Origin of the sequence: Amycolatopsis japonica (assembly GCF_000732925.1) — a bacterium.
In the GTDB taxonomy this organism is placed as follows: Bacteria; Actinomycetota; Actinomycetes; order Mycobacteriales; family Pseudonocardiaceae; genus Amycolatopsis; species Amycolatopsis japonica.
This window is the reverse complement of the sequence record NZ_CP008953.1, coordinates 1,185,160-1,295,898: the sequence shown is the minus strand read 5'-3', so window position 1 is coordinate 1,295,898 and position 110,739 is coordinate 1,185,160. Positions and strand designations below refer to the sequence as shown.

The 110,739-nt window shown below is 68.5% G+C and carries 120 protein-coding genes and 1 tRNA gene (2 of these 121 cut by a window edge); 33 read left to right on the top strand and 88 right to left on the bottom strand.

Annotated features, from left to right (window positions below; translation table 11 throughout):
- Positions 1 to 611: the 5' portion of a rhomboid family intramembrane serine protease gene (locus AJAP_RS06475; protein WP_038509017.1), read on the bottom strand. It extends 58 nt beyond the left edge of the window; 611 of the gene's 669 nt are visible here — the first part of the coding sequence; it begins with the start codon at positions 609 to 611; the stop codon falls past the left edge of the window.
- A gap of 82 nt (positions 612 to 693) precedes the next feature.
- On the opposite strand from AJAP_RS06475, the gene AJAP_RS06470 reads away from it, so the two are divergent.
- Positions 694 to 1,566, top strand: a complete 873-nt coding sequence (locus AJAP_RS06470; RefSeq protein WP_038509016.1) for an arylamine N-acetyltransferase family protein — start codon at positions 694 to 696, stop codon at positions 1,564 to 1,566.
- Here AJAP_RS06470 and AJAP_RS06465 read toward each other — a convergent pair.
- The 7 genes from AJAP_RS06465 to clpS all read right to left on the bottom strand — a co-directional run bounded on the left by AJAP_RS06465 (position 1,527) and on the right by clpS (position 6,107).
- The gene (locus AJAP_RS06465; protein ID WP_038509015.1) at positions 1,527 to 2,240 is read right to left on the bottom strand and encodes an aspartate/glutamate racemase family protein; all 714 of its coding nucleotides are present in this window, start codon (positions 2,238 to 2,240) and stop codon (positions 1,527 to 1,529) included. The two genes, AJAP_RS06470 and AJAP_RS06465, sit on opposite strands and share 40 nt — an antisense overlap.
- Before the next feature lie 185 nt (positions 2,241 to 2,425).
- The gene (locus AJAP_RS06460) at positions 2,426 to 3,376 is read right to left on the bottom strand and encodes a PLP-dependent cysteine synthase family protein (protein ID WP_037341526.1); all 951 of its coding nucleotides are present in this window, start codon (positions 3,374 to 3,376) and stop codon (positions 2,426 to 2,428) included.
- A gap of 3 nt (positions 3,377 to 3,379) precedes the next feature.
- The gene (locus tag AJAP_RS06455; RefSeq protein ID WP_005165659.1) at positions 3,380 to 3,652 is read right to left on the bottom strand and encodes a MoaD/ThiS family protein; all 273 of its coding nucleotides are present in this window, start codon (positions 3,650 to 3,652) and stop codon (positions 3,380 to 3,382) included.
- A gap of 75 nt (positions 3,653 to 3,727) precedes the next feature.
- Positions 3,728 to 4,144, bottom strand: a complete 417-nt coding sequence (locus AJAP_RS06450; protein WP_016336788.1) for a Mov34/MPN/PAD-1 family protein — start codon at positions 4,142 to 4,144, stop codon at positions 3,728 to 3,730.
- A 120-nt stretch (positions 4,145 to 4,264) separates the two neighbouring features.
- Positions 4,265 to 5,257: a P1 family peptidase gene (locus tag AJAP_RS06445; RefSeq protein WP_038509014.1), complete on the bottom strand. Its 993-nt coding sequence runs from the start codon at positions 5,255 to 5,257 to the stop codon at positions 4,265 to 4,267.
- The gene (locus AJAP_RS06440) at positions 5,254 to 5,811 is read right to left on the bottom strand and encodes a DUF2017 domain-containing protein (protein WP_007028265.1); all 558 of its coding nucleotides are present in this window, start codon (positions 5,809 to 5,811) and stop codon (positions 5,254 to 5,256) included. Before AJAP_RS06440 ends, AJAP_RS06445 begins: the two co-directional genes overlap by 4 nt.
- The gene (clpS, locus tag AJAP_RS06435) at positions 5,808 to 6,107 is read right to left on the bottom strand and encodes an ATP-dependent Clp protease adapter ClpS (RefSeq protein ID WP_005165655.1); all 300 of its coding nucleotides are present in this window, start codon (positions 6,105 to 6,107) and stop codon (positions 5,808 to 5,810) included. The genes AJAP_RS06440 and clpS overlap by 4 nt, the downstream gene beginning before the upstream one ends.
- A gap of 74 nt (positions 6,108 to 6,181) precedes the next feature.
- On the opposite strand from clpS, the gene AJAP_RS06430 reads away from it, so the two are divergent.
- The 3 genes from AJAP_RS06430 to AJAP_RS06420 are packed head-to-tail and all read left to right on the top strand — an operon-like array spanning position 6,182 to position 8,731.
- Positions 6,182 to 7,486 carry a nicotinate phosphoribosyltransferase gene (locus AJAP_RS06430; protein WP_037341518.1) on the top strand — a complete coding sequence of 435 codons (1,305 nt, stop codon included), beginning with the start codon at positions 6,182 to 6,184 and terminating at the stop codon, positions 7,484 to 7,486.
- Positions 7,487 to 7,505: 19 nt separating this feature from the next.
- Positions 7,506 to 8,081: an isochorismatase family protein gene (locus AJAP_RS06425; protein ID WP_016336791.1), complete on the top strand. Its 576-nt coding sequence runs from the start codon at positions 7,506 to 7,508 to the stop codon at positions 8,079 to 8,081.
- Positions 8,078 to 8,731, top strand: coding sequence for a bifunctional 4-hydroxy-2-oxoglutarate aldolase/2-dehydro-3-deoxy-phosphogluconate aldolase (locus AJAP_RS06420; protein WP_038509013.1), 654 nt, complete (start codon positions 8,078 to 8,080; stop codon positions 8,729 to 8,731). Before AJAP_RS06425 ends, AJAP_RS06420 begins: the two co-directional genes overlap by 4 nt.
- A gap of 69 nt (positions 8,732 to 8,800) precedes the next feature.
- On the opposite strand, the gene AJAP_RS06415 is transcribed toward AJAP_RS06420, so the two are convergent.
- Complete coding sequence (locus AJAP_RS06415; protein WP_038509012.1) at positions 8,801 to 9,466, bottom strand: choice-of-anchor P family protein; 666 nt, start codon at positions 9,464 to 9,466, stop codon at positions 8,801 to 8,803.
- A gap of 143 nt (positions 9,467 to 9,609) precedes the next feature.
- Between AJAP_RS06415 and AJAP_RS06410 the strand changes: the two genes are divergently transcribed.
- From AJAP_RS06410 to AJAP_RS06400, 3 genes are all read left to right on the top strand, one after another.
- Positions 9,610 to 10,200 (top strand): biotin transporter BioY, encoded by a 591-nt coding sequence (locus AJAP_RS06410; RefSeq protein WP_038509011.1) that lies wholly within the window; start codon positions 9,610 to 9,612, stop codon positions 10,198 to 10,200.
- Between the two features lie 125 nt (positions 10,201 to 10,325).
- A complete protein-coding gene (locus AJAP_RS06405; RefSeq protein ID WP_038509010.1) occupies positions 10,326 to 12,383 on the top strand; it encodes an ATP-dependent DNA helicase in 2,058 nt (685 codons plus the stop codon).
- A gap of 57 nt (positions 12,384 to 12,440) precedes the next feature.
- A complete protein-coding gene (locus tag AJAP_RS06400; RefSeq protein ID WP_037341500.1) occupies positions 12,441 to 12,794 on the top strand; it encodes a hypothetical protein in 354 nt (117 codons plus the stop codon).
- A 72-nt stretch (positions 12,795 to 12,866) separates the two neighbouring features.
- Here AJAP_RS06400 and AJAP_RS06395 read toward each other — a convergent pair whose 3' ends face one another.
- The 5 genes from AJAP_RS06395 to ctaD form a co-directional block, all read right to left on the bottom strand.
- Entirely contained in the window at positions 12,867 to 13,271 is a 405-nt protein-coding gene (locus tag AJAP_RS06395) for an OsmC family protein (protein WP_038509009.1), read from the bottom strand.
- 11 nt (positions 13,272 to 13,282) lie between these two features.
- Positions 13,283 to 15,031 (bottom strand): serine/threonine-protein kinase, encoded by a 1,749-nt coding sequence (locus AJAP_RS06390; RefSeq protein WP_038509008.1) that lies wholly within the window; start codon positions 15,029 to 15,031, stop codon positions 13,283 to 13,285.
- Positions 15,032 to 15,048: 17 nt separating this feature from the next.
- Complete coding sequence (locus tag AJAP_RS06385; protein ID WP_038509007.1) at positions 15,049 to 15,807, bottom strand: peptidyl-tRNA hydrolase; 759 nt, start codon at positions 15,805 to 15,807, stop codon at positions 15,049 to 15,051.
- Positions 15,804 to 17,033, bottom strand: coding sequence for a phosphoserine phosphatase SerB (gene serB / locus AJAP_RS06380; protein ID WP_005165636.1), 1,230 nt, complete (start codon positions 17,031 to 17,033; stop codon positions 15,804 to 15,806). The genes AJAP_RS06385 and serB overlap by 4 nt, the downstream gene beginning before the upstream one ends.
- A gap of 88 nt (positions 17,034 to 17,121) precedes the next feature.
- Positions 17,122 to 18,900: an aa3-type cytochrome oxidase subunit I gene (gene ctaD, locus AJAP_RS06375; protein ID WP_038509006.1), complete on the bottom strand. Its 1,779-nt coding sequence runs from the start codon at positions 18,898 to 18,900 to the stop codon at positions 17,122 to 17,124.
- A gap of 135 nt (positions 18,901 to 19,035) precedes the next feature.
- Here ctaD and AJAP_RS06370 point away from each other — a divergent pair, with 135 nt between their 5' ends.
- On the top strand, positions 19,036 to 19,875 hold the full coding sequence (locus AJAP_RS06370) for a phosphotransferase (protein WP_038509005.1): 840 nt from the start codon (positions 19,036 to 19,038) through the stop codon (positions 19,873 to 19,875).
- A gap of 46 nt (positions 19,876 to 19,921) precedes the next feature.
- Here AJAP_RS06370 and AJAP_RS06365 read toward each other — a convergent pair whose 3' ends face one another.
- On the bottom strand, positions 19,922 to 21,130 hold the full coding sequence (locus AJAP_RS06365) for a glycosyltransferase (RefSeq protein WP_038509004.1): 1,209 nt from the start codon (positions 21,128 to 21,130) through the stop codon (positions 19,922 to 19,924).
- Between the two features lie 112 nt (positions 21,131 to 21,242).
- Entirely contained in the window at positions 21,243 to 21,980 is a 738-nt protein-coding gene (locus tag AJAP_RS06360; RefSeq protein WP_038509003.1) for an alpha/beta fold hydrolase, read from the bottom strand.
- On the opposite strand from AJAP_RS06360, the gene AJAP_RS06355 reads away from it, so the two are divergent.
- Positions 21,979 to 22,521 (top strand): GNAT family N-acetyltransferase, encoded by a 543-nt coding sequence (locus tag AJAP_RS06355; RefSeq protein ID WP_038509002.1) that lies wholly within the window; start codon positions 21,979 to 21,981, stop codon positions 22,519 to 22,521. The two genes, AJAP_RS06360 and AJAP_RS06355, sit on opposite strands and share 2 nt — an antisense overlap.
- Positions 22,522 to 22,539: 18 nt before the next feature.
- Here AJAP_RS06355 and AJAP_RS06350 read toward each other — a convergent pair whose 3' ends face one another.
- Both AJAP_RS06350 and AJAP_RS06345 read right to left on the bottom strand, forming a co-directional pair.
- Positions 22,540 to 22,827, bottom strand: a complete 288-nt coding sequence (locus tag AJAP_RS06350; protein ID WP_038522495.1) for a hypothetical protein — start codon at positions 22,825 to 22,827, stop codon at positions 22,540 to 22,542.
- A gap of 189 nt (positions 22,828 to 23,016) precedes the next feature.
- Complete coding sequence (locus tag AJAP_RS06345) at positions 23,017 to 23,769, bottom strand: AraC family transcriptional regulator (protein ID WP_174492000.1); 753 nt, start codon at positions 23,767 to 23,769, stop codon at positions 23,017 to 23,019.
- A gap of 51 nt (positions 23,770 to 23,820) precedes the next feature.
- Here AJAP_RS06345 and AJAP_RS06340 point away from each other — a divergent pair, with 51 nt between their 5' ends.
- A complete protein-coding gene (locus AJAP_RS06340; RefSeq protein WP_143202727.1) occupies positions 23,821 to 24,384 on the top strand; it encodes a class I SAM-dependent methyltransferase in 564 nt (187 codons plus the stop codon).
- Between the two features lie 77 nt (positions 24,385 to 24,461).
- Positions 24,462 to 25,586: a serine hydrolase domain-containing protein gene (locus AJAP_RS06335; protein WP_051972359.1), complete on the top strand. Its 1,125-nt coding sequence runs from the start codon at positions 24,462 to 24,464 to the stop codon at positions 25,584 to 25,586.
- Here the strand turns inward: AJAP_RS06335 and AJAP_RS06330 are convergent.
- Positions 25,583 to 26,707, bottom strand: a complete 1,125-nt coding sequence (locus AJAP_RS06330) for an alkaline phosphatase family protein (protein WP_038508999.1) — start codon at positions 26,705 to 26,707, stop codon at positions 25,583 to 25,585. The genes AJAP_RS06335 and AJAP_RS06330 overlap by 4 nt on opposite strands.
- Positions 26,708 to 26,757: 50 nt before the next feature.
- On the opposite strand from AJAP_RS06330, the gene AJAP_RS06325 reads away from it, so the two are divergent.
- Positions 26,758 to 26,970: an FmdB family zinc ribbon protein gene (locus AJAP_RS06325; RefSeq protein ID WP_038508997.1), complete on the top strand. Its 213-nt coding sequence runs from the start codon at positions 26,758 to 26,760 to the stop codon at positions 26,968 to 26,970.
- A gap of 98 nt (positions 26,971 to 27,068) precedes the next feature.
- A complete protein-coding gene (locus tag AJAP_RS06320) occupies positions 27,069 to 27,989 on the top strand; it encodes a mechanosensitive ion channel family protein (RefSeq protein ID WP_038508995.1) in 921 nt (306 codons plus the stop codon).
- 34 nt (positions 27,990 to 28,023) lie between these two features.
- Here AJAP_RS06320 and AJAP_RS06315 read toward each other — a convergent pair whose 3' ends face one another.
- Positions 28,024 to 28,407: a DUF6401 family natural product biosynthesis protein gene (locus tag AJAP_RS06315; RefSeq protein WP_038508993.1), complete on the bottom strand. Its 384-nt coding sequence runs from the start codon at positions 28,405 to 28,407 to the stop codon at positions 28,024 to 28,026.
- A gap of 60 nt (positions 28,408 to 28,467) precedes the next feature.
- Positions 28,468 to 29,586 (bottom strand): trans-sulfuration enzyme family protein, encoded by a 1,119-nt coding sequence (locus tag AJAP_RS06310; protein WP_038508991.1) that lies wholly within the window; start codon positions 29,584 to 29,586, stop codon positions 28,468 to 28,470.
- Between the two features lie 59 nt (positions 29,587 to 29,645).
- Between AJAP_RS06310 and AJAP_RS06305 the strand changes: the two genes are divergently transcribed.
- Entirely contained in the window at positions 29,646 to 30,119 is a 474-nt protein-coding gene (locus AJAP_RS06305) for an Lrp/AsnC family transcriptional regulator (RefSeq protein ID WP_016336815.1), read from the top strand.
- Here the strand turns inward: AJAP_RS06305 and AJAP_RS06300 are convergent, their stop codons facing one another.
- From AJAP_RS06300 to AJAP_RS06290, 3 genes are read right to left on the bottom strand one after another with little or no spacing between them, the layout of a single operon-like run.
- Complete coding sequence (locus tag AJAP_RS06300) at positions 30,120 to 30,953, bottom strand: YwqG family protein (RefSeq protein ID WP_038508989.1); 834 nt, start codon at positions 30,951 to 30,953, stop codon at positions 30,120 to 30,122.
- A gap of 10 nt (positions 30,954 to 30,963) precedes the next feature.
- Positions 30,964 to 31,323, bottom strand: a complete 360-nt coding sequence (locus AJAP_RS06295) for a hypothetical protein (RefSeq protein ID WP_038508987.1) — start codon at positions 31,321 to 31,323, stop codon at positions 30,964 to 30,966.
- A 10-nt stretch (positions 31,324 to 31,333) separates the two neighbouring features.
- On the bottom strand, positions 31,334 to 33,109 hold the full coding sequence (locus tag AJAP_RS06290) for a 3-hydroxyacyl-CoA dehydrogenase family protein (protein WP_038508985.1): 1,776 nt from the start codon (positions 33,107 to 33,109) through the stop codon (positions 31,334 to 31,336).
- A 931-nt stretch (positions 33,110 to 34,040) separates the two neighbouring features.
- Here AJAP_RS06290 and AJAP_RS06285 point away from each other — a divergent pair.
- Positions 34,041 to 35,219 (top strand): IS30 family transposase, encoded by a 1,179-nt coding sequence (locus tag AJAP_RS06285; RefSeq protein WP_228694848.1) that lies wholly within the window; start codon positions 34,041 to 34,043, stop codon positions 35,217 to 35,219.
- Positions 35,220 to 35,323: 104 nt separating this feature from the next.
- Here AJAP_RS06285 and dhaM read toward each other — a convergent pair whose 3' ends face one another.
- The 11 genes from dhaM to AJAP_RS06230 all read right to left on the bottom strand — a co-directional run bounded on the left by dhaM (position 35,324) and on the right by AJAP_RS06230 (position 46,063).
- Positions 35,324 to 35,998, bottom strand: coding sequence for a dihydroxyacetone kinase phosphoryl donor subunit DhaM (gene dhaM / locus AJAP_RS06280; protein ID WP_038508983.1), 675 nt, complete (start codon positions 35,996 to 35,998; stop codon positions 35,324 to 35,326).
- Entirely contained in the window at positions 35,995 to 36,618 is a 624-nt protein-coding gene (gene dhaL, locus AJAP_RS06275; protein WP_038508982.1) for a dihydroxyacetone kinase subunit DhaL, read from the bottom strand. Before dhaL ends, dhaM begins: the two co-directional genes overlap by 4 nt.
- Positions 36,618 to 37,619, bottom strand: a complete 1,002-nt coding sequence (dhaK, locus tag AJAP_RS06270) for a dihydroxyacetone kinase subunit DhaK (RefSeq protein ID WP_038508980.1) — start codon at positions 37,617 to 37,619, stop codon at positions 36,618 to 36,620. Before dhaK ends, dhaL begins: the two co-directional genes overlap by 1 nt.
- A 68-nt stretch (positions 37,620 to 37,687) precedes the next feature.
- Positions 37,688 to 38,689, bottom strand: a complete 1,002-nt coding sequence (locus tag AJAP_RS06265; RefSeq protein ID WP_228694872.1) for a DUF3558 domain-containing protein — start codon at positions 38,687 to 38,689, stop codon at positions 37,688 to 37,690.
- 47 nt (positions 38,690 to 38,736) lie between these two features.
- Entirely contained in the window at positions 38,737 to 39,000 is a 264-nt protein-coding gene (locus AJAP_RS06260; RefSeq protein ID WP_038508976.1) for a hypothetical protein, read from the bottom strand.
- Between the two features lie 10 nt (positions 39,001 to 39,010).
- The gene (locus AJAP_RS06255) at positions 39,011 to 40,708 is read right to left on the bottom strand and encodes a sodium:solute symporter family protein (protein WP_037342516.1); all 1,698 of its coding nucleotides are present in this window, start codon (positions 40,706 to 40,708) and stop codon (positions 39,011 to 39,013) included.
- Between the two features lie 164 nt (positions 40,709 to 40,872).
- On the bottom strand, positions 40,873 to 41,244 hold the full coding sequence (locus tag AJAP_RS06250) for a hypothetical protein (RefSeq protein WP_051972358.1): 372 nt from the start codon (positions 41,242 to 41,244) through the stop codon (positions 40,873 to 40,875).
- Between the two features lie 41 nt (positions 41,245 to 41,285).
- Positions 41,286 to 42,623, bottom strand: coding sequence for a tetratricopeptide repeat protein (locus tag AJAP_RS06245; protein ID WP_038508974.1), 1,338 nt, complete (start codon positions 42,621 to 42,623; stop codon positions 41,286 to 41,288).
- 75 nt (positions 42,624 to 42,698) lie between these two features.
- Positions 42,699 to 44,132: a DUF4331 domain-containing protein gene (locus AJAP_RS06240; RefSeq protein WP_038508972.1), complete on the bottom strand. Its 1,434-nt coding sequence runs from the start codon at positions 44,130 to 44,132 to the stop codon at positions 42,699 to 42,701.
- A gap of 147 nt (positions 44,133 to 44,279) precedes the next feature.
- Entirely contained in the window at positions 44,280 to 45,056 is a 777-nt protein-coding gene (locus tag AJAP_RS06235; RefSeq protein WP_038508970.1) for a hypothetical protein, read from the bottom strand.
- Between the two features lie 44 nt (positions 45,057 to 45,100).
- The gene (locus AJAP_RS06230) at positions 45,101 to 46,063 is read right to left on the bottom strand and encodes a patatin-like phospholipase family protein (RefSeq protein WP_037341448.1); all 963 of its coding nucleotides are present in this window, start codon (positions 46,061 to 46,063) and stop codon (positions 45,101 to 45,103) included.
- Positions 46,064 to 46,355: 292 nt separating this feature from the next.
- Between AJAP_RS06230 and AJAP_RS06225 the strand changes: the two genes are divergently transcribed.
- Positions 46,356 to 46,748, top strand: a complete 393-nt coding sequence (locus tag AJAP_RS06225; protein WP_148311455.1) for a hypothetical protein — start codon at positions 46,356 to 46,358, stop codon at positions 46,746 to 46,748.
- A gap of 72 nt (positions 46,749 to 46,820) precedes the next feature.
- On the opposite strand, the gene nucS is transcribed toward AJAP_RS06225, so the two are convergent.
- Positions 46,821 to 47,480 carry an endonuclease NucS gene (nucS, locus tag AJAP_RS06220; RefSeq protein WP_034308895.1) on the bottom strand — a complete coding sequence of 220 codons (660 nt, stop codon included), beginning with the start codon at positions 47,478 to 47,480 and terminating at the stop codon, positions 46,821 to 46,823.
- Between the two features lie 37 nt (positions 47,481 to 47,517).
- Here nucS and AJAP_RS06215 point away from each other — a divergent pair, with 37 nt between their 5' ends.
- Complete coding sequence (locus tag AJAP_RS06215; RefSeq protein WP_038508965.1) at positions 47,518 to 48,060, top strand: NUDIX domain-containing protein; 543 nt, start codon at positions 47,518 to 47,520, stop codon at positions 48,058 to 48,060.
- A 7-nt stretch (positions 48,061 to 48,067) separates the two neighbouring features.
- Here the strand turns inward: AJAP_RS06215 and AJAP_RS06210 are convergent, their stop codons facing one another.
- Together AJAP_RS06210 and AJAP_RS06205 are read right to left on the bottom strand one after the other, a co-directional pair.
- A complete protein-coding gene (locus AJAP_RS06210) occupies positions 48,068 to 48,841 on the bottom strand; it encodes an enoyl-CoA hydratase-related protein (RefSeq protein ID WP_038508964.1) in 774 nt (257 codons plus the stop codon).
- Positions 48,814 to 49,800, bottom strand: a complete 987-nt coding sequence (locus tag AJAP_RS06205) for a GlxA family transcriptional regulator (protein WP_038508962.1) — start codon at positions 49,798 to 49,800, stop codon at positions 48,814 to 48,816. Before AJAP_RS06205 ends, AJAP_RS06210 begins: the two co-directional genes overlap by 28 nt.
- 72 nt (positions 49,801 to 49,872) lie before the next feature.
- On the opposite strand from AJAP_RS06205, the gene AJAP_RS06200 reads away from it, so the two are divergent.
- Positions 49,873 to 50,433: a cysteine hydrolase family protein gene (locus AJAP_RS06200; RefSeq protein WP_038508960.1), complete on the top strand. Its 561-nt coding sequence runs from the start codon at positions 49,873 to 49,875 to the stop codon at positions 50,431 to 50,433.
- Between the two features lie 106 nt (positions 50,434 to 50,539).
- Here AJAP_RS06200 and ehuA read toward each other — a convergent pair whose 3' ends face one another.
- The 7 genes from ehuA to AJAP_RS06165 form a co-directional block, all read right to left on the bottom strand.
- Positions 50,540 to 51,304 (bottom strand): ectoine/hydroxyectoine ABC transporter ATP-binding protein EhuA, encoded by a 765-nt coding sequence (gene ehuA, locus AJAP_RS06195; protein ID WP_038508958.1) that lies wholly within the window; start codon positions 51,302 to 51,304, stop codon positions 50,540 to 50,542.
- A gap of 7 nt (positions 51,305 to 51,311) precedes the next feature.
- Positions 51,312 to 51,968 carry an ectoine/hydroxyectoine ABC transporter permease subunit EhuD gene (gene ehuD / locus AJAP_RS06190; protein ID WP_038508955.1) on the bottom strand — a complete coding sequence of 219 codons (657 nt, stop codon included), beginning with the start codon at positions 51,966 to 51,968 and terminating at the stop codon, positions 51,312 to 51,314.
- Positions 51,968 to 52,663 carry an ectoine/hydroxyectoine ABC transporter permease subunit EhuC gene (ehuC, locus tag AJAP_RS06185; protein WP_038508953.1) on the bottom strand — a complete coding sequence of 232 codons (696 nt, stop codon included), beginning with the start codon at positions 52,661 to 52,663 and terminating at the stop codon, positions 51,968 to 51,970. The genes ehuD and ehuC overlap by 1 nt, the downstream gene beginning before the upstream one ends.
- A 13-nt stretch (positions 52,664 to 52,676) precedes the next feature.
- Positions 52,677 to 53,570, bottom strand: coding sequence for an ectoine/hydroxyectoine ABC transporter substrate-binding protein EhuB (gene ehuB, locus AJAP_RS06180; protein WP_038508951.1), 894 nt, complete (start codon positions 53,568 to 53,570; stop codon positions 52,677 to 52,679).
- A 117-nt stretch (positions 53,571 to 53,687) separates the two neighbouring features.
- Complete coding sequence (locus AJAP_RS06175) at positions 53,688 to 55,709, bottom strand: protein meaA (protein ID WP_073848270.1); 2,022 nt, start codon at positions 55,707 to 55,709, stop codon at positions 53,688 to 53,690.
- A gap of 143 nt (positions 55,710 to 55,852) precedes the next feature.
- Positions 55,853 to 56,476 carry a hypothetical protein gene (locus AJAP_RS06170; RefSeq protein WP_038508949.1) on the bottom strand — a complete coding sequence of 208 codons (624 nt, stop codon included), beginning with the start codon at positions 56,474 to 56,476 and terminating at the stop codon, positions 55,853 to 55,855.
- A gap of 87 nt (positions 56,477 to 56,563) precedes the next feature.
- Positions 56,564 to 57,115 carry a YdbT family protein gene (locus AJAP_RS06165; RefSeq protein ID WP_038522480.1) on the bottom strand — a complete coding sequence of 184 codons (552 nt, stop codon included), beginning with the start codon at positions 57,113 to 57,115 and terminating at the stop codon, positions 56,564 to 56,566.
- Between the two features lie 719 nt (positions 57,116 to 57,834).
- Here AJAP_RS06165 and AJAP_RS06160 point away from each other — a divergent pair.
- From AJAP_RS06160 to AJAP_RS06145, 4 genes are all read left to right on the top strand, one after another.
- A complete protein-coding gene (locus AJAP_RS06160; protein WP_037341425.1) occupies positions 57,835 to 58,461 on the top strand; it encodes a LysE family translocator in 627 nt (208 codons plus the stop codon).
- Entirely contained in the window at positions 58,458 to 59,081 is a 624-nt protein-coding gene (locus AJAP_RS06155) for a LysE family translocator (protein WP_038508948.1), read from the top strand. The genes AJAP_RS06160 and AJAP_RS06155 overlap by 4 nt, the downstream gene beginning before the upstream one ends.
- Positions 59,082 to 59,143: 62 nt before the next feature.
- Positions 59,144 to 59,806, top strand: coding sequence for a hypothetical protein (locus AJAP_RS06150; RefSeq protein WP_228694871.1), 663 nt, complete (start codon positions 59,144 to 59,146; stop codon positions 59,804 to 59,806).
- Between the two features lie 71 nt (positions 59,807 to 59,877).
- Positions 59,878 to 60,750, top strand: coding sequence for a trypsin-like serine protease (locus tag AJAP_RS06145; RefSeq protein ID WP_084098042.1), 873 nt, complete (start codon positions 59,878 to 59,880; stop codon positions 60,748 to 60,750).
- On the opposite strand, the gene murA is transcribed toward AJAP_RS06145, so the two are convergent.
- Positions 60,751 to 62,025, bottom strand: a complete 1,275-nt coding sequence (gene murA / locus AJAP_RS06140) for a UDP-N-acetylglucosamine 1-carboxyvinyltransferase (RefSeq protein WP_038508944.1) — start codon at positions 62,023 to 62,025, stop codon at positions 60,751 to 60,753.
- A gap of 61 nt (positions 62,026 to 62,086) precedes the next feature.
- Here murA and AJAP_RS06135 point away from each other — a divergent pair, with 61 nt between their 5' ends.
- Positions 62,087 to 62,659: a cob(I)yrinic acid a,c-diamide adenosyltransferase gene (locus tag AJAP_RS06135; RefSeq protein WP_038508942.1), complete on the top strand. Its 573-nt coding sequence runs from the start codon at positions 62,087 to 62,089 to the stop codon at positions 62,657 to 62,659.
- A 32-nt stretch (positions 62,660 to 62,691) separates the two neighbouring features.
- On the opposite strand, the gene AJAP_RS06130 is transcribed toward AJAP_RS06135, so the two are convergent.
- From AJAP_RS06130 to AJAP_RS06045, 18 genes are all read right to left on the bottom strand, one after another.
- Complete coding sequence (locus tag AJAP_RS06130) at positions 62,692 to 62,844, bottom strand: hypothetical protein (protein WP_228694870.1); 153 nt, start codon at positions 62,842 to 62,844, stop codon at positions 62,692 to 62,694.
- Positions 62,845 to 62,903: 59 nt separating this feature from the next.
- On the bottom strand, positions 62,904 to 64,139 hold the full coding sequence (gene aroA, locus AJAP_RS06125) for a 3-phosphoshikimate 1-carboxyvinyltransferase (RefSeq protein WP_038508938.1): 1,236 nt from the start codon (positions 64,137 to 64,139) through the stop codon (positions 62,904 to 62,906).
- A 104-nt stretch (positions 64,140 to 64,243) separates the two neighbouring features.
- Complete coding sequence (locus AJAP_RS06120; protein WP_016336850.1) at positions 64,244 to 64,678, bottom strand: DUF2550 domain-containing protein; 435 nt, start codon at positions 64,676 to 64,678, stop codon at positions 64,244 to 64,246.
- 25 nt (positions 64,679 to 64,703) lie between these two features.
- Positions 64,704 to 65,069, bottom strand: coding sequence for a F0F1 ATP synthase subunit epsilon (locus AJAP_RS06115; RefSeq protein ID WP_016336851.1), 366 nt, complete (start codon positions 65,067 to 65,069; stop codon positions 64,704 to 64,706).
- Between the two features lie 114 nt (positions 65,070 to 65,183).
- The gene (gene atpD / locus AJAP_RS06110) at positions 65,184 to 66,608 is read right to left on the bottom strand and encodes a F0F1 ATP synthase subunit beta (RefSeq protein ID WP_038508936.1); all 1,425 of its coding nucleotides are present in this window, start codon (positions 66,606 to 66,608) and stop codon (positions 65,184 to 65,186) included.
- Positions 66,608 to 67,546 (bottom strand): F0F1 ATP synthase subunit gamma, encoded by a 939-nt coding sequence (locus AJAP_RS06105; protein ID WP_038508932.1) that lies wholly within the window; start codon positions 67,544 to 67,546, stop codon positions 66,608 to 66,610. The genes atpD and AJAP_RS06105 overlap by 1 nt, the downstream gene beginning before the upstream one ends.
- 11 nt (positions 67,547 to 67,557) lie before the next feature.
- Complete coding sequence (atpA, locus tag AJAP_RS06100) at positions 67,558 to 69,195, bottom strand: F0F1 ATP synthase subunit alpha (RefSeq protein ID WP_038508930.1); 1,638 nt, start codon at positions 69,193 to 69,195, stop codon at positions 67,558 to 67,560.
- A gap of 53 nt (positions 69,196 to 69,248) precedes the next feature.
- Positions 69,249 to 70,070, bottom strand: coding sequence for a F0F1 ATP synthase subunit delta (locus AJAP_RS06095; RefSeq protein WP_038508928.1), 822 nt, complete (start codon positions 70,068 to 70,070; stop codon positions 69,249 to 69,251).
- Between the two features lie 6 nt (positions 70,071 to 70,076).
- Positions 70,077 to 70,643: a F0F1 ATP synthase subunit B gene (locus AJAP_RS06090; protein WP_038508926.1), complete on the bottom strand. Its 567-nt coding sequence runs from the start codon at positions 70,641 to 70,643 to the stop codon at positions 70,077 to 70,079.
- 33 nt (positions 70,644 to 70,676) lie between these two features.
- The gene (locus AJAP_RS06085; protein WP_038508924.1) at positions 70,677 to 70,931 is read right to left on the bottom strand and encodes an ATP synthase subunit c family protein; all 255 of its coding nucleotides are present in this window, start codon (positions 70,929 to 70,931) and stop codon (positions 70,677 to 70,679) included.
- A 61-nt stretch (positions 70,932 to 70,992) separates the two neighbouring features.
- Positions 70,993 to 71,787, bottom strand: coding sequence for a F0F1 ATP synthase subunit A (gene atpB, locus AJAP_RS06080; RefSeq protein ID WP_005150355.1), 795 nt, complete (start codon positions 71,785 to 71,787; stop codon positions 70,993 to 70,995).
- A 379-nt stretch (positions 71,788 to 72,166) separates the two neighbouring features.
- Positions 72,167 to 72,622, bottom strand: coding sequence for a hypothetical protein (locus AJAP_RS06075; RefSeq protein WP_038508922.1), 456 nt, complete (start codon positions 72,620 to 72,622; stop codon positions 72,167 to 72,169).
- Between the two features lie 57 nt (positions 72,623 to 72,679).
- A complete protein-coding gene (locus AJAP_RS06070) occupies positions 72,680 to 73,831 on the bottom strand; it encodes a glycosyltransferase family 4 protein (RefSeq protein ID WP_038508920.1) in 1,152 nt (383 codons plus the stop codon).
- A 73-nt stretch (positions 73,832 to 73,904) separates the two neighbouring features.
- Positions 73,905 to 74,555: an L-threonylcarbamoyladenylate synthase gene (locus tag AJAP_RS06065; protein WP_038508918.1), complete on the bottom strand. Its 651-nt coding sequence runs from the start codon at positions 74,553 to 74,555 to the stop codon at positions 73,905 to 73,907.
- A 348-nt stretch (positions 74,556 to 74,903) separates the two neighbouring features.
- Positions 74,904 to 76,889: a M6 family metalloprotease domain-containing protein gene (locus AJAP_RS06060; RefSeq protein ID WP_038508916.1), complete on the bottom strand. Its 1,986-nt coding sequence runs from the start codon at positions 76,887 to 76,889 to the stop codon at positions 74,904 to 74,906.
- Positions 76,890 to 77,088: 199 nt separating this feature from the next.
- On the bottom strand, positions 77,089 to 77,955 hold the full coding sequence (gene prmC, locus AJAP_RS06055; RefSeq protein WP_007028336.1) for a peptide chain release factor N(5)-glutamine methyltransferase: 867 nt from the start codon (positions 77,953 to 77,955) through the stop codon (positions 77,089 to 77,091).
- 84 nt (positions 77,956 to 78,039) lie between these two features.
- Positions 78,040 to 78,588: an HD domain-containing protein gene (locus AJAP_RS06050; protein ID WP_016336863.1), complete on the bottom strand. Its 549-nt coding sequence runs from the start codon at positions 78,586 to 78,588 to the stop codon at positions 78,040 to 78,042.
- 35 nt (positions 78,589 to 78,623) lie between these two features.
- Entirely contained in the window at positions 78,624 to 78,998 is a 375-nt protein-coding gene (locus tag AJAP_RS06045) for a MerR family transcriptional regulator (RefSeq protein ID WP_051972357.1), read from the bottom strand.
- Between the two features lie 59 nt (positions 78,999 to 79,057).
- Here AJAP_RS06045 and AJAP_RS06040 point away from each other — a divergent pair, with 59 nt between their 5' ends.
- Together AJAP_RS06040 and wsfD are read left to right on the top strand one after the other, a co-directional pair.
- Positions 79,058 to 79,843: an alpha/beta fold hydrolase gene (locus tag AJAP_RS06040; RefSeq protein WP_038508913.1), complete on the top strand. Its 786-nt coding sequence runs from the start codon at positions 79,058 to 79,060 to the stop codon at positions 79,841 to 79,843.
- Positions 79,844 to 79,874: 31 nt separating this feature from the next.
- Positions 79,875 to 81,308 (top strand): glycan biosynthesis hexose transferase WsfD, encoded by a 1,434-nt coding sequence (gene wsfD, locus AJAP_RS06035; protein ID WP_038522471.1) that lies wholly within the window; start codon positions 79,875 to 79,877, stop codon positions 81,306 to 81,308.
- 4 nt (positions 81,309 to 81,312) lie between these two features.
- Here the strand turns inward: wsfD and AJAP_RS06030 are convergent, their stop codons facing one another.
- Entirely contained in the window at positions 81,313 to 83,040 is a 1,728-nt protein-coding gene (locus AJAP_RS06030) for a hypothetical protein (protein ID WP_038508912.1), read from the bottom strand.
- 145 nt (positions 83,041 to 83,185) lie between these two features.
- Between AJAP_RS06030 and AJAP_RS06025 the strand changes: the two genes are divergently transcribed.
- Positions 83,186 to 83,923, top strand: coding sequence for a hypothetical protein (locus AJAP_RS06025; protein WP_038508910.1), 738 nt, complete (start codon positions 83,186 to 83,188; stop codon positions 83,921 to 83,923).
- 29 nt (positions 83,924 to 83,952) lie between these two features.
- Complete coding sequence (locus AJAP_RS06020; RefSeq protein ID WP_051972356.1) at positions 83,953 to 84,339, top strand: hypothetical protein; 387 nt, start codon at positions 83,953 to 83,955, stop codon at positions 84,337 to 84,339.
- 11 nt (positions 84,340 to 84,350) lie between these two features.
- Here the strand turns inward: AJAP_RS06020 and prfA are convergent, their stop codons facing one another.
- Together prfA and rpmE are read right to left on the bottom strand one after the other, a co-directional pair.
- On the bottom strand, positions 84,351 to 85,421 hold the full coding sequence (gene prfA / locus AJAP_RS06015) for a peptide chain release factor 1 (protein WP_038522464.1): 1,071 nt from the start codon (positions 85,419 to 85,421) through the stop codon (positions 84,351 to 84,353).
- Positions 85,422 to 85,516: 95 nt separating this feature from the next.
- Entirely contained in the window at positions 85,517 to 85,744 is a 228-nt protein-coding gene (rpmE, locus tag AJAP_RS06010) for a 50S ribosomal protein L31 (RefSeq protein WP_007028345.1), read from the bottom strand.
- Between the two features lie 223 nt (positions 85,745 to 85,967).
- Between rpmE and AJAP_RS06005 the strand changes: the two genes are divergently transcribed.
- Positions 85,968 to 86,513 (top strand): hypothetical protein, encoded by a 546-nt coding sequence (locus tag AJAP_RS06005; RefSeq protein ID WP_038508908.1) that lies wholly within the window; start codon positions 85,968 to 85,970, stop codon positions 86,511 to 86,513.
- A 63-nt stretch (positions 86,514 to 86,576) separates the two neighbouring features.
- On the opposite strand, the gene AJAP_RS06000 is transcribed toward AJAP_RS06005, so the two are convergent.
- The 7 genes from AJAP_RS06000 to argS all read right to left on the bottom strand — a co-directional run bounded on the left by AJAP_RS06000 (position 86,577) and on the right by argS (position 95,929).
- Positions 86,577 to 87,110 (bottom strand): AAA family ATPase, encoded by a 534-nt coding sequence (locus AJAP_RS06000; protein ID WP_038508906.1) that lies wholly within the window; start codon positions 87,108 to 87,110, stop codon positions 86,577 to 86,579.
- Between the two features lie 80 nt (positions 87,111 to 87,190).
- Positions 87,191 to 89,164, bottom strand: coding sequence for a transcription termination factor Rho (gene rho / locus AJAP_RS05995; RefSeq protein WP_038508904.1), 1,974 nt, complete (start codon positions 89,162 to 89,164; stop codon positions 87,191 to 87,193).
- 419 nt (positions 89,165 to 89,583) lie between these two features.
- The gene (gene thrB / locus AJAP_RS05990; protein WP_038508902.1) at positions 89,584 to 90,465 is read right to left on the bottom strand and encodes a homoserine kinase; all 882 of its coding nucleotides are present in this window, start codon (positions 90,463 to 90,465) and stop codon (positions 89,584 to 89,586) included.
- On the bottom strand, positions 90,462 to 91,523 hold the full coding sequence (gene thrC, locus AJAP_RS05985) for a threonine synthase (protein ID WP_038508901.1): 1,062 nt from the start codon (positions 91,521 to 91,523) through the stop codon (positions 90,462 to 90,464). Before thrC ends, thrB begins: the two co-directional genes overlap by 4 nt.
- A complete protein-coding gene (locus AJAP_RS05980; protein ID WP_038508899.1) occupies positions 91,520 to 92,830 on the bottom strand; it encodes a homoserine dehydrogenase in 1,311 nt (436 codons plus the stop codon). The genes thrC and AJAP_RS05980 overlap by 4 nt, the downstream gene beginning before the upstream one ends.
- Positions 92,831 to 92,833: 3 nt before the next feature.
- Positions 92,834 to 94,267, bottom strand: coding sequence for a diaminopimelate decarboxylase (gene lysA / locus AJAP_RS05975; RefSeq protein WP_038508897.1), 1,434 nt, complete (start codon positions 94,265 to 94,267; stop codon positions 92,834 to 92,836).
- A gap of 6 nt (positions 94,268 to 94,273) precedes the next feature.
- Positions 94,274 to 95,929 (bottom strand): arginine--tRNA ligase, encoded by a 1,656-nt coding sequence (gene argS, locus AJAP_RS05970; protein WP_038508895.1) that lies wholly within the window; start codon positions 95,927 to 95,929, stop codon positions 94,274 to 94,276.
- A 203-nt stretch (positions 95,930 to 96,132) separates the two neighbouring features.
- Here argS and AJAP_RS05965 point away from each other — a divergent pair, with 203 nt between their 5' ends.
- The gene (locus AJAP_RS05965) at positions 96,133 to 96,924 is read left to right on the top strand and encodes a DUF3105 domain-containing protein (protein ID WP_038508893.1); all 792 of its coding nucleotides are present in this window, start codon (positions 96,133 to 96,135) and stop codon (positions 96,922 to 96,924) included.
- Positions 96,925 to 96,933: 9 nt separating this feature from the next.
- Positions 96,934 to 97,632 carry a DUF305 domain-containing protein gene (locus tag AJAP_RS05960; RefSeq protein WP_038508891.1) on the top strand — a complete coding sequence of 233 codons (699 nt, stop codon included), beginning with the start codon at positions 96,934 to 96,936 and terminating at the stop codon, positions 97,630 to 97,632.
- Positions 97,633 to 97,700: 68 nt separating this feature from the next.
- Here AJAP_RS05960 and AJAP_RS05955 read toward each other — a convergent pair whose 3' ends face one another.
- Together AJAP_RS05955 and AJAP_RS05950 are read right to left on the bottom strand one after the other, a co-directional pair.
- A complete protein-coding gene (locus AJAP_RS05955; RefSeq protein ID WP_038508888.1) occupies positions 97,701 to 98,618 on the bottom strand; it encodes a cation diffusion facilitator family transporter in 918 nt (305 codons plus the stop codon).
- A gap of 151 nt (positions 98,619 to 98,769) precedes the next feature.
- On the bottom strand, positions 98,770 to 99,897 hold the full coding sequence (locus AJAP_RS05950) for an epoxide hydrolase family protein (protein WP_202965576.1): 1,128 nt from the start codon (positions 99,895 to 99,897) through the stop codon (positions 98,770 to 98,772).
- A gap of 197 nt (positions 99,898 to 100,094) precedes the next feature.
- Between AJAP_RS05950 and AJAP_RS05945 the strand changes: the two genes are divergently transcribed.
- Positions 100,095 to 100,167, top strand: a tRNA-Arg gene (locus AJAP_RS05945).
- A gap of 115 nt (positions 100,168 to 100,282) precedes the next feature.
- Here AJAP_RS05945 and AJAP_RS05940 read toward each other — a convergent pair.
- The 7 genes from AJAP_RS05940 to AJAP_RS05910 form a co-directional block, all read right to left on the bottom strand.
- The gene (locus AJAP_RS05940) at positions 100,283 to 100,903 is read right to left on the bottom strand and encodes a DUF6000 family protein (protein WP_051972355.1); all 621 of its coding nucleotides are present in this window, start codon (positions 100,901 to 100,903) and stop codon (positions 100,283 to 100,285) included.
- A gap of 450 nt (positions 100,904 to 101,353) precedes the next feature.
- Positions 101,354 to 101,959, bottom strand: coding sequence for a DUF3558 domain-containing protein (locus AJAP_RS05935; protein WP_228694869.1), 606 nt, complete (start codon positions 101,957 to 101,959; stop codon positions 101,354 to 101,356).
- Entirely contained in the window at positions 101,956 to 102,687 is a 732-nt protein-coding gene (locus AJAP_RS05930; RefSeq protein ID WP_038508885.1) for a hypothetical protein, read from the bottom strand. Before AJAP_RS05930 ends, AJAP_RS05935 begins: the two co-directional genes overlap by 4 nt.
- A complete protein-coding gene (locus AJAP_RS05925; protein ID WP_038508883.1) occupies positions 102,684 to 103,067 on the bottom strand; it encodes a hypothetical protein in 384 nt (127 codons plus the stop codon). The genes AJAP_RS05930 and AJAP_RS05925 overlap by 4 nt, the downstream gene beginning before the upstream one ends.
- Positions 103,064 to 103,375: a hypothetical protein gene (locus AJAP_RS05920; RefSeq protein WP_038508881.1), complete on the bottom strand. Its 312-nt coding sequence runs from the start codon at positions 103,373 to 103,375 to the stop codon at positions 103,064 to 103,066. The genes AJAP_RS05925 and AJAP_RS05920 overlap by 4 nt, the downstream gene beginning before the upstream one ends.
- Positions 103,372 to 103,845 carry a YbaB/EbfC family nucleoid-associated protein gene (locus AJAP_RS05915; RefSeq protein ID WP_228694868.1) on the bottom strand — a complete coding sequence of 158 codons (474 nt, stop codon included), beginning with the start codon at positions 103,843 to 103,845 and terminating at the stop codon, positions 103,372 to 103,374. The genes AJAP_RS05920 and AJAP_RS05915 overlap by 4 nt, the downstream gene beginning before the upstream one ends.
- Positions 103,846 to 104,094: 249 nt before the next feature.
- Positions 104,095 to 105,096: a winged helix-turn-helix domain-containing protein gene (locus AJAP_RS05910; protein WP_051972354.1), complete on the bottom strand. Its 1,002-nt coding sequence runs from the start codon at positions 105,094 to 105,096 to the stop codon at positions 104,095 to 104,097.
- Between the two features lie 249 nt (positions 105,097 to 105,345).
- Here AJAP_RS05910 and AJAP_RS42410 point away from each other — a divergent pair, with 249 nt between their 5' ends.
- Positions 105,346 to 105,693, top strand: coding sequence for a hypothetical protein (locus AJAP_RS42410; RefSeq protein WP_148311454.1), 348 nt, complete (start codon positions 105,346 to 105,348; stop codon positions 105,691 to 105,693).
- Between the two features lie 225 nt (positions 105,694 to 105,918).
- On the opposite strand, the gene AJAP_RS05900 is transcribed toward AJAP_RS42410, so the two are convergent.
- The 5 genes from AJAP_RS05900 to AJAP_RS05880 all read right to left on the bottom strand — a co-directional run bounded on the left by AJAP_RS05900 (position 105,919) and on the right by AJAP_RS05880 (position 109,137).
- Positions 105,919 to 107,412 (bottom strand): caspase family protein, encoded by a 1,494-nt coding sequence (locus tag AJAP_RS05900; protein WP_038508879.1) that lies wholly within the window; start codon positions 107,410 to 107,412, stop codon positions 105,919 to 105,921.
- The gene (locus AJAP_RS05895; protein WP_038508877.1) at positions 107,409 to 107,774 is read right to left on the bottom strand and encodes an effector-associated constant component EACC1; all 366 of its coding nucleotides are present in this window, start codon (positions 107,772 to 107,774) and stop codon (positions 107,409 to 107,411) included. The genes AJAP_RS05900 and AJAP_RS05895 overlap by 4 nt, the downstream gene beginning before the upstream one ends.
- A 174-nt stretch (positions 107,775 to 107,948) precedes the next feature.
- The gene (locus AJAP_RS42405) at positions 107,949 to 108,467 is read right to left on the bottom strand and encodes a hypothetical protein (RefSeq protein WP_051972352.1); all 519 of its coding nucleotides are present in this window, start codon (positions 108,465 to 108,467) and stop codon (positions 107,949 to 107,951) included.
- 24 nt (positions 108,468 to 108,491) lie between these two features.
- Positions 108,492 to 108,800: a hypothetical protein gene (locus tag AJAP_RS05885; protein ID WP_038508875.1), complete on the bottom strand. Its 309-nt coding sequence runs from the start codon at positions 108,798 to 108,800 to the stop codon at positions 108,492 to 108,494.
- 49 nt (positions 108,801 to 108,849) lie between these two features.
- Positions 108,850 to 109,137 (bottom strand): hypothetical protein, encoded by a 288-nt coding sequence (locus AJAP_RS05880; protein WP_038508873.1) that lies wholly within the window; start codon positions 109,135 to 109,137, stop codon positions 108,850 to 108,852.
- A gap of 437 nt (positions 109,138 to 109,574) precedes the next feature.
- Between AJAP_RS05880 and AJAP_RS05875 the strand changes: the two genes are divergently transcribed.
- Positions 109,575 to 110,739, top strand: partial view of a cation:proton antiporter domain-containing protein gene (locus AJAP_RS05875; protein ID WP_038508871.1) — the 5' portion only. The gene runs 236 nt beyond the window's last position; 1,165 of the gene's 1,401 nt are visible here — the first part of the coding sequence; its start codon is at positions 109,575 to 109,577; the stop codon falls past the right edge of the window.

Below are 110,739 nucleotides of genomic sequence, written 5' to 3'. Positions count from 1 at the left end.
GCCATCAACCAGGCCGCGAACACCCCGGAAAGCGCGCCGAACAGGTGCCCCTGCCAGGAGATGCCCGTGTCACCAGGAAGCAGTCCCCAGAGCATCCCGCTCCAGATGCCCAGCAGCACCACGGCCACCAGGATCTGCCCGACGGCGCGGTTGAAAATGCCCCTGACCAGCAGGAACGCGAGCCAGCCGAACGCGACGCCGGACGCTCCGACGGTCACCGTGCCGCTCGGCGCGATCAGCCAGACGCCGAGGCCGGAGAGCACCCAGATGATCGCGGTGACCAGCACCCACCGGCCGATACCCGCGGACATCGCGAGGAAGGCGAACACCAGCACCGGGACGGTGTTGGAGAACAGGTGCCCCCAGCCCGCGTGCAGCAGCGGCGCCCAGAGCACGCCGTCGAGATCGGAGACCTCACGGGCGACGATGCCCCCGCTCTGATCGAGGTCGAGGGGCAGCACGACGTCGACCAGCTCGACCAGGTAGAGCAGCGCGGTGAAGGCGAGCGCCACGATCGCGGCGGCCCTCGGGTTCGGCGGCAGGACGCGTTTGGCCGGATCCGTACCGGACGACTCGCTCGCCGGGACCGGCTGGGGAGGCAATGTGGTCACCTCCCCAGGCTACGGCGCGGATCGGCGGGATCGCCTCCGTGAGAACCCTGATTTGTCGGTGGTGCCCGCTACGGTCGATCACATGGGGTTCCCTTCTTCCGAGCACGTCGACGTGCCCGCCTACCTCGCGCGACTCGGCCTCGAGCACGAGCCGCCGAGCCTCGACGCCCTTTTCCGCCTGCACGCGGCCCATGTGGAACGCGTGCCGTACGAAGATTTCGAAGTCCAGCTCGGCCGGGTGACCTCGCTGGACCCGGCGGTGTCGTTCGGCCGGATCGCCGCAGGCCGCGGCGGTTACTGCTATCACCTCAACGGCGCGTTCTCGGCCCTGCTGCGGGCGCTCGGTTACCAGGTCACCCGGCATCCGAGCGGAGCGCAGATGCCCGGCGGGGAGGCGGGCATCCACCTCAACCACCTGGCCCTGAAGGTGACCGGGCTGCCGGAGACGCCCGAAGTCGGCTGGCTGGTCGACGTAGGTCTCGGGGACGGCATCCACGAGCCGCTCCCGCTGCGTGAGGGCGAGTACAAACAGGGTCCGCTGGTGTTCCGGATCCGGCCCTCGGAGATCACGCCCGGCGGCTGGCGGTTCGACCACGACCCGCAGGGCAGTTTCGTCGGGATGGATTTCGCGCCGGAGACGGCCGTGATGGCCGACTTCGCCGAGAAACACGTCGAGCTGTCGACGGCGGAGGATTCCGGCTTCGTCCGCACGCTGGTGCTGCAGCGGCGCGACGCCGACGGCGTGGACTCGCTGCGCGCGCTGACCTTGACCGGTCTGCCGGGCGGTAAGACCGTGCTGGATACACCGGCCGAGTGGTGGACGGCCATCGAGGACGTCTTCGGCGTGCCTCGGGGCGGATTCACCGGTGAAGAACAGGACAGGCTGTGGCGACAGGCCGTCGCCCAGCACGAACGTCACACCGCGGGAGGGAGTGAGGCCTTGCCCAGCGCGTAGTCCACGGCCGCTTCGGCGTGCAGCCTCGTCGTGGGGAAGGTGGGCACCGTGCTGTCTTCCGGACCGACGAGCAGTTCGATCTCCGTGCAGCCGTAGATCACGCCTTCCGCGCCCGCTTCCACGAGCCTCGCGATGACCTCGCGGTACCGCTCACGGGATTCCTCGGTGACCACGCCGTGGACGAGTTCGTCGTAGATGACCCGGTGCACCGTCTCGCGGTCGTCCTCGTCCGGCACGAGCACGTCGAGGCCGTGCGCGGCGAGGCGTTCGCGGTAGAACGGCTGGGCCATGGTGAAACCGGTGCCCAGCAGCCCGACGCGCTTGATGCCTGCGGCCTTGATGGCGACGGCAGTGGTGTCGGCGAGATGCAGGAGCGGGACGCCCAGACCGTCGGTGAGCCGGTCGGCGACCTTGTGCATCGTGTTGGTGCAGAGGACGACGAAATCCGCTCCGGCGGCTTCGAGAGCGCGTGCGGCGCGGTTCAGTTCCCGTCCGGCTTCATCCCAACGGGCGTCGGCCTGCATCGCCTCGATTTCGGCGAAGTCCACGGAGTACAGCACGGTGCGCGCGGAGTGGTACCCGCCGCGCAGCTCACGGACGCGCTCGTTCACCAGCCGGTAGTACTCGGCCGACGATTCCCAGCTCATCCCGCCCAGCAACCCGATGACCTTCATGGCCACCATCGTGCCAGCGCCGGACCGCCTCGCTCCCCAAATGTCATGAAAGGGTCGTTCAGGACGTTTTTCGTCCTGAACGACCCTTTCATGACATCCGGCTGCCACCCTCCCGAACGCTATGAAAGGTCCTTTCCTTGCAAATTTTGCAAGGAAAGGACCTTTCATAGCGCGCGCAGAGGGGGTCAGGCCCAGAGCTGCCCGTCGAGCCTTTGGGCCGCTTCGTCGAGCGAGCCGGAGTACGCGCCCGTCGAGAGGTACTTCCACCCCGCGTCGGCGACCACGAAGGCCACGTCGGCGGGCTTCCCCGCGGCGGCGGCCTTCTCGGCGACGGCCAGCGCGGCGTGCAGTACGGCACCGGTCGAGATCCCCGCGAAGATGCCTTCGTGCTCCAGCAGCTCACGCGTCCGGCGAAGCGCGTCGTACGCGCCGACGGAGTACCGGCCGTTGAGCACGCTGGCGTCGTAAAGCTCCGGGACGAAGCCCTCGTCGAGATTCCGCAGGCCGTACACCAGCTCGCCGTAGCGTGGTTCGGCCGCGATGATCTGCACGTCCGGCTTCGCCTCGTGCAGGTAGCGCCCGACGCCGACCAGCGTGCCGGTGGTGCCGAGGCCGCCGACGAAATGCGTCAGCGTCGGCAGGTCCTTGAGCAGTTCAGGCCCGGTGCCGCGGTAGTGCGCGTCGGCGTTGGCCGGGTTGCCGTACTGGTAGAGCATGACCCAGTCCGGGTTGGCCTCGGCGAGCTCCTTCGCCCGGCGCACGGCCTCGTTCGACCCGCCGGCGGCCGGAGAGAAGACGATCCGCGCTCCGTACGCCTGCAGCAGCTGCTTGCGCTCGGTCGAGGTGTTCTCCGGCATCACGCACACCAGGCCGTAGCCCTTGAGCTTCGCGGCCATGGCCAGCGCGATCCCGGTGTTGCCCGACGTCGGCTCCAGGATCGTGGAGCCGCGCCGGAGCGTGCCTTCACGCTCGGCGGCCTCGATCATCGCCAGCGCGGGGCGATCCTTGATCGAACCGGTCGGGTTGCGGTCCTCCAGCTTCGCCCACAACCGCACGTCGTGGGTGGGCGAAAGCCGGGGAAGGCCGACCAGCGGGGTGCCGCCGAGCGCGTCGAGCAGCGACTCGAAGCGAGCCATCGATCAGCCACCGGCCACGGCGGGCAGGATGGTCAGGGTGTCGCCGTCCTTGACCTCGGCCTCGAGACCGCCGGAGAAGCGGACGTCCTCGTCGTTGACGTAGACGTTGACGAAGCGGTGCAGCTTCTCTTCCTTGACCAGGCGGGCCTTGAGGCCGCCGTGGCGGGACTCGATGTCGTCGATCACCTCGAGCACGGTCTTGCCGGTCGCCTCGACGGACTTCTCGCCGCCGGTGTGCGTACGCAGGATGGTCGGGATGGACACGGTCACGGCCATGGTTTTCTACCTCCGGTGGGTTCTCTGCAACGCAGACGTTCGGGCCGGTCCGGGTTATTCCCGGACGGGGCGGGTTCAGCCGATGATCTCGACGGGCTCCTCGGTGATCTCCCCGTCCACGATCCGGTACGACCGGAACTGATGCGAATCGGGGTCCTTGGTGGAAACGAGCACGTAGTGCGCGTCGGGTTCCGAGGCGTACGAGACATCGGTGCGGGACGGGTAGGCGTCGGTCGCGGTGTGCGAGTGGTAGATGACCACCGGCACCTCGTCGTTGGCGTCCATCTCGCGGTAGAGCTTGAGCAGATCACCCGAGTCGAACTCGTAGAACGTGGGCGAGCGCGCCGCGTTCAGCATCGGGATGTACCGCTCGGGGCTGTCCGATCCCTCGGGACCGGCGATCACCCCGCACGCCTCATCGGGATGGTCACGACGGGCATGGGCGACGATCTCGTCGACGAGTTCACGGCGGATCCGGAGCACGTCGCCCATCTTAGGTGCTGGACAGAGCCGGTCCACACTCTGAGATCGCCGCCACTCACCCCCGCGTTTCGTCCTCTGAATGCGGTAGTTGCACACGCAAGGACCGCATTCAGAGGACGAAACGCGTGGTCAGGAGAACGCTTCGGGCCAGACGTCCCGGTACGCCCGCATGTCCCCCGCCGCAGTGGCGGACAGCACACCGTGCACCATCGCCCGCCCGAACACCCGCGCGGCCGCCGAGCACAGCTTGTCCAGCACCAGCGCGCGCCGCGCCGCCGCGACGGGGCCCGCGCCCCCGGGAAGCTCCCGGTCGCCGGTCGCCAGCGCGAACACCGTGTCGCCGTCGAACATCGTGTGCGCGGGCCGCACCGCCCTGGCGAGGCCGTCCTGAGCGGCGACCGCGAGCCGTCGCGCCTCCGCCTTGGACAGTGCCGCGTCGACCGCGACCACGCCGATGGTCGTGTTGAGCCCCGCGGCCTTCGCCTCGACGTCTCCGGGCCGGTCGGGCCAGCGGACGCCGAACTCGCCGTCGACCTCGTGATCCGCCGCGTAGGCGCGGCCGGTCGAGAGATCGACGGCCTCGCCGGCGGCGTTCACGGCGGCGACGACGCCGACGGTGAACTCGCCGACCTTCTCCGAGGCCGTCCCGATCCCACCCTTGAGTGATCCCGCCTTCGCCCCGGCACCCGCGCCGACGGTCCCCGACGGCACCGGGCCGTCCTTGGCCGCTTGGCATGCCGCGTAACCGAAGGAGGCGTCCGGACGGTTGCCCCAGTCACCGCGCGGCAGGTCGAACAACACCGCGGCGGGAACGATGGGCACCACCTCGTACGGCTGGGTCCCCACCGGGATGCCCTGGTTCCGCTCGGCCAGCCAGCGCATGACGCCGTCCGCGGCGGCCAGTCCGTACGCGCTCCCGCCGGACAGGCAGATCGCGTTGACGTGCTGGACCAGGTTCTCCGGCTCCAGCAGGTTGGTCTCGCGCGTGCCGGGCGCGCCGCCGCGTTGGTCGACGGCCCCGACGGCGCCACCGGGCACCAGCACGACCGTCGTCCCGGTCGCCCAGCCGTCGCCGACCCGCTCGTGGTGCCCGACCAGCACGCCGGGGACGTCGGTGATCATGACGTCAGCGACTGGATGAGGGTCTCCTGCACCCAGGTCAGCCAGTGGTAGACGCCGAGATGCGGCGCGCGCGGATCGTCCTCGGGCAGTTCGTCGGGCATGTCCTCGGTGACGTCGAGCGCGGTGCCCAGCGCCAGCCGGACGTCGTTGAGCGCGCCCAGCCACGCGTCGGCCTGCTCGAAGGTCAGCCGCACGTTCCCGCCGTCACGCGGCAGGGTGTCCAGCACGATCTTCGCGACGCCGACCTTCTTGTCCAGCAGCTCGGGCTCGTGGATCGACCGCATCGCGGCGGCCGAGTCGATGTCCTCGCGGGTCGGGTTGTCCGGGTCGAGCTTGTGGAAGTCCGGCAGCAGCCGCGAAAGCACCGGGTCGTCCGGCGATTCGGTCGGGCCGGTGCGGATCCCGGTCAGCTCGGCGAGCTCGTCCTGCGGCGCCTCCTCGGCGCGGGCGGTGAGCATGTCCTCCAGCTGGCTGACCAGACCGCGCAGCACGGCGGCCTCCTGCTGCTCGAAACCGGCGACGATGGTCTCGCCCTTGCGGCGCCATCCGTTCATGAAGGTTGCTCCATGGTCGCCCAGAGACCGGCCGCGTGCAGTTTCGCGACGTCGGTCTCCACCTTCTCCTTGGAACCGGAGGACACGATCGCCTTGCCCTTCTGGTGCACGTCGAGCATCAGCTTCGTCGCGTGGTCCCGGCTGTAACCGAACAGCTTCTGGAACACGTACGTCACATACGACATGAGGTTCACCGGATCGTTCCAGACGACCGTCCGCCAGGGTTTGTCCTCAGAGACGACTTCTACTCCCTGTGGATCAACCTGCGTCTGCTCGGATGCGACAGGCGTGGACATGCACTCCATGGTGTCACGGGCCCGATCCGGTACGGGCTGGCAGGTCCGGCCATGTGGGTGAATAGGCTGGTGCCATGGGTTTCCCCGAGGCGGCCACTGGCGCCAGCACCGCGCTGCTCACCGACCACTACGAGCTGACCATGCTGGCCAGCGCCCTGTCCGACGGGACGGCGGACCGGCCGTGCGTCTTCGAGGTCTTCGCACGTCGCCTGCCCGACGGCCGCCGCTACGGCGTCGTCGCGGGCACCGGCCGGGTCCTCGACGCGATCGCGGACTTCCGGTTCACCGACGCCGAGCTGAGCCAGCTGGAAGCGACGGCCGTGGTCGACGACGCCACACTTTCGTGGCTCGCGGACTACTCCTTCTCGGGGGACGTCCACGGTTACCCCGAGGGTGAGCTGTACTTCCCCGGCTCCCCGATCATGACCGTCACCGGTTCCTTCGGCGAGGCCGTCGTGCTGGAGACGCTGATCCTCTCGATCCTCAACCACGACAGCGCGATCGCGTCCGCGGCGGCGCGGATGTCGGGCGCCGCGCACGGCAGGCCGATCATCGAGATGGGCGGCCGCCGCACGCACGAGTACGCCGCCGTCGCCGCCGCGAGGGCCGCGTACCTCGCCGGGTTCGCCACGACCTCCAACCTCGAAGCCGGGCGCCGCTACGGCATCCCGACGCGGGGCACCGTCGCGCACGCGTTCATGTTGCTGCACGACAGCGAGGAGCAGGCCTTCCGCGCGCAGGTGGACAAGATGGGCGCCGACACCACCCTCCTGGTGGACACCTACGACATCACCAAGGGCATCGAAACGGCCGTCCGGGTGGCGGGCACCGAGCTCGGCGCGATCCGCATCGACTCCGGCGACGTGGGCCCACTGGCGCGCAAGGCCCGCGAGCAGCTGGACGCCCTCGGCGCCAAGGACACCCGCATCGTGGTGTCGGGCGACCTCGACGAGCACGCGATCGCGGCGCTGCGGGCGGAACCCGTCGACGCGTACGGCGTCGGGACCTCGGTCGTCACCGGTTCCGGCGCGCCGACGGCGGGGATGGTCTACAAACTCGTCGAGGTCGACGGCAAACCGGTCGCGAAGCGCAGCGCGCACAAGGAATCCCGCGGCGGGCGGAAATCCGCGCTGCGACGGCACCGCGAGACCGGCACCGCCGTCGAAGAGGTGATCTGGACGGCCGCCTCGCCGGTCCCGGAACGGGGACCGAACGACCACGAATTGCAGATTCCGCTGGTCCGGGGCGGCCGGACGGTGGATGATTTGCCCACGCTGGACGACGCGCGCCAGCGGCTTCGGCGGGCGCTGGTGAGCCTTCCGTGGGAAGGCCTCAAGCTCTCGCACGGGGAGCCCGCCATCCCGACCGTATTCGTCTAAAGAGACTCAGGAGCAACACATGGGGACCGCCTTGATCGTGGTCGATGTGCAGAACGACTTCTGCGAGGGCGGGTCGCTCGGCCTGCCCGGTGGCGCCGCCGCCGCCGAAGCGATCTCCAAGCAGGCCGCGGAGGGTGGCTACGCGCACGTCGTCGCCACTCGCGACTACCACATCGACCCGGGCGACCACTTCAGCGAGACGCCGGACTTCAAGGACAGCTGGCCGCGGCACTGCGTCGCGGGCACCTCCGGCGCGTCGTTCCACCCCGCGCTCGACGTGGTCCCGATCAGCGAGGTCTTCTCCAAGGGCGAGTACACCGCCGCGTACTCCGGCTTCGAGGGCAACGCGCGCGACGGCAAGACGCTCGACGCGTGGCTGAAGGAGCACGACGTCACCGAGGTCGACGTCGTCGGCATCGCGACCGACTTCTGCGTCCGCGCGACGGCGCTCGACGCGGCGAAGGCGGGCTTCACCGTGCGGGTGCTGCTCGACCTCACGGTCGGCGGTTCGCAGCCGACGGTCGACGCCGCGCTCAAGGACTTCGACGAGGCGGGCGTGACCTACACGGGGAAGGCGCCGGTCCCCGCCGCATGATCCAGCACGACCTCCAGGACACCTTGATCGAAAACCGGCTCGTCGCGATCCTGCGGGCCGCGGACGCGAGCCGGTTCGCCGACGCCGCGACGGTGCTGCACGCGGCGGGCGTGCGGGTACTCGAAGCGGCGTTGACCACGCCGGGCGCCACGGACGCCATCGCGACCATCCGGAAGAAGCTCGGCGACGACGCGTACGTCGGCGCCGGGAGCGTGCGCGAAGTGTCCGATGTGGACAAAGCGGCGGACGCCGGCGCGATGTTCCTGGTCACGCCGACGGTGAATCCGCTGGTCATGGAGCGCGCGCACGAACGCGGGCTGCCGGTGATCTGCGGCGCGCTGACCCCGACCGAGATCGACCAGGCATGGCGTCTCGGCGCGGCGGCGGTGAAGGTGTTCCCGATCGCGGCCGTCGGCGGGATCGCCTACCTGCGGGCGATCCGGGCGCCGATGCCCGACATCCCGCTCGTCCCGACGGGCGGCGTCCACCTGGCCGAAGTCGCGAAGTACCTCGAGTCGGGTTCGATCGCCGTCGCGGCCGCCACGCCGCTGCTCGGTGACGCGCTCACCTCGAGTGGCTCGCTGGCCGATCTCGCCACCCGGGCGAGTGAGTTCGTCGCCGCGGCCGCGAAGTACGTCTCGCGCACCTGACGCATTTCGTCCTCTGGATGCGGTACTTGCGTGTGCAAGGACCGCATTCAGAGGACGAAACGCGGGGCGTCAGGGCTTCTTCTTGCCGTACGGGTCGCAGCGCGCGGTCCCGAGGTAGATGTCGCCCTTCGCCGGTCCGCCGCCCTGCGGGAACAGCTTGATGTGCAGCATGTGCGTCACGAGGCTGCCGTCGGGCGGCGTCGGCGTGACGGTCTCGTTGACGGTGAGCGACGCCAGCGCCGTCCCGCCCTTGCCGCCGGAGATGGTCAGCCGGTAGTTCTGCGGGATGTTCTCCGGCAGCGTGAACCCGCTGACGTCGCCGAACTCGATGTAGCCGAGGCTGCCGTCCTTCGTGGTACTGCATTTCGCCATGAACGTGCGGACCTTGATCACCGGGCCGCCGAACCGCTTGAGCAGGGTGGTCTCGAAGCGCCGCCCGGCCGCCTCACCGATGGCCGCCTCACCGTTCCGGCCGCAGCGCGACTCCCCGCCGCCGAACCGGGCGAAGTCTCCGGTGGATCCGCCCTGGGTCTTCGCGTTCAAGGGGCCGTCGACGTCGCACGGCGCCAGCTCGCCGGTGACCACGTGTTCGTCGCCGATCTCCACGTCGAGCGAACCGACCGACGCGGCCGCCGTCGCGGGCGCGGGCTCGGCCGACGCGATCGCCGGTCCCCCCGTCACCAGCGCCCCGGTCAGCATCGTCACCGACAACAGCCTCGAAACGGGTTTCCTCATGTCCGGCAGCCTTCACCAACCGCCTGTCCCGTGCAGGGTCATGCCACCCGGTCGAGTGGATCGTGAGGTGCCCGACATTCGGTCCGCGCCCCGCCATCTGACGTTAACCTCGGTTCACATTCGTGTACTCATAGGAGGTCTGAGTGTCTTCGCTGTCCGTGACCGGCACCCGCCCGGTTCTCGCCGACCTCGTTCCCGGCGCACTGGTCCGTGACGCGGTCCTGGTCGCCGGTGGTGCCGCCCTGACCGGTGTGGCCGCGCAGATCCTGATCCCGGTCCCCGGCTCGCCGGTGCCGATGACCGGCCAGACGTTCGCCGCCCTGCTGGTCGGCGCCGCGCTCGGCTGGAAGCGCGGCGCGCTGTCGATGGCGCTGTACCTCGCCGTCGGCGCGGCCGGGTTCGGCTGGTTCCAGAACGGTTCTTCGGGCCTGTTCGGCGCCAGCGCCGGCTACATCGTCGGCTTCGTGCTCGCGGGCGCCCTGGTGGGCGCGCTCGCCGGCCGCGGTGGTGACCGCACGCCGCTGCGCACGGCGGGGACGATGGTGCTCGGCAACCTCGCCATCTACTCGGTCGGTGTGCCGTGGCTGATGGCGTCGACCGGCATGGGCCTGTCGACCGCGCTCGACAAGGGTGTCGTGCCGTTCCTGATCGGGGACGCGCTCAAGATCGCCGTCGCGGCGGCGCTGCTTCCGGGCACCTGGGCGCTGGTCTCGCGCTTCCGTAAGGAGTCGTGACCGGTCCTTTCACCGCGCCACGACCTGCAATGAAAGGTCCTTTCCTCGCAAATTTTGCAAGGAAGGGACCTTTCATTGCACGGGGCGGACGATCTTGACGGTGCCCCCGGCTATCGTCTTGTCCCGTGCCCTCCCGTGCTGATTTCCCCGGTGTCCTCGAACTCCTGACCCACGCGGTCGAGTCCGTGGGCGGTGCCGAGCGCGAGGGCCAGGTCAAGATGGCGGACGCCGTCGGCCGCGCCATCCGCACCGGCGAGCATCTGGCCGTCCAGGCGGGCACGGGCACCGGGAAGTCGTTGGCCTATCTCGTCCCCGCGATCCGGCACGCGGTCGAGAAGGAGGCCACGGTCGTGGTCTCCACGGCCACCATCGCGCTGCAGCGTCAGCTCGTCGACAGGGATCTCCCCCGGTTGGCGAAGGCGCTCAAGAAGCCCCTCGGCCGCGAGCCCACCTTCGCGATCCTCAAGGGCCGCCGTAACTACCTCTGTCTCCACCGGCTCGATTCCGGCGCCCCGGACGAGCCGGAAGACCAGCAGCTGTTCGACCCGTTCGCCGTCTCCCGGCTCGGCAAGGAGGTCACGCGGCTGCGGGAATGGTCGTCCGACACCGAAACCGGTGATCGCGACGAGCTGGTCCCCGGCGTTTCGGACCAGGCGTGGCGCCAGGTGTCCGTCACCGCCAAGGAATGCCTGGGCGCTTCACGCTGCCCCATCGGCACGGACTGCTTCGCCGAGCGGTCCCGCGCCGAGGCGGGCAAGGCCGACGTCGTGATCACCAACCACGCCCTGCTGGCGATCGACGCGCTGCAGGGTTATCAGGTGCTGCCCGAGCATGATCTGGTGATCATCGACGAGGCGCACGACCTGGTGGACCGCGTGACCTCCGTGGCGACCGGCGAGCTGACCAGCGGCATGGTCTCCGCCGCCGCCCGGCGCTGCGGGAAACTGGTCGACGACGAGGTGGCCGATCAGCTGCTGGAGGCGAGCGACGGGCTGGCCCTCATCCTCGACGACATGCCCTCGGGCCGCATGGACTCACTGCCACAGGCCCTCACCGGCGCGATCCCCGCGGTCCGCGACGCCGCGCACCGCTGCCTCACCTCGCTCGGCAAGGACCGCAAGGAGGACGTCGACGAGGCCACGGCCCGCAAACTGGCGCGTTCACTGCTCGAAGAGGTCCACGACACCGCCGTACGGCTGCTCGAAGCCTTCGACGACGACAAGGCGCATCAGCGTGACGTCGTCTGGCTGACCGGGGACCGTTTCTCCACCAACCCGCGCCCGCCCGCGCTGAAGGTCGCTCCGCTCGGTGTCGCCGGCCTGCTGCGGGAACGCGTTTTCAACCAGCACACGACCGTCCTCACCTCGGCGACGCTGACCTTGGGCGGCACGTTCGACACGATGGCCCGGCAGTGGGGGCTCCCGCCCGGCGGGGCCAGGGTCGAGAAGGCACCCGGCGCGGCGACGGACAAGGCCGCGCCCGCCGACAGCGACGACGCCGAGGGCCCGAAGTGGACCGGCCTCGACGTCGGCTCGCCGTTCGACCACAAACGCAACGGCATCCTCTACCTGGCCAAACACCTGCCGCCGCCGGGCCGGGACGGGTTGCAGCCCTCGACGATGGACGAGCTGGCCGAGCTGATCGAGGCCGCGGGCGGGCGCACGCTCGGCCTGTTCTCCTCGATGCGCGCGGCGAAGCAGGCGACAGAGGAGATGCGGGAGCGGCTCGACCTGCCGATCCTCTGCCAGGGCGACGACGCCACCGGCCTGCTGGTGCAGAAGTTCTCCGAGGACGCGCGCACGTGCCTGTTCGGCACGCTGTCGCTGTGGCAGGGCGTCGACGTGCCCGGCCCGTCGCTTCAGCTCGTGGTGGTCGACAGGATCCCGTTCCCGCGCCCGGACGATCCGGTCTCGTCGGCGCGGCAGCGAGCCGTGGAAGCCAGGGGCGGCAACGGGTTCCTCACCGTCGCGGCCACGCATGCCGCGCTGCTGCTCGCGCAGGGCACCGGGCGGCTGCACCGTTCGGTCACCGATCGCGGGGTCGTGGCGATCCTGGATTCGCGGCTGGCCACCGCCCGCTACGGCGGATTCCTGCGTGCCTCGCTGCCGCCGTTCTGGCCGACCATGGACCCGAAGGTCGCCCGCGACGCGCTGCGCCGCCTCGACGCGGCCGCCCCGGCCTGAGTGGCCTGGAACACGGCCGAGTACCGTTAACGGAACGCCGAAGACAGGGAGAACCGGTTGTCCCAGGAGTCGCCCAACGCACAATCCCGGACCGTCAGCGTCGATGACACCGGAGTGCGGCGCCAGCTCGCGGACGGCAGCGAAGAAGCCGTCACGTGGTCCGAGCTGTCCGCGGTGGTGGTCAGAGTGATCCCTGAAGGCCCGTGGAAGGAAGACGTCTTCTTCATGCTCGCGGGCGCCGACGGGAAGGGCACCGCGATCCCCAGCGGCGACCCGGCCGCCGACGCGCTGATCGAGCGGCTGCAGACGCTGCCCGGCTTCGACAACGAGAAGTTCATCGAGGCCATGACCACCGACGCCGACGAGGCGTACGTGGTGTGGAGCTCCGAAGGCCACGCCGCCAAACACTGAGCCAAGTGCCATGAAAGGTCCTTTCCTTGCAAATTTTGCAAGGAAAGGACCTTTCATGGCATCCGGAGGCGGCTACTCGACGGGGAAGCTTTCCGTGACCGGGATGCCCTTCTTCAGCGTCCGGCTCACCGTGCACAACCGCTCGATGGCGCGATCCACCGCCGCCGCGAGCGCCTCTCGATCCGCGGCGGGCAGCGAGGACACGTCGACGTCGAAAGCCACGTGGACGGCGTCGAGCTCCGAAGCATCTTCGCGCCTGTCCGCGGTCACGCCGACGCGGAACTTCGAGTCCTCCCCGATCCGGCGCGTGATGAGGTTCTCGGCGGTGACGGCCGAGCAGCCCGCCGCCGCGATCTGCAGCAGCTCGGCGGGCGAGAAGGCACCCTCGGCACCTTTGCGGCCGATCACGACCTCGGCACCGCGTTCGTTGCGGCCGATGAAGCGATGTTCACCGTCGCGCTGGACTTCCAAAGACACGGTGTTTCCTTTCAGAGTGGCGGCAGCCTCGGGGCGATCTCGCCGGCGAGCCGTTCCGCGGCCGGGCACATCTCCGCCGGCTGCTTGACCTTGTCCGCGACGTAGATCTCCACCGTCTCGATCATGGCACGACCGTCGCCGGTGAAGCCCCGGTGCGGGATCTCCGCCTGGCAAGCCTTCCATTCGGTGGAGATCTCGACGAAGGCTTCCCGCGATCCGAGAGCGACGCGTCTGCCGTCGTCCTCGAACGGCGCCCGCTCCCGTTCGAACCGGACCGTCACCTCGGTCTCGCGATGGTTCCAGTAACACTCCCAGTTGCCGAAGACCGGATCCGGCGTCGCCGGGCCGCCGACGATCGCCTGCGGCAGGTTCCCGCCCAGCACGCAGGCGTCGAGACTCCCGAGCGAACCGCCGGGGAACGGCGCGGGACGCCGCTCGACCGGCTCCCGGTTCAGCACGCTCACCGCGTGCGTGGCCACCGGATCGACGTAGTCGCACAGATGCGCGTGCCAGTTCTTGATGTGCCGGGCGTGCACCCACACCTGGTTGCCGTCCGGCAGCGGGATACCGCGCGCGCACTTGTCTTCCGAGTCGCTCGGCACCTCGCGCACGATCAGCTGGCCCGGCATCGGCTTGTCCAGTAACGGTGACGTCGGGGTCGTCAGTTCGAGCCGGATGTCGACGATGTCCTCGTCGTCGGGGCTCAGGCGCAGCCGGACACCGCACGCGTTGAAGTTGCCGCCGGCGCTGTCCAGTTCCGGTGTCCCGAGATGGTTCAGCACGGACGGCTCCACCAGCGCGCACGGATCCGCCGTCCGCCGGTCCCCGATCAGCTCGGACGGCGGCCCCGCCGCGATCGACGCGGGCTCCCTGGTGGCGAAGAACAGCGCCCCGGTCAGCACCAGCACCGCCACGACGGCACCGATCGCGAGCGCGCGTTTGGGCACGCGGAACCGTCGCGTCCGGACGGGACCGTCGACGTCCGCGACTTCGGACAGCAGTTCGGCGGCACGGACGGCGTTCGGCCTGCCTGCCGGCCTGCGCCGCAACAGTTCGGTCAGCGCGGGCGCCAGCGGCCCTGCCCGCCGGATCGGCTCCAGGGTGTACGCCGTCGCCCGCCGGAGCTGCACGAACGGGCCCACGTTCGCGTCGCCCCACACCGAGGTGCCTTCGACGGCGGCGAACAGGGTCGCGCCGAGCGAGAACACGTCCGCCGCCGCGCCCGCCTGCCGCCCTTCGGCCATCTCGGGCGCGACGTAGCCGGGAGTGCCGACGTCGAGGCCGCCGCCGGTGCGGGTCACCTCCGCCCATTGCGCGATGCCGAGGTCGGTGAGTTTGGCGGTGCCGTCGTCGGCCACCAGGACGTTGCCCGGTTTGAGGTCGCGGTGGACCATGCCTTTTTCGTGCATCGCCGCGAGCGCCGCGGCGAGCTGGACGCCGATCTTGGCCACCTTGCCGGGTGGCAGCGGCCCGTCGGAGTCGATGACGTCGGCGAGGCTGCGCGAGGGCAGGTACTCCATCACGAGCCAGCGGTCGTCACCGTCGATCACGGCGTCGAAGACGGTGACCACGTTCGGATGATGCAGGCCCGCGCCGATCCGCGCCTCGCGCCGGATCTGACCGCTGTCGCCCGCCTGCGAACGCTTGAGGGCGACGACCCGCCCGAGGTCCAGATCGGTGGCACGCCAGACCACGCCCATACCCCCGGCGCCGATCCGCTCCTCCAAGCGATAGCGCCCGGCGATCAGCCGGTCACCCATGCGGGGAGTATAGGAGGCTAAGCCCTTTGGGCTATGACCGTGACGGTTCCGGGATCTACTTCGGTGAACCCGGCGTCCCGGACCGCGACGACCCCGTCACGACGCCACGAACCTTCGGGATCCTCGACCGGGCAGAGTGCCTTCCAGGTCGCGACCGGCGGAGTCCGCACCGAACACCGGAACCCGGTCGCGGCCCACGCGGCCAGTTCGGCTTCGTCCAGCACCGACGCCAGGATCATCGTCGCGTGCCCCACCTGGGCGGCGCCCTTGCCGACGGTCATCGAGACCTCGGGGTTCAGCAGCAACCGCGGGAGGCCGTCGGGCGCGGGCCCCGGCTCGTCGGCGGGGAGTTCGCTGCCGGAGATCTGCAGCCGCGAGACCTCTTTCGGGGACTCCACGACCCGGCCGGGCAGCAGCGCCCGCGCCTCCGCGCCGTCGACCTCGACCGTGATGCCCGGCAGTTCCTGGACCGCCTGCCAGTGCGCGCCGCGCGCCCGCCGGGCGACCTTGCGGATCCGGCCGTCGACCCACGCCTTGAGCGGGTCGTGCCAGTCGCCTCCCGGCAGCGCGCGTTCGTCGAGACAGACCGCGACCGCGGCCGCCGCGGCGGCCTCCAGCAACGCGGTACGCGACGGCGGTTCGGCCCGTTCCATCCGCAGGATCACCGGCATGGCGCGGACCTCGGCGGGATCCTCGTCCGAGGTGTCCACCGTGCTTTCCGCGGGGAGGCCGAGCCAATGGGCGTAGCGCGCGGCCAGCGGCTCCAGCACGCTCATGGCCGGGAAAGCTCGAGACCGTCGGCCGCGTCGGCCGCCTCGATCTCGGCCCTGGTGACGCCGAGCAGGAACAGCACGGCGTCGAGGTACGGGTGGGAAAGCGCGGTGTCGGCGACCTCGCGCAGCGCGGGCTTGGCGTTGAAGGCGACACCCATCCCGGCGACCGACAGCATGTCGATGTCGTTCGCCCCGTCACCGACCGCGACGCACTGCTGCAGCGAGATCTCGTACTCGTCGGCGAAGCGGCGAAGCGCCTTCGCCTTGCCCGCGCGGTCGACGACCTCCCCGACCACCCGGCCGGTTAGCTTGCCGTCGACCACTTCGAGTTCGTTCGCGGCGGCGAAATCGAGGCCGAGGTCGTCCACGAGGGACTGGATGATCTTGGTGAACCCGCCCGAGACGACGCCGCAGCGGAAGCCCATCCGCTTCAGCGTGCGGATGGTCGTGCGCGCGCCCGGGGTGAGCTCGATGGACGCGGCGACCTCGTCCAGCACCGTTTCGGGCAGCCCTTCCAGCAGCGCGACGCGGCGTTCCAGCGACTCGCCGAAGTTCAGTTCGCCGCGCATCGCGGCCTCGGTGATCTCACGGACCTGCGGTTCGACCCCGGCGTGCGCGCCGAGCATCTCGATGACCTCGCCCTGGATGAGCGTGGAATCGACGTCGAAGACCACCAGGCGCTTGGCCCGGCGGGCGAGCCCGGCCCGTTCGACCGAGATGTCGATCCCGGCCTCGACGGCGGCGTCGGCGAGCGCGGTGCGCAGCGCGGCGTCGGCCTCCGGGGTGTCCTGGGCGAGCGAGGCGTACAGCTCCAGCCCGGTCACCGGGTAGTCGGCGACACTGCGGATCGAGTCGATGTTGACGTCCAGCGCGGCGAGCCTGCGCGCGACGTCGGAGAAGGCGCGCGCGGTCACCGGGCGGCCGAGCATCAGCAGGACATGCGTCGAGTCCTTCTGGCCGATGGCGAACGGGTCGGCGCCGATGGCCGAGCCGATCTTCACCTCGACCTGCATCCCGACCGACGCCATCGCCTGCTCGACGTACTCCTGCAGGCCCTCGGGGTCGCGGTAGACGCCGGCGAGCACGCCGAGCACCAGCTGGCCGCGGATCACGACCTGCTCGACGTCGAGGACGTCCACGTCATGGCGCGACAGCACGGCGAACAGCACCGAGGACACACCCGGCTTGTCGGGTCCGGTGGTGGTGATGAGAACTGGTGTCTGCGTCACGAAGGTCAGTCTCCCTCAGCCGGCCATGAAAACGGCGCGTGCCTTGCCCCTGTGTGAGGCAAGGCACGCGCCGTTTCCGCTTATCGGGTCACTTCTCGCTGGAGTTGTCCTCGGAGTGGTCACCCGGCATGGCCGCCTCGGTGAGCACCTGGGACGGCGCCCGGTGGGTGTTGACCTTCTGCTTCCCGAAGAAGCCGATCTCACCCTCCTTGTGGATGCGCTCCATCATGTGCGGGTAGTGCAGCTCGAACGCCGGACGCTCGGACCGGATCCGCGGCAGCTCGGTGAAGTTGTGCCGCGGCGGCGGGCAGGACGTCGCCCATTCGAGCGAGTTGCCGTAGCCCCACGGGTCGTCCACCGTGACGATCTCGCCGTACCGGTAGCTCTTGAAGACGTTCCAGATGAACGGCAGCGTCGAGGCACCGAGGATGTACGCGCCGATCGTGGAGATCGTGTTCAGCGTCGTGAACCCGTCGGACTGCAGGTAGTCCGCGTACCGGCGCGGCATGCCTTCGGCGCCGAGCCAGTGCTGCACCAGGAACGTGGCGTGGAAGCCGATGAACGTGGTCCAGAAGTGCCACTTGCCGAGCTTCTCGTCCATCATGCGGCCGGTGATCTTCGGGAACCAGAAGTAGATCCCGGCGAACGTGGCGAACACGATCGTGCCGTAGAGCACGTAGTGGAAGTGCGCGACGACGAAGTAGCTGTCGGACACGTGGAAGTCGATCGCCGGCGCGGCCAGCATGATGCCGGTCAGACCGCCGAAGAGGAACGTGACGATGAAGCCCATCGAGAAGATCATCGGCGTCTCGAAGGACAGCTGGCCCTTCCACATCGTGCCGATCCAGTTGAAGAACTTCACACCGGTCGGGACCGCGATCAGGAAGGTCATGAAGGAGAAGAACGGCAGCAGCACGGCGCCGGTCGCGTACATGTGGTGCGCCCACACGGCCACCGACAGCGCGGCGATCGCCAGCGTCGCCCAGACCAGGCCCTTGTAGCCGAAGATCGGCTTGCGGCTGAAGACCGGGAAGATCTCCGACACGATCCCGAAGAACGGTAGCGCGACGATATAGACCTCTGGATGGCCGAAGAACCAGAACAGGTGTTGCCAGAGGATCACGCCGCCGTTCGCGGGGTCGAACACGTGCGCCCCGAGATGCCGATCCGCCAGCAGGCCCATCAGGGCCGCGGTCAGGATCGGGAACGCCAGCAGGATCAGGATGCTGGTGACCAGGATGTTCCAGGTGAAGATCGGCATCCGGTACATCGTCATACCGGGGGCGCGCAGGCAGATCACCGTGGTGATCATGTTGACGCCACCGAGGATGGTGCCGAGACCGGACACGACCAGACCGGAGATCCACAGGTCGGCACCGACGCCGGGCGAGTGGATGGCGTCCGACAGCGGGGTGTAGGCGAACCAGCCGAAGTCGGCGGCGCCACCCGGGGTCAGGAAGCCGGACATCACGATCAGGCCGCCGAACAGGTACAGCCAGTACGAGAACGCGTTCAGCCGCGGGAACGCGACGTCGGGCGAACCGATCTGCAGCGGCAGGATGAAGTTCGCGAAGCCGAACAGGATCGGCGTCGCGTACAGCAGCAGCATGATCGTGCCGTGCATGGTGAACAGCTGGTTGTACTGCTCCTGCGAAAGGAACTGCTGCCCGGGACGCGCCAGCTCGGAGCGGATCAGCATCGCCATCGCGCCGCCCACCATGAAGAAGGCGAACGACGTGACCAGGTACATGATGCCGATTTGCTTGTGGTCCGTCGTGCGGAACAACCGCAGCAGGTACGAACCCTTAACCGACTCGCGCGCGGGATACGGGCGCGTGGCGATCGGCTTGGGGGCTACGGCCGTCACTCCTGCCTCCAACACTCAAACCTTGTGGTGGTCAATTTGCGGTCGCCGGGCGGGTTCGGGACCCAATCCGGCGGCTAGTGGGGATCGTAGCCCTCACTACCGACAGTCGCGCGCACCGGCTGGCAAGATCGGGCCGTGACCGACGAACACACCCGTGCGGGAGTGGCCGCGGCGCTCGCCGTCGGTGACCGGTACGGGCTGCCCACGGGCCGTCCCGATGTCCTGCATTTCAAGTCGAACGTGCTGGTGAGGCTGGGTCCGGTGGTGGCACGGGTGCCCGGCACGACCCGGCTCGCCCGGTCGTCGCCCGAGGACTGGCTCGCGCGTGACGTCGAGCTGTCGAGGCACCTCACGGAACGTGATGTGCTCGTCGTCTCACCGACCACGGATCCCCCGGCAGGACCGCATTTCGCCGACGGACTGCCGGTCACTCTCTGGCACTACACGCCGCACGAGCCGGGCCACACGCTGCCGCCGCGCGAGGTGGCGCTTTCCCTCGCCCGGGTGCACGACGCGCTCGCGGACTACCCCGGTGAACTGCCCGAACTCGGGCCCGTCCGCGAACTCCGGACGGTGCTCGACCGGCACGGCGCCGTCATGGGCGATGCGGCGCCCCGGTTGTACGACGAACTCGAACGGGTCGCGGCGGCGCTTCCGGACGGCGAGGCCCGGCCGCTGCACGGAGACGCCCATCGGGGGAACGTCGTCGCGACCGCGGCCGGGCCGTGCTGGCTCGACTTCGAGGACACCTGGCGCGGACCGCTCGGCTGGGACCTCGGCGTGCTCTGCGCGGAGGCCGGGCGCGCGACTCTGGACGCGTACCCGGCGGACGTGGCGCCTTCGTCGCTCGAACCGTTCATCGCGTTGCGGCGGTTGTTCGAGGTGCCGTGGCGATTCGTGATCGCGCAGCGGTTCCCCGAACGGCTCCCGGAGGCCGAAGCCGCCCTGGAGCGCTACTTCTCCTCCCGCGTTTAGTCCTCTGAATGCGGTCGTTGCACGCGCAAGTACCGCATCGAGAGGACTAAACGCCGGACATCAGGAGCCGAGCCGCCTCATCGACGCCGTCCGTCCGCACCTCGCCGCCGACCTGCCGGGCCCGCGAGGCGACTTCGGGACGGAGTACCTCGCCCAGAGCGAGCGTCAGCGCTTCGACCGAGGGCTCCCCCGTGATCGACGTCCCCACCCCGAGATCCCGCACGCGCTGCGCGAAGTAGGGCTGGTCGAACATCTGCGGCACCAGCACCTGCGGCACCCCGGCCCGGGTCGCCGCCGTGGTCGTGCCGGCGCCGCCGTGCTGCACGACGGCCGCGACCCGCGGGAACAGCGCCTGCTGGTTGACGTCCCCGATCGCGATGCAGTCGGGTGCGTCGTCGATGAGCGCCAGCTCAGTCCAGCCCCGGAACACGATCGCCCGCCGTCCGTGCGCCCTCGCCGCCTCGATCATCGCCTTCGCGATCTCCTCCGGGGCGCGGATGCTCCCGAATCCGAAGTAGACCGGCGGTTCCCCGTCGTCGAGGAACGCCTCCAGTTCGGGCGACAGCGGGCTGTGGTCCGGCAGCAGCCAGGCACCGGTCTGGTGGACGTCCAGCGCCGACGGGCCCCGCCACGGCGCCAGCACCGGATCGGCGGCCAGCCACGGGCGCTCGGTGAAGATGTGCCCGCGCACGTCGTCGACCGGCGGCAGGCCCAGCAGTTTCCGCTGCGCGTCGAGCACGTCGCCCCATTGCGCGTTCCACCGTTCCGCGTCGTCGGCCCACAAGGCCGGGATGTCGGCGTCGGGATTCTTCGGCGCCCATCCCGGGAAAACGGGCGGACGATGGTGCAGCGAAGGCAGCGTTATCGGGCAGTAGGCGGTGAAGAAATACGGAATCCCTTTTCGCTCGGCCACCGAATGGGCGGCGATGTTCAAGGCCATTCCCGCGACGACGGCGTCGCAGCCCTCGGCCACGTCCGGCATCGTCTCGAACTGGTTCACCACCATGGCCTCGGCCATCGCGCGCCGCCCTTCCGGTGTGGCCATCGCCTTGGTCATCGCGGAATCCGGCTTCGCCGTCGACCGCAGTTCCGGCCCCAACGGCGCGAACGAGATCCCTAGACCTTCGGCCCACTCACGGAAATCCGGCGGCGCGCAAAGCCGGACTTCCTGGCCCAGTTCCCGCAATCGCACCGCCAGTGCCACCAGCGGCTGCACCTCACCCCTCGTCCCGATAGTGGACAGGAGTACACGCATGGGAATCCCCCTTCGGCAAAAACGTGAAGGCACGAATTGTGGACCGGGAATGGGGGCTTGCCGCAAGCCCCGGGGTCCGCTATACCTTTAAAGGGGCGAGGGGAACCTTTTCTTACGCGGGATACCAGCCCAAGATCGCTTCGACGACTCCGGCCGGATCCTCCAGCGGCGTCAGATGTCCCGCCTCCGGCAGCACCACCAATGTCGCGTCAGGCAGCGTTTCCACCAGGGTGTTCGCCGCTTCCAACGGGGTCAGGCCGTCCTCTTCGCCGACCACGACCAGCGCGGGCACGTCCACCGAACGCAGCGTTTCGAGCGAATCGGGCCGGGCCGCCATCGCGCGCGCCGCCCACGCGATCCCCGACGGCGGCTGCGTCGTGATCAGTTCCCGAAGCCGTTCGACCACTTCCGGGCGCGCCTTCTCCGCGAGCAATCCGGGTGTGACCGCTTCGGGCATCCAGCCGGCGCCTTCCGTTTCGACCCGGGCCGCGACGTCGTGCCGGGCTTGCGCGGCTTCCGGGGTGTCAGCGGTCGCCTTCGTGTCGATGAACACGAGCCCGCCCACACGTTCCGGCGCGAGGCGCAGCACCGCCATCGTCAGGTAGCCGCCCATCGAGCAGCCGCCGAGGACGACCTTGTCGAGCTCCAGCCGGTCGAGCAGCGCGACCACGTCGCGGGCGGCGTCGTCCAGATCCGGCTCCCGGTCCGTTTCCGGCAGCGGGCTGCGGCCGAGACCGCGCTGGTCGGGGGTGATCAGCCGCAGGCGTTCCGAGAGCGGCGCGCGGACCGCGTCCCACATGCGGGCGTCGACGGGGAAGGCGTGCAGCAGTACCAGCGGGAGATCGTTCATGGCGATAATTCTGTCGCACCCTGGCGCTACCGTCAGAACCGTGCTGACAGAGATCAAGACGGAGAGGCTGCTGCTGCGGAGGCTGCGCGAGGCGGACCGCGAGAACATCGTCGCGCTGCAGGCCGATCCGGAGACGAACAAGTTCAACGTCGTGCCGCACACCGTCGAGGGTGCGCGGGAGCTGTACGACGCCTGGATGACGCAGTGGGCCGAGCACGGATTCGGCTATCTCACGGTGTCCGCTTTGGACGAACCCGAGGTGATCGTCGGGTTCGGTGGCGTCCGGTACCACGAATGGAACGGCGAGCGCGTGCTGAACCTCGCGTATCGCTTCTGGCCGTTCGCCTGGGGCAAGGGCTACGCGACGGAGATGGCGGCCGCCGCCGTCGAGTGGGCCGAGCGGGAGATCCCCGACGTCCCGGTGATCGCCAACATCATGGCGTCCAACGAACCGTCCATCCGGGTCGCCGAGCGGCTCGGTTTCACGGTCCACACGGAGGAGGAGTACGAGGGAGAACCTTCGCTGCACCTGCGGCGCTGAAGCTCACCAGCGGCCGAGTCACCAACGACCTGGCCTTCGCCGGGACCGCGCGCCCCAGCACGCCTTGTGCCAATGGCGGCGGTCGGCGACGCCTCCGGTGTCGTCGGCGGGCCAGGCGACCAGATGCGGGGTCCCCTGCCGGATCTCGTGGTCGCAACCGGGACAGCGGTAGTCCTTGGTGGCCTGCGCGCCGGGCACGGTGCGCACCAGCCATTCGCCGTCGGAGGCGGATTCGGAGCGCGCCCAACCGGTCGACGCGCCGAGGTCGGGGCGTCCACCGCGTTCGGGCCGGTTACGTCGTGGCACGCCCGAAACGGTATACGGCGAGCCCGGCCGGCCGCCGACGTAGGCGCGCAGGGTCACACCCGGTCCGCCTTCCGTCACGCGTGTCGTCCGCCTGATCACGCATGACGTCCGCCGGATCACCCGTGTCGTCCGGCCGATCATGCGTGATCGAAGCCGGATCATGCGTGATCGGAGGCGTGACTCGGGGAGTCAGCCGCCGAAGTAGGCGCCCGGCGTCACCCCGACCGCGCGGCGGAACGCGGCGACGAAAGCGCTCGGCGACGAGTAGCCGATCCGGCGGGAGACGGCGGTCAGCGGCATGCCCTCGGCCAGCAGCGGCAGTGACGCGCGCAGGCGCGCCTGGACCCGCCACGCGCCGAACGTCGTGCGGCACTCGGTGAGGAACAGGCGCGCGAGGGTGCGTTCGCTCGCGCCCGCGTGCCAGCCGAAATCGGCGAGGGCGCGGCGGTCCGCAGGATCGGCGATCACCGCCCGCGCGACGGCCAGCGCACGTTCGTCGGACGGCATCGGCACGGTGATCGGCACGACGTCCACCGGTTCGAGCAGGTCGAACGCGACCGCCTCGGCCCGGCGGCGCGCGTCGTCGCCGAGGTCGGCCGCGCCGAGGTGCTCCAGCAGTTCGCGCAGCAGCGGGCGGACGGCGACGAGCGTCGGTTCGGGCCAGTGCACCGGGCATCGGTCCCGGGCGGCGTAGATCCCCCGCAACACGGTCTGCGCGGTGGCACCGGTCCGGTGGACGACCCCGGCCGGGATCCAGAGCGCCCGCGTCGGCGGCAGCACCCAGTACCGCTCGCCGACGTTCACGCTCAGGATCCCCCGCGCCGCCCAGGCGAGCTGGTGGCCGTCGTGTTCGTGCCACGGGAGCCAGGTGCCCGCGGGCAGGTCCATCTCGCCGAGCACCATCGCCGTGGACATCGGCGGCAGGAGTCCGATATTCGACATCGGTTGGCAGCCTATCGCCTATCGGTCACCGTTAGCTTCGAACGCATGCCGATGAACCTGGTGCACCGCAAACTCTGCAGTTCCGCGCTGTGGGCGAAGGCCGTCGCCGCCGAGATGCCGGGCAACGTCGCCGGCTTCGACCTGGGTGACTCCGTGCTGGAGATCGGCCCCGGCTTCGGCGCGACCACGCGCGCGCTCGTCGGGCTCGTCCCCCGGCTCACCGCCGTCGAGATCGACGAGGCGTCGGCGGACCTCCTCAAGCGGGAATTCGACGGCCGGGTGCGGATCGTCCAGGGCGACGGAGCGGCGATGCCCTTCGAGGACGGCGAGTTCTCCGCGGTCGTCTGCTTCACGATGCTGCATCACGTGCCCACGACGGCATTACAGGACTCGATCTTCGCCGAGGCGTTCCGCGTGCTCCGCCCCGGCGGTGTCCTGCGCGCGATCGACAGCCTGGCGAACGCGCCGTTCCGGCTCCTCCACCTCGGCGACACGATGAACGCGCTCGACCCGGTCTCGCTCTGGCCCCGGCTCACCGACGCCGGATTCACCGACATCGAGGTCGACCACGTACCCAAGCGCTCCGTGAAGTTCTCGGCGAGGAAGCCCGTCTGACCGGCTAGGGGTTCGTTCACGAAAAGCCCGGGTCTTAGGGGCTGTCCGGGCGCCAGGGGCGTCCTAGCGTCGGGGCAATGAATCGTCTGTTTCGCGGTTTGGCGGCGATCGCCGCCGGCACCGCCTTGTTCTCCGGAACACTCGCGGCCGGTCAGGCCGTCGCCGCCCCCGCCAGGGCAGGACTGCAAAAGGCGCTGGACGACGCCGTCGCCGCCGGTGCGCCCGGCGCGTACGCCGCGGTGCTCGACCAGGACGGCGGCTGGTACGGCCGGAGCGGCGTCGGCGACGTCACGACGGGCGGCGCGCCGGACCCCCGCGGCCGTTTCCGGGCGGGCAGCATCACCAAGAGCGTGGTCGCCACCGCCGTCCTGCAACTGGCCGGTGAGGGCGAAGTCGGCCTCGACGACCGCGTCCAGGACCGCCTTCCCGGGCTGCTGCCGTACACCGAGCCGATCACCGTGCGCCAGTTGCTGCAGCACACCAGCGGGATCCCGGCGACCGACCGGTGGAACAGCCTCCCGGAGATCGACACGACCCGCTGGCGGCACCAGTCACCGGACGAGACCATCCGGCTGGGGACCGAGGGCAAACCGCTGGCCTTCCCACCCGGCCAGGGCATGGTGTACTCCAACACCAACTACGCCGTGCTCGGGAAACTCGTCGAAAAGCTCACCGGGGACGAGCTGAATTCCGTGCTACAGCGCCGGGTTCTCGACAAGGCGGGGATGCGGGACAGCTCCCTCCCGTACCGCTATCCCCACGTCCATCACGCGGCCGCCCGTGGTTACGAACGGCTGTACGGTCCCGACGCGCCGCTGACCGACGTCACCGACTACGAGATGTCGCGGTTCTGGGGTTCCGGGAATCTGATCTCCACCGCCGACGATCTGAACCGGTTCTATGGCGCCGTGTTCACCGGACGACTCTTCCCCGCGGCGCAGCTGGCCGAGATGCGCAAGACCGTGCCCAGCGGCGTTCCCGCGGTGGACTCGGGCCTCGGCGTCATGCGGCTGCGGCTCCCGCAGGGCTGCGCCGCGCCGGAGGCTTGGGGCTTCAACGGTTCGGTACCCGGCTACAACACCTGGAGCATGCGGACCTCCGACGGCGCCAGGCAGATCACGGTCGGCGTCACCACGAACCTCACCTCCGAAACCGCGCGCTCGGCCGTGCTCCGCGCGATGTTCGCCGAGTTCTGCGGCTAGCCGCGCGCGAGGACCAACGGGACGAGTTGCTCGGCCGGCGTGAGCGAGCCGTGCTGCCCGACCAAGGAGGACTCGACGGCCTCCGCCAGTTCTCGCACGAGCCCGAAGCGTCCCTTCGCCGCCACGACCACGTCGCCGATACGCGGACGGACCCGATCGGAGACCGGCCCGAACCAGCCCGCCTCGACGGCCTCGTCGCGCGGGAGGATCCACGCCCGGTCTCCGATCACCTCGCGCCACGCCGCCAGGACGTCGGCCTCCGCGCCCGCTTCGCTGTAGACGTGCCGCGCCCGGACCTCACCCCCGATGGCCCGGACGCCGCCGAGCAGCGCGGGTGTCTCGTCGATGTCGAGCGCGCCCTCGACGGTGACCATGCCATGGTCGGCCACGACGGCGAGGAGCGCGCCGGGCGGCAGGCCGTCCACAAGGGACTCGACCAGCCGGTCGACCTGCCGTAGTTGCATCCGCCACGGCGCCGAACCGGGCCCGTAGATGTGGCCCAGCATGTCGAGTTCGCTGTGATAGCCCCAGCAGAACGCGGGCCGCGCTTCGAGGCAGTGCAGGACGCAGGCGGCCAGGTCACCGAGCGCGTGGACGCCCACATAGCGCGCGCCGGACTGTGTCGCCCGGGTGAGCGCAGTGTCGGCGAACTTCGCCGACGACACCACGCTGGTCGTGATCCCGGCGGCCGCCGCGCGTTCGAACGTCGTCGGCAGCGGCTGCACCTCGCGCGGCGGCAGGGCGCCGCGGAGATCGCCGCCGTCCACGTGGCTGCTCCAGCGCAGCGCGTTCAGGACGCCGGTGCCCGGCACCTCGAAGCTGTACCCGACCAGGCCGTGTTCCCCCGACGCCAGGCCCGTGCCGATCGCGCCGAGACCGGCCGCCGTCGTCGCCGGGAAACCGACCCGCAGCGGCGACTTCGCCAGCTGGGTGAGCACGGGCGCGTCGGTGGGATGCTCGGCCAGCAGCTCCCAGCCGAGACCGTCGATGAGCAGGACACAGGCGCTGGACGCCTCCGCCAGGCTCAGCGAATTGGCGAACCCCTCGGCGCCGAGGGCGGAAAGCACGGACGGGACGACTTGGCCGAGATGCGGCACGTGCGCCGCGACAGGCAGTTCCACCCGGCCAGCTTGCCATCCCGGCGGCCGGAAGGAGATGGGATAATGCCGGAATGCCGACCTACGCCTACCGCTGCCGCGAATGCGCCGGAACCTTCGAACTGCTGCGGCCGATGAGCGAGTCCGGTGCGCCCGCGCCGTGTCCCGAGGGCCACCAGGACACCGTCAAGCTGCTGACGACCGTCGCGCTGACCGGGTCCGCTTCCGGTCCGGCCCCTGTTCCCGCAGGTGGAGGCGGTTGCTGCGGCGGAGGCTGCTGCAGCTGACCCACCCGTTCGGGTGGCGCAACGTGTGATCGCCCGAATGGCGGGTACCCCCTTCCCACCAGTCTGGAAGCTCCAGTGGTGGGAAGGGAGAAAGTCCAGTGGCCACATCAGCACTGGCGGCCGTCGACTTCGGTCAAGGCGTGTCGAGCGCCTGGAGTTCGGTCGCCACCTTCGTCCCGAAACTGCTCGCGTTCCTGGTCATCCTGTTCATCGGCTGGCTGATCGCCAAGGCGCTCTCGAAGGCCGTGAGCATGGTGCTCGAGAAGGTCGGGTTCAACCGGCTACTCGAACGCGGGGGCTTCAAACAGATGCTCGCGCGCAGCCAGTTCGACGCGTCCGGCATCATCAGCAAGATCGTCTATTACGCGATCCTGCTGATCGCCCTGCAGTTCGCGTTCGGCGTGTTCGGCCCGAACCCGGTGAGCGCGCTGCTCAACGACATCGTCGCGTGGCTGCCGCGTGCCATCGTCGCGATCGTCATCGTGGTGATCGCCGGCGCGGTCGCCAAGGCGGTCAAGGATCTGATCGGGAACGCCCTCGGCGGTGTCTCCTACGGCAAGGTGCTCGCCACCATCGCCTCGGTGTTCATCTGGGGCCTCGGTGCGATCGCCGCGCTGAACCAGATCGGCGTGGCCACCGCGGTCACGATGCCGGTGCTGATCGCCGTGCTCGCCACGGTCGGCGGTATCGCCGTCGTCGGTGTCGGCGGTGGTCTCATCAAGCCGATGCAGCAGCGCTGGGAGACCTGGCTCGGCCGGGCCGAGGCGGAGATCCCCGCCGCGAAGGCGCAGGCCGAGGCCTACCAGCGCGGTCGCGAGGACGCGGGCCGCTCGGGTGAGGTGCCGACGGAGCGGACGACGGTCAACCAGCCGGTGTCCGCCGGGCATCACGCCGTGAACCCGAACGCGCCGACGCAGCACCAGCAGTTCCCGCCCAGCCAGGGTCAGGTGCCGCAGCATCAGGATCCCGGCCAGCGGCCCCCCGGTGGAAACATGCCCCCTCCGCCGGAGTACCGCTGACCTTCCACGGGAGCGGGTGGGGCGTCCGGCCGCCCTACCCGTTCCCGGTCGGCTGGGTCCGCCGGTCGTCCATCGAGGCGGCCAGCGAACAAACGCCGACCAGCCGCGCGGTCAACCAGTCGCTGGTGGTCCACGCGGTCAGATCGGCCGGAGCCCGGAACGTCCAGCCCTTGGCCTTCGCCTCGTCGAGCAGCCCGCGCGTGTAGCCGGCGAGCAGGACGACCCCGGCCACCGCCGCCGAGCCTTCGACACCGACCGCGAGGATGTCGCGCACCGCGGCGGAGTGCTGATCGAAGACGGCGGACAGCGCGGGCACGGCCGCCGCGGCGGCGAGCCCGGCCACACCGATCTGCTGGTGCAGCCGGGAAAGCGTGCTACGAGCCGAAGATTCCACCCAGGACGAGACCAGATCTTTCACCCGACCAGGTTAGCCAGGCCGGACGATTTGTCGACATCCCGGTGATGACGATCGCAGAACTCAGCACGCCTTGAGTGCCTGATCCAGGTCGTGCCACAGGTCCTCGACGTCCTCCAGCCCCACCGACATGCGGATGAGCCGGTCGGTGACCCCCGCGCCGCGCCGGTCGTCCTCGGCGACGATCCGGTGGCTGATCGACGCGGGATGCTGGATGAGCGAGTCCACACTGCCGAGGCTGACGGCCGGGGTGATCAGCCGGACCGCGCCGATGAGCGCGTGCGGATCGCCGTCCACCTCGAACGCGATCAGCGGACCACCGATGGCCGGGTAGTGCACGGCGCTCACGTTCGCGTGGCCGCGCAGCCGCTCGACGAGTTCGGCGGCCGTCGCGGACGCGGCGTTGACGCGCAGCGGAAGGGTCGAGAGGCCGCGAAGCAGCATGTACCCGGCGAGCGGGTGAAGCACGCCTCCGGTGGCGAAGCGGATCTGCCGCAGCATCCCCGCGTCTTCGGCGCTGCAAGCCACCACGCCACCCATGACGTCGCCGTGCCCGCCGAGGAACTTGGTCGCGCTGTGCAGGACGAACCGAGCGCCGTGCCGTCCCGGCCGCTGGAGCACGGGGGTCGCGAAGGTGTTGTCGACCAGCACCGGGACCTCGCCCGCGGCGCGCACGATCTCGGCGATGTCGACCTCGCGCAGGGTCGGGTTCGCGGGGGTTTCGAGCAGCACCAGCCCGGTGTCGGGACGCAGCGCCGAGGCGACGTCCTCCGGATCGGCCCAGGTCACCTCGGTCCCGAGCAGCCCGGACGTCAGCATGTGGTCGGTGCAGCCGTAGACCGGCCGGACGGCGACGACGTGCCGCTTGCCCTGGGCGACGGCCGCGAGCAGCGAGGCCGAAACCGCGGCCATGCCGGTGGCGAACGCGACGGCGTCTTCGAACCCTTCGAGTTCGGCCAGCGCCTTCTCGAAACGCTCGACAGTGGGGTTGCTCAGCCGCCCGTAGACCGGGAGCCCGGACAGCGAGCCCGAGGCAGCGAATTCGTCGATGCGGCCCGCCTCCTCGACGCTGTCCCGCGACGGGTAGGTCGTGGACAGGTCGAGCGGAGCGGCGTGGACGCCGAGGTCCGTGAGATCGTCACGGCCGGCGTGGACGGCTCGGGTGCGCAGCGTTGCGGTCATACCCCAGATGGTGCGATTTTCTCCGGATCGACCGCAATATCCTCGGATATCATTCGCTGATGTCGGATTCCGTCGAACTGAGCACGGTTGATCTTCGAATTCTGCGGCTCTTGCAGAACGACGCCCGGATCTCGAACAAGGATCTGGCGGCCGAAGTCGGCGTCGCACCCTCGACCTGTCTCGACCGCGTCAACCGGCTGCGCGAGCTCGGAGTGATCATCGGCCAGCGCGCCGAGGTGGACGCGGCCAAACTCGGCCGCCCGCTCGAAGCGCTCCTGTTCGTGCAGGTCCGCCCGCACCGGCGCGCACTGGTCGATTCGTTCGTCGAGCATCTGCTGGCGCTGCCCGAGGTCCGCGCCGTCTACCACCTGACCGGCCCGGACGACTTCCTCGCGCATGTCGCCACCGCGTCGGCGACCGAGCTGCAACGGCTGGTGCTCGACGAACTGACCGCCCGCGACGAGGTCGCCAGGGTGCACACGAACCTCGTCTTCCAGCACTGGAGCGGGGGACCTTTGCTACCACCCGGCTGATCAGGCGATCCGGACCTTGAACGGATGCCGCGGATCGGTGGGGCAGGTGAAGATGTTCAGCACTCCCCGGTCGCCGAACGCCCAGCACGCCGGTTCTTCGTCGTCGACCCCGCAACCGCAGCCGACCTCGTGTTCCTCCGTGGCCAGCGCGAGCGTCTGTCTCAGCTCGGCACCGCACTCCCGGCAGCCCAGGTCGACGCGTTCGGCCACGTGCCAGGCCGTCCAGCCGCCGATCTTCGCGTAGTGGTCGAGTTCGGGCCAGCCCTCCGGGTCTTCGCTCGCGCCTTCGGGGATGCCGAGCGCGGCGCGGGTCTCCGGCGGGAAATCGCAGAGGCGCGGCAGCTCGTCGATCGAGCACGGTTCGAAGACGCACGGTTCCGGCAGGTAGGCGGCTTGGGCGTCCTCGGGGGCGGGCGGCGGCTCCGCGATGTCCCCCACCTCGGCGGAATCGCGCCACACCAGCCGGACGGCGGGGCCGCGGTGGTACGGGTTGTCGTGTTCCAGCGGGCAGAACAGGATCTGCAGGACGTCGGTGCCCTCCGGGAAGGGCAGCTCCGGGAAGTCGTCGCGGAAGAACTGCGCCGCGCCGACCATCGCCGGGACCGGCTCGTCGAGCGGATGCCCGCCCGGCCACGCGTCGTCGGACGCGTCGGGGTCCGGCGGCCAGGTCACCGGGCACTCCGGCCATGGCTCGTCCGACGGCCAGAGCAGCGGCCCGCCGAAGTGGCTTTCGTCCGGACGGGGCAATCCCGGCGCGGGGTGCAGCCGGATGGCCGTCCGGACCAGGTCGTTCAGACCGGGGATGGGCACCCCGTCGTATGTGAGCTGACGCACTCCCGGGAGCTTAGAGGTCCGGCAGCGGATCTTCAGGTTTTCCCCGCATGATCTCGGCATCCGCGGCGTGCACGACGGAGATGTACTCGTCGTCGATCTCGTAGTCGACGCCGTTGAACTTGAACCACGGGACGGTCGAGGTGTCGACCGGCCCGATCCGATGGTTCCGCAACGTCGTCGCGACGACGCGTTTCGGCATCTTCCGGCTCAGGTACCCGGTGGTCAGGATCGTGATCGTCTTGCGTGTCACCGCGAAGAACACTCCGGGGTTGGTGCTGCCGAAGACGTCGGCTGGGAACACGTAGTGGATCTCGTCGTCCGGATCGAGGAGTTCCTTGATCCGTTTCCTGACCCCCGCGGAAACCGGCATGGCATCCAAGTTACCGCGCCGAGTAGTCCTTGAACCCCTTCCCGGTCTTGCGGCCGAGCCGACCGGCGGTCACGAGGTGCTCCAGCAACGGCGCCGGCGCGAAGCCCTCTTCGCGGAACTCGTTGTACAGCGTCCGCTGGATCGCCAGCGAAACGTCCAGCCCGACGACGTCGAGCAGTTCGAACGGGCCCATCGGCAGCCCGCAGCCCACCTTCATCGCGGTGTCGATGTCGTCGGCTTCCGCGTAGTGCGCTTCGAGCATCTTCACCGCGTCGTTCAGGTACGGGAACAGCAGCGCGTTGACGATGAACCCGGCCCGGTCGCCGCAGTGCACGGGGTGCTTGCCCACGGCAGCGCAGACGGCGTCGACGGTCGCGATCACGTCGGGAGCGGTGGCGATGGTGGAGACGACCTCGACGAGTTTCATCACCGGCGCCGGGTTGAAGAAGTGCACGCCGACCACGTCGGAAGGCCGCGAAGTGGCGGCCGCGCATTCGATGACCGGCAGCGAGGACGTGGTCGTCGCCAGGACCGCGCCCGGCTTCACGACGTCGTCGAGCGCGGCGAAGACGGCCTGCTTGACGGCCAGGTCTTCGGCCACCGCCTCGACGACGAGGTCGACGTCGGCCAGTTCCTCGAACTCCACCGCCGGCGAGATCCGGCCGAGCGCGGCGGCGGCGTCCTCTTCGGACAGCTTGCCCTTGACGACGGCCTTGTCCAGCGACTTCTTCACCCGCGCGACCGACGCCGCGGCCTTCTCCGCGCTCCGGGCGCGCAGGATGACCTCGTAGCCGCGTTTCGCGAACACCTCGACGATGCCCGTCGCCATGGTCCCGGTCCCGACGACGCCGACCTTGCGCACTTCGCGCGCCGTCGCAGTGTCCACTGTGGACTTCGTGACCGCGTCGGTCACCGTCGGCGAATCGGGCTCGTCGTAGGTGTAGAAACCCCGGCCCGTCTTCCGGCCGAGCAGCCCGGCGGTGATCATCTGCTTGAGCAGCGGCGCCGGCGCGTGCAGCCGGTTGCGCGACTGGTGGTACATCGTGTCGAGGATCTCGTACGCGGTGTCCAGCCCGATGAGGTCGAGCAAAGCCAAGGGCCCCATGGGATATCCGCAGCCGAACCGCATCGCCGCGTCGAGGTCCTCGCGGGTGGCGTAGCGCTGCTCGTACATCCGCACGGCGTGGTTGAGATACCCGAAGAGCAGGGCGTTGGCGATGAACCCGGCGCGGTCGCCGATCACCACCGGGGTCTTGCCGAGCCGTTCGGCGAACGCGACGACGTCGGTGACCACGTCGGGCTCGGTGACGACGGTGCGGACGACCTCGACCAGTTTGAGGATCGGCGCCGGGTTGAAGAAGTGCATCCCGACGACCTTGCCCGGCCGCGCGGTGTGCACGCCGATCTCGGTGATCGACAGCGAAGAGGTGTTCGAGACGAAGATCGTGTCCGGACCGGTGATCTTGTCCAGCTGCGCGAACACGTCGGATTTCGCTTCGAGGTTCTCCGGGATCGCCTCGATCACCAGGTCCACATCGGACAATTCCGCCAGCGACGTGGTGTACCGGATCCGGTCCAGGAGCGCGCTCCGGCCGTCGGCGTCGAGTTTGCCGCCGGACACCGCCCGTTCGGTCGAATGCTCCAGATGACCCCGGCCGCGGTGGACGCCGTCGTCGTCGATCTCCACCGCGACGACCGATACGCCGCTCCGCGCGAGCACCTCGGCGATCCCGGCACCCATGGTGCCGAGACCGATGACTCCCACACTCGAGATTTCCCGCGCCACAACCGGCCTCCGGAGGTTACTCGCTGGTAGTTTCTCCGATCGTGCCATGCCGGGGCGCGGAAAGCAGCGGCTGTCACCCTCCGAATCGAGTAAGTGTCACTCGCGGACGAGGGCTGAAGGACGCTTTTCCTCCGGCGCCGATGGCCGGATCAAGGGACCTTTGCTACCAGCTGGCCGATGTCCGGCGCCGATGGTCCGCCAGCGACGACCCTCAAGTCCGTGAAGGCCTCCTTGAGGGACCCGTATTTGCTGACCCGCTGGCGTGGCCGGGGCCGAGTGTGGAGGATTCGGGACGTTGTGCGTCCTGAATCCTCCACGGTCGACCCCGTCGGTGAGGCAGGCGGGCAGTGAAGCTCATGCCGGCTGTCGTCTTGGGCGAGCGGGGAAGATTCCAGCCGTCCAACGTCCAGGATCTTCCCCACTCGGTCGTCCACCCCGAGGCGCGACCGGCACGATCAAGGGTTCAAGACCAGGACGGCCACCGCGACGATGAAGGAATCGGGACACTCAACGTCCCAATTCCTTCATCGTCATCCCTCGACGACAACCGGACTCTCACTCCCACGCAGATCGGACGTAAGTACACAAATGAAGGCCTCCTTGAGGGACCCAGAGTCCCTCAAGGAGGCCTTCACAGACTTGAGAATATGGACAAACCTTCGCAAATCGGGCAATTCACCACAGCAGGCGTCCTCTATGGACAATCAGGGAAGCGCCTGGTGCGTGAAGGCCTCACCTCACCCACCGAAGTTCTGCCTCCGGCGAGGGCCAAGTACATGAAGGCCCCCTTCACCTTGGGTTCTAGTGGTGGTTGCAACACCTGAGTTGTTCAGGGGTTGTGTTGTTCGAGATCCGTATGGATCGGTCGCCTCAGGGGCCGAAGAAGCTGCTTGCCGAGCGCCGGGCATATCTTGATCTTGTGGCGCAAGGGATGGGCACTGCTGAGGCGTGCCGGATCGTGGGGATCAACCGCCGGACCGGGCATCGGTGGCGGCAAGGACGCGCGAGTCAGACGGGGCGGAAGGCCGGCAGGCCTTCCGCCCCGCCGTCGTGCCCGTCCGTGCCGGAGTCGCCTTCCTCGGACCGCCTGCCTGCGGGCGGAGCACGGGTTCCGTCCACCTGGTTTCTGTCTCAGGACGAGCGGCTTCTGATCGCGGATCTGGCGCGGGCCGGGCACGGCCCCCGGGAGATCGGCCGCCGGATCGGCCGCCCGGCCTCGACGGTCAGCCGGGAACTGGGCCGCAACGCCGATCCCGCCAGCGATGAGTATCTTCCCTATTCCGCGCAGGCCCGGGCCGACGCTCGCCGGCCCCGGCCCAAACCTGGCAAGATCGCGGCCAACCCCGAGCTGCGGGACCGGATCCAAGACATGCTGGACGACCGGTGCAGCCCCGAACAAGCCAGTAACCGGCTGCGCCGTGATCACCCCGACCAGCCGGAGCTGCACGTGGCCCACGAAACGATCTATCAAGCCCTGTATGTCCAAGGCCGCGGCGAGCTGCGCCGCGAACTCAAAGCCGCGCTACGCACCGGCCGCACCCAGCGCAAACCCCGCGGCAACGGCGAGCAACGCCAGCCCCGGTTCACCACGCCGATGGTGATGATCAGCGACCGCCCGGCCGAGGCAGACGACCGCGCCGTCCCCGGCCACTGGGAAGGCGACCTCATCATCGGCGAGAACGGAGCATCCGCGATCGGCACCCTGGTCGAACGCTCCACCCGCTACGTCATGCTCGTCCACCTCGGACAATCCCGCACCGCCGAACACGTCCGCGACGCCCTCGTCACCACCATCACAACCCTGCCCGAACACTTACGCCGCTCCCTCACCTGGGACCAAGGCGCGGAAATGGCGCGACACCACGAATTCAGCATCGCCACCAACATGCCCGTCTACTTCTGCGACCCCCACGCACCCTGGCAACGCGGCTCCAACGAGAACACCAACGGCCTGCTCCGCGAATACTTCCCCAAAGGCACAGACCTGAGCGTCCACACCCCCGACCACCTCACCGCCGTCGCCGCCCAGCTCAACCGCCGCCCACGCAAAACGCTCGGCTGGGACACCCCAGCCGAGCGCTTGACCAAACTCCTCACCGAAACCAGTTGATCACCCGTGTTGCAACCATCCCTGGAATCCACCCACCGCGCTAGACGCAAGGAAGGGGGCCTTCATGTACTTGGGGCGTCCGTGAAGGCCTCGACGCCCTCAGCTCACTCGCCGAAGTTCTGCTCCACCAGATCCTTGACCTTGGTGAGCGCTTCATCGGCCTGCGCGCCCTTCGCGCGGACCTCGATCCGGTCGCCCTGGCGCGCGCCGAGCGCCATCAGCGCGAGCACGCTGTTGGCGTCCGCGGTCTCGTCGCCCAGCCGCACGGTGACCTGCGCGTCCAGCCCCGCGATACTGCGCACCAGTACCGCGGCCGGCCGCGCGTGCAGCCCGACGTCGTTCCGCAACGTGAGTTCGACACTGCTCTCGCCGTCCTGCGCGCCTTCGTCGAACGTCAGGTCCGGCGGTGCGCCCGCCGAGGCGGCCGCTTCGGCGACGGCCTTGCGGTCCGCCCCGCCCTGCGCCGCGACGGCGGCGGCGATCGCGCCTTCGACCAGCGGCGCGTCCACGACGACCGCGGCCGACGGGTCGGCGAGCGATTCGACCGCCAGTTCCGCGGTCATCTGCGCGCTGCCCAGGTCGTACAGCAGGACGACGCCCGATCCCGAATCGGCGCGCTGCGTCGCGGCGACGACCTCGTCGTAGTCCGTTCCGATCCCGCCGTCGGCCAGGCCGCCCGCCGCCGCGATGGTGACGTCCGGCGCCATCTGCGCGGCGAGTTCCGCGAGTCCTTCGGCGAGTTTGGAGCTGTGGGAGACGAGCACGATTCCGACGCTCACTTGGCGGCCTCCGCGAACGCGCGCAGCAGCAATGCCGTCGAGCGGGCACCGGGATCCATATGCCCCTTCGCCCGCTCGCCGAGGTACGACGCCCGCCCCTTGCGCGGGACGAGGTCCACAGTGGACTCGGCGCCCTTGTCCGCGGCGTCGGCGGCCGCGGCCAGGATCGCCGCGACGCCGTCGCCGACGGCCTCCTCGGCGGCGGAGACGGCGGGGATCAGGGCGTCGACCATGGTCGCGTCTCCCCCGACGGCCTTGCCGCGCGCCTGCACTCCTTCGAGCGCCGCGCGCAGGGCCTCGACCAGCAGCGGACCGTCCACTTCGGCCGCGTCGCCCAGTTTGACCGACGCGCGCAGGAAAGCCGTGCCGTACAACGGGCCCGCCGCGCCGCCGACCTTCGAGATCAGCGTCGTGGCGGCGAGCTTCGCGACCGCGGCGGGGGTCTCGGGCGTGGCGGAGTCCAAAGCGGACACGATGGCAGTGAAGCCCCGGTCCATGTTCTCGCCGTGGTCGGCGTCGCCGATCGCGCGGTCGAGGTCGACCAGTTCGGCACGATGCTCGGCGATCACCGCGGCCGCCGCCCGCAAGGCGGCGGCGAGCGTCTCGGCGGTGCAGGCCATCAGACTCCCCACCTCAGGGCCGGGGTGTTCACCGGCGCGTCCCACAACTCGGTCAGCTCGTCGTCCAGTTTCAGCAACGTCAGGCTCATCCCCTGCATCTCGAGGCTGGTGATGTACGGCCCCACCAGCCGCCGTTCGACCACGATCCCACGCTCGGCCAGCAGCCGCTCGGCGATCCCGTGGGCGAGGTACAGCTCGACCAGCGGGGTCCCGCCCATCGAGTTCGTGAACAGCAGGACCTTGTCGCCCTCGGCGAAGGGCAGGTCCGTGACCACCGCTTCGACCATGCGCGCGACGAGTTCGTCGGCCGTCGTCACGGCGGTGCGCTCGATACCGGGCTCGCCGTGGATGCCGATGCCGAACTCGATCTCGTCGTCGGCGAGGTCGAAACTCGGCTCGCCCGCGTGCGGCACGGTCGGCGCGGTGAGCGCGACCCCGATCGACCGCACCTGGCCGATCACCTTGCGTGCCAAGGCCTCCACCGCGTCCAGCGTGTCGCCCCGTTCGGCGGCGGCGCCGGTGATCTTCTCCAGCAGCACCGTGCCGCCGACGCCGCGACGGCCGGCCGTGTACGTGGAGTCCTTGACCGCGACGTCGTCGTCGATGACCACGCTGCGCACGTCCAGCCCTTCGGCGGCGGCGAGTTCCCCGGCGGTCTCGAAGTTGAGCACGTCACCGGTGTAGTTCTTCACGATCAGCAGCGCGCCCGCGTCCCCGGTGGTCGCCTTGACCGCGGCTTCCACGGCGTCCGGCGTCGGCGAGGTGAACACGGCGCCCGGGACGGCGGCGGCGAGCATGCCCTGCCCGACGAAACCGCCGTGCAGCGGCTCGTGCCCGGAACCGCCGCCGGAGATCACCGCGACCTTGCCCGCCACCGGCGCGTCCACACGTACCACGATCGCCGGGTCGTCCTCCACGCGCAGGACGTCCGCATGCGCCGCGGCGAGTCCGCGCAACGATTCCGCGACCACCGTCTTCGGGTCGTTGATGATCTTCTTCAAGGGTGGCCTCCGGCCGTCGGCGGGTGGGGTGCCCCCTTCCTACCTCTCCCGGCCGGATGCCGCCAGCGTCAGGGCTTCGGCAGCTTGGAGATCACCGATTTGGCGATCTTCGCGGCCTTCCCGCACGACACCGCTTCCTCAGGCTTCTCGTCGTAGTTCTTGTAGATCACGCTGACGATCTCGACATCGTCATCGACCCACGGCTTGTGCTGCCATTCGATCTTGCACTCGGCGGCGTTGCCGCTGCCGAACTTCTGGTACCCGGCGACGCCGTCGAGGTCGACCTTCTTGGTCCCGTCGCGTTCCTCCGGCGGAAGGCCCTTGCGGAAGTTGATCGAGATCCGCGGGTTGGAGCCCGGTGTCCAGTCGCAGGAGTGGAAGGAGGTCAGCTCGGCCGCGCCGTGCGGCACCACCTCGTTGAGGACGGCGGTGTCGGCGGCGGTGCACGGGTCGACCGCGGTGAGCGTGCCCGCGGCGGCCGGGTACTTCGCCGGTGACGCGTGCAGGCTCTTCACGGCCTTCGCGGCCACCGCACGCCCTGTCGCGCACGGGTCGCCGCCGTCGTAGGTGACCGAGAAGCTGATCCCGCGCTCGGGCTTGCGCAGGGTCATGATGCCGACGTCGCAGCTCTTCCCGTCCTTGTCCTTCCGCTCGATCTGCGGCAGCCCGTCGACCGCCGAAACGGTGACGCCGTTGATCGAGGAGAAGGTCGACGCGCCGATCTCGACCCTGACCGTGAGGGCCTTGCCTCCGGCGTCGACGGCCTTCGCCCGGCAGGTGCCGAACGAGGTGAGATTCGACGTCGGGTCCTCCGGCGTGCCGAGGCCGCTCATCACTTCCTTGTTCACCAGGCCGCACGGGTCGATCGTGCGCAGCACCGCGGGGGTGACCGCCGGATCGTTGATGTCCCCGTCGGGCACCGAACCGGAACCGGAGCCGGGTTCGGCGGCGACGGTGGTGCGGGCGAAGTTGGACTTGCCGAGGTTCTGACCGCAGGCCGAGAGCACGCCCAGTGTGGCGACCAGGGCCAGCACGGACGCGATCCGGCGACGTCGAGCGTTGAGCAGCACGAGATGCACGGTAGCCGGAGCCCCTCGCCGCTGTCCGGACAACCCGGCTATTCGCCGCTCTCGCCGTCGGTGCTCGGCGGCACCACGATGGGCCGCAGCTTCGCCCAGAGCATGAACAACGCCGCGAACACCAGCATGCCGATACCCGCCCACAGGTTGATGTTGACGTCGGCGGCCTTGGCCAGCTCCTCCTCGGTGGTGAAGCCGATGCCCATGATCGTGAGCACCAGCCCGTAACCGCCGATGAGCAGGGCGATGATCAGCCGGATGTCGAAGACGCCGGCCTTCTTGGGAGCTTGCGAAGCAGCCATCTCCGGCCTCCTAGAAGATGATGTTGAGCGCGATGGTCAGGATCAGCACGATGCCCGCGAGCAGGCCCGGCTTGCGGTACCAGCCCGCGTCGTCGCCCGTCTCGTCGTGCTTCAGCGACTCCTTCGGGGTGAGGGAGTAGACGAGGCCGACCAGCTGGGCCTCCGGCTTCGGCGCGGTGGCGAGCGAGACCGCGACGCTGACCGCGATGTCCACGACGAAGGCCGTACCCGCGGCCACGAAGCTGATGCCCTGCCCGGTGAGCCCGAGGACCCCGGCCTGCGACAGCAGCCACACGGTGATCGCCGAGGCGGTACCGGATACCAGGCCGACCCAGCCCGCGGTCGGCGTCATCCGCTTCCAGAACATGCCGAGGATGAAGGTGGCGAACAGCGGCGCGTTGAAGAAGGAGAACAGGTCCTGCAGGTAGGTCAGGATGTTCCCGGAGTTCGACGCGATGAACGCGGTGCCGATGGCGAGCACGGTGCCGATGGCGGTGACCAGGCGGCCGAGCCGGAGGTAGTAGCCGTCCGACTCGTTCTTCTTCACGTACGACTGCCAGATGTCGTAGGTGAACACGGTGTTGAACGAGCTCAGGTTCGCGGCCATCCCGGCCATGAACGAGGCGAGCAGACCGGCGAGCGCGACACCGAGCATGCCGTTGGGCAGCAGGTCGCGCATCAGCAGCAGGATGGCGTTGTTCGCGGTCACGCCGCTCGGCGCGTCGCCGCCGTCGAGCAGGACCTGCTTGTCCTGGACGTACTCGGAAACGGTGACCGCGGCGATCATGCCGGGGATGATCACGATGAACGGGACCAGCATCTTCGGGAAGGCGCCGATGATCGGCGTCCGCCGCGCGGCCGACATGCTCTTCGACGCCATCGCGCGCTGGACCTCGACGAAGTTCGTGGTCCAGTAGCCGAAGGACAGCACGAAACCGAGACCGAAGACGAGACCGAGGATCGACAGGAAGCTGTTGCCGAAGCCGGTGAGGTTGTCACCCGGCCACGAGTGCAGCTGCGCGTCGCCGCCGGGGCTCGCGGTGACCTTGTCGACCAGGCCCTGCCAGCCGCCGACCTTCACCAGCCCGACGATGGTCAGCGGCAGCAGCGCCGCGACGATCACGAAGAACTGCAAGACCTCGTTGTAGATCGCGGCGGAGAGACCGCCGAGCGCGGTGTACGAGAGCACGACCGCGGCCGCGACGATGATCGACACCCACAGCGGCCAGCCGAGAAGGAGGTTCACCACGCTCGCGAGCAGGAACAGGTTCGCGCCCGCGATGAGGATCTGCGCGCTCGCGAAGCTGATGCCGTTGACCAGGTGGGCGGGTTTGCCGAACCGGCGGAGCATGAACTCCGGGACACTGCGGACCTTCGAGCCGTAGTAGAACGGCATCATCACGATGCCGAGGAACAGCATCGCCGGGATCGCGCCGATCCAGAAGTAGTGCACGGTCGGCAGGCCGTAGAGCACACCGTTGGCCGACATGCCCATGATCTCGACCGCGCCGAGGTTCGCCGAAATGAAGGCGAGACCGGTGACCCAGGCGGGCAGCGACCGGCCAGAGAGGAAGAAGTCGAGGCTGCTCGAGACCGACCTCCGCGCCATGTACCCGATGCCGAGCACCAGCGCGAAATAGAAGGCGAGCAGGACGTAGTCGATCGGACTTGCGTCGAGCCGCAGGTTCGCATCGGCCAGCACGTGCAACCGACCCACCTCCATAGTGAAAATGTCCACGAGAAACGCCGGTATCGCGTCAATCGCGGACCATACTGCATGGATTCAGGAACGGCAGTGCGGGTGCGCGACGAGTGCCCTGAAGTGTCTGTTTCAGGGCGATTCTTGACAATTCCTGTCCGGTCGAGGCGCACTCAGGGACGTTTCACCTTTTCCTCGTCCGCGCCCAGTGCGATGTACACGTCGATCCATTGGCGATCGATGTCGGTGACGTCGCCGCCGTCGCAGTACGGTTTGGACCCGTTCGCGGTGTAGTAGCGGAGCAGGGCGAGGGTCTCGTCGGTGCGCCGGATCGAGTCGTCGGTGTAGCGGGGACCCGGCGCCCGCGGCTGATGCTTCATACAGGTCAATTCGGTCACGACGCCCTCGGTGGTCTCGTCGTCGAACCGTGGCCCGGCGTCGGCCCCCGTCTCGGAGCACGCCACGACTACGGCGAGGAAGACCAGCGTGCTCAGCGCGGCGCCGCGCAACCGGCGCGGAACCCTTTCGGTGGGCAGATTGCGCATGGGTGGGCCGCCTTTCCGGTCGTGGTCCCGCCGTCGCGGACTCATCCGGCACCGCCGAGGTTCGCCAGCGTGGTGCGTGCCGTCCGCGCGTCGGTCAAGGAGAAGTTCGGATTGATGCGCAGCGCTTCGGCGAGCGCCTTGACGGCTTCGCCCGGCCGTCCGAGCGCGGCGAGGATCATGCCGCGGTGGTAGGAGAACGAGGCGCTGCGCCAGCCGGTGCTCGCCGCCCGGTCGGTGAAGGTGAGGGCTTCGGCGTTCCGGCCGTTGAGGTGCAGTGCCCAGGCCATGGCGTCGGCGACGAACACGGGTTGCCTGCGCTCCCATTCCGCCTGCGCGAACCGGAGGGCCTGCACGGCGTCGCCGCGGTCCGCGGCCACCAAGGACGCTTCGAGGTCCACGTTCGCACCGGAGTCGACTTCGAGGCGTCGCTGCTCCTCGAAGAGCTCGTACTGACGTGCGGCGGATTCCGGTGCCCCCGACGCCGACAGCAGCAGGGCGTACTCGCGCAGATTCCCCACGTTCGGCTGACGGGCCACGAGATCCCGATAGCCGGCGAGCGCCTTGGCGGTCTGCCCGCGTGCCGCCGCGACCTTGGCCTTTCCTTGCTGGAGCGAGGTTTCCTGCGGCAATGCGCGCTCGCCCGCCTCGAAATGCAGCTGTGCGGTGTCGAGATCCCCGTTGTCGAAGGCGAGTTCGCCGAGGAGATTGCGGCAGAACGCGACGTCGCTGGGATCGACGGCGTCCGCCAGTGCCCGATCGAGCGCGTGCCGGGCGTCGTCGACACGACCGTGTATTTCGAATTCGTAGGCGGCGCGGGTGAACGAGGAGACACCCGGTTTCAGATCGAGCATCCGCTGCAACGCGGCGGTGGCCGCGGCCGTGTCCCCCAGCTGGGTGTAGGCGTCGTTGAGCACGCCGTGGATCTCGGCGTTGTCCGGCAGCGCGGCCTTCGCCTTCTCGCCCCAGTCGCGAGCGCCGGCGAAGTCGTGCCGCGCGTTGGCGAGCGCGCCCATGCCCGCCAAGGCGATCCCGTTGCCGTCGGGCTGCTGCCCCAACGACTTCCGCAACGCCTCTTCGGCCTTCGGGAAGTAGGCCGGGTCGGCCTTGACCCGGGCCGCCTCGACATAGGCGGCGCCGAGTTCGGCCCAGGCCCGCGGATCCTGCTCGTGTTTCGCGAGCTTGGCTTCCGCCGTCCGGACCGCCCTGTCGAGAGTGCTCACGCCGCCCTGCGGCCCTTCGCCGAGGACGGGTTCGGGCGGGATCAACGCGGCGACACCCACGGTGAGCAGGCTCGCGCCGAAGACCGCCAGGAGCGCGAACCGGCGAGTGCGCTTCCCGAATCGGATACCTGTCGTGCTTTCGGGGACGTCGTGGGACATCGGGTCCGCCTTCCGCGGAGATGGGGGTGGTGGCCGCCGCCGGGGGTCAGCGGCGGCCACCGAGGGGAGGGGGGATCAACGGACGGTCGAGTTGACCGCCTTGTTGTTCGGCAGGGCGACGTACGGGAACACCGCGCCGAACGGGACGTCGTTCCGGTCCACCCGGTCGCCCGCGGCGAGTGCCTTGACGATGCCGCTGACCGCCGCGCCTTCCAGCGCCTGGACGCTGATGTCGAGCGCGTCGTCGGCCAGCCGACGGCCGTTCGGGAACCCTTGGAGGTCGCCGCCGAGGACACCGAGCCGGCTGGGCTGCGCGGTGACCGGGATCGACGTGTTCAGCCGCAGCTGCTCCGACGGCGCGAACCGCGCCGGGTTGACGTCGGCGTTGTTGAGCTGCGAGTTGAGATCCAGGTTGATCTTGTCACCGGATTTGGTGGTGATCCCGGTCAGGAAGATCTCCGTCAGATCGTCGCGGGGTTTGGCGGGCGCGGGGATGCCGTAGATCCGCTGGACGAGGTCCGGCACCTCCGGATTGGTCACCTTGTTCACCAGCGCGGGCACCGTCCGGTCCTGCTCCGGCAGGAGCGAGTTGAACCGGTCCTTCAGCCCGGCGGGCACGACGACCTCGTTCACCAGCGGGTTGCCCAGGCGCGAAACCTGGACGTCGGCGCCGAGCGCCCGCTCCGCACCGGGGGTGCGCAGCGTGATCGTCTTGCGTTCGGTGTCGCTCCAGACCCCGATCACCGGGTTCCTGGCCGGATTGCCCCCGAGCGTCAGCGCGCTCTTGGGCAGCTGCAACGCCACGGTGTTCACGTTGAAGCCGGCCAGCGTGTCCTGCCCGACCTCGGACAGGTTCTTCCCGTAAAGCAGGTCGAAGATCCGCAGATCCAGGAAGAACGGATCGTCGGCCTGCCCGGCGAACGTCTGCCCGCCACCGGGGACCGGGGTGATCGCCTGGTTCCGGAGCACGCCGTAGTTCGGCATCGACGCCGGGCCGACGTTCGACGGCGCGACCCTGCCGTTGGTGACCAGGTTCGTGGTCCGCCCGGTCCCCCGGTCGATCACCGAGAGCGTGTAGAACTGGCGGAACAACAGGTCCTCGTCGTCCAGCGAAGTGACCGGATCGTCGTTGTAGAGGAAGGTGTCGTTCCCGCGCCGGTCTTCGGTGCGGAAGGTCCACCGGTAGGTCAGGTCCGCTTTCGCGTCACCGTTGTTGTCGATGTTGATGTCGTGGTTCGCGTCCGTGGCCCACGGGTAGAAGTTCGGTCCCCCATTGGGTTCTTCGAACGGATACCAGTTCGCGATCAGGGTCACGGTGTCCGGCTTGTCAGGGCTGACGAACGCGTACACGTCGGTGTTGTCCACCGCCGGGTCGCCCGAGATCAGCGGGGCTTCCCGGTGGCTGGAGGCCGACGCCGGGGCGGCGAGGGCGCTCGCGAGCACCATCGCCCCGGCCAAGAAGATCGAGACGGTCGCTCGCCGGCGGCGAGCGAGATGGGATGTAGCCATTTCATTCCCCTTTCACCGAGGCCGATGGTGCCCGCCGTCGTCAGTGGGGATGTTGTGGAAGTGTTGTGGCGCCGGGAAAAGGGCGCGAAAAAGGGCCGCTCCCGGCGTTTCCGCCGAGAACGGCCCTCTCCCGTGACCGGTGGGGGTTTACCGGTCCGTGGGCAGGCCCACTTCGCCGTCCTCCTTGATCAACCGGGCGAGGACGTCGTCCGGCATGTACGTGCGGTGCGGGTAGCCCGGACCCCACGAGTTGAGGAACGGCACGGCACCGAGTTCGTCGGCACGCGGATTGCCGAGGACCTCGTGCACCTCCTCGACCGACGTCGCCCAGCGATAGGCCTGGATTCCGTTCTTCACGTCGGGCGTGTAGGCGGCCCGCTTGACGTGATCGTCGTCGGCGTAGGTCTCCGACCACGGGACGTGCCCCAGTTCGAGCAGGACCTCGGCGGCGGCACGGCACGAGGTGCCGTTGTTGTCCCCGGGGTTGGTCTCGTCCCATTCGTCACGCATCTTCGACTGGTCCCACAGCCACCGCGCGGCGTAGAGGTCGCCGTTGAACATCGACATGCAGCGCGACCAGCCGAAGCCGACGCACGCGCCTTCCCGGCCCTGGTCGTAGAAGGCGTACTGTTTTTCGCCGTCGGTCGACTCACCGGGTTCGAGGCAGACGCAATGCCCGCCGCGGATCCTGGTGAGCGATTTCGCGCCGCCCTTCGCGACGAAGAATTCGCCGGACTTCTCGTCCTTCTCCGGTACGTCGAATTCCTTGTACCAGTTGACACCGATGACGACCGGCGACCGGGTGGGCCGGTCCTCGGTGGCCAGCGCGGTCAGCGGATAGCGCTCGACGTGGCGCCAGTCGTCCGGGACGAACCGGCCGAGCCTGCCGTCCGCCGGGTCACTACCGATCGGGCGATAACGCATGGGATCCTCCTATCCCTCATCCCACCGGAATACCGCCGGCGAGTTCATTGCGGCACGATCTTTTCCAGGAACCGCCGCGCGGCCTCCCGCCCGCTTTCGAAGAGGCGTTTCTTCTCCTCTTCGCCGAGCCCGAAGTCGACGGCGGAAACCCCGGTCGTGTCGACGTACACCGTCCGCCGGTTCACACCCTCCTCGTGCAACCGGTAACGATTCCAGTCCGAGAGCAGGGTTTCGAGCGAACCGATGGCGATCCGCAACGCGCTCTTCACCGGTTTGTCCCTGCCGCCCACCGGTTCCCCGGAAAGCTTCACGCCCCAGGTCGGCCAGCGCGGCTTCTTCGTGTCGGTCCGGTCGAAGACGGTGATCGGGAAGTTCGACAGCAGCCCGCCGTCGACCCAGGTGACGGTGCCCTCGGGACGGACGGCGAACTGCACCGGCCGGAAGTACAGCGGGATCGACATGGACGCGCGGACCGCGTCGACGATCTTCTCCGCACCGGGATCGCGGCCGTACTGGGAATAATCCCAAGGCAGCCGGACGAGCACGCGACGCGTCAGGTCACTGACGTGGACGACGAGGGAATACCGTTGGTACGGAAGCAAAGTACTTTCCGGATCGTCGATGGCGAGGTCGGCGAAAGTGCGCACGCCGACGTCTTCCAGCAACGGGGTGAGCCATTCCGCGAGATAGTCGCCGGAGTGCATCCCGTCGTGCAGGAGCAGATCCACGCCGTCGCCGATCGGGCCGGTGACCTTGTCGAACAGGGACTGATCCTGGAAACGGCGGCAGTCCATGTCGTTCATCACCGCTTCCAGACCGCCGAGATCCTTCCCGGCCTTCTGATAAGCGGCGACCAGCGTCGCCACGATCGCACCGGCACTCGTCCCGGCGATCCGGGGAAACGAATAACCCGCTTCGTGCAACTCCAGCACCGCGCCCAGCAACCCGATGCCTTTGACGCCGCCGCCTTCCAGCACCAGATCGACACACTTCGGAGAATCAGCCATGGCACTTCACCTTCGGACCCCGCGACCACCGGATGTCGGTGGTACCCCTCGCGGAAATCGAGTGTGACACAGCGCGAGACCGAGGAATCCGGCGTTCACCCGAATGGCCCGGAAGTAGCTGGTTCTTTTGCGGGAGAACGCGAGTTCGTTAATTTCCCGCCGCCCTTTAGGGCATTCTGTGGCGCGAGAAAGAATGCAGATACCCGAATCATGGACTCGATTCGGTATCGGCTGTTCAGCGCCGTAACGTGTGGGGAGCCGTGCCCGACTTCGCGTCATGAAGCGCGTCGCGATGATCTTCACAGTCGTCCTGCTCTGCGGGTTCTCAGCGGGATGCGCGGAGAACCCCACCGCGTCGACGGTGACCGCAAGCTCGCCACCGTCATCGTCGACGACCTCCACAACATCGACCCAGCCGATCAGCCCGACCAAGAGTTCGCCGAGCCCGACGACATCGACCCCGACGAGCGAGTATCCGAAGTTCGTGCCGAAGGCCAAGGTCGACAAGCGGTACACGCAGTACGTCGACGGTGACAAGATGGTGATGCTGGCACCCGGCGTCTACGCCGAACCTTCACCGGACGGGGTCCTCGGCACGATGGAGGACTACAGCTCCTACTTGGGCAACTGCACGGCGATCAAGCGCTATTCCGAAACCCATCCTGGCGGACACACCTGCTGGTGATCGCTGTACGTGAAGGCCCCCTTCACTGCGTCTAGCGCAGTGAAGGGGGCCTTCACGTACTTGCGAGCTTGCTCAGAACAGGCGGAACTCGTCCGACTCGATGCCACGCAGCGCGTCGTAGTCCAGCGTGAGGCACCGGATCCCGCGGTCCTCGGCCAGTACCCGCGCCTGCGGTTTGATGATCTGCGCCGCGAACACGCCCTGCACCGGCGCCAGCAGCGGGTCGCGGTTGAGCAGTTCGAGGTAGCGCGTCAGCTGCTCGACACCGTCGATCTCGCCGCGCCGTTTGATCTCGACGGCGACACTGGCCCCGTCGGCGTCGCGGGCCATGATGTCGACCGGGCCGATCGCGGTCGGGAACTCCCGCCGCACCAGCGTGTAGCCGTCACCGAGGGTCTTGATGTGCTCGGCGAGCAGTTCCTGCAGGTGCGCCTCGACGCCGTCCTTCTGCAGGCCCGGCTCCGCGCCGAGTTCCTGGGCGTGGTCGTGGAAGATCTCGTCGATCGTGATGACGAGCTTCTCCCCCTGCTTGTTCTCGACGATCCACAGCTTGCCGTCCTCGATCAGCCAGCACGGCGGGCTCATCCAGTTCAGCGGCTTGTAGGCGCGGTCGTCCGAGTGCACGGACACCGAGCCGTCGGCCTTCACGAGCAGCAGCCGGGTGGCCATCGGCAGATGGGCGGTCAGACGGCCGGCGTAGTCGACCTGGCAGCGAGCGATCACAAGGCGCACCCCGCGAGGGTAGGACAAGCACGGCGATACTGTGCGCATGGACCCCGTTCAGCGTGTCAGCTCGCGTGAGGTGTACCGGAACAACTGGATGACCCTGCGCGAGGACGACGTCCGGCGGCTCGATGGTTCCGAGGGGATCTACGCGGTCGTCGACAAACCCACCTGCGCCGTCGTGATCCCCTTCGACGGGGCGAGGTTTCACCTGGTCGAGCAGTTCCGCTATCCGCTCGGGCTTCGGCGCTGGGAGTTCCCGATGGGCACCGCACCCGAACTGGCCGACGTCCCGCCGCTCGAACTCGCCGCGCGCGAGCTGCGCGAGGAGACCGGCCTGGTCGCGGGCTCGATGGCCGAACTCGGCGTGACGGACGTCGCCGCCGGGATGTCGAGCCAGCGCGGGCGCGTCTTCCTGGCCACCGATCTCACGCAGAGTGAAGCCCAGCGCGAGGTCGAAGAGCAGGACATGCGGACGGCGTGGTTCGACCGCGACGAGTTCGAGAAGATGATCGCCGCGGGTGACATCACCGACGCGCAGACCTTGGCCGCCTACACGCTCCTGCTCGTGCGCGAGCGCACGTTGTGACGGCCGCTCAGTCCGGCCACACCGGGGAGCGCTTCTCCAGGAACGCCGCCATCCCCTCGCGGGCGCCGGGCAGCTGCGAGGCCGAAGCCATCACCTCGAGCGCGAGCGCGTAGGCGTCGGCCTCGGGCCGGTCCAGCTGCGCGTAGAGGGTCTGCTTGCCCATCGCCTTGCTCGCCCGGCTGCCCCGCGTCGCACGTCCCAGCAGTGAAGCGACGGCCTCGTCGAGTGAGTCGTCCGGGACCACGCGGTTCACCAGGCCCCAGTCCAGCGCGGTCGCGGCGTCGACGACGTCGCCGGTGAGCGCCAGCTCCATCAGCCGTTTCCGCCCGATCGAGCGGGCGACCGGCACGGCGGGCGTATGGCAGAACCAGCCGCCCTTGCCGCCGGGCAGGGCGAAGCCCGCGGATTCCGCGGCGACGGCGAGGTCGCACGACGCCACCAGCTGGCAGCCCGCCGCGGTCGCGAGCCCGTGCACCCGCGCGACGACGACCTGCGGCACGGACTGCATCGTGCCCATCAGGTCCGTGCACAGCCGCAGCAGCTCGCGCACGCCCATCAGGTCGCGGGCGGCGACGTCGCCGAAGTCGTGCCCCGCCGAGAACACCGGCCCGGCGCCGGCCAGGACGATCCCGGTGGCGTCGGTGTCCCCCGCTTCGCGGAACGCCGCGAGCAGCTCGGCGAGGTGGTCGGCGGACAACGAGTTCCGCCGCACGGCGCGGTTCATGGTGATCGTGACGGTGTCGCCGTCCCGCTTCACGAGGATGTGCTCGTACTCGGCCATGCTTCGACGGTAACCGACCGGAACGTCCGGCGATACGAATCGGGCCCGACGCCGACGTCGGCCCGGAGCCGTCGCCGCAGGTTGGCGGCGGTGCCGAGGCCGGACCGCTGCGCGACCCGCTCGACCGGCAGCTCGGTGGTCTCCAGCAGCCGCCGCGCGAGCCGCACCCGCTGCGCGCGCAGCCAGCGTCCCGGCGTGACACCGGTGGCCGCGGCGAACTCGCGATGGAACGTCCGCTCGCTGAGCCCGGCGTGCCCGACAAGGTCGTCGACGCCGATGTCGTCGGCGATACGCTCCAGCGCCCAGTCCATTGTGGACGAAACGCTCGGCCGCGACGGCTTGGGCGGCAACGGATTGTCGACGTACTGCCGCTGGCCGCCTTCCCGCGCCGGCGGCATCACGAGCCGCCGGGCGAGGGCGGCCGCGACGTCGGCGCCGTGGTCGCGGCGCACCAGGTGCAGGCAGAGATCCAGCCCGCCGACCACTCCGGCGGAGGTCAGGACGTCACCCTCGTCGGTGAACAGGACGTCCCGCTGGACGACCGCGTCACGAGCGGCGGTTTCGAGATCGTCCAGCAGCCGCCAGTGCGTGGTGACGGACCGGCCGTCGAGCAGCCCTGCCGCCGCGAGGGTGAAGGCACCGGAGCACAGCGACGCCACGGTGATCCCGGCCCGGTGCGCCTTGCGCAGCGCGGCGACGGCGGCCACGGGCACCTCGGCGTGCGGATCGACCCGGCCGGGCACGAGGACGAGATCGCAGCCCGCCAGCCCGCTCAGCCCATGCGTCGCCTCGACCTGGCCGAACGGGTGGATGGCGACCCGGCCGCGGCCGGACGCGCAGAGCCGGACCTCGAAGGGGCCGATGCCGCTGTCGGTCCGGTCCACGCCCCAGACCTCGCCGATCACGCCCAGATCGAAGGCCCGGCTGCCCGGCAGGAGGAGCACACCCACGGTTCGCATGGCAGGAAAGTACCGCATCGCGCGTCTTCTGCCACTCCCTCGGCGGCCGCTCCGAGCACGAGACTCGAGGCCATGACCACTGAAACCAAGGCCTTGATCGTGATCGACGTCCAGCGCGGCTTCGACCGGCCCGTCTGGGGCCCGCGCAACAACCCCGGCGCGGAAGCCAACATCAAGGCGCTCGTCGACGCCTGGCAGGAGCGCGGGCTGCCGATCGTGCTGGTGCACCACGACTCCGTGAAACCCGGCTCGTCGCTGCGGCCGGGGCAGGAGGGCAACCACTTCAAGCCGGAACTCGACGGCGTGCGCGCGGATCTGATGTTCGGCAAGAAGGTCAACTCGGCCTTCCACGGCGACATCGATCTCGACGGCTGGCTGAAGACGCGCGGCATCACCTCGTTCGTGCTCGCCGGCATCCAGACGAACTTCTGCTGCGAGACCACCGCGCGCGTCGGCGGGAACCTCGGCTACGACGTGACTTTCGCGCTCGACGCCACGTTCACCTTCGACCTCGCCGGGCCGGACGGCGGCGTCCTGACCGCGGACGAGCTGTACCGGGCGACCGCGACGAACCTGCACGGCGGCGGATTCGCCACGGTCACCTCGACGAAGGAGATCTTGAGCGCGCTTTGAGGCCGACGGAGGGCGTGGGTCGAGTTGGTCGTGAGTGGTAAGTGTCGTTCTAACGACACTTACCACTCACGACCCGCGCGACCCACGCCCTCCCGCCGCCTCCCCCTCACGCCCGGTCGATCACCGCTTTGAGGAACCGCCGCGTCCGGTCGTGCTCCGGATCGTTGAACAGCTTGCCCGGCGCGGCGTCCTCCAGCACCTGCCCCTCGTCGAACATCATCACCCGGTCCGAAACGTCCCGCGCGAACTGCATTTCGTGCGTGACACAAAGGATCGTGATGTCGGTGGACGTCGCGATCTCGCGCAGCACGCGCAGGACGTCGGCCACCAGTTCCGGGTCGAGCGCCGAAGTCACCTCGTCCAGCAGCAGTACGTCCGGCCGCATCGCGAGCGCGCGGGCGATCGCGACACGCTGTTGCTGACCACCGGAAAGCCGGGTGGGGTGCGCGTCCTTCTTGTCGGCGAGCCCCACCATCTCCAGCAGTTCGACGGCCCGCGCCTCGGCCTCGTCCCGCGAGACGCCGAGCGAGTGGATCGGCGCTTCGGTGATGTTGCGCAGCACGTTCATGTTCGGGAACAGGTTGAACTGCTGGAACACCATGCCGATCCGCTTGCGCGCTTCCCGCAGGTACTTCTCGTCCGCGGGCACCAGCTTTTCACCGCGCTTCATGTGACTCAGGTAGTCACCGCAGACCTCGATGGTGCCGCCGTCGACCCTCTCCAGCGTCATCAACAGCCGCAGGATCGTCGTCTTCCCGGACCCGCTCGGCCCGATCAGCGAGACGAACTCCCCCGGCGCGACGGTGAAATCGAGGTCCTGCAACACCACGTGGTCCCCATAGGACTTGACCACCTGCGAGAACCGGATCATCGGGGAATCAACTGTGGGCGGCACGTCGCTCCAACCTTCTCACCAGAATCGAAGCCGGCAGGCTCACCAGCAGGAACAGCACCCCGGCCAGGGTGTACGGCTCGGTGACTCGGAACGTGTCGGCACCGACCTCCTTCGCCCTCGCCAGGACGTCGACGACGCCGATCGCCAGCAACAACGGGGTTTCCTTGAACATCGAGATCGTGTAGTTGCCGAGCGCGGGCAGCACCCGCGGCACGGCTTGCGGCAGCACCACCGCGGTCCACACCCGCGACCTCGGCAGGTTCAGCGCGGTCGTGGCCTCCCACTGTCCTCTCGGGACGGCTTCGATCCCGGCGCGGTAGACCTCGGCCGCGTACGTCGCGTAATGCACGCCGAGCGCGATGACGCCGGTCGCGAACGGGGACAACGTCATCCCGCCCACCGGCTGGATCACGTAGTAGAGCACGAACACCTGGATCAGCAAGGGCGTACTGCGCACGAACTCGATGAACAGCAGAACCGCCTGGGACAGCACGGGAATCCCCGTCCGGCGGATCAGCGCGAACACCAGACCGAGCGCGTACGCGACCACCGAGGCCAGCAAGGTGATCTCGACGGTGACGAGAAGCCCTTCCAGCAGAAGGGGAACCGAATTCGCGGCGGATTCCCAGCTCCAGTCCATCACACACCTCCCGCGGTGGCCGTCATCCTGGCCGGGGCCCGGCCGAGGCGCCGCGCGGCGATCCGTTCCAGCAGCCGCATCCCGCTGGTGATCAGCAACGCGATCAGGAGATAGAGCACGAGTTCTGTGCCGTAGATCCAGCCGAGCTCGGCGCCGAACACCGGCCGCAGCAATTCACCTTGCCGTGCCATCTCCGGGACGGCGATGAACGAAAGCAGCGCGGTGCTCTTCAGCAACTGGATGAAGAGATTGTTGAACGGTGGCAGCATTTCCGCGAACGCCTGCGGCAGAATCACGCGCCGCATCCGCTGGGCGGGGGTCAGGTTGAGCGCGACGGCGCCCTCGAACTGCGCGCGAGGCACCGAATTCACCGCGCCGCGGACGATTTCCGCGCCGTACGCCCCGTGGTTGAGGCCCAGCACCAGGATCCCGGCGAACATCGGCACCAGCTGGAAGCCGACCAGCACCGGCAGCACGAAGTACAGCCAGAACAGCTGGACGACTTCCGAAGTGCCGCGGAAGATCTCGACGTAGACGCGCGAAATCCCCCGCACCGTCCGGGACGGCGAGCCCAGCGCGAGCCCGGCGATCAGGGAGAGCACCACGGTGAGCGCGATCCCGCCGACGGCGGCGGTGACGGTCGCGGTCAGTCCACTGAGGACGGTCGTGATGATATGCGATACCGACGACGACATGACGTCAGCCCCGCTACACCGCGCAGAGTTTCTCGGTGGTGACGTCGGCCTTCGGCAGGTTGTCCGCCGAGAACCCGAACGGCGTCACGATCTTGGTCCATTCGCCGCTGTCGTGCAGCTTCTTGAGCTCGGCGTTGAAGGCCTCGCGCAACGGGTTGTCGTCCTTGCGGAAGACGAACGCGCCGGCGGAGACGACCGGTTTGCCGTCCTTGATCGGGTCGAAGCCCGGCGTCACCTCGGCCGCGGCGCCCGGGCTCTTCGCCAGGACGTCCTTGAGGGAGATGTCGGTGAGGGCGGCGCAGTAGACCCGGCCGTCGGTGACCGCGCGGAGCGTGTTGTCCTGCGAGTCGAGGGTGACGATCTGGTCCTCGGCGACGCCGGAGTCGGTGGCGTATCCCTTTTCCACGGCCGCGGAGAGCACGGCGACCTTGACCTTCTTCGCCGCGATGTCCTCGAACTTCAGCACCTGCTGCGGATTTCCCTTGGGGACCAGCAAAGCGGTCAGCGCCGAGTAGTCGGGGATCGAGAAGGCCGCCGCGTCGCACCGTTCCTTCTTGATGTTCATCCCGGCCGCGACGATGTCGTACTTCCTGGCGTTGAGCGCGGGGATCAACTGGTCGAAGGAGACCGCTTCGGCTTCCACGTTGTCGATGCCCATGGCCTTGAAGACGGCGCGCGCGACCTCCGGCGCCTCACCGGTGACCTTGCCGGCTTGGTCGGTGAAACCGTACGGCGCTTCGTTCGCGATCCCGATCTTGATCTTCTTCGCGTCCTTGGCGGCCTGCAGGGCGTCACCGGAAGACGTCGACGTGCACGCGGACAACAGCACCGGGCCGCCGATCGTCACCGCTCCCAGTACCGCCGACCGCCGGAAGAACTCTCGCCTCGACCATTCGCCGTGCACCATCGCGGCACCTCTTTTCGATTAATCGGTTTAATCGAAACGTAGGTGGGTACCCACACGCGAGCAGTGTGAGCGGGTGACGAACCACCCGCTGTTACGGTACCGAGATTTACGGTGACTTTAGGTGCTCAGACCGTGGCGCTCCCGTACCAATCCGACAATTCCGTCCATGATGTCGGTGAGTTCGTAGTCCTTCGGCGTGAACACCCGCGCGATTCCCCGCTCCAGCAGGAGCTTCTCGTCGTCGGGCGGGATGATGCCGCCGACGATGACCGGGATGTCGCCCGCGCCCGCGGCCCGCAAACCGTCCACGACCTGCGGCACGACCTCGAGATGCGAACCCGAGAGCACCGAAAGCCCGACCACGTGCACGCCCTCCTGGACGGCGGCCGCGACGATCTGCTCCGGCGTGAGCCGGATGCCCTGGTACACCACCTCGAAACCGACGTCACGCGCCCGCACGGCCACCTGCTCGGCGCCGTTGGAATGCCCGTCGAGACCGGGTTTGCCGACCAGGATCCGCAGCCGCTCGCCGATTTCGGTGTTCGTCGCCTTGATCCGGTCACGGACGCGGCGGATCTCCTCGTTGCCCTCGCCCGCGGCCGCCGACGCGGAAACCCCGGTGGGAGCACGGTATTCGCCGAACACCTCGCGCAGCGCACCCGACCATTCACCGGTGGTGACCCCGGCGCGGGCGCACTCGATGGTGGCTTCGAACAGGTTCTCCGAAGTCTTGGCGACGGTCTTCAGCTTCTCCAGCGCCGACTCGGCGGCCGCGTTGTCGCGGTGCGTCCGCCATTCCTCGATCGCGGTGACCGCCTGTTTCTCGACGGCGGGGTCGATCGTTTCGATCGCCTTCGCGCCTTCGGCCTGCAGCGGGGACGGCTCGGTGGTCTCGAACTTGTTGACCCCGACCAGGATCCGCTCGCCGTTCTCCATGCCACGCCGGTACTCCGCGAGCGAAGCGACGAGCTGCGACTTCATGTAGCCGCTCTCGACGGCCGCCACCGCGCCGCCCAGATCCTGCACCCGCGCGATCTCCTCGCGGGCGCCCGTCATGATCTCGTCGACCTTGGCCTGGATGACGTGCGAGCCGTCGAAGATGTCTTCGTACTCCAGCAGATCGGTCTCGAACGCCAGCACCTGCTGCATCCGCAGCGCCCACTGCTGATCCCACGGCCGGGGCAGGCCGAGCGCCTCGTTCCACGCGGGCAGCTGGATCGCGCGGGCCCTGGCACCGCGGGAAAGGGAGACCGCGAGCATCTCCAGCACGATGCGCTGGACGTTGTTCTCCGGCTGCGCCTCGGTCAGGCCCAGCGAGTTGACCTGCACGCCGTAGCGCAGCCGCCGCGCCTTGGGATCCGTGACGCCGTAACGATCCCGGGTGATCTCGTCCCAGAGCGCGGTGAACGCGCGCATCTTCGACATCTCTTCGACGAACCGCACCCCGGCGTTGACGAAGAACGAGATCCGCGCGACGACCTTGGCCATGTCGGCCTGCTCGACCTGGCCGGAATCGCGGACCGCGTCGAGGACGGCGATGGCGGTGCACAACGCGTACGCGACCTCTTGCGTCGGCGTCGCACCGGCTTCCTGCAGGTGGTAGCTGCAGATGTTGATCGGGTTCCACTTCGGCACGTGGTGCACGGTCCACGCGATCATGTCGGTGATCAGGCGGAGACTCGGGCCCGGCGGAAAGATGTAGGTGCCGCGGGAGAGGTATTCCTTGATGATGTCGTTCTGCGTGGTGCCGGTGAGCTTCGCCAGCACCTCGTCCACGTCACGGCCCTCGGCTTCGGCCTGCTCACGCGCCACGGAGACGTAGAGCGCCAGCAGCCACATGGCGGGCGCGTTGATCGTCATCGACGTGTTGGCTTCGGCGAGCGGGATGCCGTCGAAGAGGCGCCGCATGTCGCCGATATGCGAGACCGGGACGCCGACCTTGCCGACCTCGCCCTTGGACAGCTGGTGATCCGGGTCGTAACCGGTCTGCGTCGGCAGATCGAAGGCGACCGAGAGGCCGGTCTGCCCCTTCGCGAGGTTACGGCGGTACAGCTCGTTGGACGCGGCCGCGGACGAGTGACCCGCGTAGGTCCGCATCACCCAGGGGCGGTCCCGTTCACGGTCCGTGGGATAGGGCACGGCATACCTCCGGCGCTGGACGACCGCTTGAGTGTACCGGCCGGTAACATGCGCCGCGCAGTTGAATCGAACACAGTCGGGTCATTCTTCCGGCTGGAAGGTGCCCGGGCCCCGGTGGACGACACGGGACCCGAGCACCGGGATCAGACGACTTCGAGCCCGATGCGGAACCCGTCCGGGTCGAAGGCGTTGGCGTCCAGGGCGAAGTCGCTCTGGCCCCCGCCCTGGCTCGCCCACCGGGTGAAGGTGGGCACGCCCTCCGGCTCGCCGCGGTCGACGGCCAGGATGGACAGGCGCAGGTCGGTGATCTGGACGCCGGGCGGCAGTGGACGCGTCTCCAGGAACAGCCGGTACTGGTCCGGGTCGAAGGAGTTGCTGTCGGTGATCAGGTCGGTCGTGCCACCGCCCTGGCTCGCCCACGGCGTGTAGGTGACCGGACCGAGTTCCCTGCCGCGGTCGCGGGCCTGCCCGCCGATCCGGAAGTCGATCTGGTTCAGCTGGCCACCACCGAACGCGGGATTGAGATCGATCCTGGCGCCGTCCGGGTCGAAGTTGTTGCTGTCCCCGGCCCACTGCGACACGCTGGTGCCGAAGTTGGCGAATCCGGTGAACTGCTCGACCCCGAATCCGCCCCGGCCGCCGTTGTCGGCCAGCTGGATGCCGATCCTGAAGTTAGGCGGTGCCGCCTCCGCAATCGCCGGGGAGACGGTGACGGACAGCCCACCCGCGGCGAGCAGGGCGAGGGTGCTGCTCCAAAGCTTGCGCATTTCTCTCTCTCCTGTCGGGAATCCGTGCCAACGCGGAGAGATTCACATCCGGCACCACCGGGAAATGTTGTGAAGGTGTTGTGGCCGCTAAGGGTTCCGGTTTCGCGCCTCTTCGACGGCTTTCGCCAGCTTCTCCCGGACCTTCGCCACGTCGCTGACGCCCACCAGGATGACCGGCGGCTTCCGGTCCTTACCGGTGCCGGCGCCGAAGTTCGCCGACGCCCACGCCAGCACGCCGAGCCTGCCGAAGGTGATCGTCCCGGTCTTGCCCGGCCCGGGGGTGACGACGGGATCCGCGAGGCCGGCCAGCGCCGCGGACTCCTCCTTGCGGCGGACGAGCGAACTGGTCGCGATGACCCGGCCGTCCGTCACGGCGTACGTGGTCGAGGCGAGCCTGAGGTAGCGGATCAGCGGCCTACCGGCGAGATGCAGGACGCCCGCGACGGTGAGCACGACCCATGCGGCCGTGTGGAACGCCGTGTCGTGGTTGGCCGCGAAGAACACCGTGACGGCGCCGAGCCAGAGGAGGCCGACAGGGACGTTGAAGTAGTCGCCGGGATTGAAGAGGGGCCTGCGCACGGGCTGCCCGGCCCAGATGACCCGTTCGCCTGGAAGGAGGTCGATCTGCCCCTCATGCATGCCACGGCACATTACCCGTCCGGGGGACGGGCGAGGAGTGTCCGTTCGTCGGTCGCCCATCGGGCCGAACGGACCTGGCGAGCCTTCGGTACAGGTGGTCGTGAGTGGCGATTCGGGTTATCGAGGGGTAAGTCAAAGGTGGCGTGATGGAGTCAGCGGTGCGAGCGGGCTCGCACCGCCGAGGCCCAGCATGCCCCTCAGACCGTCCAAAAAGGACACTTTTGATCAAAACGTCTGATTTGGGCACTTTGCGTAGTATTGCCCAAGGGTCGCGAGCGGCGATGGTCGCCCTAACCCTCCTTGCCACTCACGACCCACGCGAGAACCGGACATAATGACATCAATCGGGCGCGCCGTTCATCCCCGCGAGTCATTCCGGAATCCCGCGTGGCAGGGGTTCGATCACGCCATTTTCGACTTACCTCTCAATAGAACCCGAATCGCCACCCACGACCACCCGGCCCGGCCTCGCCGTGACTGGATGGCCGACACCCGTGATCAGGTGGACGACACGCGTGTCCAGGCGGACGGCTCGGGGCAGGACCGGCCGGCTACGCGCGTGTCGTCCACCTGATCACGCCCGCCGTCCCCTCGAACACACGTGACCGCCGAAGCGACACGAGTCCTCGTGAGTGGCGCCCCAGGGCAGCCGACCGCGCCTTGGACTGTGACCGAAATCCGCGAGACTCCCCCGCCACCGGCGTCTAGCGTGGGTGACCGTGACGTGGAGTTCGTACAGCAGCTATCTGGTCATCGTCGTCCTGATCGTCCTCGCGCCCGGGCCGGACACGATGGTGATGCTCAAGAACTCGCTGTCCGGCGGCACCCGCGGCGGTTTCCTCACCACGGCCGGGATCTTCGTGGCCAACGCCGTCCAGGGCACCGCCGCCGCGCTCGGCCTCGGTGTCGTGATCGCGCAGTCGCAGCCGGTGTTCGTGACGCTCAAATGGGTCGGCGCCGCATACCTGGTCTTCCTCGGTTTCCAGGCGTTGCGCGGCGCGTGGCGGGGCGACTACTCCGGTGTCACGGCGGTGAAGCAGCAACGGTCGAGCGGGTTCCGCCGCTTCCGCGAGGGCTTCCTTTCCAACATCACCAACCCGAAGGTGCTCGTGCTGTACCTCTCGGTGCTGCCGCAGTTCCTCGATCCGGTGACGACGTCGGCGTGGCACGCGCTGCTGCTCGCGTACACGGTCGCCGTCCTGGGCGCGATCTGGCTGCTGACGCTGCTGTTCTTCGTGCACCGCGTGCGGACCTGGCTCGAACGCCGCAAGGTCCGGCGGGCGCTCGACGGCGTCACCGGCACGGCGCTGGTCGGCTTCGGCGCGGCTTTGGTGTTCGAGTCATGACCTGGGGTGTGTACAGCGGTTTCGCGCTGATGATGCTGGCGCTCGCGCTCGTCCCCGGCCCGGACAACATGGTGGTGCTGAAGAACGCGCTGTCCGGCGGTGTCCGCGGCGGAGGTTGGGCCTGTTTCGGCGTCGGCGCCGCGAATCTCGCGCAGGCGACCGCGGCCGCGCTCGGTCTCGGCGCGGTCATCATGAACTCGCGGCCGGTGTTCGAAGCCGTGAAATGGGCGGGCGCGGCGTACCTCTGCTACCTCGGCGTCCGGGCTCTGATCGGCGCCTTCCGCGGGGACTACGCCGGGCTCGCCGAGACCGCAGCCGCCCGGCGGAGCGGATTCCGCCGCTGGCGGGAAGGCTTCCTCTCCAACGTCACCAACCCGAAGGTGCTCGTGCTGTACCTGTCGGTGCTGCCGCAGTTCCTGACCCCGGGCGTCACCGGCACCGGGGACGCGCTGCTGCTGGCGTACACGATCGCGGCCGCGGGCACGGTCGCCCAGCTCCTGCTGCTGTTCTTCGTGCACCGCGTGCGGACCTGGCTCGAACGCCGCAAGGTCCGCCGGGCGCTCGACGGTGTCACCGGCACGGCGCTGGTCGGCTTCGGCACCGCGCTCGTGCTGGAGTAACCCCTTCGGTCGTTCACGCGATACTCCGGATGTCGCAATGGCGCGACCTCAGGGAGGCTTCGATGAACAAGAAGACCTACGGCGTTCTCGCCGGAGCCGCCTTCTCCCTCATTCTCCTCGGCGCGGGTCCCGCCGACGCCGGCGAGCGCGGTAACTCCGGAGCCCCGCCCGGACACGCGCGGGACACCACCAAACCGCAGCCACCGTCCAAAGCGGACTTCTCCGGGCACGGCGCGAACAAGCACGGGCCGTACGACTCCACCCGGGACGGTTCGCCGTCGGCCAACGGCAACGGCGGTGGCGAAGCCATCGGCAAGCCCTGCGCCGGTTGCGTCGGCAAGGCCGACAACAAGAACCCGCGCGGGCAGCTGCCGGGCGGTTCCGACGCGAACGCGGGCTACGAATGCGACCGCAACCACGGCGTCGGACGCGGCAATCCCGCGCACACCGCCTGCGTGCCGGACCGGACGCCGCCCGCCACGAAGCCGCCGGCCGAGACTCCCCCGCCCGGGGGACCACGCTCCGAAGCCGTCCCTCCCGCGGTCGTGCCGGTGGCGGCCGTCGCCGCGGCCGCCGCGCCCCGCGCCGACGTCGCGGTCGCGAGCTCGCCGTCACTGGCCAAGACCGGTTTCGATCTCGAACCCGTACTGCTGACCGGGCTGGGTTCGCTGGCCGCGGGCGGTGCCGCGGTCTACGCGGGAACGCGGCGGCGCCGGGACGCATGACTACTTTCGGCGGGTGACTTTCCGGCGTTCACCACGTTGAATCCCGGAGCACCTAGCCAAGGAGGCCGTTCGTGAGGTTCACCCCCGCCGCCACCGTCACGGCGATGGCCGCCGCCCTGCTGCTGGGCGGCGCCACCGCCGCGACCGCGATCAACTCCTACAACGCGACCCCCGCGCCCGAGCGCACCGAGGTCGGCGCCCTCGTCGCCACCTGGGACAACGACGGCGACCCCGCCACACCGGACCGGGTCGACTGGGTGTGCTCCGGCACCATGGTGGACGCCGACACCTTCCTCACCGCCGCGCACTGCACCACCGACTGGCCCGCCAACGTGCGGTTCTTCGTCTCGCTCGACCAGGACGTGCAAGCGGGTCTCGACGCGGCCGCGAAGAAGTACCCCGGCGACCCGGCGGCGGTCGCCAAGGCCGTCGCCGTCGAGGGCGTCGCGCACAGCGAGCCCGGCTACCCCGGCAACTCCGCCGACTCGCACGACATCGCCGTCGTCCAGCTGCCCGCGAAGCAGGTCGCCGCACGTTGGAGCTTCACCCCCGCGAAGCTGCCCAGTGCCGGTCAGCTCGACAAGCTCGGCCCGCAGGGGCTGAACTCGACGCCGTTCGTGGTCGCCGGCTACGGCACGCAGGAAGCCGTGAACGGGCCGGGCGGGCACACGCATCCCGGCGGCGGCGTCCGGATGAAGGCGCCCGTCACCTTCGACGCGCTCAACAAGACCTGGGTCCGGCTCGCGATGACGGCACCGCAGGGCAACGGCGGCGCCTGCTACGGCGACTCCGGCGGGCCGAACTTCGCCACGATCGACGGCAAGCGTGTCCTCGTGTCGACGACCATCACCGGTGACGGGCCCTGCTACGCCACCAATGTCACCTACCGGCTGGACTCGCCGACGTCGCGTGACTTCCTCGCGCCGTTCGTCGCCCTGCCCTGATCAAGCCCGCTCGGGTTCGCCCGCGACGCGCTCGATGCGGGCACCGAGCCGGTTCAGGTTCTCCACGAAATGCGGGTAACCGCGGTCGATGTGGAAGACGTCCCAGACCTCGGTGACGCCGTCCGCGCACAGCCCCGCCAGCACCAGCCCGGCGCCGGCGCGGATGTCCGCGGCCCACACCGGGGCGCTCGAAAGTTTCTCCACGCCGCGGACGACGGCGTGGTGCCCATCGGTGCGCGCGTCGCCGGAAAGCCGCATCATCTCTTCGATGAACCGGAACCGGGCTTCGTAGATGTTCTCCGTGATCATCGAGGTGCCCTCGGAGACCGCGGACAGCGCCACCGCGAACGGCTGCAGGTCGGTCGCGAAACCGGGGTACGGCAGCGTCACCCAGTCGACGGCCTTCGGGCGCTCGTTCTGGACGATGCGGAAGCCCTTGTCGTCGAACGTCTCGACCTCGGCACCCGCCAGGCGGAGCTTGTCGAGGACCAGGTCGAGGTAGTGCGGGTTGACACCGCGGACGGTCAGGTCGCCCCGGGTCATCGCGGCGGCGAACGCCCAGGTCGCGCCGACGATCCGGTCGCCGATCACGCGGTGCTCGGTGGGGTGCAGCTTCTCGACGCCCTCGACGGTGAGGGTCGAGGTGCCCGCGCCTTCGACCTTCGCGCCCATCTCGGTCAGCATCGTGCAGATGTCGACGATCTCGGGTTCGCGCGCGGCGTTGTCGATGACCGTGGTGCCCTCGGCGAGCACGGCGGCCATCAGGATGTTCTCGGTGGCGCCGACGCTCGGGAAGTCCAGCCAGATCTGCGCGCCGCGCAGCCCGTCGGCCTTCGCCACGACGCAGCCGTGCTCGATGGTGCTGGTGGCGCCCAGCTTGCGCAGTCCGTTCTGGTGCATGTCCAGCGGCCGCGAGCCGATGGCGTCCCCGCCCGGCAGCGCCACGACGGCCTGCTTGAGCCGTCCGACCAGCGGCCCCAGCACGCACACCGACGCGCGCAGCTTGCCCATCGCGGCCGAATCGGCCCGGTGCGACAGCTCGGCCGGGGTGGTGATCGTGGCGGTGTCGCCGTCGATGACGACCTCGCAGCCGACACTGCGCAAGACGTCGCCCATCAGGGGAACGTCCAGGATCTGGGGGCAGTTCGTGATGGTCGTCGTACCCTCGGCCAGCAGGGCCGCGGCCATCAGTTTCAGGACGCTGTTCTTGGCCCCGACCACGTCGACCTCGCCGACCAGCCGTGCTCCGCCGTGCACGTCGAAGTGCTCGCTCATGGGCGCCAATCATGCCCTCTCGCCCGGATTTGCCTTACGCCGGGCCGGTAGAGTCGGCTTCATGGTCGTTCGCATCAACCGCGTGTACACGAAGGTCGGCGACAACGGCACCACGGCGCTCGGCGACGGCTCCCGCGTGCCGAAGACCTCGCCCCGCCTTGGCGCGTACGCCGACGTCGACGAAGCCAACTCCGTCATCGGGCTCGCGCTCGCGATGGGCGCGCTTCCCGAGGAGATCACGCAGGTGCTGCGTGCGGTGCAGAACGATCTCTTCGACGTCGGCGCGGATCTGTGCGCGCCCATCGTGGAGAACCCGCCGTACGAGCCGCTGCGCATCACCGAGCGGTACATCGAACGGCTGGAAGGCTGGTGCGACGAGTTCAACGAGCGCGTGCCGAAGCTGACGTCGTTCATCCTGCCGGGTGGCACCCCGGGGGCGGCTTTCCTGCACCAGGCCCGCACGGTCGCGCGGCGGGCCGAGCGGTCCGGCTGGGCGCTGTTCGAAGCCGAGCAGGCCACGACGAACCAGCTGGCGATCAAATACCTGAACCGGCTTTCGGACCTGCTGTTCATCCTGTCGCGGCTGGCGAATCCGGACGGCGACATCCTGTGGCAGCCGGGCGGGGCGAGCTGAAGGACGCTTTCATAGCGCCCTTCAGCTCACGTTCAGCCCTGTTCGCGTGCTGCCCAATAGCGCTCGAGGTCGACGTCGGGCGTGCCGTCCTTGCCCGGGTCGATCGCCTTCATCGTGATCGTGTCCTCCAGGGACACGGACTCGGGAAGGTGGCTCCAGCGGTTCGTGTCCTCGCTCTGAGTCATGGACCGAGAATAGACGTGGATCACGTCCGCAGCCCGGTAGAAATGCCGCATTCAGAGGACTAAATGCCCCAGGAGGCTCGGAGCGAAGCGAGGGCATCGTGGAAACCGGGGAAGGTCTTCTTCACGCAACCGGGGTCGTCCAGCGTGATCCCCGGCGTCCGCAGCCCCGTGACACTGAACGCCATCGCGATCCGGTGGTCCCGGCGGCATTTCACCGACGTCCCCGTCGGCACGCCGGGCTGGATCTCGATCCAGTCCCGCCCCGTCTCGACCGGAACACCCATCGCGCGCAGGTTCTCCTCGCACGCCGCGAGCCGGTCGCATTCCTTGATGCGCGTGTTGTAGACGTCCTCGATCCGTACCGGCCCGTCCGCGAACGGAGCGATGGCCGCGAGCGTCGGCACGGTGTCGGAGATGTCGCGCATGTTCACCGTGACCCCGCGCAGGCCACCCGTTCCGGTCACGGTCACGGCGTCCGGGCCGACTTCGACGTCCGCGCCCATCTGCCGCAGGACCTCGACGAAGGCCAGATCCCCCTGCAGTGCGCCCTCACCGAGCCCCGGCACGGTCACCGAGTTGCCGGTCAGCGCAGCGGCCGCGAAGAAGTAGCTGGACGTCGAAGCGTCGGGCTCGATCTCGTAGCGACAGCCCTGATACGGCGTGGGCGGCACGACGAACGTGTCGCCGTCCCGGACGACCTCGACGCCGAAGCGCCGCATCATCGCGATGGTGATCTCGACGTAGGGCACCGAAACGAGGTCCGTGACGGTGATCCGCAGGCCCTCGGCGGTCAAGGGGCCGACCAGCAGCAACGCGGTCAGGAACTGCGACGACAGCCCGGCGTCCAGCGTCAGCTCGCCGCCCTTGATCCCGGCGGCCCGCACCACCAGCGGATGGTGTCCCGGCGAGCCTTCGAAGGTCAGGTCGACGCCCAGCTCCAGCAACGCGTCGGTGAGCGGGCCCAGCGGCCGGGCGCGCATCTGCTCGGAGGCGTCGAACCGGAAGGTGCCGTGGCCGGCGGCGGCCAGTGCCGGCAGGAACCGCGCGGTGGTGGCGCCGTCACGGCAGAAGACGTCGGCGCTGTCGACGGCGGGGCCCTCGGGCTTGCCCTCGATCGTCCACTCGCCGGGAGCGCGGGAGACCTGGTAGCCGAGTTTGAGGAGGCCCTCGGCGAAGCCCTCGGAGTCGTCCGAACGCAGCGGCCTGCTCAGCACGGTCGTCCCGTGGGCGGCGGCCGCGAGGAACAGGCCTCGGGCGGTGATCGACTTCGAACCGGGGATGTCGACGATGGTCACGGCGTGAGCATACGGCGTGCCCGAACGGCGAACTCGCGTGATCAGACGCGGGACTCGCGTGATTGAAGGCGGGACACGCGTGATCAGACGGACGACACGCGTGATCAGGAAGCGCGCGGCAGGCGGCGGCCCGGCGGGGCCGACTCGAGCCAGGACAGGAAGCCGGTGAGGGCACCGGGACCCATCGCGATCTCGATCGCCTCCTGTTTGGCGGATTCGCACCGCAGGACGATCGAACCTTCGGGGACGGCGTACGCCTCCGTGCCGGAGGGGTCTCGCCGGTCCGCGATCTCCATGCTTTCGCGCTCGAACACGCGATCCGGGCCCGTTCGCAGGCTCCAGACGCGGAACCAGACGAACTTCTCGCCCTCGTAGCGGCCCAGCCCCAGATGCCAGCTGGACCGCGCCTCGTCCGGACGCCACCGCAGGGCGACGCTCACGCCGCCACCGCGGCGCATCCGGACCCACCGCAACGAATACCAGGCCGCGAGCACGGCCAGGACGGTCAGGGCCCCGAGAACACCCACGGCGATTTCCACGGCCCGGCCCCTGCCTCTCGCCCGGTCAGACTGACTGACCGGCCGCGCGAAGCTGGGCGGTCGCCCTAGCCCGCTCTTGCTCGTCTTCGCCGGTCAGCGCCTTCTTGGCCGCGTCGACGTCGATCTCGTCCGAGAGCTCCGCGCTCTCGGCGAGGATGCTCACGCCGGTCGCGGTGACCGACAGGAAACCGCCGTGCACCGCGGCGGTCACGGTCTCGCCGTCCGTGGTCGTCACCTTCACGACGCCACCCTCGACGAGCTGGCCCAGAACCGGCTCGTGACCGGCCATGATGCCGATCTCGCCCTCGGTGGTCTGCGCCACCACGAACGTGGCGGTACCGGACCAGAGACGGCGCTCGACGGCTACCAGCTCGACAGAAATCTCAGCCACGTAGCTTCCCTTCACCTCAGGTGCTGGCACCGAGTGTAGTAGTCGAAGTTCCCAGTAAGCGAACGGCGGGACCAGCGTCCACAGTAGACACTGATCCCGCCGCTCATCGGAACATCACTTCTTGGTGATTTCCTTGTACTTCTTCTCGAGGTCCTCGAGGCCACCGATACCCAGGAACGCCTGCTCCGGGTAGTGGTCGAAGTCGCCCTTGGTGATGCGGTCGAAGGACTCGATGGTCTCCGACAGCGGCACGGTCGAACCCGGCTGACCGGTGAACGCCTCGGCGACCAGCATGTTCTGCGACAGGAACCGCTCGATGCGGCGCGCGCGCTGAACGGTGAGCTTGTCCTCTTCCGACAGCTCGTCCATACCGAGGATCGCGATGATGTCCTGCAGCTCCTTGTACTTCTGCAGGATCCGGATGACCTCGGAGGCCACGCGGTAGTGGTCCTCACCGACGATGGCCGGGTCGAGAATGGTCGACGTCGACGCCAGCGGGTCCACCGCCGGGAAGATGCCCTTCTGGAACACGCCACGGGAAAGCTCCGTGGTGGCGTCCAGGTGGGCGAACGTCGTCGCCGGGGCCGGGTCGGTGTAGTCGTCCGCGGGGACGTAGATCGCCTGCATCGAGGTGATCGAACGACCACGGGTCGAGGTGATCCGCTCCTGGAGCTGACCCATCTCGTCGGCCAGCGTCGGCTGGTAACCCACGGCCGAAGGCATGCGGCCCAGCAGGGTCGACACCTCGGAACCGGCCTGGGTGAACCGGAAGATGTTGTCGATGAAGAGCAGCACGTCCTGGTTCTGCACATCGCGGAAGTACTCCGCCATGGTCAGCGCGGACAGCGCGACCCGCATACGGGTGCCCGGCGGCTCGTCCATCTGGCCGAAGACGAGGGCGGTGTCGTTGATGACGCCGTCCTCGGACATCTCCAGGAAGAGGTCGTTGCCCTCACGGGTGCGCTCGCCGACACCGGCGAACACCGAGGTACCACCGAAGTTCCGGGCGACACGGGTGATCATCTCCTTGATGAGCACCGTCTTGCCGACGCCGGCACCGCCGAACAGGCCGATCTTTCCACCCTGCACGTACGGGGTCAGCAGGTCGACGACCTTGAGGCCGGTCTCCAGCATCTCCGTCTTGCCTTCGAGCTGGTCGAAGGACGGCGGGTTGCGGTGGATGCCCCAGCGCTCGAGGTCTTCGCCGTAGCCGGGCTCGTCCAGGCACTCGCCGAGCGCGTTGTAGACGTGGCCCTTGACCTTGTCGCCGACCGGGACCGTGATGGGGCCGCCGGTGTCGGTGACCTCGGCGCCACGGACGAGGCCGTCCTGCGGCTGGAGCGAAATGGTGCGGACGAGGTTGTCACCGAGGTGGCTGGCGACCTCGAGCGTCACCGTCTTGCGCAGCTGCTCGAACTCGATTTCGACCTTGAGCGCGTTGAACTGGTCGGGAACGGAACCGCGCGGGAATTCGACGTCGACGACCGGGCCGGTCACCGAGACGATGCGCCCCTTGGCACGGGCTTCAGTACTGGTCATCAGTCATCACTTCCTGCTGCGGTGAGAGCGTTCGCCCCACCGACGATTTCGGAGATCTCCTGGGTGATCTGCGCCTGGCGGGCCTGGTTCGCCTCCCGCGTCAGCGTGTTCACCAGTTCGTTCGCGTTGTCCGACGCCGCCTTCATCGCGGTACGGCGGGCCGCGAGTTCGGACGCGGCCGACTCGAGCATCGCCGCGAAGAGCCGCGTGTTGATGTACTTCGGCAGCAACGCGGCGAGCAGCTTCTCGGCGCTGGGCTCGAACTCGTAGCTCGGGAGCAGGCTTTCGGGCTTCTCCTCTTCGCCCTCGGTGTACTCGACCTCGAGCGGCGCGACGCGCTTGGCGACGGGACGCTGGGTGAGCATCGAGACGAACTCGGTGTAGACGACGTGGATCTCGTCGACACCCAGGATGCCGTCGGCGTTGCCCGCCTCGTCGTCGGCGCCGTTCAGGAACGACTCGACGATGAGTTCACCGGCCTCCGCGGCGTTGACGTAACCGGGCTGGTCGGAGAAGCCCGTCCAGCTTTCGGCCACCTCGCGGCCACGGAAGCGGTAGAAGCTCAGGCCCTTGTTGCCGGTCACGTACAGCACCGGCTCCTTGCCCTGCTCACGCAGCAGCGTGAGGAGCTCCTCGGTCGCCTTCAGCACGTTGGAGTTGTACCCACCGCACTGGCCCTTGTCGCTGGTGATCACGAGGACCGCCGCGCGCTTCGGGTTCGGACGCTCGACCAGAAGCGGGTGGTCGAGGTTCGCCGAGGCTCCGGCCAGGGCCGAGAGCACGTTCGTGATCTCGTCCGAGTACGGCCGGGAAGCCGCGACCTTCGCCCGCGCCTTGGTGATGCGCGCGGTGGCGATGAGCTCCATCGCCTTGGTGATCTTGCCGATGGACTTGGTCGCCTTGATACGCGACCGGAGTTCTCGGAGTTGTGCGGCCATGAGCTATCAGCTCACTTCTTCGGGGCGGGCTTGTTGACCTTGACGGTCTCCTGCCCGACCTTCTCGGCGTCCATCGCGTCGGAGACCTCGACCAGGCTCTTGCCCTCGGAGGTGGTGAACTCCTTCTTGAACTCGTTCACCGCGTCGACCAGCCCGGAAGCGGTCTCCTTGGAGAACTTGCCCGACTCGCGGATGTCCTTGAGGAGCTCTCCGTGCTTGCGACGCGCGGAGTCGACGAACTCGTCGCGGAAGCGGCGCACGTCCTCGGTGGGAACGGTGTCGAAGTGACCGTTCGTGCCGAGGTACACCGTGACGACCTGCTCCTCGACCGGGATCGGCGAGTACTGCGGCTGCTTGAGCACCTCGTACAGGCGGGCACCGCGCTCGAGCTGCGCCTTCGACGCGTCGTCGAGGTCCGAAGCGAAGGCCGCGAAGGCCTCCAGCTCGCGGTACTGCGACAGGTCGATACGGAGCGAACCCGAAACGTCCTTCATCGCCTTGACCTGTGCGGCACCACCCACGCGGGAAACCGAGATACCCACGTCGATGGCCGGGCGCTGACCGGCGTTGAACAGGTCCGACTGGAAGAAGCACTGACCGTCGGTGATCGAGATGACGTTCGTCGGGATGTAGGCCGACACGTCGTTCGCCTTGGTCTCGATGATCGGGAGACCGGTCAGCGAGCCCGCGCCCAGCTCGTCCGAGAGCTTCGCGCAACGCTCGAGGAGGCGGGAGTGCAAGTAGAAGACGTCGCCGGGGAAGGCTTCACGGCCCGGCGGGCGACGCAGCAGCAGCGAGATCGCGCGGTAGGCGTCGGCCTGCTTGGTCAGGTCGTCGAACACGATGAGGACGTGCTTGCCCTCGTACATCCAGTGCTGGCCGATGGCCGAGCCGGTGTACGGCGCGATCCACTTGAAGCCGGCGGAGTCCGACGCGGGGGCCGCGACGATGGTGGTGTACTCCATCGCGCCGGCGTCCTCGAGGGACTTCTTGACCGCGGCGATCGTGGAGCCCTTCTGGCCGACCGCGACATAGATGCAGCGAACCTGCTTCTTCGGGTCGCCGGTCTCCCAGTTGGCCTTCTGGTTGATGATCGTGTCCACCGCGACGGCCGTCTTACCGGTCTTGCGGTCACCGATGATCAGCTGGCGCTGGCCACGGCCGATCGGGGTCATCGCGTCGATCGCGGTGATACCGGTCTGCAGCGGCTCGGCCACCGGCTGGCGCTCGACCACCGAAGCGGCCTTGACCTCCAGCGGGCGGCGCTCGGTGGTCTCGATCTCGCCGAGGCCGTCGATCGGGGCGCCCAGCGGGTTCACGACGCGGCCGAGGTAGCCCTCGCCGACCGGAACCGAGAGGACCTGACCGGTCCGCTTGACTTCCTGACCTTCGACGACGGTCTCGAAGTCACCGAGGATCGCGGCACCGATGGAGCGCGCGTCCAGGTTCAGCGCCACGCCGAGGACCCCGCCGGGGAACTCGAGCAGCTCGTTGGCCATCGCCGAGGGAAGACCCTCGATGTGGGCGATACCGTCACCGGCGTCGACGACGACGCCAACCTCTTCCCGGCTCACGTCCGGGGCGTAACTCGAGACGTAGTTCTCGATCGCGCTACGGATCTCATCCGAGGAGATCGTCAGCTCCGCCATTTCGTTCCCGCTCTCGCTTCGTTCGTGCCAGTGTGCAAAGTCGTTGTTGTGGGTCAGCCGGCCAACCGGCGACGCAGGGCGTCGATCCGCCCCGCGGTGCTGCCGTCGATGACCTCGTCGCCGACGCGGACCACGAGTCCGCCGCCGAGTGACGGGTCGACCTCGACGTGCAGCGCGAGCTGCCGCCCGTAAAGGGCGTTGAGCTTCTCGCTCAGCCGAGCCTGCTGTTCGTCGGAAAGCGCGCTCGCGCTGGTCACCCGGGCGACCGAGCGCTCACGGCGTTCCGCGGCCAGCTGGACCAGCTCTTCGAGGGCGTTGCCGACCCCGCGGCCCTTGGCGCGCAGGACGACCTGCTCGACGAGGGTCTTGGTGACCACGTCCACCTTGTCGGCGAACAAGGTGCGGACCAGGGTCCGCTTCGCCTCCGCGGGGGCGGTCAGGTCGGAGAGTGCCCGTTCGAGCTCCGGCTCACCCGCGACGATACGACTGACCCGGAACAGCTGGTCTTCGACAGCGTCGATGTTCCCGGACTTCTCCGCACTGGTGAGCAGCGCCGAGCGGCCGAGGGCCTCGAGCCCGTCGGTCAGTTCGCGCGGGCTCGACCAGCGGCTGCCCGCCACGGAGTCGAGCACCTGCAGGGCCGGTTCGGAAACCTTGCCCGCGAGGATCCCGCGGGCGAGGCCGATCCGGGCTTCGGACGAGGCCGAACCGTCGGCGACGGCCCGGCGCAGGCCGATCTCCCGGTCCAGCAGGGCGACGACCGAAAGCAGCTCGTCGCCGACCGTCGCCGGGTCAGTACCCGCTTCGGCCAGAACCTCGCCGAGACGCTTCTCGGCGAGGTCGAGCGCTTCACGGCTCGCAGCATGCAGCGTCATTCTGGTCTACTTCCCCGCTCCGAGACCGGCACCGTTGGCGCCCGCGGTCTCCAATTCGGCCAGGAACCGGTCCACGGTGCCGTGACGGCGCGCGTCGTCCGCGAGCGACTCGCCGACGATGCGGCTGGCCAGCTCGACGGAGTTACGGCCGAGTTCGGCGCGCAGTTCGGCGATGATCTGCGCCTTCTGGGCCTGCAGCTGAGCCTGACCCTGGGCGACGATGCGCTGGGACTCGGCTTCGGCCTCGGCCCGCAGTTCCGCTTTGATCTGCTCGGCTTCGAGCCGGGCGTCGTCACGGATCTTCGCGGCCTCGGCACGGGCTTCCGCCAGCTGCGCCTTGTACTGCGCAAGGTTTTCTTCGGCTTCGGCCTGCGCCTTCTCGGCTCGCTCGATGCCACCCTCGATCAGCTTGGTCCGCTCTTCGTAGGTCGCCTCGAAACGCGGGACGACGTACTTCTTCAGAACGAACAGCAGCAGAAGGAAGGCGATGAACCCGAGGATGAGCTCGGGAACGTGCGGCACGATCGGGTTGGGCACCTCTTCGGCGGCCAACACCAATTCGGTCTTCAGCACAACGTCTCCTTAAGCGATGAGCGAAACTCAGCCTTAGGCGGAGGCGAGGAAGTAGATGACGATACCGATCAGCGCCAGCACCTCGGTCAGCACGAAGGTCGAGAAGGCGATGCTCTGCAGCTTGCCCTGGGCCTCCGGCTGACGGGCGGTGCCGTTGATGACGGCGGCGAAGATGAGACCCACACCGATACCGGGGCCGATCGCGCCGAGGCCGTAACCGATGGCGGCGAGACCCTTGTTGATGCTGACGGCCTCGGTGGCGGCCTGCGCAAGAACGATGTTGCTCACGTGCGTTTCCCTTCAAACTCGGTCCGCGCGACTCACGCGGATCGGGGGTCTTTTGGTGTTCTCAGTGCTCCGACGCCAGCGCGGCGCCGATGTAGCCTGCGGACAGCAGTGCGAAAATGAATGCCTGCAGGACCTGGATGAATGCCTCCAGGAAGGTCATCGCGATGGCGAAGAGGAACGCCACCGGCGACGCGACCTTCACGAGACCTTCGCCCTCGGTCAGCAGGAAGCTGCCACCGAGCGTGAAGACCATGATGATGAGGTGGCCGGCGAACATCGCGGCGAAAACCCGGATGGCCAGGGTCGCCGGCGCGATGAAGAACTTCTGCGCGAACTCGATGGTGGAGTACAGCGGCAGAACGAACCCGGGAATACCCGCCGGCGCCAGTTCCTTCTTCAGGTAACCCTTGAAACCGTGGCGCTTGAACCCGACGTAGTGGTACACCGGGTAAACGACAAGGAACGCGAGGGCGACCGGGAAACCGATTCGCGCCATCGTCGGGAACTGGAAGAACGGGATGATCCCGAACAGGTTGTTCACCAGCACGAAGCTGAACAGACCCAGGATCAGCGGAATGAACGGCTTGAAGTCGGCCGAACCGATCTGCTCACGCGCGATGTTGTTGCGGCCGAAGTTGTAGATGCTTTCGGCGATGAACTGTCCCTTGCCCGGGACGACCTTCAACCGGCGAGACGTCACCATGAAGTAGGTGATGATGATGATCAGGGAGATGACCACCAGCAGCATCGGCTTGGTGAAAGCAAACCAGCCGGAACCGAACAACGGCGGCAGGTTGAAGTCTTTGACACCAGGCGGCGCGAACTCCGCACCCTCGGCTAGTACCAGCGCGCCCACTGGGCTCCTTCCGGTTCTCCCGGCCGGCGTTCACTCCGCCGGGGGAATCGTCACGATCTGGACTTAACGTACCCGACACGTATCGGGCCGTCGGAGGCGGCCACCCCACGATGTGCTGAACACGGTTTCACGTTCCGCACACGAGGATTCTCGATGCAGTGCTCCCGGGAGACAGACGCCTACCAGCGGGTAATGAGGGACGATTCAACGCCGCCGCCACACTGCTGTTCGGGGTTCGTCATCAGGAGCCGGCAGCCGAGGCCGCCGCCCATACGCGGACCATATCAGCAGGTTCCGACGGGCCGTACAGGCGTACTACATTGCCCCCGATCGGCCGAGGACCTAGGTCCCGTCCCAGGTCAGGACCTCGGTCCCGACCTCAGCGGGAGGCGGGGATGATCGTCGGGATCTTGGTCTTGCGGAAGGCGGCGAACTCCACCGCGGCGGCCACGAGGATCGCGACGATCATGGTGACGCCCAAGGCCGTCGGGTGGATCGAGGACACTCCGCGAAGCAGGCTCAGCGCCCCGAAGAGCAGGAGGATCTTGAGCACGTAACCACCGAGAGCGATCACCATCACGAACATCGGGTCCATGCCCGCGCTGAAGCGCATCAGGCCCAGCGTCGCGAGGGCGGACACGATGGCGAGCACGCCACCGATGACCGAGCCGAGCAGACCCGGGAGTCCATTGAGGATGGTGAAGAGCACGACGCAGATCAGCACCGCGGGCGGAACCAGCTTCAGGGAAGCCTTCATCATCGAGTTGGCCGCCTGCAGAACCACCTTGGCGTGGGGGTTCTCCTCCGCCTCGACGGTCTTCTCGGTCTCGCTCACAGAAAACTCCCTGGTCGTCTCAGCCCGCCAGTGTAGGCCCGTGCCGATGCGCGCGGTTCAGGCGGTCCGGTTCCGGGACCGGAGCCTGGGCACGATCGACACCAGGGTCGCCAGCAGGAAACCGAATCCGACAATCCAGAAAACCGCGACACTGTCGAAGAGCGTCACCGAAACGGCGCCGAACGCGAGCAGACCCGCCCACAAGTAGATGAGCAGCACCGCGCGGCGCTGGGAGTGGCCGATCTCCAGCAGGCGGTGGTGCAGGTGCATCTTGTCCGCCGCGAACGGGCTCTCGCCGCGGCGGGTGCGGCGGATCACCGCCATGATCAGGTCGAGCAGCGGCACGAACAGCACCGCGGCGACCACGACGAGCGGCGAGAGCAGCGCGAGCGCGTCCTTGCCGCTGAACTGCGGATACGGCACACGGCCCGACGCGGACGTCGTCGCGCCGGCCAGCATCAGCCCGATCATCATCGAGCCCGAATCGCCCATGAAGATCTTCGCGGGCTGGAAGTTGTACGGCAGGAAGCCGAGACAGGCCCCCGCGAGCGTGGCGGCGATGAGCGCGGGCGGGTACGCGCCGACGTCGCCGCCCGAGGAGTCGAGCAGGCCGAGAGAGAAGGAACAAGTCGCCGCGGCGGCGATGAAGCCGAGGCCGCCGGCGAGCCCGTCGAGACCATCGACGAAGTTCATCGCGTTGACCATGACGACCACCAGCACGACGGTCAGCAACGCGCCCTGGTTCTTGTCCAGCACCAGCACCTGGCCGAAGGACTCGCCACCGCCGCCCCACGGCACCCAGAACGACACCCACTGCACCCCGAAGATCACCAGGATCCCGGCGCACATGACCTGGCCGGCCAGTTTCGTCCAGGCGTCCAGTTCGAACCGGTCGTCGAGCGCGCCGATCAGGGAGATCACGCCCGCGGCGAGCAGGACGCCCAGCGAGTCGAAGGAGAAGTCGAAGCCGCGGCTCAGCGCGGGCAGCTGATGCGCCAGCCCCATCGCGGCGGCGACACCGAGGAAGATGCCGATACCGCCCATCCGCGGGATCGGGGTGACGTGGACGTCGCGGGCCCGCGGGTTGGCGATCGCGCCGATCCGGATGGCGACCCGGCGCACGACACCGGTGAGCAGGAAGGTCACGGCCGCCGCGGTGAGGGCGACGAGGATGTACTCCCGGATCGGGAGGCCTTGCGTAGGAGGCATGGTGCGTTACGCCGCCGAGGTCCAAGTCACTCGAACACGCTACCGCGTGCGGGGGATACGGCGGCCGACGGTCCTAGGCCAGTGACTCCGCGGGCACACCCAGTACTTCCGCGACGGCGGCACGGCTGACCGCGCCCTCCCGCAGGATGACCGGGTCGTCGCCGGTGAGATCGACCATCGTGGACGGAACGGGCTCTCCGGTGGATCCGCCGTCGAGGTACACCGCGACACTGTCGCCGAGCTGGTCGACGGCTTCCTGCGCGGTGGAGGCGGGCGGGCGGCCGGAGACGTTGGCGCTCGAGACCGCCATCGGGCCGACGTCACGCAGCAGCTCCAACGCGACCGGGTGAAGCGGCATCCGCAGCATCACCGTTCCGCGTGACTGGCCCAGATCCCACTGCAGGCTCGGGGCGTGCGGCAGGACGATGGAGAGGTCGCCGGGCCAGAACGCCTCGATGAGCGCGCGGGCCTGCGGGGGCGTGCCGAGCACGAGTCCGTCCACAGTGGACCATGAGCCGACCAGGACACCGACCGGCATGTCCGGGCCGCGCTGCTTGGCCCGCAGGAGGGACTGGACGGCGCCGCCGTCGAAGGCGTCCGCGCCGATTCCGTAGACCGTGTCGGTCGGGAGGACGACGAGGCGGCTGGAGCGCACCGCGCTCGCCGCCGCGGCGAGCCCGTCGGCCCGGGATTCGTGCTTGCTGCAGTCGTACACCGCGCTCATGGCCAGTGAGCGTAGCGCTGCGGTGTCGCGGGTCTCGCCAAGGTGCCCGTCTCGGCCGCCGCGTCGGCCGGGTGGCGATCCGGGGTGGAGCGGACCGGTTATCTGCCCAGTCAGACCTGAGCAGGACGAATGTGACGGGTCACCTGACCGTGCGAGGTTTGGCTGCTACGGCTCGTACGACTCGGTACGCAACCGAGTGGGGAGGATTTCGGACGCTGGACGTCCCCAATCCTCCCCACTCGCCGCCAGAACCCGAATCGTCACTCATGAGCCACGCCCGCGCCATGAAAGGTCCTTTCCTGGCAAATTTTGCAAGGAAAGGACCTTTCATGGCATGCGGAGCTCCCGTCAGAAGGCGAAAGCGGTACAGACCGACGTCGCCGTCTTCGCCGGGTCCGCGATCGACGTCGCCGTCAGCTTGATGTGCGCGACGTGGTCACCGCCCGCGGCCCGCTTGGCGTGCGCGGTCGCCGAAGACCGCCCGCCGAACGGGACGGTGGACAGCTCGTTCGGCAGCCGCACTTCCCAGCCCTTCGCGCTGGTGGACGCGCTCAGGCGGTAGGTGTCGGTGTTGAACGGCGCCGCCGCGCCCTTCGCGTTGCCCGTGTTGATCACCGGGAACGAGCAGCTCGCGAGCCCCTGCTTGGCGAACGCCGGTGCCGACGGCCACAGCGAAACGCCCCTGGCCTGCGAGCCGGAGCCGTCGAGCGAAGCCACCGTGATGACGTAGGACAGCACGCCCTTGCGGTCGCGCTCGACGTCGGAGACGAGGAACTTCAGCCTGTTCGCCTCGTCGGTGTACTCGTACTTGCTCGCGGAGCCGGTGCCCGCCTTGAACGCGGCGTCGTTGAGCTGGCGGTAGTCGCCGATCGGGATCGGCACCGGGGTGCCGTCCGGCTTCTTGTAGTCGGTCATGCCGATGTCGGCCGGATTCGCGTCCACGATCCATTCGAACGGCGCGTTGTCCTGGTTCTTCGTCTTCGCGATGAGGACACCGGAATCGGGGGCGAAGGAATCGCTGCCCATCCGGTCGACGACCTCGACGGTGTAATTGTTGTAGCCGCCGCCGTCGCAGAACGGATCCTTCGAGCGATCGCATTTCGGCGAAAGGTCACCGCCGGTGAGCGCGATGTTGATACCGCTGTAGGCGCCCTGTCCCGGCAGGACCGAACGCGCCGTGATCCTTGCCGAAACCGGGCCGGTCTTGGCGAGGGAGTTCCGGTCGAGCTTCAGGACGTCTTCGGGGTCGATGATGTCGAGCTTCATCTTGGTGCGCAGCATGTGGTGCGAGCCCATCGAGCCGCCCTGCGTCGCCGGGATCTGCCAGCGGGTGTGCGGTCCGCCGGGGCCGTTGAAACTGCCGCGCGACATCATTTCCCACGGCCCGGTGTAGGTACGGGACGGCGGGTTTCCGAAGGGATTGTTGTAATTGTCCCCGATGCCGAGGATGTGGCTGAACTCGTGCGCGTAGACGCCCTGGCCCGAGCTTTCCGCCTGGGTCGACGAGCCGGTGACCGCGTTCGGCCAGATGCTCGCCGCGGATTTCCACGACGTCCACGGGACGTAGCGGGTGGACGCGGCGTTCGGCATCCCGGCGACGCCGGGGCCGAACGCGTCGGGGACGTTCTCCTTTTCGCCGAACTTCATCACGCCGAATTCCTGCCAGGTCGAGCTCTCGTCTTGACCTGCGGAAAGATAGAAGACGAAGTCGAACTGCTTGGACACGTCGCCCACGTCCGCCCGCCAGGCGGCGCCCGCGTCGGCGCGCAGGTCACGTTTGCAGTTCGCGCCCGGCGGACACGCGTCGGGCTGGAACTCCATGCCGTATTCGAAGGACTTGCCGGGCAGGCGGTACGGGCCGAACGCGGTCAGTTCGACGCCCAGCCTGCCGCCGGAGTCCTCCATCCAGTACTCGTTGATCGTGTGGCCCTGGTTGAGCGCCTGCGGCTTGTTGAGGAAGTCCTGGTAGAACTTCGCGACCTCCGCGCGAGGGATGTTGCTCGCGGCGGGGCCGGGGTTGCCGAACACCGTCGAACGCGGGGGCTGCGTGACGGCGAATTCCTGATCCGGGTAGTCCGCGAGCACCACGGCGCCCTTGAACATCCGCTTGGTCGGCTTCAGCGCCGGGTCGGCCCAGTTGGTGCCGGGCGGTTTGCGGTAGTCGTCCCAGGTCATGTGGTCCTGGTTCTCCCAGGTCGACCCGTCGATCGCGGCGGGCCAGCCTCGGACCGGCGCCGCGGCGGACGCGGGCTGGGCGACCAGACCCGGCAGTAGCGTGACGGTGGCGAGGACGGCGAGTGTTCTGAGTGGGGCTCGTCGGAGAGACGATCGCATTCGGGGTACACCTCCCAGTCGGACCGCCGATGAGGCGGCCGTGATCGACGTTAGGAGGTGGGCTTTGCCCTCGGCACCGCCGGAAGTCGTGAGTCTCGCTAACTATCCGGCCCAACGCCCTGCTCCATCCCGCGTTTCGTCCTCTGAATGCTGTGGTTCGCACCACGAACTACCGCATCCAGAGGACGAAACGCGGGGGTCAGGAGACGCGCAGGGCGGTGACGAAACGCGGCCGTCCGGCGAGGTCGAGGTGCCCCTGCACGTCCGTGAGCACCCGCCGCGCCCGCACGAGCGCCGGGACGGCGGAACCGTGCGTGTCGTCGTGCTCGATCGCCATCCCGCCGGTGGGCCGCAGCAGGCGCGCGGCGGCCGCGATCGCGTGCCGGATCACCGCCAGCCCGCTCTCCTCCGCGAACACCGCCCGCGGCGGGTCGTGCTCGGCGACCTCCGCCGGCACCGGCGTGCCTTCCGGGACGTACGGCGGGTTGCACAGGACCAGGTCGACGAGCCCGTCGAGTTCGGCGAACATCGTGCTGTCCGCCACGTCGCCGGAGTACAGCCGGATGGGCGTGTCCCCCGCGTCGGCGTGGACGTCGGCGTTGTGCCGGGCCCACGCGAGGGCCTGCGCGTCGATGTCGACGGCGTAGACGACCGCGTCCGGCCGCGCGTGCTGCACTGCCAGCGCCAGCGCGCCGGAGCCGGTGCACAGGTCGACCACCACCGGGTACTCGCGCCCGTGCAGCAGTTTGAGGCCCCATTCCAGGAGCAGTTCGGTCTCCGGGCGCGGGACGAACACCCCGGCGCCGACGTTGACCGTGATGTCGCCGAGCGCGGCCCAGCCGGTGAGGTACTGCAGCGGGATCCGTTTGGCCCGCTGGTTCACCAGCTGGCCGATCGCGTCGATGACGGGCGGGTCCACCAGCGGCACCATCGGCAGGCGGCCGCGTTCGACACCGAGGACGTGGGAGGCGATCAGTTCCGCGTCCGAACGCGGTGACGCCACTCCGGCCTCGGTGAGGATGCGGGTCGCTTCCATGATGGCGAGGCGCAACGGCTGCCGGTTCACTGGTGTTCCTTCACAGAGTCAAGCCTGACACACGAGGCACGCGTGCCGGGGTCGATACACGCGGGCTCAGGGTATCGATTCCTTTCAGCGCACCCGCCACGAGAGCGAGGACAACGTCAGGGCCGCTTCGGCCACCCGCCGCGCGAGGTCGGTCTGAAGGCTCTTCGTCGCCGAAGCGATCCATTCGTCCACGTTCCGTACACCGATGTCGCGGTACTCGACGGCCTGAAGCAGCATTTCGAGCTTGTCCGCGTCGCGCGCGTAGAGCGCTTCGGGGCTTTCGGCGGACTCGTACTCGTCGACGGCGTCACGCACCGAGTCACGCGCGGCGCCGGGCAGGGCCGACGTCTGCGCGGCGGTGATCGCCCGCGGATCCGGCTTCTCGACGAAACCCTTGATCGTGTGCGGGAGATCGCCCGTGCGCGTCTCCTGCGTGTCGTGCCACAGCGCGAGATACGCCGCCCTCGCCGGGTCCGCGCCGCCCTCGGCCGCGAGGAGGCCGGCCAGCTGCGCGACCCGCGTGGTGTGCTCGGCCACCGATTCGGGATCGCGGACGCCCGCCTGCCACCATCCGGCCCGCCGGATCCGCTTGAGCACACCCAGTTCGAAGCCGAATCTGGCCAGGGCTTCCACAGTTCTCCTTTGAATCGACACAGCGACGCGCAGCGTCACCGTTGAGGGTGGGGGCGGGGGCATGGATGGACGACGGTGAGATATCCGGCCAGTGTCCCGCGCCGCTGCCTGAGCGTGTCGATGCGGTCGTTCATTTCGGCCAGTTCGCGCCGGATCTCCGCCACGACCGTGGGGCACATGTCCAGTTCCGGCAGTTCACCGTTCGCGCACGGCAGCATTTTCGCGATGACGTGCGTGCTCAGCCCGGCCGCGAGGAGCGCGCGGATCTGCCGCACCGTGGTGACCGCGTCTTCGTCGAAGGTGCGGTAGCAGTTGGAATCGCGCCGCGACACCAGCAGCCCCTGCTCCTCGTAGTAGCGCAGCAGCCGCTGGCTCACGCCGGTCCGCCGGGACAGCTCGCCGATCAGCATGTGACCCCCGTCATCCGAGTTTGACCTTCACATCGATGTCAGTACCTAACGTCGCCGGCATGACGAATCATTTCGCGCACGTCGTCCGCGGTTCCGGTCCCGGCCTGCTGCTCGCCCACGGCGGTGGCGGCGGCGTCGAGGGCAACTTCGGGAGCATCCTCGACGACCTCGCCCGCACCCACACCGTCGTCGGCCCCGACTACCCCGGCTCCGGGGCCACGCCGCGCAGCAGCGAGCCGCTGGACCTCGACACCGTCGCGGACGAACTGGTCTCCATCGCCGTCGACGCCGGTCTCGAACGCTTCGCGATCCTCGGCTACTCGCTCGGCACCGGAGTCGCCGTCCGCGCGGCCACCCGGCACCCCGATCGGGTCACCGGGCTCATCCTGACCGCCGGGTTCACGAAACCGGACAACCGGCTCCTGCTGGCCGTCGACATCTGGCGCGAACTGCTGGGCGGCGACCGGAAGCTGCTGGCGAAGTTCCTCACCTTCGCCGCCACCGGCGAAAAGCACCTGAACGCCCTGTCACCTTCGGATCTCGAAGCCGCCATCGAAGGCCTCGCCGGATTCATCCCGGAGGGCAGCCCCGAACACGTCGGCCTCGTCGCGAGCGTCGACACCCGGGCCGAGCTGGCCGGGATCTCGGTCCCCACCCTCGTCATCGCCACGACGCTCGACGGACTCGCCCCGCCCGCCCACTCCCGCGAACTCGCGGCCGGGATCCCCGGCGCCGAACTGGTCGAGATCGAGTCCGGGCACGGTATCGGCGTCGAGGCCCGCGACGAATGGCTCGGCGTGATCCAGAAGTTCCTCTCCGCAAGTGTTAGAGAGGGTACGAACTGATCACCCTGCGGAATCTTCTAAGGTGACGCGGGTGAAGATCCGGGAAATCCGACTGACCCTGGGCGTGTTTTTCGCCGCGCTCGGGGTGCTCCTCGTCCGTTTCCTGGTGCCGCGTCCGATCGGCATGGCGGACAACGGCGACGGCTGGCGCATTCTGTGCCGGCTCGGCGCCCGGGAACTCGACCGGCCTTCGGAATACTTCGTCCGCTTCTCCTACGGCCCCGCCCCGGCCTGCAACAGCGAGTACATCTCCAGCCAGAGCTGGATCGACAAGATCGCCAGCGAGATCGGGCAGTTGCTCGGCTCGTCCGCGATCCTGAACCTGCTGGTACTGGGTGTGCTGGGCTGTCTGCTGGTCGCCGGCGGGATCGCCGCGATCGTCGTCGGCCTGCGACTTTCGGTCCGGAACAGCGTCATCGCCACGGCCGCGCTGCTGCTGGTCGCGGCGGACTCGGCCTTCTTCGGGTACTTCGCCTCCGTGCTGAGCGAGGGCGCCGCCTTCGTCGGGATGCTGCTGCTCGCCGGCGGGCTCCTGCTCATGCACCGCACCGGGCCGTGGCGCTACACCGGCGCCGCGGTCACCGTGCTCGGCGCGATGATCGGGATCAACGCGAAGTCGCAGACGCTGCTGCTGATCCCGCTGTTCGCGCTCGCGCTGCTGTTCGTCCGGCCGGAAGGCAGCCGCGGCCTGGCCCGGTGGGCGCTGCCGTTGGCCGTGCTCGCCGTCGTCGGCACCGGTACCGCGCTGGTGCAGGGGGCGGGCGACTCGGCCAACGCGGAGTACCGCGAGGCCAACATGTACCACGTCGTGTTCAACGGGATCGTCGACGGGAAACACGACACCACCGGCGACCTCGCCGCGCTGGGCCTCCCGCCCGAGTTCGCGAAGTACGTCGGCACCGGCTGGTGGAGCGCGAACGCGGCCTGGCGCGACCCCGAGTACGCGAAGTACCGCGACAAGATCAGCCGCCGCAACGTCGCCCAGTACTACCTCGACCACCCGGTGCGCGTGGTCGAGATGCTGCACCGGTCCGCGCAGGAGACATTGACCGCGCGGGTGCCGAACCTCGGCAGCTTCGGTGAGCACGCCGGGCAGCCGCCGCTCGCCAAGGAGTACCGGGTCCCGGTCCTGTCCGGGATCACCGGCTGGCTCGCGCCGCTGGGGTTGTTCGCCCTGCTGCCGATCTGGCTGCTCATCGGATGGGCGGGCCTCCGCGCCTTCCGGAACCGCACCGGACGCCGCGACGTCGGCATAGTGGTGCTCATGTTCCTGCTCTTCGCAATGGGCCAGATCCTGGTGTCCGGCCTCGCGGAAGGCATCGAGAACGTCAAGCACCAGCAGCTGACGATCTACCCGACCCTGCTCGCCGCCGCCTTCGCCGCGCTCTCGTTCCTGCCGAAGCGCAAGGAAGAGCCGCCGGTTGCCGAGGAACGCGAGCCGGAGACGGCGTCCCTCTCCGCCTGAGGCATCAACGCGCCGGTTCCCAGAATCCGGCGAAGCTGCCGCACGCGACCCTGGCTCCCGCGAGCTCGTCCTGGATCCGCTTTTCCACGCCGGTGTAAGCGATCGTCCGCGTGTCCGGGCCGACGGCTTCAGGGACGGGGGCGCCCGCGGTCAGCGAAACGGCTTTCACCGTCTGGAAGAGCACGAGGTAATCCCCTTCGCGGTCAATGTTTTCCGCCGCAGCGACCATCCTTTCCGGACTGTCGCCGGTCAGTTCCATCGGCAACGGCCAGTCCAGTGGGAACGGGTTGCGGACCCCGAAAACCGGGGCGACGAACGGATTGTCCGGCAGGACCGCGACCTTCGACGCCGGATAACGGTCGAGGCAGCCCCGGATCTGGGCGACGTAGGTGTACACGCTGGGATTCGTGCGGACGCCGCGCAGCGCCGGGGCGATGTCCCCCAGATCCTTCGTCAGTTCGCCCTGCGGCCGGTCCGCATACGGCGCCTTGTCGTGCGCGGACATCAGCAGCAGCCCGGCGAGCACGAACGCGGCCGCGGCGAAGACCCCGCCCGCGGACTCGGACGGGCGCGGCGGCGGCACCGCTTCCAGCACTCCCAGCGCGAAGATCCCGGCCAGCAGGCCGGGAAGCGGGTAGCCCCAGGACAGGCTGGCCATCCAGCCGAGCGCGGCGATCGCCAGGTACCGCCAGGGCAACCGTCTTCGAACGACGGCGTCGAGCACGGCGGCGGCCAGGAAGAGCCACAGCAGGGTGACCGGCCAGCCGCCCGCGTGCTCGAATCCGCCGTCGGCCACGACGAACACCACGACCGCCACGACGCACAAGCCCGTCGCGCCACGGAGCCATCGGCCCGGCTCGCCGAACTGGTCGCGGGCCGACCACGCCACGGCCAGCACGCATATTCCGAGCAGCACCGGGACGAAATACGTCCGCGGGTCCGCCCGGCCCGCGAATTCCGCCGTCCAGAACCGGAAAAGGCCTTCACCCCAGGTCTGAGTGCCGCTGGAGAGCTGCGCGATCGCCGACCGCAGGCCCCCGGCGACGGTGACCATGCCGAAGTACAGCGACGGCGCCGCGCCGAGCATCAGAAGGTCACCCAGCAGACGCGGCACCTTTCTCGGCGGCGCGGCGGGGTGGAACAGCAGGATCAGCACCCCGATCGGGACCGCGAACAGGAAACTCTGCTTGACGATCACCGCGAACCCGAGGCAGAACAGGCCGGACAGACGCCGCCATCGCGAGCCCGAACGCAGCCCGCCGTCGAGCAGCCACCAGCCGACCGCGACCAGGAAGACACCGTCGACGGTGTGCCAGGCCATCACCGGATACGTGTTCAGGCCGACCAGAACGGCGGTGAAGACCAGCCCGAGCCGCGTCGGGCCCCAGTCCAGCGGCGAGGTCCCGGTCAGGAACGCGGCGAGGGCGACCGTGGCGACGGTCAGCTGCACCATCATCACGAAACCCGAGCCGATCATCAGCGGCGCGGGGACGAGATGATCGATCAGATGCAGATAGGCCGAACCGAACGGCCTCGGCCCGAGGAAATCGACCTGCGGGATCTCGCCGTGCAGGACGCGCCACACCTGGGCGAGCACGAAGCCCTGATCGGTCGGGTTGAACCCGAACCGGCCGATCCTCGCGACGACGGCCGCGCTCAGCAGTCCCGTTCCGGCAACGAGAACGAGTGCTCGCGGAACACGTTTCCGGGTCGCCGGAAACGATCTTTCCATTCGTGTTCTCCCGGGACGGGTTCCCCTTATCGACCAGGGACCGTAGCGGAAGCCGGGAATCGACGACAGGCCCGATCGGACGCCGCTCCCCGCCACCCGTAGGCTGAACGAACCCTGTACGCGCCGAAGGGCTCAAGAAACAGTCATGGATCTCCGGGAAACGACGGTCGTCACGCGGATATCGGCGAATATCGAAACCGAGGATTTCGCCGCGGCCGCAGCGCTGGGCGAACGTCTCATCGGCGAGTTCGAGGCCACCGAGCTGGAGATCTGCCGGGCGGACCCGGAAGGCGGCTGGACGGGATACCTGGTCTCCGTCGGCTATCGCACGCCTCCGGCCGACGGCGAAGATCCCGCCGAAACACTGCATCGGGCCGCGGTACCCGCGCTTTTTCACTTCGGTCTGAATGCGGAATTATTCGAAATCCACGGCACGCCGGAGACCGGCCAATACGGAAGCTACGACGCCTACGACACCCCGGCCGACGGATTCACACTCTATTCGCTGATGGCGTCCGTCGGCGGCACCGATCCCCGCGAACCCGCGTACGTCACCAGGCACGATTTCACCCCGCGCGCGGAAACCGATGTCATTTCGCGGGTGCATCTCTACGTCCCCACCGGCGACCTGCGGCTGGCCGTGGACCTGTGCGGCCGCCCCGCGACCGACCTTTCGGCGTCGCTGGTCCGGATCAGCACGGACGCGGGCCCTTGCGAAGCGGTGCTGTTATCGGCTTTTCCCGCTCTCGCCGGGGAAAGCGGCGAAGAGGCGCTCAGCCGGGTGACGCACGAGGTGACCGACAGGCTTTCGCACGTGAGCATGTCCGTCCGGGCGATCCACACCGCGCTGGAGGACGATCCGTTCTACACCGAGCCGGGCTGATACCCGCCCCGGCTGGCTAATATCGCGGCATGATGGACCTGCTGATCGAGTTCGCCGGCACCGGCCGCGTCGGGCCGATCCACGGCGGTATGACGTTGGCAGCGGCCTCCGCCGTGCTGGGTCCGGGTCATCCCCATCCGGCGATCCGTCTGCTCGGCGGCAAAGCCGATGGATATCCCTATCGCTGGGACAGCCTGTATTTGGACGTCATCCGCGACCGGGTTTCGTCCATCAAACTCGAAACATGGCCAGGGCACACCTTTTCCGTGGAGCCGTACCTCATCGATCGCCAGTCCGTGATTCGTGTCGCCGGCACAGCGGTGACGGCGATGTTCAGCAGATTCGACGAAAAGGACCTGGGAGTACGGCCAGGCGACTATTTGCTGTCGGTTTCCAAGAACTTCGAGATTCCTTAGGACGGCGCGGATCAGCCGGCGTGGGCGGCGAGCCGCTCCTCGCGGTCCGCGGTGATGAGCGCGTCCAGCACGCCGTCGAGGTCGCCGTCGAGGACCTGGTCCAGGTTGTACGCCTTGTAGTTCACCCGGTGGTCGGCGATGCGGTTCTCGGCGAAGTTGTACGTGCGAACCCGCTCGGAGCGGTCGACGGTACGGACCTGCGAACGGCGCGCGTCCGACGCCTTCGCGGCGGCCTCTTCCTCGGCGATCGCCTGGAGGCGGGCCTGGAGCACCTGCAGGGCGCGGGCGCGGTTCTGGATCTGCGACTTCTCGTTCTGGCACGAGACGACCACGCCGGTGGGGATATGCGTGATCCGCACGGCCGAGTCGGTCGTGTTCACGCTCTGGCCGCCGGGGCCGGACGAGCGGTAGACGTCGATCCGCAGGTCGTTGGGGTCGATCTCGACCTCGACGTCCTCGGGTTCGGGGTAGATGAGCACGCCCGAGGCGGAGGTGTGGATGCGGCCCTGCGATTCGGTGGCGGGCACGCGCTGCACGCGGTGCACCCCGCCCTCGAATTTCAGCCGCGCCCAGACGCCGTCGGCCTCGGCCGAACGGCTCTTGATGGACACGGTGACGTCCTTGAAGCCGCCGAGATCCGAGTCGACCGAGTCGAGGACCTCGGCCTTCCAGCCGTGACGCTCGGCGTAGCGCAGGTACATGCGCAGCAGGTCGCCGGCGAACAGCGCCGACTCCTCGCCGCCTTCACCCGATTTGATCTCCATGACCACGTCGGAGCCGTCGTACGGGTCGCGCGGCAGGAGCAGCTCGGTGAGCTTGGCCTCGAGCACGGAGATCTTGGCGGAGATCTCCTCGGCCTCGGCCGCGAAGGCGGCGTCTTCCGCGGCCAGTTCCTTCGCCGTCTCGAGGTCGTCGCGGGCGGTGTCGAGCTCACGGACCGTCTTGACGACCGGGCTCAGCTCCGCGTACCGGCGGCCGAGCTTGCGGGCGCGCGCCTGGTCGGCGTGCACGGACGGGTCGGCCAGCTGCTCTTCCAGCTGGGCGTGCTCTTCGAGCAGACCCTTCAGCGAACTCGAATCCACCACTCCACCTCTCAACGGACCCTGACAAAACCAAGGCTGTAACACCAAAGAAAACGGCGCCCACCCGGACATGCGGGTAGGCGCCGTCGTTCAAGCTACTTGGCGTCTTCGGCCTTCTTGCGCTTGCCGTAGCGAGCCTCGAAGCGCGCGACGCGGCCGCCGGTGTCCATGAGCTTCTGCTTGCCGGTGTAGAACGGGTGGCAGTTCGAGCAGATCTCGACGTGGAGGTTGCCGGAGGTCTTGGTGCTGCGCGTGGTGAATTCGTTGCCACAGTCACAGTTCACGTGCGTGACGACGTACTCGGGATGAATACCGCTTTTCATGGTGTCCTCTCTCGTTGGCCCCGGGTCCCCGAGCGGGGTGAACCGGTGCCGGACTTCAGCGGGTGATTTTGCCAGATGTGCTGGCAGTGGCGTCAACGCACCCCACCTCCGGCATATTCCAACACGTTGAGTTATCAACTATCGACGTTGAGTTGTACGAAATTTGTACTTGATCACGGGATCGTCCTCGCTGTTGGTAATTCCTCAACAGGAGGTACTGATCATGCGCACCATCCTCGCCAAGGTGGCGAAGCCGGCGTCCGTCGCCGCGCTGGCCATCGCGGCCCTCGCCGTGGCTCCGGTCGCCGGGGCCGCTCCGGCCGCCCCCGAAGCGGGCGCCACCATCACCGCCGCCGACATCAACCCGGCCGCGGGAACGTTCACCACCGTGCCCGAGGGCGACCTGGCCATCCAGGGCGCCGGTGACGGCACGCCCGCCGGCGCCGTCCAGTGGTTCAAGAACCACGCCGGCTCGACCGCGTACCAGGGCCTCTGCGAGAAGGCCGTCGAGAACGCGTACGGGACGACCGGTGTCTGGGCCTCGGCCAACGCGCACTGGAACGGCGCGAGCCCGAAGCACACGACCGGGACGCCGCCGAAGGGCTCCTTCGTGTACTGGAACATCAGCCAGTGGGGCCACGTCGGCATCGCCGACGGCTCCGGCGGGATCTACGCCTCCAGCATCGGCGGCAAGATCGGCCACGCTTCGAGCGTGCACTACTTCAACAACTACCGCGGCTGGACCCCCGCGGCCGTTCCGCACCGCTGAGCCCTCGGGGCAGACGGTCCATGAAGGCCTCCTTGAGGGACTCTGGGTCCCTCAAGGAGGCCTTCATGGACCGTCGATCGACATCAACCAGTGTTCGGTTGCGCGCGGCGAAGTCAGCCGCACCACCGGCACTCCGGGATCAGCGGCCCAGCCGCGGATCGTGCGCCGTTTGCGCGCGAACGAGCGGAAGTGCCACACGATGATCGAATCGCCGGAAACCATGCCTCTCAGCGTTTCGACGTTGCCGTTGCAGATCCGGCGACGGGTGACGCAACGCACCACGGTCCGGCGCACCAAACGGCTCAGCGATACCCAGCGCGGATAGTCCAGAGCCACGATCAGTTCGGCGCGGGGCAACGCGATGTCTCGCCATTTGGCGAACATGCCGTCGATGATCCAGCGCTCCCCCGCGACCAGCGCGGTGATCCGGCGTCGTTGCTCGTCGTCGGGCACGGGCAGCCAACCCGGCTGCCAGGCGAGATCGTCGTCGACCGAATGGCACGGCAGCCCGGTCCGCTGGGCCAGTTTCCCGGCCAAGGTCGTCTTGCCCGAACCGGTGACCCCGTACACGACGATCCGTCCCGGCACCGAAGCCATGCTTCCCCCATCAGACGCAGCGAAGGGGCCCTTCACCGCATCGGATGCGGTGAAGGGCCCCTTCGGTTCAGCTACGAAGCTCAGTCGTCGTCGTTCGAGCCGAGGGCCGTCTTCGAGACCTGCATGAGGAACTCGATGTTGGTCTTCGTCTTGCGCAGACGCGAGATCAGCAGGTCGATGGCCTGCTGCGAGTCCAGCGCGTGCAGCACCCGGTGCAGCTTGTGGGTGACCGCGAGCTCGTCCGGCGAGAGCAGCAGGTCTTCCTTGCGGGTACCGGACGGGTTGATGTCCACCGCGGGGAACACGCGCCGCTCGGCGATCTTCCGGTCGAGCTTGAGGTCCGCGTTCGCGGTGCCCTTGAACTCTTCGAAGATGACCGTGTCACCGGTGGAACCGGTCTCGACCATCGTCGTGGCGAAGATCGTCAGCGAGCCGCCGTTCTCGATGTTGCGCGCCGCGCCGAGGAACCGCTTCGGCGGGAACAGCGCCGTCGAGTCGACACCACCGGAGAGGATCCGGCCGGACGCCGGGGCCGCCAGGTTGTACGCACGGCCGAGGCGGGTGATCGAGTCGAGCAGCACGACGACGTCGTGGCCCATCTCGACCAGGCGCTTCGCCCGCTCGATGGCCAGCTCCGCGACCGAGGTGTGGTCGGACGGCGGGCGATCGAAGGTCGAGGCGATGACCTCACCCTTCACCGACCGCTGCATGTCGGTGACCTCTTCGGGACGTTCGTCCACGAGCACGACCATCAGGTGGCACTCGGGGTTGTTCGTCGAGATCGCGTTCGCGATGTCCTGCATGATCGTCGTCTTGCCGGCCTTCGGCGGCGACACGATCAGGGCACGCTGCCCCTTGCCGACCGGCATCACCAGGTCGATGACGCGGGTCGTGAGCTTGTGCGGCTCGGTCTCGAGGCGCAGCCGCTCGTTCGGGTACAGCGGGGTCAGCTTGGTGAACTCCGGACGACGCTTGGACTCGTCCGGCTCCAGGCCGTTGATCGAGTCGACGCGCACCAGCGGGTTGAACTTCTGCCGCTGCTGCTCGCCGTCACGCGGCTGGCGCACGACACCGGTGATGGCGTCACCGCGGCGCAGGCCGTACTTGCGGACCAGCGAAAGCGAGACGTACACGTCGTTCGGCCCGGCGAGGTAGCCCGAGGTACGCACGAACGCGTAGTTGTCGAGCACGTCCAGGATGCCCGCGACGGGCAGCAGGACGTCGTCCTCGCGGATCTCGGTGTCGGGCGAACCGCCCTGCTCGCGGCCACCGCCGGAACCCCGGCGGCGACGGTCGCGGAAGCGACGGCCGCGACGGCCGCCTTCCTCGTCGTCGTCACCCTGCGGGCCCTGGCCCTGGCGCTGGCTGTTGTCCTGGCCGCCGCCCTGCTGGTTGCGCTGGCGGTTGTCCTGGCCACGGCCGTCGCGGTTGCCCTGACGGTTGCCGCCCTGGTCACCGCGGTCGCCCCGCTCGTTGCGGTCACCCCGGTCACCCCGGTCGCCGCGCTCGTTGCGGTCACGCTGCTGGCCGCCCTGCTCGGGCGAACCCGCGGCACGGTTGGAGCCGCGACGACGACGGCTGCGGCCGCCCTCTTCCTGCTGCGGCTGGCCGTCCTGCGACGCCCCGTTGTCCTGCTGCGCGGGCCGCTCGGCGGCGGGCGCGGAGCCGTTCTCCGAAACCTTCTCGGCCTTCTCCGCACGAGGAGCCTCGGCCGGAGCGGCTTCCGCCTTCGGGGCCTCCTGCTTCGGGGCCTCGGTCTTGGGCGCTTCGGCCTTCGGGGCCTTGCGCGGTGCGTCGATCCCCTCGAGCGGAAGCGTTTCGCTCGCCGCGGCGGGGGTCTTGCGCTTGGTCTTGCCCTGGCGCTCGCGGATGGCCGCGATCAGATCGCCCTTGCGCATGCCCGTCGTCTCGCCGATGCCAAGGTCCCCAGCGATCGAGCGCAGTTCGGCGACGGTCTTGCCGGTCAATCCGCCGACCGTGCGCTTGGGAGCGACGACGCCGTTCGACTCGGCGGCGCCACCTTCGACGTCGCTCAAAAGATCGGTGTTGCTCACAAATGTCCTTCCTGACCGATCCACGCCTCCAGGTGGATCAGCGGACCGCCGCTCGCGTCCGATTGCGAAACGGCGTAATTGGCCCCCGATACGGGCGATCAGCTCCTCGGCCGTGTTGAACACAGCTAGAAGGCCTCCAGCACAGGGATTTGCGTCCTCCAAACGGAGGAAGCGGAATTCGGCACCGCCGGAACCGGGAACCCGCCTGCGTCCATCCGCTACTCCCCGCTTGCCAGGCGGTGTACGGAACTGGCGGATCAACGAAGGATGCGGGCCAAGGATGACACTGGTCACCTGGACCGGCACCGGGTGCGGAAACGCACGGTGATCGAACGCCCCCGAGGGTAGACCGCGCCACGGTCCGGTGCAACAACCACCCCCCGCGTGGCGGGGCGGGGCTCCGGCATGTGACCGAGGCTTTACTGAGCCGCAACCTGAACGCCGCCCGGATCGATCGGCAGCTCGGTGACGTCGAAAGACGTAACGTCGACGCCCGCCGGGAGTATTCCCTCGGTCGTCAAGGCGAGCACCGTCGGACCGGCCCCGGAGATGGCCGCGGCCACCCCTTCGGCCCGCAGCGCGCGCACCAATTCGCTGCTCGCCGGGTACGCGGACGCCCGGTAATGCTGATGGAGCCGATCTTCGGTCGCGGAGAGCAACAGGTCGGGGCGCGCGGTCAGCGCGTGCACCGCGAGTGCCGCGCGACCGGCCGTGAACGCCGCGTCGGCGTGCGGGACCCGGTCGGGAAGCAGCCCGCGGGTGGCGTCGGTCGAGGACCGCAGCGCCGGGACGGCGACCACGGGCCGGATGTCGTGATGCGGCTGGAGCCGTTCGGCGCGGAACCGCTCGCCCTCGTTCCACGCCACCACGAAGCCGCCCAGCAGGCTCGCCGCGGCGTTGTCGGCGTGCCCCTCGAACTCGGCCGCCAGCTGCAGGGCGTCGTCGTCCAGGGGCTTCTCAGCCAGTGCGTACGCCGCCGCGACCCCGGTCACCACGGCGGACGCGGACGAGCCGAGGCCGCGGGCGTGCGGGATGGCGTTGAAACAGCGCAGGTGCACGCCGGGCGGCCGGAGACCGAGATGCTCGCAACCGCGCCGGAAGGCCCGCACGACCAGGTGCGATTCGTCGGTCGGGACGTCGTCCACGCCGCCCGCGCCGACGTCGGTCACCTCGATCTTGAGCCCGGCGTCGGTGATCTGGAGTTCGACGCGGTCGTACAGCGCGAGCGCCAGGCCGAGCGCGTCGAACCCCGGGCCGAGGTTCGCCGAAGACGCCGGGACCTTGATCTTGAGCAGGGTCATCGCAAGTCCAGCGCGGCGGCGACGGCGGTCGGGTCGACGGCGAGCGGCTCGACCTCGACGTTGCCCTCCAGCGCCGTGGCCGGATCCTTCAGACCGTGTCCCGTGACGGTGCACACAACGGTCGAGCCCTTGGGCAGGCGGCCGTCGGCGGCCGTGGCGAGCAGGCCCGCGACGCTGGTCGCCGAGGCGGGCTCGACGAACACGCCTTCCTTGCGGGCCAGCAGCCGGTACGCCTCGAGGATCTTCTCGTCGGTGATCGCCTCGAACAGCCCGGCGGAGGCGTTCTTCGCCTTCATCGCGCCGTCCCAGGAAGCGGGGCTGCCGATGCGGATCGCGGTCGCGATCGTGTCCGGATCGGCCACCGGCTCGCCGTGCACGAGCGGCGCGGCACCCGCCGCCTGGAAACCGAACATGCGCGGGGTGTTCTTCACCACACCGTCGCCCGCGTACTCGGAATATCCGGCCCAGTAGGCGGTGATGTTGCCCGCGTTGCCGACCGGCAGGCAGTGGATGTCCGGTGCCCGGCCGAGCACGTCGCAGATCTCGAACGCGGCCGATTTCTGGCCGGCGATACGCACCGGGTTGACCGAGTTGACCAAGGTCACCGGGTAGTCGATCGCGGTCTTCTGCGCCAGTTCGAGGCAGTCGTCGAAGTTGCCGTCCACCTGCAGGATCCGCGCGCCGTGCAGGACGGCCTGGGCGAGTTTGCCCATCGCGATCTTGCCCTGCGGGACGAGCACCGCGCAGGTGAGCCCGGCGCGGGCCGCGTACGCCGCGGCCGAGGCCGACGTGTTGCCGGTGGAGGCGCAGATGACCGCCTTGAGCCCGCTGGCGAGCGCGTGCGTGATGGCCACGGTCATCCCGCGGTCCTTGAACGACCCGGTCGGGTTCGCGCCTTCGACCTTGAGGTGGACCTCGCAGCCGGTCAGTTCCGAGAGGTGCGGCGCGGGCAGCAGCGGGGTGTTGCCTTCGCCGAGCGTGATCACCTTCGCGCCGGACGGGACCGGGATCCGGTCGGGATAAGCCTGGATGATTCCTGGCCATGGTTGGGGAATCACTGGTCTTCGCCTTCCACACGCATCACACTGACGACCTGGTTCACCACATCGAGCTTCGCAATGTCGTCCACAGTGGACCGCAATGCCGCGTCCGGCGCCAGGTGGGTGACCACGACCAGGCTGGCCGTGTCGTTCGCGTCGCGCTGGCGCACGGCGGCGATGCTGACACCGTGCCCGGCGAACGCCTGGGCCACCTGGGCGAGGACGCCCGCTCGATCGGCCACGTCGAGACTGACGTGGTACCGCGTCGGCGTCTGGCCCATCGGCCTGACCGGGAGCGCGGCGTGCGCGGATTCGCGCGGGCCACGGCCGCCGACGACCCGGTTTCGAGCCACCGCGACGAGGTCGCCGAGCACGGCACTCGCGGTCGGCGCGCCACCGGCGCCCTGACCGTAGAACATGAGCTCACCGGCGGCGTCGGCCTCGACGTAGACGGCGTTGTACGCGCCGCCGACCCCGGCGAGCTGGTGACCGCGCGGGATCATCACCGGATGCACGCGCGCCGAAACGGATTCGGTGCCGTCGTCCGCGGTGACGCGCTCGCAGATGGCGAGCAGTTTCACCGTGCGGCCCAGCACGTTCGCCGCGGCGAGATCCGACGCGGTGACGTCGGCGATGCCCTCGCGGTGCACGTCGGACGCGGTCACGCGGGTGTGGAACGCGAGCGAGGCGAGGATCGCGGCCTTGGACGCCGCGTCGTAGCCGTCGACGTCGGCCGTCGGATCCGCCTCGGCGTATCCGAGCCTGCTGGCCTCTTCCAGCGTTTCCGCGTAGCCGGCGCCGGTGGAGTCCATCGCGGAGAGGATGTAGTTGGTGGTGCCGTTGACGATGCCCATCACGCGGGTGATGCGGTCACCGGCCATCGATTCGCGCAGCGGGCGCAGCAGCGGGATCGCCCCGGCCACGGCGGCCTCGAAATAGAGGTCGACGCCTGCCGCGTCGGCGGCCTCGAACAGCTCCGCGGAATGCTCGGCCAGAAGCGCTTTGTTTGCCGTGACAACGGATTTCCCGGCCTTGAGCGCGTCGAGCAGCCACTGCCGCACCGGCTCGATACCGCCGACCAGTTCGACGACGACGTCGACGTCCGGGGAGGTCACGAGCTTCGTCACGTCGGAGGTCACCAGCTCCGGCGGCAGCTCGGGGTGCTTGTCGGGGCGCCGCACCGCGATACCCGCCAGCTCCACCCTGGCGCCCGCCCTGGCGGCGAGCTCCTCGGCCTGCTCGGTGAGCAGCCGGACCACCTCTCCGCCGACCGTCCCGCAGCCCAGCAGGGCGACCCTGATCACGCGTCCGTCCACAGTAGACACTTGCTAGACCTCCAGGCGCAGCATGTCGTCCGTCGTCTCCCGCCGCAGCAGCACGCGGGCGCTGCCGTTGCGCACGGCCACCACCGCGGGCCGCGGCTGCCGGTTGTACCCGCTGGCCATCGAGTAGCAGTACGCCCCGGTGGCCGCCACGGCGAGCAGGTCGCCGGGAGCAAGGGTGTCGGGGAGCCAGCAGTCACGGACGACGATGTCGCCGGACTCACAGTGTTTTCCCACGACCCGGGACAGCGCGGCACCCACCTGGCCGTCGCCATCGTCGTCGGCCGACCGGGATACGAGACGGCAGTCGTACACCGCGTCGTAGAGGGCGGTGCGGATGTTGTCGCTCATCCCGCCGTCGACGCTGACGTAACGCCGGGCGGCCTTGTCGCCGAGCGAGACGTCCTTGATGGTGCCGACCTCGTACAGCGTGATCGTGCCGGGACCGGCGATGGCGCGGCCGGGCTCGCCGGCGATCTTCGGCACCGGAAGGCCCGCGTACTCGCATTCCTTGCGGACGATCTCGCGGATCTGCGTGATCATCTGCGCGGGCGGCGGCGGGTTGTCCTTGTCGGTGTAGGCGATACCGAAACCACCGCCGAGGTCGACGATCGACAGCTGGTCGAGCAGTTCGGGGCCGTGCTCCTTGCCGAGTTCGGCCAGCAGCCCGACCACGCGGCGGGCCGCGACCTCGAAACCGTCGGCGTCGAAGATCTGCGAACCGATGTGGCTGTGCAGGCCGATCAGCTTGAGCGACGGCGCGTTGAGCACGCGGCGCACGGCCTCGGCCGCGTCACCGGAGGCCAGCGAGAAACCGAACTTCTGGTCCTCGTGGGCGGTCGCGATGAATTCGTGCGTATGCGCCTCGACGCCGACCGTGACCCGGATGAGGACGTTCTGCACGATGTCGTGCCGGGCGGCGACGTCGGCCAGCCGCGCGATCTCGTAGTAGGAGTCGACCACGACCGTGCCGACGCCGGCTTCGACCGCGGCTTCCAGTTCGGACAGCGCCTTGTTGTTGCCGTGGAAGGTGATCCGCTCGGCCGGGAAGTTCGCGCGCTGCGCCACGGCGAGTTCGCCGCCGCTGCAGACGTCCAGGCTCAGCCCCTGTTCGGCCACCCAGCGGGCGATCTCGATGGACAGGAACGCCTTGGACGCGTAGTGCACGAGCGCCGGGTCGTCGAACGCCTCGGCGTAGTCGGCGCACCGGGACTTGAAGTCGGCCTCGTCGACGACGAACAGCGGCGTGCCGTACTTCTCGGCGAGTTCGCGGACGTCGACACCCGCGATGCGGACGACGCCGTCACCGCCCCGGAAAGTGTTGCGGGGCCAGACTTTCGGGTACAGCCTGTCGAGTTCTTCCGGACTCGACGGCGGGAAACCGGAGGCGTCGGCGTGGGGGTAGACGTCGGCGTGGCGGGGGCCCGCGGGGTGAGCCATTCTGGGTTACATCCGTTCCGGAGCAGAGACACCGAGCACGTTGAGGCCGTTCGCCAGCACCTGACGGGCGGCCTGGCACAGCGCGAGCCGGGCGAACGTGAGGGGGGTGGCCTCCTCGTCGCCCTGGGGAAGAACACGGCCGACCGTGTAGAACTTGTGGTACGCGCCGGCGAGCTCTTCGAGGTACCGGGCGACGCGGTGCGGTTCGCGCAGCTGTGCGGCCCGGCGGAGGACGGTCGGGAATTCGCCGATCGTGCGGATCAGATCGCCCTCGGCGGGCAGCGTAAGCAGGCCGAAGTCGACTTCGCCATCGGATTTCAGTCCGAGGTCGGAAGCGTTGCGCTGCAACGAGGCCAGCCGCGCGTGGGCGTACTGGACGTAGTAGACCGGGTTGTCGTTGGAGTGCTTGCGAAGCAGGTCCAGGTCGATGTCCAAAGTGGAATCGACGGAGTAGCGGATCAGCTCGTAGCGGGCGGCGTCCACGCCGACGGTGCCGACGAGGTCCTCCATGGTGATCACGGTGCCGGCGCGCTTGCTCATCCGGACCGGTTTGCCCTCGGAGACCAGGTTGACCATCTGGCCGATCAGCACCTCGACGACGGCCGGGTCGTCACCGAAGGCGGCCGCCGCGGCCTTGAGCCGGGCGATGTAGCCGTGGTGGTCCGCGCCGAGCATGTAGATGCACAGGTCGAAACCGCGCTTGCGCTTGTCCTGGAAGTAGGCGAGGTCACCGGCGATGTAGGCCGGGTTGCCGTCCTTCTTGATGACGACGCGGTCCTTGTCGTCGCCGTGCTCCTTGGACTTGAGCCACCAGGCGCCGTCTTCGAAGTACAGGTTCCCGGAGTCCTTCAACTGCTGGACCGAGGTCGCCACGGCGCCGGACTCGTGCAGCGAGTTCTCGTGGAAGTAGACGTCGAAATCGGTGCCGAAATCGTGCAGGCTCTGTTTGATCTCGGTGAACATCAGCTCGATGCCGACCCGGCGGAAGGTCTCGGCCCGCTCGTCGTCGGGCAGCGACAGCGCGCTCGGCTCCTGGCGGATGACCTCGGCGGCGATGTCGTTGATGTAGCCGCCCGCGTAGCCGTCCTCGGGGGCGGGCTCGCCCTTGGCGGCGGCGATCAGCGAGCGGACGAAGCGGTCGATCTGCGCGCCGTGGTCGTTGAAGTAGTACTCCCGGGTGACCAGGCCGCCCTGCGCGGACAGCACGCGGCCCAGCGCGTCGCCGACCGCGGCCCAGCGGGTGCCGCCGAGGTGGATCGGGCCGGTCGGATTCGCCGAAACGAACTCGAGGTTGATCTTGACGCCCGCCAGCGCGTCGCCGAGGCCGTACTTCTCCCCGGCGTCGAGCACCTGCTGGACGATCTGGCCCTGCGCGTCGGCGGCGAGCCGCAGGTTGAGGAAGCCCGGCCCGGCGACCTCGGCCGAGTCGATGCCGTCGGTGGCCGAGAGCGCCTCGGCCAGCGCGTCGGCGAAGTCACGGGGCTTCATGCCCGCCTTCTTGGCCACCTGCAGCGCCAGGTTGGTCGCGTAATCACCGTGCTCGGGATTGCGGGGACGCTCGATCGTCACCTTCTCCGGCAGCACGGAATCGTCGAGGCCGCGCGCGGTGAGAACCTGCACGGCGGAGTTACGGACCAGGTCGGCGAGAGCTGCGGGAGTCACTCGCGGAATTCTAGGTGTGACCTGGTCCGGGCTTCGCAGCGACCGCCGGAAGGTGTGAGCCAAGCCGGTGATCTTCGAACTGTTCACGGTGATCAGACGCGCGGTCTCTACACTGGCCCGCGCAGGGACCACCCCCTTCGGAGAACGCAGGAGCCATGGCTAACGGGACAACCAGAAAAAAGGGCGCGTCGTCGAAGAACGCGATGAAGGCCGCCCGTAGTTCCGTCGTGTCCAAGAAGGGCACGCCCTGGGGCACGATCATCGCCGTCGTCGCGATCGTCGTCCTGGCTGCCTCGGTGGTCACCTATTACATGGTCGCTTCGGCGCCCAAGCGTGAGCAGAAGACCCGTGAAGAGGCCGCGGCCGCCTTCGCCCCCTCTCAGCAGGACCCGGACCCGTCGAAGCGGATCGCGGGCGTGACCACGGCCACCTACGAGGGTTCCGTGCACGTCAGCGCCGCCGAGCGCGTCGCCTACGACAAGACCCCGCCCTTCGGTGGCCCGCACGACCAGGCCTGGGCCGCGTGCAACGGCGTCGTCTACGAGAAGGCCGTCCGCAACGAGAACATGGTCCACGGTCTCGAGCACGGCGCGGTCTGGATCGCCTACAACCCGGCGCAGATCTCCGGCGACGCGCTGGAGCTGCTGCGGGTCCGCGTCGAGGGCAAGCCGTACACGGTGATGTCGCCGTACCCGAACCTGGACAAGCCGATCTCCGTGCAGTCCTGGGGCCACCAGCTGAAGCTGGACTCCGCCTCCGACGAGCGGATCGACCAGTTCATCGCCGCCCTGCGCACCAACCCGTACGGCGCGTACCCCGAGCGTGACGCCACCTGCGACGCGCAGATCGAGCCGGGCGACTTCGACCCGACCCCGCCGGGGCCGGACGCGAAGCCGATGGATTACAAGGGCAGCGCGGGCACCCAGCCGGACCAGCCCGGCGCCGGTCAGCCGTCCGCACCCGCGACCCAGCCCTCGGCGCCCGCGAGCAAGTAAGTGAGCCAAGTGGACCCCGATCTCCAGGAAGACGTCTCAAGGTCGGCCAAGAGCCGATGGCTGGTGATCGGGGCCGCCCTGGTCGTCATGCTGATCCTCGGCTTCGGCCTCGGCGCGCTGACGACCAGGCTGATCGACTCCGAGCCGGAGCAGAAGACCCCGGGCACGGGCTCGGTCGAGGTCGGCTTCGCGCAGGACATGTCGGTGCACCACCTTCAGGCCGTCACCATGGCGGGCTGGGCGCGGGACCACACGACCGATCCGGCGATCAAGACCCTCGCGTTCGACATCGAGCGCACGCAGACCGGCCAGGTCGGCCGGATGAAGGGCTGGCTCGGTCTGTGGGGCCAGCCCGAGCAGACGACCGGCGCCTACATGACCTGGATGACCGAGCCGATGGCCGGCCACGGCGGGCACGGTGGCGCCGACATGAAGCCGTCGAACGGCGCCCCGATGCCAGGGATGGCGACGTCGGCCGAACTCGCCAAACTGCGGTCGCTGACCGGCAAGGAGATGGACGTCTTCTTCCTGCAGCTGATGCTCCGGCACCACATGGGCGGGACGGAGATGGCGCAGTACGGCTACGACCACACGTCGATCGCCGACGTGAAGTCGCTGACGCAGAGCATGCTCGTTTCGCAGGGTGCGGAGATGACCCTGATGAAGGGCCTGCTCCAGGAGCGCGGCGCCGCTCCCCTCCCCGCCTGACGCATTTCGTCCTCTGAATGCGGTAGTTCGCTTTGCCGACTACCGCATTCAGAGGACGAAATGCGTGGTTACCAGGAGAGTTCCCGGCAGCGTTGCGCGCACTGGGGCACTTCTATCTGCAAGGTCGCGTGCTCGATCGAGTAGCGGTTCGCCAGGAGGTTCTGCGCCTCGGTGAGCACTTCGGCCTGCTCGACGGTCGGCGCGATGGTGAGGTGCGCCGAAGCGACCTCCATACCCGAAGTCAGTGTCCAGACGTGTAGATCGTGAACGTCCTCGACGCCCTTCAGCCCGCCGAGTTCGGCCTGGATCCCGGCGACGTCGACGCCCTTGGGCGCGTGCTGGAACAGGATCCGCAGCGCGCGCCGGGCGAGGGCGTAGGTGCGGGGCAGGACGAACAGGCCGATCGCGACACCGATGATCGGGTCGGCGTAGCGCCAGCCGGTCAGCAGCGTGATCGCGCCGCTCAGCAGGACACCGACGGAGCCGATCAGGTCGGCGAGGACTTCGAGGTACGCGCCACGGACGTTGATGCTCTCTTCCGCACCCTTGCGCAGGATCATGAAGGAAACGATGTTGGCGACAAGGCCCGCGGCCGCGGCCAGCAGGACGGGCAGGCCGGGCACGGCGGGCGGGTCGCTGATCCGGCCGATGGCCTCGACCAGGACGTAGCCCGCGACGCCGAACAGCAGGATGGCGTTGCCCAGCGCCGCGAGCACTTCGGCGCGGTAGAAGCCGAAGGTCCTGGTGAGCGTCGGGCCGCTGCGCCGGGCGAGCAGGATGGCCGCCAGCGCCATGCCGACGCCGAGGACGTCGGTGAACATGTGCGCGGCGTCGGAGATGAGCGCGAGCGAGCCGGTGGCGAACCCGACGATGAACTCCATGACCATGAAGCCGGCGCCGATGACCAGCGCGATCGTCAGGCTCTTGAGGTAGCGGCCTGACGCGCTCGACGGCGCGGCCGTCCCATGCCCGTGCCCGTGACCCATTGCTCCGCCTCTCGTGAAGTCGACAGGCCGAATATATTGTCACATGCGCATATGTGCAATACAGGTGAGCCTAAGTTCACCATGTCTTAAGCCACACAAGGAAGCCATCCCCCAGGAGGGCCTTCCCGAAACCTGAAACCGCCACGCACCGCTACCGAAGCGACCGGAAGAACCCCCGCAACTGGCCGACGAAGGCCTCGGGCTGCTCGAACGCGGCGAAGTGGCCGCCCTCGGCCAGCACCTCGTACCAGCGAAGATCGGTGTAGCGCAGCTCCGCCCAACGCCGGGACGGCCGGATGATCTCGCGAGGGAAGATGGAGATACCCGAAGGAACTTCAACGGCGCTGACGTCGCGCTCCTTGTTCTCCCAGTAGATCCGCGCCGACGAGGCCGCCGTCGCGGTGAACCAGTAGACGGAGATCGCGTCGAGCATCTGCTGCCAGGACAACGCGGTCTCCGGCGAGCCGTCGTTGTCGGTCCACTCCCAGAACTTCTCGGCGATCCACGCGGCCTGCGCCGCCGGCGAGTCGGTGAGCCCGTAGCCCACCGTCTGCGGACGCGTGGCCTGCTGCTGCGCGTACGCGGACCCGACTGCGCGGAACCGCGCGAGGTCGCCGATCGCCGCCTTCTCCTCCGCCGTCGGCTCGCCGAGAACGGACTCGTCGTACGCGACGCCCGCCATGTTCACGTGGACGCCGATCAGCCGCTCCGGGGCCACCTTGGCGAGCATGTTCGTCACCCCCGCACCCCAGTCGCCGCCCTGCGCGGCGTACCGCTCGTAACCGAGCCGCCCCATCAGCTCGTCCCAAGCCCGGGCGATGCGCTCGACGTTCCACCCGGTCGACGATGGTTTGTCACTCCAGCCGAACCCCGGCAACGACGGCGCCACGACGTGGAACGCGTCCGCGGGATCGCCCCCGTGCGCGGCGGGATCGGTCAGCGGACCGAGCACGTCGAGGAACTCCACGACCGAACCCGGCCAGCCGTGCGTGAGCACGAGCGGTGTCGCGTCCGGCTCCGGCGAGCGAACGTGCAGGAAGTGGATGCCGAGACCGTCCACAGTGGTCTTGAAGCCCGGGAAAGCGTTGACCCGGGCGGCCAGTCCGAAGTCGTAGTCCTCCGCCCAATACCGGCACAACTCCCGCGCGAACTCCAGCGGGACCCCCTGCTCCCAATCGTCGACGGTGGCAGGCTCGGGCCAGCGCGTCGCGCGCAGCCGGACGCGCAGGTCTTCGATGTCGGATTCGGGGATCCTCACCTCGAACGGTTCGATCACCAGGTCCTCCCAGTTCGTCGGTACCACCAACGCTACGCATTTCGGCTGCCCAACGGCTCACTCTTGCGCCTGAACCAGCTGAAAGACCTGGTCAGAGCCATCCAGGGCCGCCTCGTCGAGCGCCGCGCCGGTTAACGACCACCACTCGCGAGAGCCCACGGGGACATGCGCTAAGCTTCCAACGTCGCTCAGGCGGCAACGCCCTCGTAGCTCAGGGGATAGAGCACTGCCCTCCGGAGGCAGGTGTCGCAGGTTCGAATCCTGCCGAGGGCACACTGGTGAACAGCACTTTCGGCTGTTCACCCACATCGATCAAACCATGATTCGTGACATGGACTCTCCGACCAAACATCCCGGTGACGTCTCGCATGGTGCTAAGCGACGTTCCTCAAGGTGATCCGGAGCGCGCACTTTCCATGGCGAGTGCACACATCTGGCCCATGAACCGCTGTGCGTGTTGCGGCGGAGGTACGACGGCTCCGGCGGGGATGTCGGCGCAGAATCGCCACCAGAGACCGCGGGGTTCGATGAAGCGCGTGGCGTGGTCGGTTCCGAGTGCCTCGTCGAGGCACAAGAGTGCGCCCAATGCTTCGCTCTGGTCGTAGTCGAGGTCCGGACGGAGCAGATACCGGTCGAGGTAGGCGATGAGGTAGGCCGCGTCGCCTTCGGTGCCGAGGCAGGTCAGTGCCACGCAGTACGCCCGGCCGGCATTAGGGCTTTCGCTGGCGAGGAGAAGAGCGCCGAGCGTGTCGCGAAACCGGATCCGACCGTTTACCGCGACGAACCATGCGGCGGTCTTGCGTTCGCGCCACCCGCCCTTGTCCAGCAGGACCCCGAGTTCCGCGTCGGTGATGCGCGAGGCGGCCTCCGACAACTCCCGCAGGAACGCGGCTCGGTCAGCGACCTCGGGCCGCAGCAGTCCTCCGCCGAGTCGAAGGTAACGCCGTCCCGGTGTCACGTACCGCGGGATCAGTTCCGTCAGCGCGTTGGCGTCATCGGGACGGTGCATGACTGCATCGTGCCGGTGATGCCGGGGTCATGCCACCGTTTTCCGGGGCGCCGCGACCACGCTCCCCTTAGAAATAGCCAGGCCGTGAGCCAGTCGCCACTGGCTCCCCACTGGTTGCGATTCGAGTTCGCGCCATCAAAAGTGGATAAATACGCGCTTCAAAACTTCGCGAAGACATTATTTTCATCGCAGTCGTCACCAACAACGATCAGCCTGCTCATGCGGCCTTCACCGTGGACACGGGTTGCGTCGTCCTTGGCTCTGGCACCGGCTCGCCGGCAGACGTCGTCATCGACCTTCCCGCCCCCGGACTTTCCCAATGGGACTTCACGCTGGTGCTGGCAGGTCCGTCACAGTGCGGAATCAACGAGCAGTTGCGAGAGTTTCGACGCCTTGCGCCACGTCCGCCGCGGGCTTCCGCTTGCCGTTTCGCGGGCCAGACCTCCGCACCTAGCTGCGGAGGTTGTCGAGGACGAACTCGGAGATCTTCTTGGCCGCGCCGCAGGGATCGTTCTTCCAGGGGCCGGCTTCCTCACGACCGCGTGTGTTGGCGCCGACGTACACGAGTGTGGTGTCATCGACCCCGAGAGCCAGCCTGCACGCCAGCGGTCCCTCGTCCTGCTTGGTCAGGACGTTCTCCTCGATGTCCGTGATCACCGCGGGGTAACCGTTGATCGTGACTTCTTCCCAGTTTTTCGGGTTATGGCGGCCACTCGCGTGATCGCGGTACAGCGCGCCGATGTTGTTGCTGTCCTCCAGCACCGGATGCCACGATGCGGTCACCTCGACCGATTTGCCGAACGCGACGAAGCATTCCCCGTCCCTGCCGCGCTGCTGGGTGCCGTTGTCACTGAAGCCGATGCTCTGCAGCTGTTCCACGGTGATCGCCGTGCACGGATCTGCCTTGAACTTGGCGCCGTTCAGCTGTGCGGGGATCGGCGGGACCGACACCGACGGTTCCGGCGGTGTCGGTGGCGGGCTCGTTCCGCAGCCGGCCAGCACCGCCAGGCCACCGGCCATCAGCAGGGCGAGTCCTCGGGCGAGACGTGGTTTCACGAAGGATCGGCTCCCGGTTTGATCCGCCAGCGACGGGGTTCCCCGACCACCTCGGCACTCGTGCCGACATCCGGGATCTTGGGGAAGGTAGTCTCGATGGCCGTCAGCTCGAGACCGCTCCCGACCAGCGCCCCGATGTTGGTGATCATGCCGGCGAGGAGGGTGTTGCAGTCACGCCAGAACTTCTCGAACGCCGAGTTGATCGCGTCCACGAAGTCCTTGGCCGACAACACCGCCAGTGGCGGGACGACCAACGACCCGAGAACGATCGCGAACTTCCCGCTCAGCTGCGCGAGGTTCGCCGCACAGTTCCCGAGCGCGAGCAACAGGTTCTTGTACGTGTCGATCACCGTGATCGCGACCGTGCTCACCGTTTTGGTCAGGCTCGTGACGGAGGCTTGGCCCTTGTTCAGGCTGTCGACGGCCATCCCGGAATACATGGAGTACTGGTCGAACGCGTCACCATGCCACGCGGCATTGAGCGACAGCTTAGCGTCATTGACCTTCTCGGCGGCGTCCTTCAACTTGCTCTGCCTGGCGAACACACCCGCGAGATCCAGCGTCTTTTCCAAGTTGCCGGCGACGAACACGCGGAGCTTGTCGAGCAGCCCGATGATCCCGTGCGCGCCGATCAGGTCCGCGTACTCCCGGATCTTCGCGTCCGCGGCCTCCGGATAGGTCATGGTGGCGAGTTCCGCGGCGGCCTGGCCCGGGTCGGAGGTGGTCATTTGATCTCACCCTCCAGCTTCTTCATCCGGTCGTACGCTTCCTGATCCAGCTGTTCATAGTGGTTCGCGGCCTTGCCCAACGCCGCGCTCAGCACGGCGAGCTGGGCCGAATTCTCGGCCGTGATCCGTTGAATCGTGTCGATGGCCGCGTTGTACCGGTCCACCGTCCCCAGGCCGTTGAGCCCGGGCATCAGGTTCGTCGCCGTTCCCGGCAAACCCAAGTCGTAGGGGCCGAGCGCGACGTTCGCCAGGTCCACGATCGCGAAGTTCTGCAGCAGGTCCGCTGCCTCAGCAATTGTGTCGGCCGCGGCTCGCAACTTCTCGGGATAGACGTGATAGCCCTGGCCGGGGCCGGGGTCGAACGGATCGGGAAAGCTCATACCAGCCGCTCCTCATCCCGAACTGCAGCGATGGCCGTCTCGTACCGTTGGGCCGCGGTCTCCTCCGCCCGCTGGATTCCCAGCAGCAGCTGACGCGACAGGCTCGGCGCGCTGTAGTCCTTCATCGCGGCCACGTCCACCGACACATCGACCAGCTCACCGCCCGCGGTCACCGTCACCGACCCCAGATCCCCCGGCAACGTCCACGTGACGCGATCCCGCGCCGCGCTCGTCGCGGCCTGCTCGACCGCGGCCACCGTCGCGTCGATTTCTCGCGCCAGGTGATACAGCTCGTCCTGGTAGCTCACCAGCGGTCCCGCCCCTCGTCTTCGGGATCAGCGTCCAGGAAGTCGAGCTGATCGAAACTCTCCTCCTCGACCTCCCCGGTATCGGGACGCGCTCCACGTGGCACGGCCGCCGCCGCGGCACGGGGAGCAGATGACGTCGTGACGTTGTTCCTCTGAGGTGCCACAGGATTAGAGGCGGGTTCGGGCATCCACTCCTGGTCCTTGTCCACCACCGCCCGGACCTTGGCGACACCGACCTCGGCGGCCGCCCGCCGGGCCGCCGACACCGCCTCCAGCACCGCGGGCCCCAGCCGCTGTGGATGCGTACTCCGGATCACATGATCCGCGATCGTCAGATCCACCAGTTCGCCCCGGCCGGTCACCACCGCCGACGCGATACCGTCAGCCGATCGCCCGGTAAACCGGGCCTGCTCCAGCTCAGCATCAAGCTCACCAGCCTGCTGCCGCAGCTTGGCCACATTCAATGACACGCCGGCTCGCCCTCCCCGTCGCCCGACATACTCCTTACAGCCGCCCCCACGGCCTGACCGCGACGCCCGCGATTACTACACGAGCGTAATCGGCCGAGTGGCCAGCGTAGTCGAACCTCGATCCTGTGTCTCGTCATTCGCCGCACGGGCCCAGTCACCTCGACCAGCGGCCCTCGTCGAGGGCTTCCGGACCTCTGACCGGGCCACAGCGCGGCGCCGTGCAGCGTTTCCGCACACCGACCGGTTGCGTTATCCACCCGCGACAACGCCGCGGTGATTCATGGGCTCGGTTGTTGGAGCTGCGATCAAACCGACGCCGAGTGGCGTGCACCAATGCAGGACGGCTTTGCCGTCGCGATGGGTGGTGATCAGCCGGGCGTCGCGCAGGGTTCTGGCTTGCATCGAGGCCGCGGGGACGGAGACATTCAGGGTGCGCGCAAGTTCGGTCGTGGTGTGCGGCTTCGTCAGAGCACGCAAGGTGTCCGCTCGTGTGCCGCCCAGCAGTGCCGCGAGAGGATCGCCGACCGTGTCGGCATCGTGCAAGGGAAGCGGTGTGAGGGCCGGGTAGACGATTAACGCCGGTCCGGCAGGCTGTGGCGCCACGAGAACCCGGCCAGTCCAGAACAGTGACGGCAGGAGCACCACGCCTTCGCCGCGCAACGTCACTTCCCTGTCAGTGCCGGGCGCATTGATCTCCAGGCTCATCTCGCGCCATCGCAACCCGACGGACAGGCTTGTGAAGGTGCGCTCAAGCCCATGCCGGGCAAGGAAATGCGCGCGCCAGGCCGCTTCAGCGTGGAAGGCGACCTGGAGCCGTGGCCACTCCACGGCCAAGATGTGTCTGTGCGCCTCCGTGATGGCGTGCTCGAGGATGCGCCAAGCGTGGCGATCCTGTGCGGCAAGCTGCCGGATCCAGGCGGTCCGCGGCCGGTCGACCGCGCAGATCCGTCGCAATTCCGCCTCGACGACCGCTCGGTCGGTAGCGAGAACCTGAGACAAGCCATCCTCCAGCCCGGCACTCGGCGGGTCGAGGAACAGGGGTCCGATACCGGTAGGAGACAACAACTGCAGTAGCGGCTCGGCCTGCACGGGCAGACCGCGTGCCGTCCGTCTTCGCCAGCCACCGAAGACGTAGCGATTGTCGCGGCGCTGCAGCGTCATCAGCGCGAGGACAAGTTCCATCAGCGGAGCGGGTGTGTCCGCCACGGTGACCTTAAGCAAGTCTTCTGCAGTAAAAAACACCTTCAGCACGTCATCCCCCAGATGCGACTGAGCCGCACGTTTCAGTTGTGGTTGAACACATGGCAGCGCAGTCGAGAGTGCCAGAAACTGGTCATGCGATCTACTGGATCGAGTTCCCGAGATAGGTTACTCCTCAACTGGGGCCGTCGAATAATTTCCATTGCGTCTTCACGGCGACGCATTCACATCGGAAAAGACCGATCGAGAGGGAGAATGATGAGAAAATCGTTAACCCGCGCCTTGCTCACACTGCCTGCCGTGGTCGCGGCGACGCTGGTCAGCGTCGGCGGGACAGCCACGGCCGCACCCGCGGGAACGCACGCCGGACCTGTTCAGATCATGGACTGCAGTCACGCGCATTCGAACAAGGACAGCGGCTCGGGCCGGACGACAACGGTTCTGCGCTACCGGACCGGGCCGCACACCTCCTGCGAGCCACTGGGACAAGCTGGCAGCAACACGCTGATCTACTACCACTGCTGGACTTCAGGCGAGTCGGTCGGCGGCGTGAGCACCTGGACTTGGGGACGTGTCGCGGGCACACAGCGCGAAGGCTGGTTCTCCGACAAGTACCTCAGCAACGGTGGCTCGACGAAGAAGTGCTGAGCTGAGACCGTGGTGCCGAGCCCTCAGCCCGGCGCCACGGTCACCACTACTCCGTCGCCGACGAAACACCACTACGGAACCCGGGCCATCATCGTGCGCGTAATGCCGGTTCGAGGGCTCGCCACAGTGCTCAGCAACGACGAGACGTAATGGCGCGATGCAGTCCAGTCAAATCCTCGCTACGCCTCTGAATACGTGCCAGCGCCCAAAGTTGAGCAGAGCAGGTCACCAGTTGTCCTTGAGGATGGTGCCTGCCGTGGTGCGCGCGGCACGCAGCCGGAATCTCAGGCCGGGGCGCAGGCCGATCTTCTTGATCAGCTTCGTGTAGACCTTCTCGGCCTGCCAGGTCAGATTGCCGGAGAATCCTTTGCGGGCTCTCAGGTACCCCAGCAGGTCGGCGGCAAGCCGGGCCGCCCGCGCCAGGTCTCCACCTCGGCGTTCCCACTCGATGCGCGCCAAGCGAAGTTCAACGACCGGCTCGAGGTCGTAGTCGTCGACGAGCCCATCGGTCTCGGCTGTGACCAGGTCGACGTACTCGTTCGCCTTGGTGAAGTCCCCGGTCTCACCGAGGACGTGGGCGTAGTCGATGACCACGGCCCGGGTCCACTGGTTGTCGAGATCCAGCTCGTCGTATCCGGACAGGACGTCTTCACACACCTCGAGACACTCGGCTATCGCGCCGGCTCGCCTCAGCCAGCCGGCCCGCTTGATTTTCAACAGAACAACGTGACGGTCATCCTGGCCGACGAGCAGGGCAGCATCGGCGATCAGCTCCTCGAGGAGCGCTGCCGCGCGTTCAGGGCGGCCGGCGCCACCCATCCCATCTGCTGCATGTGCCTGTTCCACGATCGAGTCCAGCCGCCGGACCACATCTCCCGCGGGATCAGGAACCCAGGACAGCCGCTCTGACCGCGCCGGCAGCACAGGGGCGCCGGCCTCCCCCTGGCCGTCGACGCGGGGCGCGGGTTCTTCCGGCGCGAAGGTGCCGGCGGCGGGGTTCCGCCCGATCAGGACCGGCCGGATGCCACCGGTCGCCTTGCGACAGGGCGCCGGCAGTCCACGACGGGTGAGCCGGGTCTGCAACTGACTACAGACGTACTCCGCGTCGAGGAGGCCGGGGCCTCCGGGTGCGCCGTGACGTAGTAGCTCGATCAGCTCGCCGGTGAAGGCGGTGTACCTGGCACCGACGGGTGCATCAGCGCGGGTGTGGGCTGGTGTCGCGGCGAGCACAAAGGTCCGTTCCGGCTCGGGCAGTTGCTGGATGAGGCCTTCCTGAGGTTCCCCTCCGAGCGCCGCGCGGCCCGCGTAGCAGCAGTCCAGAATCAGGATCCGCTGCCGTGCGGGCGAAGCGTCGATCTCCGCGAGCAATGCCGCACACGGAATGGCCGTCCATGCCAGGAGATCCGGAGAAGTCCCCGGCAGGCTCAAGTACAGTTCGCCGGCGTGATCGAGGTGGCCGTGGCCCGCGTAGTACACGACGAGGAGATCGGTCGCCGTGGCACAGGCCTGCCGCACGGCGCCTCCGACCTCGGCCAATTCCTTGTCGATCAGCGACGTGATCCTGCTCGGAGCCAGGAAACCGTGCCCTTCGAGCGAGAGCTCGAAGGCGAGGTCGTGGACGTTGGTGCGGATCGATGGGACGTTGAGCAGTTCATGGTCGGCGAAGCGGCTGCTCCCGACCAGGACCGCCGAGGAGGTGGCGGAATGTGGGACGTTCATGCCTTGTCTTCGGGGTGCACGACCTTCGACACCACGTCGCTGAGCTGATCTCCGGTCAGGTTTTCTGTTTCGACCTCGACAGTCCGGCCGTCGGGACCGGTGACCTTGATGTGCACCTTGGGACGACGAGCGACAAGCCAATCCGCCATGTGCTTGACCAACAACGTAGCGGTTCCACCGGCCCCGAAAACCACGACCAGCACGTCGGAGACACCACCGAGCTTTCCGGACTCCGGAGGCGGCGCCGGTGTGCGTACTGCGCCGCGAAACCCGGGAGCAGTCCGGAACCAGTCGTGGAGGAACCGCCGTTCGGCGTCGAGGCGAACTCCGTCGAGAATCGTGATCTCCGCTGCCTGCTCCATCGTCGAACTCCCAACGCAGTGCGTCTTCAGCCAACTCCGGAGGGTAGCGCGTCCTGGCTAAGGTGTGCCCGGTTCGGTGGAGTGAATCGGCTCGCCGGCATCAGTGTCCAGTTTCGAACGACCGCGGGCGGCTCCAGGTACCGCCACCGGCTGAGGGTTCCCCGGCTCCGGTGATCACGGGCAGACGATCCGCACCAACCTGCCCATGCCGCTGCTTTCGCCGGAATCCGGCCTGAAGCGGACCGGGAAGTCGACGATGAAGCGCATCCAGCCCTTGTATTTACCGTCCCTGCAGTCCGTGGCCGCGTTGTTCTGCGCTCCCCAGGTGTTGTGCACGTTCCGCTCGTCGGAAACGGACACCCTGGTCCGGTCGCGGTACAGCCGTGCCCGGATCCTGATCCTCGCCACCTGCGCCGTGCAGCGGACTTCGACGACGACGTTGACCCTGCCGGGCCGGTGGGTGGAATGGTGCGGGTGATGCACCTTGGGTGTGCAGGTGATCACCGCGTCCCCGGGGCCTCTCGCCGAGACCGGCGACGGTCTGTTCTCGACTTCGTCCGGTCCGGCTGCGATCGTACCGGGCGAAGTCGAGAACACGGACGCTTCGGCCGCGGGCGCGATCCCGGCCGCGACCAGCACGATGACCGCCAGTGTCCCGGCGGCGCGCGAAGTGGACGTGAAAAGGTTCTTCATGATTTTCCCTTGGTCGTCGACTCATCAGCGTCGCTCGCGAATTTTCGTATCGCAGCTGACGCTCACGTGACTCGCACTGAACCGATCCCAGGTGAATGCGAGTTCGACAGCTGTTCCGTCGTCCTCGACGGACAAGTCGCAATGGAAATTGTCGCGCGGCCGATATGCTCTGCCCTCGCAGGTGAACTCGACGTACCAATGGTCGCGGCCAGGTTCGGTGTCGTCGTCGAATCGGGCGCCGAAAACGTGGACCCGCTCGCCCGCGCGCAGCACGAAGCCCGTTCGCTCCGCCACGTGCCTGCCGGAGCAGGAATGTCGCACGACGTCGACCACGACTTCGCGATCGGTGTGATTCGCCAGGCAAGTCGGGCAGTGCCCGGAGTCACGACTTGTCGAGCGTCTTACGACAACTACTGGACTGCGGCGGGTTCACGTAGAAGAGCTCCAGGTCGAAGCTCAGTTCGACGTTCATGCCTTCGTCGAACTTGGTGAGGGAGCAGTAGAAGTTGCTCGGCACCGTGTAGGTGTCTTCGCCGTCGGTGAAGTCGATGTACCAGTAGTCGAACGACGTGCCCGCCCCGGTCTCGTAGTACGAGGTGAACACCGGGACCCGCTCGTGGTTGTCCAGGGAGAAGTCGGTCTTCGTACTGGTCGGCTTCCCTTTGAACATATGTCTTATTTCGTTCACCGTGATCGTTTTCCCGGTGTAGTCGGGCGGCCGATCGGCGCGCGATATCCAGAATCTCGCCACACGACCGTGAAAACCAGAGCGGCGAACGCCGACCAATCCGACGTGACGACCTGTCACGCCTCCGTGTCCGAGTCGTCACCGCGCCGCCGGGCCACGAGGCCGGCACAGCATCGGGTGGAGTAAGCGTGCGTCCGATCGACGCATGGCCTGTGGCGCCCCGTGGTCGTCCGGCGGTGCGGGAGGCACTGGGAGCGTCTCTTCGACTGCTGTCCCGAAAAGCGTTACGAGACAACCGGTTCTTGACTGGATCTCCATTCGGGATTGTTAGCTTCGGTCAAGCAATTCCGGCTGTCGGCACGATCCGATCACCCTCGACGGTTGGTCGCGAACGTCACCGAACGTTGAGCGGAAGGGACATGGTGGAGAGCGAACCCCGACCCGGTCGCCGGGCATTGTTCGTCTACATAGGACTGGTCGTGGTCCCCGTGGTGGCCGCGATCATCCTGCTGGGGCAGGGCGAAGGCGGTGCCGGTGTGGCCGCCGCGAAGGAGGCGACCGGACCTTCACTGGCCCAGCTCCTGCTGGCGATCACCGTGGTGGTCGGCGCCTGCAAGATGGTCGGGTGGCTGGCCCAGCGGATCGGGCAGCCCGCGGTGATCGGCGAGGTCACCGCGGGCATCCTGCTCGGCCCGTCCGTGCTCGGTGCGTTGTGGCCTTCGGGCGCGGCCGTGCTGATCCCGAAGGCGGCGGTGCCGCAACTGAACGTCGTGGCGCAGCTCGGCGTGATCTTCTTCGTGTTCCTCGCCGGGCTGGAACTGGACACCAGGCTGTTGCGCGGCCGCGGACGGCTCGCGCTGGTCGTCAGTCACGTCAGCATCGCGCTGCCGTTCCTGCTCGGCGTCGGGCTCGCCATGGTCGCCTACACCCGGTTCGGGGCGGGCGGTGGATTCCTGCCGTTCGCGCTGTTCTTCGGGGTGTCGATGAGCATCACGGCGTTGCCGGTGCTGGTGCGGATCCTGCACGAGATCGGGCTCTTCCGCAGCGAGATCGGCGTGGTGGCGCTGACCTGCGCGGTGGTGGACGACGTGACCGCGTGGAGCCTGCTGGCACTCGTGATCGCGCTGACCACTGCTTCCTCGCTGTTCGGCGTGGTGCTGACGGTCGTACTCACCGCGGCCTTCGTGGCACTGCTCGGCCTGGTGGTGCGGCCCCTGCTGCGGAAGTTCGTGGCCGGCGCTCCGGCGGTACGGCTGCACCGGGTCGCGCCGCTCTCGGTGGTCGGGGTGCTGATATGCGCCATGGCGACCGAGTGGATCGGCGTGCACGCGATGTTCGGCGCGTTCGTGTTCGGGGTGGTGTTCCCCCGCGACAACCCGGTGGCGACCTGGCTGCACGACAAGGCCGGTGGGCTGACGACGGCGTTGATGCTGCCGTTGTTCTTCGCCTACAGCGGATTGCGCACCGACCTCGGCCTGCTTTCCGGCGGCGGCGCGTGGCTCTGGTGCGGCGCGATCCTGCTCGTGGCCGTCGCGGGCAAGTTCGGCGGCTCGGCACTGGCCGCGCGGGCGGTCGGCGAGAACT

What these genes read in the sequence shown, in the direction of transcription:
- AJAP_RS06455 (WP_005165659.1), bottom strand. Translation starts at nt 3,652, where the DNA reads ATGGCCGTGACCGTGTCCATCCCGACCATCCTGCGTACGCACACCGGC.
- rpmE (WP_007028345.1), bottom strand. Translation starts at nt 85,744, where the DNA reads ATGAAAAGCGGTATTCATCCCGAGTACGTCGTCACGCACGTGAACTGT.
- AJAP_RS06210 (WP_038508964.1), bottom strand. Translation starts at nt 48,841, where the DNA reads ATGGCCGAGTACGAGCACATCCTCGTGAAGCGGGACGGCGACACCGTC.
- AJAP_RS06325 (WP_038508997.1), top strand. Translation starts at nt 26,758, where the DNA reads ATGCCGACCTACGCCTACCGCTGCCGCGAATGCGCCGGAACCTTCGAA.
- AJAP_RS06430 (WP_037341518.1), top strand. Translation starts at nt 6,182, where the DNA reads ATGGGTTTCCCCGAGGCGGCCACTGGCGCCAGCACCGCGCTGCTCACC.
- AJAP_RS06025 (WP_038508910.1), top strand. Translation starts at nt 83,186, where the DNA reads ATGGATCTCCGGGAAACGACGGTCGTCACGCGGATATCGGCGAATATC.
- AJAP_RS06135 (WP_038508942.1), top strand. Translation starts at nt 62,087, where the DNA reads ATGGTCGTTCGCATCAACCGCGTGTACACGAAGGTCGGCGACAACGGC.
- murA (WP_038508944.1), bottom strand. Translation starts at nt 62,025, where the DNA reads ATGAGCGAGCACTTCGACGTGCACGGCGGAGCACGGCTGGTCGGCGAG.
- AJAP_RS06305 (WP_016336815.1), top strand. Translation starts at nt 29,646, where the DNA reads ATGTCGGATTCCGTCGAACTGAGCACGGTTGATCTTCGAATTCTGCGG.
- ehuA (WP_038508958.1), bottom strand. Translation starts at nt 51,304, where the DNA reads ATGATCCGGTTCTCGCAGGTGGTCAAGTCCTATGGGGACCACGTGGTG.
- AJAP_RS05895 (WP_038508877.1), bottom strand. Translation starts at nt 107,774, where the DNA reads ATGGAGCAGGCAGCGGAGATCACGATTCTCGACGGAGTTCGCCTCGAC.
- AJAP_RS06415 (WP_038509012.1), bottom strand. Translation starts at nt 9,466, where the DNA reads ATGAGGAAACCCGTTTCGAGGCTGTTGTCGGTGACGATGCTGACCGGG.
- AJAP_RS06465 (WP_038509015.1), bottom strand. Translation starts at nt 2,240, where the DNA reads ATGAAGGTCATCGGGTTGCTGGGCGGGATGAGCTGGGAATCGTCGGCC.
- AJAP_RS06230 (WP_037341448.1), bottom strand. Translation starts at nt 46,063, where the DNA reads ATGGCTGATTCTCCGAAGTGTGTCGATCTGGTGCTGGAAGGCGGCGGC.
- AJAP_RS06040 (WP_038508913.1), top strand. Translation starts at nt 79,058, where the DNA reads ATGACGAATCATTTCGCGCACGTCGTCCGCGGTTCCGGTCCCGGCCTG.
- AJAP_RS06150 (WP_228694871.1), top strand. Translation starts at nt 59,144, where the DNA reads ATGAACAAGAAGACCTACGGCGTTCTCGCCGGAGCCGCCTTCTCCCTC.
- ehuC (WP_038508953.1), bottom strand. Translation starts at nt 52,663, where the DNA reads ATGTCGTCGTCGGTATCGCATATCATCACGACCGTCCTCAGTGGACTG.
- AJAP_RS06205 (WP_038508962.1), bottom strand. Translation starts at nt 49,800, where the DNA reads ATGCGAACCGTGGGTGTGCTCCTCCTGCCGGGCAGCCGGGCCTTCGAT.
- AJAP_RS06045 (WP_051972357.1), bottom strand. Translation starts at nt 78,998, where the DNA reads ATGCTGATCGGCGAGCTGTCCCGGCGGACCGGCGTGAGCCAGCGGCTG.
- thrB (WP_038508902.1), bottom strand. Translation starts at nt 90,465, where the DNA reads ATGACCCTGCTCAAGATCAAGGTCCCGGCGTCTTCGGCGAACCTCGGC.
- AJAP_RS06245 (WP_038508974.1), bottom strand. Translation starts at nt 42,623, where the DNA reads ATGTCCCACGACGTCCCCGAAAGCACGACAGGTATCCGATTCGGGAAG.
- AJAP_RS06260 (WP_038508976.1), bottom strand. Translation starts at nt 39,000, where the DNA reads ATGGCTGCTTCGCAAGCTCCCAAGAAGGCCGGCGTCTTCGACATCCGG.
- AJAP_RS06440 (WP_007028265.1), bottom strand. Translation starts at nt 5,811, where the DNA reads ATGAACGGATGGCGCCGCAAGGGCGAGACCATCGTCGCCGGTTTCGAG.
- AJAP_RS06105 (WP_038508932.1), bottom strand. Translation starts at nt 67,546, where the DNA reads ATGGCCGCACAACTCCGAGAACTCCGGTCGCGTATCAAGGCGACCAAG.
- AJAP_RS06165 (WP_038522480.1), bottom strand. Translation starts at nt 57,115, where the DNA reads ATGCATGAGGGGCAGATCGACCTCCTTCCAGGCGAACGGGTCATCTGG.
- AJAP_RS06340 (WP_143202727.1), top strand. Translation starts at nt 23,821, where the DNA reads ATGAACCTGGTGCACCGCAAACTCTGCAGTTCCGCGCTGTGGGCGAAG.
- lysA (WP_038508897.1), bottom strand. Translation starts at nt 94,267, where the DNA reads ATGGCTCACCCCGCGGGCCCCCGCCACGCCGACGTCTACCCCCACGCC.
- AJAP_RS06450 (WP_016336788.1), bottom strand. Translation starts at nt 4,144, where the DNA reads ATGGGCGACGTGCTCCGGATCCGCCGTGAACTCGTCGACGAGATCGTC.
- AJAP_RS06460 (WP_037341526.1), bottom strand. Translation starts at nt 3,376, where the DNA reads ATGGCTCGCTTCGAGTCGCTGCTCGACGCGCTCGGCGGCACCCCGCTG.
- AJAP_RS06070 (WP_038508920.1), bottom strand. Translation starts at nt 73,831, where the DNA reads ATGCCTCCTACGCAAGGCCTCCCGATCCGGGAGTACATCCTCGTCGCC.
- atpA (WP_038508930.1), bottom strand. Translation starts at nt 69,195, where the DNA reads ATGGCGGAGCTGACGATCTCCTCGGATGAGATCCGTAGCGCGATCGAG.
- AJAP_RS06155 (WP_038508948.1), top strand. Translation starts at nt 58,458, where the DNA reads ATGACCTGGGGTGTGTACAGCGGTTTCGCGCTGATGATGCTGGCGCTC.
- AJAP_RS06470 (WP_038509016.1), top strand. Translation starts at nt 694, where the DNA reads ATGGGGTTCCCTTCTTCCGAGCACGTCGACGTGCCCGCCTACCTCGCG.
- atpD (WP_038508936.1), bottom strand. Translation starts at nt 66,608, where the DNA reads ATGACCAGTACTGAAGCCCGTGCCAAGGGGCGCATCGTCTCGGTGACC.
- AJAP_RS06200 (WP_038508960.1), top strand. Translation starts at nt 49,873, where the DNA reads ATGACCACTGAAACCAAGGCCTTGATCGTGATCGACGTCCAGCGCGGC.
- AJAP_RS06390 (WP_038509008.1), bottom strand. Translation starts at nt 15,031, where the DNA reads ATGGGTGACCGGCTGATCGCCGGGCGCTATCGCTTGGAGGAGCGGATC.
- AJAP_RS06240 (WP_038508972.1), bottom strand. Translation starts at nt 44,132, where the DNA reads ATGGCTACATCCCATCTCGCTCGCCGCCGGCGAGCGACCGTCTCGATC.
- AJAP_RS06005 (WP_038508908.1), top strand. Translation starts at nt 85,968, where the DNA reads ATGCGCACCATCCTCGCCAAGGTGGCGAAGCCGGCGTCCGTCGCCGCG.
- AJAP_RS06235 (WP_038508970.1), bottom strand. Translation starts at nt 45,056, where the DNA reads ATGCGTTATCGCCCGATCGGTAGTGACCCGGCGGACGGCAGGCTCGGC.
- clpS (WP_005165655.1), bottom strand. Translation starts at nt 6,107, where the DNA reads ATGTCCACGCCTGTCGCATCCGAGCAGACGCAGGTTGATCCACAGGGA.
- AJAP_RS06365 (WP_038509004.1), bottom strand. Translation starts at nt 21,130, where the DNA reads ATGCGTGTACTCCTGTCCACTATCGGGACGAGGGGTGAGGTGCAGCCG.
- AJAP_RS05940 (WP_051972355.1), bottom strand. Translation starts at nt 100,903, where the DNA reads ATGCACCGTCCCGATGACGCCAACGCGCTGACGGAACTGATCCCGCGG.
- AJAP_RS05955 (WP_038508888.1), bottom strand. Translation starts at nt 98,618, where the DNA reads ATGGGTCACGGGCACGGGCATGGGACGGCCGCGCCGTCGAGCGCGTCA.
- AJAP_RS06000 (WP_038508906.1), bottom strand. Translation starts at nt 87,110, where the DNA reads ATGGCTTCGGTGCCGGGACGGATCGTCGTGTACGGGGTCACCGGTTCG.
- ehuB (WP_038508951.1), bottom strand. Translation starts at nt 53,570, where the DNA reads ATGGTGCACGGCGAATGGTCGAGGCGAGAGTTCTTCCGGCGGTCGGCG.
- AJAP_RS06030 (WP_038508912.1), bottom strand. Translation starts at nt 83,040, where the DNA reads ATGGAAAGATCGTTTCCGGCGACCCGGAAACGTGTTCCGCGAGCACTC.
- AJAP_RS06225 (WP_148311455.1), top strand. Translation starts at nt 46,356, where the DNA reads ATGATCTTCACAGTCGTCCTGCTCTGCGGGTTCTCAGCGGGATGCGCG.
- AJAP_RS06285 (WP_228694848.1), top strand. Translation starts at nt 34,041, where the DNA reads ATGGGCACTGCTGAGGCGTGCCGGATCGTGGGGATCAACCGCCGGACC.
- AJAP_RS06425 (WP_016336791.1), top strand. Translation starts at nt 7,506, where the DNA reads ATGGGGACCGCCTTGATCGTGGTCGATGTGCAGAACGACTTCTGCGAG.
- AJAP_RS06385 (WP_038509007.1), bottom strand. Translation starts at nt 15,807, where the DNA reads ATGAGCGTGCTGGAGCCGCTGGCCGCGCGCTACGCCCATTGGCTCGGC.
- AJAP_RS06130 (WP_228694870.1), bottom strand. Translation starts at nt 62,844, where the DNA reads ATGACTCAGAGCGAGGACACGAACCGCTGGAGCCACCTTCCCGAGTCC.
- AJAP_RS06065 (WP_038508918.1), bottom strand. Translation starts at nt 74,555, where the DNA reads ATGAGCGCGGTGTACGACTGCAGCAAGCACGAATCCCGGGCCGACGGG.
- AJAP_RS06360 (WP_038509003.1), bottom strand. Translation starts at nt 21,980, where the DNA reads ATGAACGATCTCCCGCTGGTACTGCTGCACGCCTTCCCCGTCGACGCC.
- AJAP_RS05900 (WP_038508879.1), bottom strand. Translation starts at nt 107,412, where the DNA reads ATGAACGTCCCACATTCCGCCACCTCCTCGGCGGTCCTGGTCGGGAGC.
- ehuD (WP_038508955.1), bottom strand. Translation starts at nt 51,968, where the DNA reads ATGGACTGGAGCTGGGAATCCGCCGCGAATTCGGTTCCCCTTCTGCTG.
- AJAP_RS06335 (WP_051972359.1), top strand. Translation starts at nt 24,462, where the DNA reads ATGAATCGTCTGTTTCGCGGTTTGGCGGCGATCGCCGCCGGCACCGCC.
- AJAP_RS06170 (WP_038508949.1), bottom strand. Translation starts at nt 56,476, where the DNA reads ATGCGCAAGCTTTGGAGCAGCACCCTCGCCCTGCTCGCCGCGGGTGGG.
- AJAP_RS42405 (WP_051972352.1), bottom strand. Translation starts at nt 108,467, where the DNA reads ATGAAGAACCTTTTCACGTCCACTTCGCGCGCCGCCGGGACACTGGCG.
- AJAP_RS06310 (WP_038508991.1), bottom strand. Translation starts at nt 29,586, where the DNA reads ATGACCGCAACGCTGCGCACCCGAGCCGTCCACGCCGGCCGTGACGAT.
- AJAP_RS05880 (WP_038508873.1), bottom strand. Translation starts at nt 109,137, where the DNA reads ATGTTCAAAGGGAAGCCGACCAGTACGAAGACCGACTTCTCCCTGGAC.
- AJAP_RS06295 (WP_038508987.1), bottom strand. Translation starts at nt 31,323, where the DNA reads ATGCCGGTTTCCGCGGGGGTCAGGAAACGGATCAAGGAACTCCTCGAT.
- AJAP_RS06250 (WP_051972358.1), bottom strand. Translation starts at nt 41,244, where the DNA reads ATGCGCAATCTGCCCACCGAAAGGGTTCCGCGCCGGTTGCGCGGCGCC.
- AJAP_RS05965 (WP_038508893.1), top strand. Translation starts at nt 96,133, where the DNA reads ATGAAGGCCGCCCGTAGTTCCGTCGTGTCCAAGAAGGGCACGCCCTGG.
- AJAP_RS06445 (WP_038509014.1), bottom strand. Translation starts at nt 5,257, where the DNA reads ATGATCACCGACGTCCCCGGCGTGCTGGTCGGGCACCACGAGCGGGTC.
- dhaL (WP_038508982.1), bottom strand. Translation starts at nt 36,618, where the DNA reads ATGGCCTGCACCGCCGAGACGCTCGCCGCCGCCTTGCGGGCGGCGGCC.
- AJAP_RS05930 (WP_038508885.1), bottom strand. Translation starts at nt 102,687, where the DNA reads ATGACCACCTCCGACCCGGGCCAGGCCGCCGCGGAACTCGCCACCATG.
- AJAP_RS06060 (WP_038508916.1), bottom strand. Translation starts at nt 76,889, where the DNA reads ATGCGATCGTCTCTCCGACGAGCCCCACTCAGAACACTCGCCGTCCTC.
- AJAP_RS06345 (WP_174492000.1), bottom strand. Translation starts at nt 23,769, where the DNA reads ATGTCGAATATCGGACTCCTGCCGCCGATGTCCACGGCGATGGTGCTC.
- AJAP_RS06020 (WP_051972356.1), top strand. Translation starts at nt 83,953, where the DNA reads ATGATGGACCTGCTGATCGAGTTCGCCGGCACCGGCCGCGTCGGGCCG.
- AJAP_RS05925 (WP_038508883.1), bottom strand. Translation starts at nt 103,067, where the DNA reads ATGAGCTTTCCCGATCCGTTCGACCCCGGCCCCGGCCAGGGCTATCAC.
- AJAP_RS06095 (WP_038508928.1), bottom strand. Translation starts at nt 70,070, where the DNA reads ATGACGCTGCATGCTGCGAGCCGTGAAGCGCTCGACCTCGCCGAGAAG.
- AJAP_RS06355 (WP_038509002.1), top strand. Translation starts at nt 21,979, where the DNA reads ATGGCGATAATTCTGTCGCACCCTGGCGCTACCGTCAGAACCGTGCTG.
- AJAP_RS06215 (WP_038508965.1), top strand. Translation starts at nt 47,518, where the DNA reads ATGGACCCCGTTCAGCGTGTCAGCTCGCGTGAGGTGTACCGGAACAAC.
- AJAP_RS06420 (WP_038509013.1), top strand. Translation starts at nt 8,078, where the DNA reads ATGATCCAGCACGACCTCCAGGACACCTTGATCGAAAACCGGCTCGTC.